Annotated in this window: 104 protein-coding genes, 5 tRNA genes and 1 riboswitch (2 of these 110 running past the window's edge); of the genes, 47 read left to right on the top strand and 62 right to left on the bottom strand. The window is 48.5% G+C overall.

Features of this window, described 5'->3' with window-relative positions; translation table 11 throughout:
* The 6 genes from carB to ACFQ1C_RS09030 form a co-directional block, all read right to left on the bottom strand.
* A protein-coding gene (gene carB / locus ACFQ1C_RS09005; RefSeq protein ID WP_379558271.1) for a carbamoyl-phosphate synthase large subunit crosses the window boundary here: on the bottom strand, positions 1-850 show its 5' end (the start). 2,378 nt of this gene lie to the left of the window's left edge; only the first 850 of its 3,228 coding nucleotides appear in the window; the start codon lies at positions 848-850; its stop codon lies off the left edge, out of view.
* A gap of 18 nt (positions 851-868) precedes the next feature.
* Entirely contained in the window at positions 869-2,005 is a 1,137-nt protein-coding gene (carA, locus tag ACFQ1C_RS09010; RefSeq protein ID WP_379558272.1) for a glutamine-hydrolyzing carbamoyl-phosphate synthase small subunit, read from the bottom strand.
* Between the two features lie 424 nt (positions 2,006-2,429).
* Positions 2,430-3,242 carry a 4-hydroxy-tetrahydrodipicolinate reductase gene (dapB, locus tag ACFQ1C_RS09015; RefSeq protein WP_379558273.1) on the bottom strand — a complete coding sequence of 271 codons (813 nt, stop codon included), beginning with the start codon at positions 3,240-3,242 and terminating at the stop codon, positions 2,430-2,432.
* A 255-nt stretch (positions 3,243-3,497) separates the two neighbouring features.
* Positions 3,498-4,109 carry an FKBP-type peptidyl-prolyl cis-trans isomerase gene (locus ACFQ1C_RS09020; protein ID WP_379558274.1) on the bottom strand — a complete coding sequence of 204 codons (612 nt, stop codon included), beginning with the start codon at positions 4,107-4,109 and terminating at the stop codon, positions 3,498-3,500.
* Positions 4,110-4,170: 61 nt separating this feature from the next.
* The gene (locus ACFQ1C_RS09025; RefSeq protein WP_379558275.1) at positions 4,171-5,091 is read right to left on the bottom strand and encodes an ROK family protein; all 921 of its coding nucleotides are present in this window, start codon (positions 5,089-5,091) and stop codon (positions 4,171-4,173) included.
* A gap of 60 nt (positions 5,092-5,151) precedes the next feature.
* Entirely contained in the window at positions 5,152-5,412 is a 261-nt protein-coding gene (locus tag ACFQ1C_RS09030; RefSeq protein ID WP_379558276.1) for a helix-turn-helix domain-containing protein, read from the bottom strand.
* Between the two features lie 410 nt (positions 5,413-5,822).
* Here ACFQ1C_RS09030 and ACFQ1C_RS09035 point away from each other — a divergent pair, with 410 nt between their 5' ends.
* From ACFQ1C_RS09035 to purU, 3 genes are all read left to right on the top strand, one after another.
* The gene (locus ACFQ1C_RS09035) at positions 5,823-6,773 is read left to right on the top strand and encodes an OmpA family protein (RefSeq protein ID WP_379558277.1); all 951 of its coding nucleotides are present in this window, start codon (positions 5,823-5,825) and stop codon (positions 6,771-6,773) included.
* Between the two features lie 120 nt (positions 6,774-6,893).
* Positions 6,894-7,370: a YchJ family protein gene (locus ACFQ1C_RS09040; protein ID WP_379558278.1), complete on the top strand. Its 477-nt coding sequence runs from the start codon at positions 6,894-6,896 to the stop codon at positions 7,368-7,370.
* 339 nt (positions 7,371-7,709) lie between these two features.
* A complete protein-coding gene (gene purU / locus ACFQ1C_RS09045) occupies positions 7,710-8,546 on the top strand; it encodes a formyltetrahydrofolate deformylase (protein ID WP_379558279.1) in 837 nt (278 codons plus the stop codon).
* Positions 8,547-8,758: 212 nt separating this feature from the next.
* On the opposite strand, the gene ACFQ1C_RS09050 is transcribed toward purU, so the two are convergent.
* Entirely contained in the window at positions 8,759-9,049 is a 291-nt protein-coding gene (locus ACFQ1C_RS09050; RefSeq protein WP_379558280.1) for a DUF1244 domain-containing protein, read from the bottom strand.
* A gap of 149 nt (positions 9,050-9,198) precedes the next feature.
* Here ACFQ1C_RS09050 and yfbR point away from each other — a divergent pair, with 149 nt between their 5' ends.
* Complete coding sequence (gene yfbR / locus ACFQ1C_RS09055) at positions 9,199-9,798, top strand: 5'-deoxynucleotidase (protein WP_379558281.1); 600 nt, start codon at positions 9,199-9,201, stop codon at positions 9,796-9,798.
* Between the two features lie 47 nt (positions 9,799-9,845).
* Here the strand turns inward: yfbR and ACFQ1C_RS09060 are convergent, their stop codons facing one another.
* The 13 genes from ACFQ1C_RS09060 to purE form a co-directional block, all read right to left on the bottom strand.
* The gene (locus tag ACFQ1C_RS09060) at positions 9,846-10,376 is read right to left on the bottom strand and encodes a DUF3833 domain-containing protein (protein WP_379558282.1); all 531 of its coding nucleotides are present in this window, start codon (positions 10,374-10,376) and stop codon (positions 9,846-9,848) included.
* A 1-nt stretch (position 10,377) separates the two neighbouring features.
* Positions 10,378-10,884: a chalcone isomerase family protein gene (locus tag ACFQ1C_RS09065; RefSeq protein WP_379558283.1), complete on the bottom strand. Its 507-nt coding sequence runs from the start codon at positions 10,882-10,884 to the stop codon at positions 10,378-10,380.
* Positions 10,877-11,368 carry a DUF2878 domain-containing protein gene (locus ACFQ1C_RS09070; protein ID WP_379558284.1) on the bottom strand — a complete coding sequence of 164 codons (492 nt, stop codon included), beginning with the start codon at positions 11,366-11,368 and terminating at the stop codon, positions 10,877-10,879. The genes ACFQ1C_RS09065 and ACFQ1C_RS09070 overlap by 8 nt, the downstream gene beginning before the upstream one ends.
* Positions 11,338-12,591 carry a class I SAM-dependent methyltransferase gene (locus ACFQ1C_RS09075; RefSeq protein WP_379558285.1) on the bottom strand — a complete coding sequence of 418 codons (1,254 nt, stop codon included), beginning with the start codon at positions 12,589-12,591 and terminating at the stop codon, positions 11,338-11,340. The genes ACFQ1C_RS09070 and ACFQ1C_RS09075 overlap by 31 nt, the downstream gene beginning before the upstream one ends.
* Before the next feature lie 11 nt (positions 12,592-12,602).
* Positions 12,603-13,337 (bottom strand): DUF1365 domain-containing protein, encoded by a 735-nt coding sequence (locus tag ACFQ1C_RS09080; RefSeq protein ID WP_379558286.1) that lies wholly within the window; start codon positions 13,335-13,337, stop codon positions 12,603-12,605.
* Complete coding sequence (locus ACFQ1C_RS09085; RefSeq protein WP_379558287.1) at positions 13,334-14,581, bottom strand: NAD(P)/FAD-dependent oxidoreductase; 1,248 nt, start codon at positions 14,579-14,581, stop codon at positions 13,334-13,336. Before ACFQ1C_RS09085 ends, ACFQ1C_RS09080 begins: the two co-directional genes overlap by 4 nt.
* On the bottom strand, positions 14,578-15,306 hold the full coding sequence (locus ACFQ1C_RS09090) for an SDR family NAD(P)-dependent oxidoreductase (protein ID WP_379558288.1): 729 nt from the start codon (positions 15,304-15,306) through the stop codon (positions 14,578-14,580). Before ACFQ1C_RS09090 ends, ACFQ1C_RS09085 begins: the two co-directional genes overlap by 4 nt.
* Positions 15,303-15,725 (bottom strand): nuclear transport factor 2 family protein, encoded by a 423-nt coding sequence (locus tag ACFQ1C_RS09095; RefSeq protein WP_379558289.1) that lies wholly within the window; start codon positions 15,723-15,725, stop codon positions 15,303-15,305. The genes ACFQ1C_RS09090 and ACFQ1C_RS09095 overlap by 4 nt, the downstream gene beginning before the upstream one ends.
* Positions 15,722-17,158, bottom strand: coding sequence for a deoxyribodipyrimidine photo-lyase (gene phrB, locus ACFQ1C_RS09100; RefSeq protein WP_379558407.1), 1,437 nt, complete (start codon positions 17,156-17,158; stop codon positions 15,722-15,724). The genes ACFQ1C_RS09095 and phrB overlap by 4 nt, the downstream gene beginning before the upstream one ends.
* Positions 17,136-17,975, bottom strand: coding sequence for a MerR family transcriptional regulator (locus tag ACFQ1C_RS09105; RefSeq protein ID WP_379558290.1), 840 nt, complete (start codon positions 17,973-17,975; stop codon positions 17,136-17,138). The genes phrB and ACFQ1C_RS09105 overlap by 23 nt, the downstream gene beginning before the upstream one ends.
* Entirely contained in the window at positions 17,965-18,918 is a 954-nt protein-coding gene (locus ACFQ1C_RS09110; RefSeq protein WP_379558291.1) for a YbgA family protein, read from the bottom strand. The genes ACFQ1C_RS09105 and ACFQ1C_RS09110 overlap by 11 nt, the downstream gene beginning before the upstream one ends.
* A gap of 185 nt (positions 18,919-19,103) precedes the next feature.
* Positions 19,104-20,171 carry a 5-(carboxyamino)imidazole ribonucleotide synthase gene (purK, locus tag ACFQ1C_RS09115; protein WP_379558292.1) on the bottom strand — a complete coding sequence of 356 codons (1,068 nt, stop codon included), beginning with the start codon at positions 20,169-20,171 and terminating at the stop codon, positions 19,104-19,106.
* Entirely contained in the window at positions 20,168-20,662 is a 495-nt protein-coding gene (gene purE / locus ACFQ1C_RS09120; RefSeq protein WP_379558293.1) for a 5-(carboxyamino)imidazole ribonucleotide mutase, read from the bottom strand. The genes purK and purE overlap by 4 nt, the downstream gene beginning before the upstream one ends.
* A gap of 496 nt (positions 20,663-21,158) precedes the next feature.
* Here purE and ACFQ1C_RS09125 point away from each other — a divergent pair, with 496 nt between their 5' ends.
* On the top strand, positions 21,159-22,859 hold the full coding sequence (locus ACFQ1C_RS09125; protein WP_379558294.1) for a sodium:solute symporter family protein: 1,701 nt from the start codon (positions 21,159-21,161) through the stop codon (positions 22,857-22,859).
* Positions 22,856-22,987 carry a putative transporter small subunit gene (locus tag ACFQ1C_RS09130; protein ID WP_379558295.1) on the top strand — a complete coding sequence of 44 codons (132 nt, stop codon included), beginning with the start codon at positions 22,856-22,858 and terminating at the stop codon, positions 22,985-22,987. Before ACFQ1C_RS09125 ends, ACFQ1C_RS09130 begins: the two co-directional genes overlap by 4 nt.
* An 83-nt stretch (positions 22,988-23,070) precedes the next feature.
* On the opposite strand, the gene ACFQ1C_RS09135 is transcribed toward ACFQ1C_RS09130, so the two are convergent.
* The 4 genes from ACFQ1C_RS09135 to ACFQ1C_RS09150 all read right to left on the bottom strand — a co-directional run bounded on the left by ACFQ1C_RS09135 (position 23,071) and on the right by ACFQ1C_RS09150 (position 26,340).
* The gene (locus ACFQ1C_RS09135; RefSeq protein ID WP_379558296.1) at positions 23,071-23,226 is read right to left on the bottom strand and encodes a hypothetical protein; all 156 of its coding nucleotides are present in this window, start codon (positions 23,224-23,226) and stop codon (positions 23,071-23,073) included.
* Entirely contained in the window at positions 23,210-24,028 is an 819-nt protein-coding gene (locus ACFQ1C_RS09140) for an NRDE family protein (RefSeq protein WP_379558297.1), read from the bottom strand. Before ACFQ1C_RS09140 ends, ACFQ1C_RS09135 begins: the two co-directional genes overlap by 17 nt.
* 67 nt (positions 24,029-24,095) lie before the next feature.
* Positions 24,096-24,944, bottom strand: a complete 849-nt coding sequence (locus ACFQ1C_RS09145) for a DNA ligase (RefSeq protein WP_379558298.1) — start codon at positions 24,942-24,944, stop codon at positions 24,096-24,098.
* 199 nt (positions 24,945-25,143) lie between these two features.
* A complete protein-coding gene (locus ACFQ1C_RS09150; RefSeq protein WP_379558299.1) occupies positions 25,144-26,340 on the bottom strand; it encodes a CynX/NimT family MFS transporter in 1,197 nt (398 codons plus the stop codon).
* Between the two features lie 239 nt (positions 26,341-26,579).
* Here ACFQ1C_RS09150 and mobA point away from each other — a divergent pair, with 239 nt between their 5' ends.
* Complete coding sequence (mobA, locus tag ACFQ1C_RS09155) at positions 26,580-27,221, top strand: molybdenum cofactor guanylyltransferase MobA (RefSeq protein ID WP_379558300.1); 642 nt, start codon at positions 26,580-26,582, stop codon at positions 27,219-27,221.
* Positions 27,222-27,497: 276 nt separating this feature from the next.
* Here mobA and fabB read toward each other — a convergent pair whose 3' ends face one another.
* Positions 27,498-28,712: a beta-ketoacyl-ACP synthase I gene (gene fabB / locus ACFQ1C_RS09160; protein ID WP_379558301.1), complete on the bottom strand. Its 1,215-nt coding sequence runs from the start codon at positions 28,710-28,712 to the stop codon at positions 27,498-27,500.
* A gap of 105 nt (positions 28,713-28,817) precedes the next feature.
* Here fabB and mnmC point away from each other — a divergent pair, with 105 nt between their 5' ends.
* Entirely contained in the window at positions 28,818-30,866 is a 2,049-nt protein-coding gene (gene mnmC, locus ACFQ1C_RS09165; RefSeq protein ID WP_379558302.1) for a bifunctional tRNA (5-methylaminomethyl-2-thiouridine)(34)-methyltransferase MnmD/FAD-dependent 5-carboxymethylaminomethyl-2-thiouridine(34) oxidoreductase MnmC, read from the top strand.
* Positions 30,867-30,966: 100 nt separating this feature from the next.
* Here mnmC and ACFQ1C_RS09170 read toward each other — a convergent pair whose 3' ends face one another.
* A complete protein-coding gene (locus ACFQ1C_RS09170; RefSeq protein ID WP_379558303.1) occupies positions 30,967-31,476 on the bottom strand; it encodes a DUF922 domain-containing protein in 510 nt (169 codons plus the stop codon).
* A 191-nt stretch (positions 31,477-31,667) separates the two neighbouring features.
* Here ACFQ1C_RS09170 and corA point away from each other — a divergent pair, with 191 nt between their 5' ends.
* From corA to ACFQ1C_RS09185, 3 genes are all read left to right on the top strand, one after another.
* Entirely contained in the window at positions 31,668-32,615 is a 948-nt protein-coding gene (gene corA / locus ACFQ1C_RS09175; RefSeq protein WP_379558304.1) for a magnesium/cobalt transporter CorA, read from the top strand.
* Between the two features lie 23 nt (positions 32,616-32,638).
* Positions 32,639-33,106 (top strand): CreA family protein, encoded by a 468-nt coding sequence (locus ACFQ1C_RS09180; RefSeq protein WP_379558305.1) that lies wholly within the window; start codon positions 32,639-32,641, stop codon positions 33,104-33,106.
* Between the two features lie 147 nt (positions 33,107-33,253).
* The gene (locus ACFQ1C_RS09185; RefSeq protein ID WP_379558306.1) at positions 33,254-33,853 is read left to right on the top strand and encodes a pentapeptide repeat-containing protein; all 600 of its coding nucleotides are present in this window, start codon (positions 33,254-33,256) and stop codon (positions 33,851-33,853) included.
* Between the two features lie 353 nt (positions 33,854-34,206).
* On the opposite strand, the gene uvrB is transcribed toward ACFQ1C_RS09185, so the two are convergent.
* Positions 34,207-36,207, bottom strand: coding sequence for an excinuclease ABC subunit UvrB (gene uvrB / locus ACFQ1C_RS09190; RefSeq protein WP_379558307.1), 2,001 nt, complete (start codon positions 36,205-36,207; stop codon positions 34,207-34,209).
* A gap of 155 nt (positions 36,208-36,362) precedes the next feature.
* Here uvrB and ACFQ1C_RS09195 point away from each other — a divergent pair.
* From ACFQ1C_RS09195 to ACFQ1C_RS09210, 4 genes are all read left to right on the top strand, one after another.
* Positions 36,363-36,438 (top strand) — tRNA-Asn (locus tag ACFQ1C_RS09195).
* A gap of 586 nt (positions 36,439-37,024) precedes the next feature.
* A complete protein-coding gene (gene nagB, locus ACFQ1C_RS09200; protein ID WP_379558308.1) occupies positions 37,025-37,816 on the top strand; it encodes a glucosamine-6-phosphate deaminase in 792 nt (263 codons plus the stop codon).
* Between the two features lie 17 nt (positions 37,817-37,833).
* Entirely contained in the window at positions 37,834-38,973 is a 1,140-nt protein-coding gene (gene nagA / locus ACFQ1C_RS09205; RefSeq protein WP_379558309.1) for an N-acetylglucosamine-6-phosphate deacetylase, read from the top strand.
* A 65-nt stretch (positions 38,974-39,038) separates the two neighbouring features.
* Positions 39,039-39,356, top strand: coding sequence for a translation initiation factor (locus tag ACFQ1C_RS09210; RefSeq protein WP_379558310.1), 318 nt, complete (start codon positions 39,039-39,041; stop codon positions 39,354-39,356).
* On the opposite strand, the gene ACFQ1C_RS09215 is transcribed toward ACFQ1C_RS09210, so the two are convergent.
* Positions 39,353-40,261, bottom strand: a complete 909-nt coding sequence (locus ACFQ1C_RS09215) for a LysR family transcriptional regulator (protein ID WP_379558311.1) — start codon at positions 40,259-40,261, stop codon at positions 39,353-39,355. The two genes, ACFQ1C_RS09210 and ACFQ1C_RS09215, sit on opposite strands and share 4 nt — an antisense overlap.
* 117 nt (positions 40,262-40,378) lie before the next feature.
* Here ACFQ1C_RS09215 and ACFQ1C_RS09220 point away from each other — a divergent pair, with 117 nt between their 5' ends.
* From ACFQ1C_RS09220 to ACFQ1C_RS09230, 3 genes are all read left to right on the top strand, one after another.
* Positions 40,379-41,617, top strand: a complete 1,239-nt coding sequence (locus ACFQ1C_RS09220; RefSeq protein ID WP_379558312.1) for a D-amino acid dehydrogenase — start codon at positions 40,379-40,381, stop codon at positions 41,615-41,617.
* 325 nt (positions 41,618-41,942) lie between these two features.
* A complete protein-coding gene (locus ACFQ1C_RS09225; protein WP_379558313.1) occupies positions 41,943-42,896 on the top strand; it encodes a TAXI family TRAP transporter solute-binding subunit in 954 nt (317 codons plus the stop codon).
* A 149-nt stretch (positions 42,897-43,045) separates the two neighbouring features.
* A complete protein-coding gene (locus ACFQ1C_RS09230) occupies positions 43,046-45,628 on the top strand; it encodes a TRAP transporter permease (protein WP_379558314.1) in 2,583 nt (860 codons plus the stop codon).
* Positions 45,629-46,262: 634 nt separating this feature from the next.
* Here ACFQ1C_RS09230 and nhaD read toward each other — a convergent pair.
* Entirely contained in the window at positions 46,263-47,708 is a 1,446-nt protein-coding gene (gene nhaD / locus ACFQ1C_RS09235; protein WP_379558315.1) for a sodium:proton antiporter NhaD, read from the bottom strand.
* Positions 47,709-48,010: 302 nt separating this feature from the next.
* Between nhaD and argA the strand changes: the two genes are divergently transcribed.
* A complete protein-coding gene (argA, locus tag ACFQ1C_RS09240; protein WP_379558316.1) occupies positions 48,011-49,339 on the top strand; it encodes an amino-acid N-acetyltransferase in 1,329 nt (442 codons plus the stop codon).
* Between the two features lie 126 nt (positions 49,340-49,465).
* Positions 49,466-50,803: a lysine-sensitive aspartokinase 3 gene (gene lysC, locus ACFQ1C_RS09245; protein ID WP_379558317.1), complete on the top strand. Its 1,338-nt coding sequence runs from the start codon at positions 49,466-49,468 to the stop codon at positions 50,801-50,803.
* A gap of 183 nt (positions 50,804-50,986) precedes the next feature.
* Here lysC and ACFQ1C_RS09250 read toward each other — a convergent pair whose 3' ends face one another.
* Together ACFQ1C_RS09250 and topA are read right to left on the bottom strand one after the other, a co-directional pair.
* Positions 50,987-51,160, bottom strand: coding sequence for a hypothetical protein (locus ACFQ1C_RS09250; RefSeq protein ID WP_379558318.1), 174 nt, complete (start codon positions 51,158-51,160; stop codon positions 50,987-50,989).
* Between the two features lie 121 nt (positions 51,161-51,281).
* Positions 51,282-53,912 (bottom strand): type I DNA topoisomerase, encoded by a 2,631-nt coding sequence (gene topA / locus ACFQ1C_RS09255; RefSeq protein ID WP_379558319.1) that lies wholly within the window; start codon positions 53,910-53,912, stop codon positions 51,282-51,284.
* A gap of 342 nt (positions 53,913-54,254) precedes the next feature.
* Between topA and astB the strand changes: the two genes are divergently transcribed.
* A complete protein-coding gene (gene astB, locus ACFQ1C_RS09260; RefSeq protein ID WP_379558320.1) occupies positions 54,255-55,607 on the top strand; it encodes an N-succinylarginine dihydrolase in 1,353 nt (450 codons plus the stop codon).
* 234 nt (positions 55,608-55,841) lie between these two features.
* On the opposite strand, the gene sohB is transcribed toward astB, so the two are convergent.
* A complete protein-coding gene (gene sohB / locus ACFQ1C_RS09265; RefSeq protein ID WP_379558408.1) occupies positions 55,842-56,861 on the bottom strand; it encodes a protease SohB in 1,020 nt (339 codons plus the stop codon).
* A 173-nt stretch (positions 56,862-57,034) separates the two neighbouring features.
* On the opposite strand from sohB, the gene ACFQ1C_RS09270 reads away from it, so the two are divergent.
* The 3 genes from ACFQ1C_RS09270 to ACFQ1C_RS09280 all read left to right on the top strand — a co-directional run bounded on the left by ACFQ1C_RS09270 (position 57,035) and on the right by ACFQ1C_RS09280 (position 59,973).
* Positions 57,035-57,796, top strand: coding sequence for a YciK family oxidoreductase (locus tag ACFQ1C_RS09270; protein WP_379558321.1), 762 nt, complete (start codon positions 57,035-57,037; stop codon positions 57,794-57,796).
* Between the two features lie 80 nt (positions 57,797-57,876).
* Entirely contained in the window at positions 57,877-58,776 is a 900-nt protein-coding gene (locus ACFQ1C_RS09275) for a LysR family transcriptional regulator (RefSeq protein WP_379558322.1), read from the top strand.
* A gap of 60 nt (positions 58,777-58,836) precedes the next feature.
* A complete protein-coding gene (locus ACFQ1C_RS09280; RefSeq protein ID WP_379558323.1) occupies positions 58,837-59,973 on the top strand; it encodes a MalY/PatB family protein in 1,137 nt (378 codons plus the stop codon).
* A gap of 794 nt (positions 59,974-60,767) precedes the next feature.
* On the opposite strand, the gene ACFQ1C_RS09285 is transcribed toward ACFQ1C_RS09280, so the two are convergent.
* Together ACFQ1C_RS09285 and ACFQ1C_RS09290 are read right to left on the bottom strand one after the other, a co-directional pair.
* Positions 60,768-60,858 (bottom strand) — tRNA-Ser (locus ACFQ1C_RS09285).
* 66 nt (positions 60,859-60,924) lie between these two features.
* On the bottom strand, positions 60,925-61,140 hold the full coding sequence (locus tag ACFQ1C_RS09290; RefSeq protein ID WP_379558324.1) for a hypothetical protein: 216 nt from the start codon (positions 61,138-61,140) through the stop codon (positions 60,925-60,927).
* A gap of 119 nt (positions 61,141-61,259) precedes the next feature.
* Between ACFQ1C_RS09290 and ACFQ1C_RS09295 the strand changes: the two genes are divergently transcribed.
* On the top strand, positions 61,260-61,808 hold the full coding sequence (locus ACFQ1C_RS09295) for an HPP family protein (protein WP_379558325.1): 549 nt from the start codon (positions 61,260-61,262) through the stop codon (positions 61,806-61,808).
* A 52-nt stretch (positions 61,809-61,860) separates the two neighbouring features.
* Here ACFQ1C_RS09295 and ACFQ1C_RS09300 read toward each other — a convergent pair whose 3' ends face one another.
* From ACFQ1C_RS09300 to seqA, 4 genes are all read right to left on the bottom strand, one after another.
* Positions 61,861-62,694 (bottom strand): outer membrane protein OmpK, encoded by an 834-nt coding sequence (locus ACFQ1C_RS09300; protein WP_379558326.1) that lies wholly within the window; start codon positions 62,692-62,694, stop codon positions 61,861-61,863.
* A 225-nt stretch (positions 62,695-62,919) separates the two neighbouring features.
* On the bottom strand, positions 62,920-63,990 hold the full coding sequence (gene astE / locus ACFQ1C_RS09305; protein WP_379558327.1) for a succinylglutamate desuccinylase: 1,071 nt from the start codon (positions 63,988-63,990) through the stop codon (positions 62,920-62,922).
* Between the two features lie 86 nt (positions 63,991-64,076).
* Positions 64,077-65,720 (bottom strand): phosphoglucomutase (alpha-D-glucose-1,6-bisphosphate-dependent), encoded by a 1,644-nt coding sequence (gene pgm, locus ACFQ1C_RS09310; RefSeq protein WP_379558328.1) that lies wholly within the window; start codon positions 65,718-65,720, stop codon positions 64,077-64,079.
* A gap of 30 nt (positions 65,721-65,750) precedes the next feature.
* Complete coding sequence (gene seqA / locus ACFQ1C_RS09315) at positions 65,751-66,272, bottom strand: replication initiation negative regulator SeqA (protein ID WP_379558409.1); 522 nt, start codon at positions 66,270-66,272, stop codon at positions 65,751-65,753.
* 133 nt (positions 66,273-66,405) lie between these two features.
* Between seqA and ACFQ1C_RS09320 the strand changes: the two genes are divergently transcribed.
* The 5 genes from ACFQ1C_RS09320 to ACFQ1C_RS09340 all read left to right on the top strand — a co-directional run bounded on the left by ACFQ1C_RS09320 (position 66,406) and on the right by ACFQ1C_RS09340 (position 69,352).
* The gene (locus ACFQ1C_RS09320) at positions 66,406-67,173 is read left to right on the top strand and encodes an alpha/beta fold hydrolase (protein ID WP_379558329.1); all 768 of its coding nucleotides are present in this window, start codon (positions 66,406-66,408) and stop codon (positions 67,171-67,173) included.
* A gap of 56 nt (positions 67,174-67,229) precedes the next feature.
* A complete protein-coding gene (locus ACFQ1C_RS09325; RefSeq protein WP_379558410.1) occupies positions 67,230-67,451 on the top strand; it encodes a DUF2788 domain-containing protein in 222 nt (73 codons plus the stop codon).
* 3 nt (positions 67,452-67,454) lie between these two features.
* Positions 67,455-67,739: a LexA regulated protein gene (ybfE, locus tag ACFQ1C_RS09330; RefSeq protein ID WP_379558330.1), complete on the top strand. Its 285-nt coding sequence runs from the start codon at positions 67,455-67,457 to the stop codon at positions 67,737-67,739.
* Positions 67,740-67,786: 47 nt separating this feature from the next.
* On the top strand, positions 67,787-68,314 hold the full coding sequence (gene fldA / locus ACFQ1C_RS09335; RefSeq protein ID WP_379558331.1) for a flavodoxin FldA: 528 nt from the start codon (positions 67,787-67,789) through the stop codon (positions 68,312-68,314).
* Between the two features lie 132 nt (positions 68,315-68,446).
* Entirely contained in the window at positions 68,447-69,352 is a 906-nt protein-coding gene (locus tag ACFQ1C_RS09340) for a L,D-transpeptidase family protein (protein WP_379558332.1), read from the top strand.
* A gap of 112 nt (positions 69,353-69,464) precedes the next feature.
* Here ACFQ1C_RS09340 and ACFQ1C_RS09345 read toward each other — a convergent pair whose 3' ends face one another.
* Together ACFQ1C_RS09345 and ACFQ1C_RS09350 are read right to left on the bottom strand one after the other, a co-directional pair.
* A complete protein-coding gene (locus ACFQ1C_RS09345) occupies positions 69,465-69,707 on the bottom strand; it encodes an LPP leucine zipper domain-containing protein (RefSeq protein ID WP_379558333.1) in 243 nt (80 codons plus the stop codon).
* 134 nt (positions 69,708-69,841) lie between these two features.
* Positions 69,842-70,306 carry a DUF4442 domain-containing protein gene (locus ACFQ1C_RS09350; protein ID WP_379558334.1) on the bottom strand — a complete coding sequence of 155 codons (465 nt, stop codon included), beginning with the start codon at positions 70,304-70,306 and terminating at the stop codon, positions 69,842-69,844.
* Between the two features lie 174 nt (positions 70,307-70,480).
* On the opposite strand from ACFQ1C_RS09350, the gene fur reads away from it, so the two are divergent.
* On the top strand, positions 70,481-70,918 hold the full coding sequence (fur, locus tag ACFQ1C_RS09355) for a ferric iron uptake transcriptional regulator (RefSeq protein WP_379558411.1): 438 nt from the start codon (positions 70,481-70,483) through the stop codon (positions 70,916-70,918).
* Between the two features lie 184 nt (positions 70,919-71,102).
* Here the strand turns inward: fur and glnS are convergent, their stop codons facing one another.
* From glnS to phbB, 5 genes are all read right to left on the bottom strand, one after another.
* Positions 71,103-72,767: a glutamine--tRNA ligase gene (glnS, locus tag ACFQ1C_RS09360; protein WP_379558335.1), complete on the bottom strand. Its 1,665-nt coding sequence runs from the start codon at positions 72,765-72,767 to the stop codon at positions 71,103-71,105.
* 216 nt (positions 72,768-72,983) lie between these two features.
* Positions 72,984-74,768 (bottom strand): class I poly(R)-hydroxyalkanoic acid synthase, encoded by a 1,785-nt coding sequence (gene phaC / locus ACFQ1C_RS09365; protein ID WP_379558336.1) that lies wholly within the window; start codon positions 74,766-74,768, stop codon positions 72,984-72,986.
* A 104-nt stretch (positions 74,769-74,872) separates the two neighbouring features.
* Positions 74,873-75,208 (bottom strand): phasin family protein, encoded by a 336-nt coding sequence (locus ACFQ1C_RS09370; protein WP_379558337.1) that lies wholly within the window; start codon positions 75,206-75,208, stop codon positions 74,873-74,875.
* A gap of 40 nt (positions 75,209-75,248) precedes the next feature.
* On the bottom strand, positions 75,249-76,457 hold the full coding sequence (locus tag ACFQ1C_RS09375; RefSeq protein ID WP_379558338.1) for an acetyl-CoA C-acetyltransferase: 1,209 nt from the start codon (positions 76,455-76,457) through the stop codon (positions 75,249-75,251).
* Between the two features lie 59 nt (positions 76,458-76,516).
* On the bottom strand, positions 76,517-77,269 hold the full coding sequence (gene phbB / locus ACFQ1C_RS09380; protein WP_379558339.1) for an acetoacetyl-CoA reductase: 753 nt from the start codon (positions 77,267-77,269) through the stop codon (positions 76,517-76,519).
* 1,082 nt (positions 77,270-78,351) lie between these two features.
* On the opposite strand from phbB, the gene ACFQ1C_RS09385 reads away from it, so the two are divergent.
* The 4 genes from ACFQ1C_RS09385 (at position 78,352) to ACFQ1C_RS09400 (ending at position 80,595) form a co-directional block, all read left to right on the top strand.
* A tRNA-Asn gene (locus tag ACFQ1C_RS09385) sits at positions 78,352-78,427 on the top strand.
* 21 nt (positions 78,428-78,448) lie between these two features.
* Positions 78,449-78,524: transfer RNA gene (locus ACFQ1C_RS09390), tRNA-Asn, on the top strand.
* 62 nt (positions 78,525-78,586) lie between these two features.
* Positions 78,587-78,662: transfer RNA gene (locus ACFQ1C_RS09395), tRNA-Asn, on the top strand.
* A 115-nt stretch (positions 78,663-78,777) separates the two neighbouring features.
* Positions 78,778-80,595, top strand: a complete 1,818-nt coding sequence (locus ACFQ1C_RS09400) for an EAL domain-containing protein (RefSeq protein ID WP_379558340.1) — start codon at positions 78,778-78,780, stop codon at positions 80,593-80,595.
* Here ACFQ1C_RS09400 and ACFQ1C_RS09405 read toward each other — a convergent pair.
* Positions 80,592-81,086: a hypothetical protein gene (locus tag ACFQ1C_RS09405; RefSeq protein ID WP_379558341.1), complete on the bottom strand. Its 495-nt coding sequence runs from the start codon at positions 81,084-81,086 to the stop codon at positions 80,592-80,594. The two genes, ACFQ1C_RS09400 and ACFQ1C_RS09405, sit on opposite strands and share 4 nt — an antisense overlap.
* Before the next feature lie 134 nt (positions 81,087-81,220).
* Here ACFQ1C_RS09405 and ACFQ1C_RS09410 point away from each other — a divergent pair, with 134 nt between their 5' ends.
* The gene (locus tag ACFQ1C_RS09410) at positions 81,221-81,613 is read left to right on the top strand and encodes a MerR family transcriptional regulator (RefSeq protein WP_379558342.1); all 393 of its coding nucleotides are present in this window, start codon (positions 81,221-81,223) and stop codon (positions 81,611-81,613) included.
* A gap of 121 nt (positions 81,614-81,734) precedes the next feature.
* Here the strand turns inward: ACFQ1C_RS09410 and aroA are convergent, their stop codons facing one another.
* From aroA to gyrA, 4 genes are all read right to left on the bottom strand, one after another.
* A complete protein-coding gene (gene aroA, locus ACFQ1C_RS09415) occupies positions 81,735-83,015 on the bottom strand; it encodes a 3-phosphoshikimate 1-carboxyvinyltransferase (protein ID WP_379558343.1) in 1,281 nt (426 codons plus the stop codon).
* 157 nt (positions 83,016-83,172) lie between these two features.
* Positions 83,173-84,273: a histidinol-phosphate transaminase gene (hisC, locus tag ACFQ1C_RS09420; RefSeq protein WP_379558344.1), complete on the bottom strand. Its 1,101-nt coding sequence runs from the start codon at positions 84,271-84,273 to the stop codon at positions 83,173-83,175.
* A 142-nt stretch (positions 84,274-84,415) separates the two neighbouring features.
* On the bottom strand, positions 84,416-85,516 hold the full coding sequence (gene serC, locus ACFQ1C_RS09425) for a 3-phosphoserine/phosphohydroxythreonine transaminase (protein ID WP_379558345.1): 1,101 nt from the start codon (positions 85,514-85,516) through the stop codon (positions 84,416-84,418).
* Between the two features lie 225 nt (positions 85,517-85,741).
* Complete coding sequence (gyrA, locus tag ACFQ1C_RS09430; RefSeq protein ID WP_379558346.1) at positions 85,742-88,552, bottom strand: DNA topoisomerase (ATP-hydrolyzing) subunit A; 2,811 nt, start codon at positions 88,550-88,552, stop codon at positions 85,742-85,744.
* A 435-nt stretch (positions 88,553-88,987) separates the two neighbouring features.
* Between gyrA and ubiG the strand changes: the two genes are divergently transcribed.
* From ubiG to yfaE, 5 genes are all read left to right on the top strand, one after another.
* On the top strand, positions 88,988-89,752 hold the full coding sequence (gene ubiG / locus ACFQ1C_RS09435; protein ID WP_379558347.1) for a bifunctional 2-polyprenyl-6-hydroxyphenol methylase/3-demethylubiquinol 3-O-methyltransferase UbiG: 765 nt from the start codon (positions 88,988-88,990) through the stop codon (positions 89,750-89,752).
* 3 nt (positions 89,753-89,755) lie between these two features.
* On the top strand, positions 89,756-90,433 hold the full coding sequence (locus ACFQ1C_RS09440) for an HAD family hydrolase (RefSeq protein WP_379558348.1): 678 nt from the start codon (positions 89,756-89,758) through the stop codon (positions 90,431-90,433).
* A gap of 333 nt (positions 90,434-90,766) precedes the next feature.
* On the top strand, positions 90,767-93,040 hold the full coding sequence (gene nrdA / locus ACFQ1C_RS09445) for a class 1a ribonucleoside-diphosphate reductase subunit alpha (protein WP_379558349.1): 2,274 nt from the start codon (positions 90,767-90,769) through the stop codon (positions 93,038-93,040).
* A 47-nt stretch (positions 93,041-93,087) separates the two neighbouring features.
* A complete protein-coding gene (gene nrdB / locus ACFQ1C_RS09450) occupies positions 93,088-94,221 on the top strand; it encodes a class Ia ribonucleoside-diphosphate reductase subunit beta (RefSeq protein ID WP_379558350.1) in 1,134 nt (377 codons plus the stop codon).
* The gene (gene yfaE, locus ACFQ1C_RS09455) at positions 94,218-94,490 is read left to right on the top strand and encodes a class I ribonucleotide reductase maintenance protein YfaE (RefSeq protein ID WP_379558351.1); all 273 of its coding nucleotides are present in this window, start codon (positions 94,218-94,220) and stop codon (positions 94,488-94,490) included. The genes nrdB and yfaE overlap by 4 nt, the downstream gene beginning before the upstream one ends.
* 220 nt (positions 94,491-94,710) lie before the next feature.
* On the opposite strand, the gene ACFQ1C_RS09460 is transcribed toward yfaE, so the two are convergent.
* From ACFQ1C_RS09460 to ACFQ1C_RS09470, 3 genes are all read right to left on the bottom strand, one after another.
* Positions 94,711-95,070: a DUF4112 domain-containing protein gene (locus ACFQ1C_RS09460; RefSeq protein ID WP_379558352.1), complete on the bottom strand. Its 360-nt coding sequence runs from the start codon at positions 95,068-95,070 to the stop codon at positions 94,711-94,713.
* A gap of 37 nt (positions 95,071-95,107) precedes the next feature.
* Entirely contained in the window at positions 95,108-95,266 is a 159-nt protein-coding gene (locus ACFQ1C_RS09465; RefSeq protein ID WP_379558353.1) for a YqaE/Pmp3 family membrane protein, read from the bottom strand.
* Between the two features lie 78 nt (positions 95,267-95,344).
* Entirely contained in the window at positions 95,345-95,614 is a 270-nt protein-coding gene (locus ACFQ1C_RS09470; protein WP_379558354.1) for a DUF1496 domain-containing protein, read from the bottom strand.
* Positions 95,615-95,684: 70 nt separating this feature from the next.
* Between ACFQ1C_RS09470 and ACFQ1C_RS09475 the strand changes: the two genes are divergently transcribed.
* Positions 95,685-98,066, top strand: coding sequence for a fatty acid cis/trans isomerase (locus tag ACFQ1C_RS09475; RefSeq protein ID WP_379558355.1), 2,382 nt, complete (start codon positions 95,685-95,687; stop codon positions 98,064-98,066).
* A 113-nt stretch (positions 98,067-98,179) separates the two neighbouring features.
* On the opposite strand, the gene ACFQ1C_RS09480 is transcribed toward ACFQ1C_RS09475, so the two are convergent.
* Entirely contained in the window at positions 98,180-98,632 is a 453-nt protein-coding gene (locus ACFQ1C_RS09480; RefSeq protein WP_379558356.1) for a DUF302 domain-containing protein, read from the bottom strand.
* A 300-nt stretch (positions 98,633-98,932) separates the two neighbouring features.
* Positions 98,933-100,192: a D-amino acid dehydrogenase gene (locus tag ACFQ1C_RS09485; protein ID WP_379558357.1), complete on the bottom strand. Its 1,260-nt coding sequence runs from the start codon at positions 100,190-100,192 to the stop codon at positions 98,933-98,935.
* Positions 100,193-100,375: 183 nt separating this feature from the next.
* Positions 100,376-100,485, bottom strand: a riboswitch (glycine riboswitch).
* A 367-nt stretch (positions 100,486-100,852) separates the two neighbouring features.
* Between ACFQ1C_RS09485 and ACFQ1C_RS09490 the strand changes: the two genes are divergently transcribed.
* Positions 100,853-101,407, top strand: a complete 555-nt coding sequence (locus tag ACFQ1C_RS09490) for a hypothetical protein (RefSeq protein ID WP_379558358.1) — start codon at positions 100,853-100,855, stop codon at positions 101,405-101,407.
* Here the strand turns inward: ACFQ1C_RS09490 and ACFQ1C_RS09495 are convergent.
* The 4 genes from ACFQ1C_RS09495 to ACFQ1C_RS09510 form a co-directional block, all read right to left on the bottom strand.
* Positions 101,404-103,203 carry a TRAP transporter permease gene (locus tag ACFQ1C_RS09495; RefSeq protein ID WP_379558359.1) on the bottom strand — a complete coding sequence of 600 codons (1,800 nt, stop codon included), beginning with the start codon at positions 103,201-103,203 and terminating at the stop codon, positions 101,404-101,406. The genes ACFQ1C_RS09490 and ACFQ1C_RS09495 overlap by 4 nt on opposite strands.
* A gap of 71 nt (positions 103,204-103,274) precedes the next feature.
* Positions 103,275-104,255, bottom strand: a complete 981-nt coding sequence (locus ACFQ1C_RS09500; RefSeq protein ID WP_379558360.1) for a TAXI family TRAP transporter solute-binding subunit — start codon at positions 104,253-104,255, stop codon at positions 103,275-103,277.
* A 739-nt stretch (positions 104,256-104,994) separates the two neighbouring features.
* Entirely contained in the window at positions 104,995-105,963 is a 969-nt protein-coding gene (locus tag ACFQ1C_RS09505; protein ID WP_379558361.1) for an agmatinase, read from the bottom strand.
* A 210-nt stretch (positions 105,964-106,173) separates the two neighbouring features.
* Positions 106,174-107,094 (bottom strand): LysR family transcriptional regulator, encoded by a 921-nt coding sequence (locus tag ACFQ1C_RS09510; protein WP_379558362.1) that lies wholly within the window; start codon positions 107,092-107,094, stop codon positions 106,174-106,176.
* A 173-nt stretch (positions 107,095-107,267) separates the two neighbouring features.
* On the opposite strand from ACFQ1C_RS09510, the gene ACFQ1C_RS09515 reads away from it, so the two are divergent.
* The 3 genes from ACFQ1C_RS09515 to ACFQ1C_RS09525 all read left to right on the top strand — a co-directional run bounded on the left by ACFQ1C_RS09515 (position 107,268) and on the right by ACFQ1C_RS09525 (position 110,306).
* Positions 107,268-108,290: a TRAP transporter substrate-binding protein gene (locus tag ACFQ1C_RS09515; RefSeq protein WP_379558363.1), complete on the top strand. Its 1,023-nt coding sequence runs from the start codon at positions 107,268-107,270 to the stop codon at positions 108,288-108,290.
* Positions 108,291-108,363: 73 nt separating this feature from the next.
* Positions 108,364-109,029: a TRAP transporter small permease gene (locus ACFQ1C_RS09520; RefSeq protein WP_379558364.1), complete on the top strand. Its 666-nt coding sequence runs from the start codon at positions 108,364-108,366 to the stop codon at positions 109,027-109,029.
* Entirely contained in the window at positions 109,026-110,306 is a 1,281-nt protein-coding gene (locus tag ACFQ1C_RS09525; protein WP_379558365.1) for a TRAP transporter large permease, read from the top strand. Before ACFQ1C_RS09520 ends, ACFQ1C_RS09525 begins: the two co-directional genes overlap by 4 nt.
* Positions 110,307-110,813: 507 nt before the next feature.
* On the opposite strand, the gene ACFQ1C_RS09530 is transcribed toward ACFQ1C_RS09525, so the two are convergent.
* The 3 genes from ACFQ1C_RS09530 to ACFQ1C_RS09540 form a co-directional block, all read right to left on the bottom strand.
* Positions 110,814-112,877 (bottom strand): EAL domain-containing protein, encoded by a 2,064-nt coding sequence (locus tag ACFQ1C_RS09530; protein ID WP_379558366.1) that lies wholly within the window; start codon positions 112,875-112,877, stop codon positions 110,814-110,816.
* Positions 112,878-113,348: 471 nt separating this feature from the next.
* Entirely contained in the window at positions 113,349-113,678 is a 330-nt protein-coding gene (locus ACFQ1C_RS09535; protein WP_379558367.1) for a hypothetical protein, read from the bottom strand.
* Positions 113,679-114,098: 420 nt separating this feature from the next.
* Entirely contained in the window at positions 114,099-114,731 is a 633-nt protein-coding gene (locus ACFQ1C_RS09540; RefSeq protein WP_379558368.1) for an IS1595 family transposase, read from the bottom strand.
* A 513-nt stretch (positions 114,732-115,244) separates the two neighbouring features.
* Here ACFQ1C_RS09540 and ACFQ1C_RS09545 point away from each other — a divergent pair.
* Positions 115,245-115,343: the 5' portion of a hypothetical protein gene (locus tag ACFQ1C_RS09545; RefSeq protein ID WP_379558369.1), read on the top strand. It continues 735 nt past the right edge of the window; the window shows 99 of its 834 coding nt (coding positions 1-99); it begins with the start codon at positions 115,245-115,247; the stop codon falls past the right edge of the window.

Here is a 115,343-nt window from a genome sequence, read left to right on the forward strand (position 1 = left end):
CGTTCGAGCCGCCGGTTTCTACGCCAATTTCACGCAAAATGGCCAAGGAGGCATTACGCATGATCTGGTATTCTTTATCGGTCAGTGTTTGCGCAGGCGCCACGGTAATAGAATCACCGGTGTGCACGCCCATGGCGTCGAAGTTTTCGATAGCGCAGACGATAATGCAGTTATCGTTAACATCGCGCACCACTTCCATTTCGTACTCTTTCCAGCCAATCAGTGACTCATCGATCAACAGCTCGTTAGTCGGTGATAAATCTAGGCCACGAGTACAAATTTCTTCAAACTCTTCGCGGTTATACGCAATACCGCCGCCAGTACCACCCATGGTAAACGAGGGGCGAATAATACAAGGAAAGCCCACTTCAGCTTGTACTGTATAAGCTTCTTCTAGTGTGCGGGCGATGCCGGCTCGGGGGCAGGCAAGACCAATACTTTTCATTGCTTTATCGAAACGACTGCGGTCTTCTGCTTTATCGATTGCATCGGCAGTGGCACCAATCATTTCTACGCCAAACTCGGCCAGCACGCCGTGCTTTTCTAAGTCTAGAGCGCAGTTAAGTGCAGTTTGACCGCCCATAGTTGGTAATACAGCATCGGGACGTTCTTTTTTGATGATCTCACGTACCACTTCCCAGTGAATCGGCTCGATATAGGTGGCATCGGCCATCTCCGGGTCGGTCATAATAGTGGCGGGGTTAGAGTTCACCAAAATAACGCGGTAGCCTTCTTCGCGCAGGGCTTTACAGGCCTGGGCACCGGAGTAGTCGAATTCACAGGCTTGACCAATCACGATAGGGCCTGCGCCCAAGATCAGAATACTCTGTATGTCTGTACGTTTTGCCATGACTCTACCTACTCCTTTTTACGCGCGGTATTGCTTAATCAAATCGATAAAATGGTCGAACAAACCTGCGGCCTCACCTGGGCCTGGGCTGGCTTCGGGATGCCCTTGAAAACTGAACGCCGGCTTGTCGGTTCGCCGAAAGCCCTGCACCGTGCCATCAAATAACGATCGGTGTGTCACTTGTACGTTGGCCGGCAAGCTTGACTCATCCACGGCAAAACCGTGGTTTTGACTGGTAATCATCACGGTATTTTTCTCGAGATCTTTAACCGGATGATTAGCACCATGATGACCAAACTTCATCTTGATTGTGCTGGCACCGCTAGCCAGACCTAATAATTGATGGCCTAAGCAGATACCAAACATCGGAATATCAGTGTCTAGCAGGCGCTTAATTGCCGTAATGGCATAGTCACAGGCTTGTGGGTCACCGGGGCCATTCGACAAGAAGACACCATCGGGTTTTAGGGCTAATACGTCATCTGCTGAGGTTTGTGCAGGCACGACCGTTACCCGACAACCGCGGTCAACGAGCATGCGCAAGATATTGCGCTTAACGCCATAATCATAAGCCACCACATGGTAAGGTAAGTCGGCATCGGCTGGTTCGCTATGCCCTTCGCCTAAGCTCCAGCTCCCTTGGTGCCAAGTGTAAGACTCGGCAACGGTCACTTCTTTCGCTAGATCCATGCCATTAAGACCAGGAAAGGCGTTCGCTTCGGCTAATGCTTTGGCTTCATCCAAGTTTGCACCAGCAACAATACATCCAGCCTGAGCTCCTTTTTCACGCAAAATTCGCGTGAGCTTGCGAGTATCGATATCGGCAATAGCCACTATATTATGGGCTTTGAGGTAGTCAGACAGAGAGTGTTGGCTGCGAAAATTTGAGGCTATTAGAGGGAGGTCACGAATAATCAAACCTTGAACATGAATATGGTCTGACTCTTTATCTTCTGAATTAGTACCGGTGTTGCCTATATGAGGGTAAGTAAGAGTAACCATTTGGCGGGAATAAGACGGGTCGGTGAGTATTTCTTGATACCCCGTCATCGAGGTATTGAATACCACTTCACCAACGGAACAACCGTCGGCACCAATGGCTGTACCATGAAAGACGGTTCCGTCTTCTAGTACCAGCAGCGCTGTGTGTGTCAAGACAACCTCCGAGTTAACTTTATAAAATCAACAATTTACCTGGTTGTCCCGAAGTGAGGTCTGAGTGAGCCATAACCACACTTCGGCTAATACTGGGCAAATTCTGCTCACTCTATATAAAAGCGATGCCTTCAACAAATCCTTTCATTAAAAAACGATTAACCATTATAAAAAATGCGAAAAGAACCACATAAATAATAAAAAAATAAGAAATATAAATAAAAATGCAATAAAGCGCTCACGCCATACCATTGTTCACATTAAAATAAACAATAAACCATCAATAAAAAAACAATAAGCTGTCAATAAAAAACAATAAGGGATGAGAATAAATTAAGGGCTAGGTAAATAAAAACGCCCCGCTCCAGCTTAAAGATTATGTACTCTCTTTAACCGGTGCGGGGCGTTAGCGCTGTGCTTTTATCTATTTTAAATCAAGCACATCCTGCATATCGTATAAGCCTGCATCTTGCTTTGCGATCCAGGCCGCGGCGCGCACTGCACCATTGGCAAACGTCAAACGATTAGACGCTTTATGGGTTATTTCTACGCGTTCACCAATATCAGCAAACATCACGGTATGCTCACCCACAATATCGCCCGCACGCACGGTAGCAAAACCAATGGTGTTAGGATCTCGCTCATCGGTTATACCTTCACGCCCGTACACGGCGCACGTTTTTAAGTCACGGCCGAGGGTATTGGCAATCACCTCTCCCATACTTAATGCCGTACCCGACGGAGCGTCCACTTTATGGCGGTGGTGGGCTTCAATAATTTCAATATCGGTATAGTCGCCCATTACCTTGGCGGCTTGCTCAAGTAACTTGAACACCAAGTTGACGCCGACACTGTAATTAGATGCGATAACCATCGCCGTATCGGCAATAGCTACTTGGATCTGTGCTTTTTGTGCATCATCAAAACCGGTGGTGCCAATAACCAACCGCTTGCCGTGCTGTTGTGCCAATGCAATGTTGGCCAATGTCGCGTCGGGGCGGGTAAAATCGATGATCACATCAACCTGATCGATAACGGCGGCCAGATCATCAGTAACGATAACACCTAAGCGCCCGACGTTTGCCAGTTCACCGGCATCGGCACCCAACACGCTGGAGCCAGAATGTTCAATCGCGGCCGTGAGGGTCACCCCAGGAGTGTGAGTCACTGACTCCACCAATACTTTTCCCATACGTCCATTACAACCAGCTACGGCAATGCGAACCGGATTTGTCATGCTGTTCTTCCTTTATTTATTAATGTAACCACCAAGATACGGTGATGAGCTATAAGCTAGAAGCTTTCCAAAAAAAAGCCCTCGTCTTTTTAGCTGACAGCTTATAGCTGACGGCTTATGGCTGACGGCTTATGGCTGTATTTAGGCTTAACGCAGTATTTCATAATTAGTAGCAGAAGTTTGCCAGATAAGCGCGGGCTTTTAAACGAAATTTGGTAGGCATAAAAAAACCGGCGGTTGCCGGTTTTTTATAAGTTACGCGATTTCTAGAAGTTCAACTTCGAACACCAGCGTGGCACACGGTGGTATAGCTCCGGCACCTTGTTCGCCGTAGGCCAAGTCGTGTGGCACGTACAGTTTCCACTTAGAGCCAACAGGCATCAGTTGCAGGGCTTCTACCCAGCCTTTGATTACGCCGTTAACTGGGAACTGAGCAGGCTCACCGCGCATGACTGAACTGTCAAATACAGAACCATCAATAAAGGTACCGTGGTAATGAACGCTTACAGTATCAGTTTCTGCAGGAACAGCGCCGTCACCTTTAACCAATACTTCGTATTGCAGGCCAGACTCGGTTTGTGCTATTTCAGCACGCGCACCGTTTGTGCTTAAAAACTCATCTTCTGCTTCTTTCGCTTTAGAAGACTGCGCTGCTTGCAGCTCTTGCATACGCTGAGTGATCACCTGAAACGCACTATTAATGTCTTCGCGAGACACGGCGAAATCTACACCGGCGATGGCATCTGCTAAGCCTTGCTGTACGGCTGATACTTCTAGGCCTTCAAAAGACTGCTGAGTCAATTGATCACCGATTTGACGACCAACACCGTAGCTGGCCTTTAGCTCTACTGTCTCATATGACGACATGACGTTCCCTTTGGTTGGGTAAAAGAAGCATGCTAACAAAATATCGCGGCTAGCTAAATGGTCAAGCCGCTCGCTTGGCCAATAATGCAGCACCTCGTACTCCTCCACTACCTCCAAAGACCGGAGGAATAAGAGGAGCAGGAGTCACATTGCGCATAAGGTATTCAGGGATCCGAGCATTCAGCTCTTCGTATAACCAGTCTTCATCACTTAAACCACCGCCCAGCACGACGAGATCGGGGTCAAGCTGGGTCATAAGGCCGCCTAGTCCCGAGGCCAGCACATCAAAATACAATGACATAACCCTGCAAGCACTCGCATCGCCATCTTGCCAAGCAGTTATAATTGCAGGACCAAGTAATGCATCGTTAGGAGTTGCTTGATTAAGATGTTGATAGAGCCGAGCCAATCCGGTGCCAGAAGCATAGGTTTCTAAGCACCCCAGCAAACCACAGCCGCACGTAAATAAAGGAAGTTGCGGGTAACGCGCTAACAACCCCGCATTCATTGCCCCGTGGCCAAATTCAGCACTGCCACCACGCCGACTATTTACCAGCTTTCCTTCATGTATTAGCGCACCACCGATACCGGTGCCAAGTGTGATCGCCAGTGCTAGCTTGGCCGATGCAGCCGCCCCATCATGATATTCAGATATTAAAAAACAGTTGGCATCGTTATCTGCATACACCGTTCTCGCCAAACGCTGCTGTAAGTCTTGTTGCAGATATTGCCCATGAATAACCGGCACATTAGGCGCCAGTAATCGGCCCTGAGCATCTTTTATGCCAGGAAAGCCAACACCGACGCGACCTTGGGTTTGCCAACGTTTATCGGCGCCTATTATCCATTCGCACACTAACTGAATAAGCGCAAAATAGGTCGTTTGTGGCGTGATATACACAGCACGCTCGCGCTCTTCGCCTTGTTCATCAAACACGGCAAGGGCTATTTTGCTGCCGCCGATATCAACACCGTAAAACATTCAACTATCCTAACTCTGACCACTCTTGATTAACCGTTGTGAAGCCCATCAAACAACGGGCTAATCACCTTGTTCGGGGGCTATTTGGCCAACACTGTCTATGGTTTTTCCGGTCAATAGCCATAAAGTGTACTTATGTAACTCGGAATGTTGGGCCAATGCCACTAAAAAGGCACCTCCCACTTCTCGATAGCCTAATTCATAATTTTTTAATGTGGTAGGTGGCACCTGAAGTAACTCCGCGAACTTGGGCCGACTAAGTCCCATCGTTTCACGAATTTGGCGGATTTTTTTACCGACTAAGCTGGTATCTGGATTCATGCTTTGCTACTCCTATCGAAGTTTCGATAACATAATGAACCATCCTTGGAAATCATAAGTTTAACACCACAAAATAGACTCGTTGTGCTCTTACGGTCTTTTTATCAAAAAAAACCTAAAAAAGACTCACCTAACGCTCTCCAAAGACCAATACGGCGCTGTTTATTGTAAAAGCTGCGACAATTTTAGCCTTTTAGGCTACTTAGCGTCTTGTGAGCGCCTCTAAAAAACGCTAGGCTGGATTCGTGTGGACAAGATGCAAAGAATGCAATGTTAATTTACAGTACATTCTGGATAAAAATAAAAAGGACTTCCCACACATATCACCCTAACGAAATATACTTTTGTTTCGACGAAAGGTGATACATTCATTTCGATTAAATCGAAAGCTCATAAATGAGGAAGACAACATGAAAAAGACAGTGGCTCCTTCTTTAATTGCGTTGGCAATTGCCGCCGCAGGTATTTCTACAAGCGTACAGGCTAACGACTGGTACTTAGGTGCTGGTGCAGGTTATGGCCAGTATGAAGATATCGACAGAACCAACACCACTTTAGACAAAGACGGTGAAGTGATCAGCCTGTTCACTGGTTATAACTTCAACGAATACTTTGGTGCCGAGTTGGGCTTTAACTACTTTGGTGCAGACGCTGATACCAAAGCTCTGAATTTGTCAGCTATTGGCCGCTTACCCCTAAGCGAGCGTGTTTCTTTGTTCGGTGAGCTTGGTGCGCTAGGCTGGGATACTGATGCCGGAGCAGGTGATGACGGTGTATCTCCCCTTGCAGGTGTAGGTTTAACCTACCGTGCTTCTGATTTAGTTGACGTACAAGCTCGTTATCGCCGTATTGAAGATATGGGTGATTTAGCTAATAATGGCTTTGAGACTGACGTGAATAACTTCATGTTAGAGTTGGTACTGCATCCGAATCGCGGTGAAAGCACACCACCTCCGGTAGCTCCAGTCGTTCAACAAGCACCTGAAACAACGTATGAAACCCGTACAGTAACAGCTGACGGCTCTATCTACTTTGGTTTCGATAAGTCTGACTTATCTGCTGACTCTCGTGCCACCTTGGACGAAGTTGCTCGTTTCTCTCAAGAGAACCCAAGCCATCAAGTTGAGCTGGCCGGTTATGCTGACCGTTTAGGTAGCGCCGAATATAACCGTAAGTTGTCTGAGCGTCGTGCTCTGGCTGCTAAAGGCTATTTGGTTGAGCGCGGTGTAGCGGCTCAAAACATCCAGACTGCTTGGTATGGTAGTGAGCTGGCTGAAGGCCAAACTGAAGCTGAACGTCAGCGCGACCGTCGCGTAGATGCTAAAGCACAAGCAACTATCGAAGTTGAAATCATCGAATAATATCGCTGATTAGCAATTGTGTTAATAAACGGCTCCTCGGAGCCGTTTTTTATTTTACCGTGCAGTGTCGCCGCCATGGCATACTGTGCCTCTTTGTATTGAGCTTAATCAGGACTGAACATGCTTTGCCATTGCCACAGCCAGCAGCTATTTGCTCACTGCTGCCAACCCTATCTTGATGGTACTCAAACGCCGAGCACCCCGCTGGCACTCATGCGCTCTCGCTACAGTGCCTTTGTATTAGGGTTAGGAGAATATCTGTTACACAGCTGGCACCCTGATACTAAAGGTGGTTTAACCGCTGACGAATTAACGACGCTGGGTCACAATACCGAGTGGCTTGGGCTAACTATTGTTTTTGCACGAGGCAAAGTCACAGACCACGTTGGTATGGTCGAGTTTAAGGCGCGCTATCGTGAAGATAACCGCGTGGTGACGTTACATGAGCGCTCTAATTTTGCACAGCTTGCGGGTCGCTGGCTATACCGCGATGGATTGATTAATCCGCCCAAAATTGGTGCCAATCAGCCTTGTCCCTGCGGAGCCACTAAAAACGGCACTGCCAAAAAATACAAACATTGCTGTGCCAAATGCTAGGCTCTTATACCTTTGCTAATCTGCTTTACTCACTTAGGGTCTGTTGACCTTTCGCGGTTAAGTTTTGTTCGAGTTAAACGCGTTTTTATCGCGGCGAGTGGGGTGTAGCCTAGTCATTCTAAGCAAACGCCACTCAACAAAGAGAAAAACGCGTTTAGCCGAACCCGAAGGGCAGCATTTGTGGAGCCTTTCTACGGCGTTATCGCTTATTGATGGAGAATGACTCCATGGCACAAGCGATGCCTTGTATAAAACCCCCACAAATTGCTGCAAAAATCATCGCGAAATGTCAACAGACCCTAATCTTTTATTCACTTAATTAGCCGATAGAACACTATAATGGAACGAAAAATACTGCTTACTCATTGCCCTGATGCCAAGGGACTGATCTCTAAAATCACCAATATCTGCTATAAACATCAACTCAATATCATGCGCAACGACGAATTCGTCGACTACGATAACGGTCACTTTTTTATGCGCACCGAACTTGAGGGACACTTCAACGATTACACCTTATTGGCTGACTTAGACGATGCCCTGCCCACAGGCAGTGAACGACGTTTAGTACCTGCCGGTAATAAACGGGTGGTGATCATGGTGACTAAAGAAGCCCATTGCTTGGGTGATATTCTAATCAAGCAGTTTTCTGGTGCTATGCAGCTCGATATTGCCGCCGTGGTGGGTAACTATGATGCTTTAGCGAGTTTAACTGAAAAATTTGATATTCCTTTCCATTGTGTCTCTCATGAAGGCCTCAATCGTATCGAGCATGAGCAAAAAATGGCCGACATAATCGATGAATATCAGCCCGATTATGTGATTTTGGCTAAATATATGCGTATTTTGAGCCCCGACTTTGTGGCGCGTTATGCACAGCGCTTGATAAACATTCATCACTCATTTCTGCCGGCCTTTATCGGCGCCAGCCCCTATCGTCAAGCCTACGAGCGCGGTGTAAAAATGATTGGTGCTACGGCACACTTTGTGACCAATGAATTAGATGAAGGCCCCATCATCGAGCAAGACGTGATCCACGTGAATCATGTGTTTAGTGCCGAAGATATGGCCAAAGCTGGCCGCGACGTAGAAAGGTCGGTATTGAGCCGAGCACTCAGTTTAGTGCTGGAAGAAAAAGTGTTTATGTACGGCAACAAGACGGTCGTGTTTAAATAGTACCCCTTCGGGGAGCGTTCAGCTGTAAGCCGTAAGCTGTCAGACAAAGTCACCACGGGATGGTCCTGTTTTAATCTTTGTCGCGTACCCGTATCTTCAGCGAAGATACGGGTAGGTTACAAAAGACTGCACGGTTTGCTGTTTAGGTTTTAACCCGTTGCGCCTACAAAATAGGGGGGGTCTTTAACGTATGGCGGTCAGCGTACAGCTAATCAGCCGTTGCTTTTAGCAAATGCCGCTAACTGCTCGGGCGTCGCTTCTTGCTGGTGCTTGGCTTTCCACTCTTCATACGGCATACCGTATACATGCTCTCGAGCTTCATCATAATTCATTGCAACGCCCTGCTCTTCGGCTGCGGCCAAGTACCACTTACTTAAGCAATTACGGCAAAAACCCGCAAGATTCATCAAATCGATATTTTGTGCATCTTTACGTTTATCTAAATGCGCTAATAATGTACGAAAGGCCGCTGCTTCCAGCTCAGTCTGAGTTTGCTTATTCATTTTATTTCTCCACTTATTCTATTCAATTAACGGTAATTAAGAGCGTTCGATGCCATTATAGCGATATCGCTGGCAACAATCGCCGCTAACTATCGCCGACAATACGCATCCCTTGTTATCCCTTTTTTATTACTCAAGGTGGTTTGAAGATGACACAGAAACGCAGCCATTTCTTTGCCCACATGGCACGTATGAAGTTAATCCAGCGCTGGCCTTTAATGCGCAGCATAGCGCGAGAAAACGTGGCCGAACACAGCTTGCAGGTGGCTATGGTGGCCCACGCCTTAGCGGTGATAAAAAACACCTTTTATGATGGTGATCTAGACCCCGCAAAAGCGGCCATGCAGGCGCTATTTCATGATGCTAGTGAAGTGTTAACTGGTGATTTACCGACTCCGGTTAAATACTTTAATGACGATATCGCCCGCGCTTATAAAGAAATAGAAAGTAATGCTGAACAGAGTCTGCTTAAAATGCTACCCACCGAGCTGCAAGCGACCTATGCGCCTTTATTGTGCGGTCACCTTCAAGATGACTACACCCACTTGGTTAAGTCTGCAGATATTCTTTGCGCTTATTTAAAATGTGCCGAAGAGCTAAGCGCCGGTAATAAAGAATTTGCCGCCGCGCAAAAGCGCCTAACCGCCATGCTAGATACGCGAATGAACGACGAAGTCCGTTATTTTCTTGACGTATTTGTGCCCAGCTTTTCATTATCTCTCGACGAAATATCCAGCGCCGAGTTTTAATGACAGCAGCGCCGAGCTAAGGATATTCCTTTTTTTTAAGCTTGGCGCTAGATATTACGCTCAATCCATAAGGTCACTTCGCCGACTTTGAAACCCCACTTGGTCATCTCGGCACGATTAATAACGCGTCTTTCATCTAACTGATACATCCAGTCATTAAAATTAATCTCCCACACTTTGCCATCAACCGGCACAGCTAAGGTATAGCGCCAGTTAAGGGCAAAACCTCGGGTCTGACCTTTGGCGGGCACTACCACATCATCTGCGGTGCCAATATAATGGCCCTCTGCAGTTTTCTCGATATGCCACACCCGGCGCTGCAACTCACCATCGTCATAAACAAAGTCTTCTTCTAGCGTGCCTTTATTGCCATCCCAGTGGCCGACCATCTCCACTGTAAAACGACGTAGCACCTTGCCAGATCTATCTTGTACCATACCGTGGGCGCTCAACTCTCCTTGAAAGTATTCCTCAAGTGCAAAGCGCGGTGTGCTGTCGGCATAGTCTTGAATGTCACTGCTGCACGACATTAGCAGCAGGCTCACCGTGACGGTGAATCCCAGTAATAAACAGCGCATCTCAGTCTCCTTTTAATTGACTTGTTAGCGTCGAGTTTTGGCTATTAGTTGACAGCCAAATAGCTAAAAAGGCCGGCCCAAATTTCGGTTCTGCAATATCCCCCAGAGGGGCTTGGTTTAAGTAAAATCGGCTTTCGCCCGTAGGCTCGACACGTATAGCCAGCTCATCGCCCTTTTTTACCGACGGCCACAGTCGGCTAAGTTGTTGCGGCCATGACGATGGATATTCAATGCCAAGGCGTTGCCATTCGCTGATCGTAGCCTTAATGAGCTCATCTTGACTGATATTTTTTTGATAACGCAAGGTTAACGCTTGGGGGTAACGATTGGCCTGGTAACGCCCGTCTTGACTATAAAAATGTGCCTGATAAAGATTAAAGAACATCCAGCTCATTTGCCCTTTACCCACTAACACTAAACCTGAATTAGCACTAGCCCACAGCGGTTGGACTATCATCAAACTTGATAATGTGAGTAACGTTAACGTCATGTTCAATAGTTTATGCATATCCGCTCCTACGTATTTTGCTTTCTAGCCATATCAGCGTTACCAGCAAACACGCCCACACCGGCGCCAATATGGCCACACTGGGCCATAGCCCCAATGGCAAATCTACCGCCGCCAAGCGCCAGCCCATAATGTAGGAACTAGGGCCAGCAACCGCGCCCAGTAACGACTGTAATGCAATAGGCAGGCGCTTTAGCCAGCGCAAACTGTGGCCGAGTGTGACCACAAACCCGCACCACAACAGCACTAGCCACCAAGGCCAATGATGAAAGGCGAAGACGCCACTTACAGTGAGCAAACCATCCACCGCCAGTCCCAATAGTGCCAAACTGAGTATTCGCATATCCATGGCGCGGCTCGGCGTCAGCATAAAATGGCCAAGTAATAATAACCCGAGCCCCCACAGCCAACTGTTTTGCCCAATCACCGCTAACAACCAAAAACCATAAAACCCTAGCAGTTGAAACCATTGCCATTTAGACATTGACGCGCTCCTGGCTTTGTCGCCGTAAAATGTGCCAACCCAATACTCCCCTCGCGAAAACCACCTTCGCAGTAGGCGAAGTAAAAGGCCCACAAGCGATGAAAATCGCGGCTATAGCCTAAGTCTTTGAGTGCCGGTTCTAATTGCTGAAAGCGCGCCGCCCAAATATTGAGGGTCTGAGCATAGTGCTGGCCGTAATCTTGTAAGTAAGTCAGCGTCATATCGGTTTGCTCTTTCAAGTGCCGACACATTTCACTCACCGAGGGCAAACAGCCACCGGGGAAGATATAGCGCTGAATAAAATCAACGCCACTGCGATAACTGTCATAACGCTGATCGGCAATAGTAATGGCCTGAATAAATAACTTACCTTGCGGCTTGAGCAAACGGTTTAAGGTTTTAAAATACACCGGCAAATATTCATGCCCTACCGCCTCTATCATTTCTACCGACACCACTTTGTCGTACTGGCCTCGAAGGTCCCGATAATCTTCTAGTAATAGGGTGACTTGTTCACTTAAACCGTTGGCTTCTACCCGTTCTTTGGCATGTTTTAATTGCTCAGCCGACAAGGTCGTGGTGGTGACGCGACAGCCATAATGTTCGGCAGCAAAACAGGCTAATCCACCCCAGCCGGTACCAATCTCCAGTAAATGCTCGCCGGGCTTTAGCTCCAACTGCTGACAAATTAAGTGCAACTTATGCTCTTGCGCGGCTTCTAGGGTGACGTTTTCGCTAGGAAATACCGCCGATGAATACTGCATCAGAGGGTCAAGAAATAAGCGATACATCTCATTACCTAAGTCGTAATGAGCTGCAATGTTGGCTCGACTGCCGCTTAACGAATTGCGATTAAGCCGATGTTTCAGTTTATGCCAAGGGGTAGTCAGCCACGCAAGCCGACGCTCAAATCGGTCTTGTACTGCCATATTACGGGCGAATAATTGCACCACTGCAGATAAATCGGGACTGTGCCAGTTTCCTTCAACCCAGGCTTCTGCGGCTCCGATACTGCCACCCAGTATCAATTGTCGATAAAAGCGGGGCTCATGCACCTGAATATGAGCCTGCAGACTGGCGGCGCTATCACCGAACTCAAAGATCTGCTGGCCTTCTTTGATGGTCAAACCTGCCTCTGTTAATCCAGAAAGCAAAGAAAAGGCCAAGCGGCGCGCCCAGCGATCCAAATGCCGTGGTTGCGAGCGTGTTAGCGTCGTTTCCATGGGAAGTTCCTTTAAGAATGTGGGTGGTAAGGAATACGTTTTAAAAGTAAGCGCAATGCCTGCCAGTAAATGCCGCGCACTATGGTCAGTGTCATCATCGGCCATTGCAGTAATGCCGCTTTAAGTGCGGTGCGCGCAAAATCATGGCGGCGCAAGCTCAAGGTGGCATCAAATAACAACGCTGGATTTCGGTTTTCAATGTGCACTAATACCCGCTTGTCTGGCGCCTCTATCTTGGGTGGAATAATGCGCCAATGATATTGCATGGCCATGCCCATAAACGGTGACACATGAAAGGCTTTATCGGCCGGGTCCATTTGCTCAAGGTCGACTAAGTAGCAATGACATTCATTCCATGGGGTGTTGTGCACCTCTAGCAAGGCATAACGCGCCTGTTCACCTTGATAGCAAAAAAACACATTAATTGGGCTAAAGTACAGGCCAAAGCAACGTACCTGACCCAACATCAGCACCCGATTTAATGTCTCGGCGTCACCACCTAAGCGCACTACTTCTTGCAATACTGCCTCTTTCAGGGGCTGCTTAGGATCTCCTAAGTAATCACAGCGGCGAAAGCTCAAGGGAGCAAACCGCTCACAGGAAAATAAGCGACTCAGTACGGATAAGGTATCCAGCTCATCCAAGTCCAGCGCCAACATATACAGCCCATAGCTAAAATGATGGGCCTGTGGAGAATAACGACGGTGGCGCACCTGACCGCGATAAATAGCGCTGAGGGTACTCATAGGCTGATGCCAAAGCGTGCGCAGACATCGAGGGCACTTTTAACTCCGTCTTCATGAAAGCCGTTGTACCAATAAGCGCCACAGAAATGGGTATGTTGCTGGCCACATATCTCACGTCGCCGCGCCTGCGACGCAATGGCGGCTTGGTTATATACTGGATGGGCATAGGTAAAGCGGCGTAATACTTTTTCAGGCGCGATAGCATCTCCTCGATTAAGGGTGACGCACAGCGTTTGCGTAGACTCGATGCCTTGCAAAATATTCATATTATAGGTAACGGCAGGCAACGCATTATCACGGCCATCCAGCCAATAATTCCAACTGGCCCAAGCACGCTGCTCAGTTGGTAATAAGCGCGTATCGGTGTGTAATACCACCTCGTTATCTCGATAAGCCAGACCTGCTAGCACGGCTTGTTCTGCATCCGTAGCATCGGTTAATAGCCGACGCGATTGATCTGAGTGACACGCTAGGATCACTTCATCAAAGGCTTCTTCACCGGCCGCCGTAGTCAGAATAACGCCTGTTGGATGGCGACGAATGCCCAGTATCGGTGTGCTCAACCGAATATCATTTACAGAAGCAATTAAAGCCGGAATGTAGCTGCGTGAGCCGCCTTGCACCACGTACCATTGCGGCCTATCAATGAGATTAAGCAGGCCGTGGTGGTTAAAGAAGCGTAAAAAAAAGGCCAGCGGAAAGTCACGGCTATCAGCTAAAGACGAGGACCAAATGGCGGCCACCATTGGCAAAATATAATGACTAATAAAAAAGTCAGAAAAGCCATACTGCTCCAGAAAGTCACCCAAGGTGTCGGTATTACTGAGCTCATCGGTTTTAAGTACTTTTTTACACAACAAGTTAAAGCGCACTATTTCAGCTAAAAAGCCATAAAACTTAAGGCTAAATAGATTCGTTCGCTGGGCAAACATAGAGCCTAATGTATGGCCGTTATATTCCAGTCCTGTTTGCGCTTGGTGCACACTAAAACTCATTTCAGTTGGCTGAGCGCCCACGCCAATGCGCGCTAATAAACGCTGAAATAGAGGATAAGTGCGGTCGTTAAATACGATAAACCCGGTGTCGACCGCCATCGTTTTTCCGCCAAGTTCGATATCGACGGTGGCCGTGTGTCCGCCCAAATAGTCATTGGCTTCAAATACGGTTACTTGATGCTGCTGGCTCAATAACCAAGCACAGGTTAAGCCGGAAATACCGCTGCCCACTATGGCTATTTTACTCATGAGTTATTCCTTATCATGCGCTGCGCAAGGCGACGCCATAATCCATGAGGTAACCAAGACAGTAGGCGTAGCACGGTGATTAGAGCAAAGGGAAAGCTGATTTCGGACTTGCCTTTGGCAAGGCCGCGGCGAATAGCAAGACTGGCCTGCTCTGGGCTAACTTGGCCGGGCATGGCAAAGTCATTTTTTTGCGTGAGCGGCGTGTCGACAAAACCTGGGCGAATTAAGCTCACGGCAATATCATGGGGCGCGAGATCGATGGCTAAGGTACGCACTAAATAGTCTAACCCCGCCTTGGAAGCCCCGTAGGCTTCGGCTCGAGTTAAGGGTAAAAAACTTACCGAAGAGCTGACCACGGCTAAGCGCCCACCTTTGTTAATACGTGACACTAACGCAGACACGCAATTGGCCGTACCCAGTAAGTTCACCTGCACCACCCGAGCAAACAGCGCCGCGTCAAACTGGCGCACGTCATCCATATACTCACAATTACCGGCATTGAGTAGCACCAAGTCAAAGGGTGCAAGCGGTGCGACCGCATCGTGTATTTCTGCAACCTGCTGCATATCAAAAATACAGGGCTCAAACTCTATACCCGCCAACGCGTGCAGCAGTTTGTCGCGATCGCGACCACAAGCCACCACTCGCCAGCCATCGGCGGCATAATCTTTGGCTAGTTGCAGCCCCATGCCTGAGCTGGCACCGGTAATTAGCACACGCTTCATTGACTTAGCCTCCGTTTTAAGGTTTTAACTAAAGCACCCAGCACCGGAATATGTTCATAGAGCATGGCGCCTAAATCGAAATAATCTTGGTGAGTATCTATTTGCTCACTAAAACGTAAATGGCTCACACCAGGTACACACACTTCATTGCCACCATTAAGTTTGGGGTGAGCAAAGCGCATCTGCCAGCGTATAAAGGCTTCACCGTCTTGCTCCATCACTTGCTCTATCTCAAACTGACAATGTTTGACTTGGCTAAATAATCCCTCAAAGTAACTCACTAAATCCTCTATGCCCTGCAACTGGTGACTGGGATCTTGAAACTGGATGTGCGGAGCATAAATATCGCGCAGTACTTGCAGGTTATCGCCTGATAAACGCTGATATTCGCGACAAAACACCGCTAATGCTGAGTTCATCTTGCCTCCTGATCTTTTAGGTCATCTGGCGGGTCTTTTAGAGCGGCAAACATAGCAATCGCATGTAAACGGGCGCGTTTATGCTCCACTATCGGCTTGGGATATAAGTACCCAAGTTGCTGAGTATCCAACCAATCATGAGGTTGATGCACTTTTTTAGCGGGTACTTCCGCAAGCTCTGGTAACCAGCGTCGAATAAAGTCGCCGTTGCCATCGAAGCGCTCCCCTTGGGTGGTCGGATTGAATACCCGAAAATAAGGAGCCGCATCGGCACCGGTACCTGCCGCCCATTGCCAGCCACCATTGTTAGCCGCCAGCTCGCCATCGATTAAACGTGACATAAAATAGGCTTCGCCTTGGCGCCAATCTATGTGTAAGTCTTTGGTTAAAAAACTGGCGACGATCATCCGCAATCGGTTGTGCATCCAACCGGTTTGATTTAAACAGCGCATAGCCGCATCAACAATGGGATAACCGGTATTGCCTGTACACCAAGCATCAAACGCCGCGGTATCGTGGCTCCACTGCAGCGCTTCGGTATCGGGTTTAAAGGCACGGTTCATGGATAAACGCGGAAAAGCCACCAATAAATGACGATAAAATTCGCGCCAAATTAGCTCGTTCAACCACACAAAGCCCGCTTCACCGCGGCTCATCGGCAGCTGCGTTAACTCTTGCTCTATGGCGGCTAAGCATTGGTTAGGGGAGATAACGCCTAAAGCCAAATAAGGCGATAAACTGCTGGTGCCCTCTATTGCCGGGTAGTCACGGTACTCACCATAATCACAGAGCGCTTGCCCACTGAATAACGCCAAGCGTTCGGCGCCCGCTCGTTCACCCGCAGGCCACGCGTGACTGCTGACGCGAGTACCTTCAAGCTCGACTTCTACAACACTAAGCGGCTGACCTTGAGCGTCTGGCACCGGCAGCAGCCGATAGCCCGTCGCCCTCAGTTGTGCTAACCAGGTTTTTGCAAACGGGGTAAACACTTTATACATGTCGCCACTTTGCGTGGTGAGGCTGCCATGATTAAACACGCAGTCGCCATTGAACACTCGAATATCAAGGGTATCGACCAATCGTTGCTGTACTGCTTTGTCGCGGCGACGCTCATCGATACCCACTTCTCGATTAGCATACAAGGCGCTGCAAGGGTGCTTTTCTAGCCACGCGGCCAATTGCTCTGGCACCTCGACAAAGGTGTCTGCACTTAGTACCGTGAGAGGAATACCGAGTGCCGCTAATTGCAGGGCTAAGGCCTGCAGGTTATGGCTTAAGAAATCTCTTTGTATAGGGGCCCTGCCGTGTTGCTGCCACTGGCCAACACAATCAATATAAATAGCCGTAACATCACAACCCGCAGCGGTGGCTTCATATAAAGCGGGGTTATCCGCTACTCTTAAATCAGCTCTAAACCAGACTAAATGACGCATCATGTTCTCTCTTGATATCACTGACGCTCGCAGAGTAAGATCGATTCAGCCAGCTTTGTTGCTGATAAATAGTGCCCAGCTCGCCGGTGTAAAAGCAGCGTTTGGGTAATACCGAGTCCATCTCGGTAAACCAGCTTTGGCTTAATCCCACCCCGAGTATGAGCACTAAAGCATCAAATTTGAGCCGGCCAACGGCAAGCGGTAAGGTGTGCGGATCCAACATGCCTAAATCTAGGCTGCGGCACTCTAGACCTTGCAGTTCAAATTGGGTTAATAAGGCATGATGCTCACGTACCTGCCCAACCCGCGCCACCGCAATCACGGGCCCGGTTTTAATGGTTAATAATTGATGCAGTAACCGCATCAGCAAGGCCCGTGAACTTTGCTCGATCAACTGGGCATCGGGTCGGTGCAGCTGAGCAAGTGCTAACAACCAAGGCTCTATCACTTTGCGTAGGATCAGCTCCGCCGGATACAAGCTGGCCAACTCCAGCAAGTCGGCTTCTAACCGACCTAGATTAAGCTGTAATGCTGAGTCCATTAGCTGTGACTGGGCTTGTTCCCAGTTGGAACCGCTAACCTGGGGTGACGCTGTATCGAGCAATCCTTTAACCTGACCAATACTCACCCCTTGCTCGAGCCAATGCAGAATATGACGAATGGTGCTGACGTCTTGTTCGCTGTACAGCCGATGGCCTTTCTCGGTGCGTGCAGGCTTCAGCAAACCATAACGGCGTTGCCATGCTCGCAAAGTGACCGGGTTGATGCCGGTCAAACGGGCGACGTCTCGAATTGGATATTTAGGGTCAGATACCATAACGTAGTCTTAACGCCTCCGGATGGGGGTTTAAATACACCTGCTGTTGCAGATACTCATTAGGAAACTCTTTCAGGTAATGACGCAGCAAGGTGATGGGCGCAAAGAGCGGTAGAATACCTTGGCGATATTGCGTTATGGTGTCAGAGAGCTCTTCACGTTGGCGAGCGTTAAGCATGCGCTTAAAATAACCCTGAAGATGTTGCAATACGTTGGTGTGGTTTTTTCGGGTCACAATGATACTTAGCGCCTGCATCAAGCCCTTGATGTAGGCATCTGCTTTAGCCGCCACGTCTACCGATAAGTCGGCCAACAACTTGCCTAATTGCAGGTAGCTTTCACGGTGATGGGCCATCAGTAGATATTTATAGCGACTGTGAAAGGTAATGAGGCCCGCAGCCGTAATGCCTTCATGACATAGGCATTGCCAGTCGTGCAGCGCAAAGACCCGAGTCACGAAGTTTTCCCGTAACAAAGCATCGTTCAAGCGACCGTCTTCCTCCAGCGGTAGCAACGGCTGCGCCTGCATCAGCTCTTGGGTGTAGATGCCTACGCCTTCTTTAGCATTGCCTTTGCCACTTTCGTGGTAAACCCGCACTCGTTCCATGCCACAGCTGGGTGACTTTGCACACAACACATAGCCACTGAGCCCCGAAAATTGAGTTGCCAAGTTACGGCCATAATCACGCAGCGCCGCCGTTACATCTACACCTTTGGCCGTTTGCGCGATAATGTCTTCACCTAGATTAACCAGACGAATACTGGGCCGCGGCGAGCCTAAGCCAATGGCCATCTCAGGGCACACTGGCACAAATTCAACAAACTCGGCCAGCTGTTCGCTACAAAAGTCCGATCGCTTATGGCCTCCATCGAAGCGTACTTTTTGGCCAACGAGACAGCCACTAATGCCGACACGGATAACCTTGGGATCAAACTTGTACATATCCAGCCCTCTTGTATAACTATATTAAGTAAGATAGCTGAGGTTGTACAAGAAGATCAAGGTTGTATAGGAAAATAATATAAGTCGTGCCGAAATAGTCTTAAACGATGTTAAAACGCAAAAGCCCCGACCAATGATACTGGTCGGGGCTTTTGGTCTCTTTTCTTTACCTAAACGCTGGAGGTTTAATCCAGCTGGCTGCGTAGCCAGTTTAGTACTTCAACATACGTATCGGGCAATAACGGCTGCAACGTATCGAGTGCCGCTTTCGTGTCGGTGTGTGAGTCGAGGCAAAAATTAATATGCCCCACTTTTCGACCGGGACGAACATCTTTGCCATACCAATACAGCTCGGCGCCTGGCACGGTTAGCCATTCGTCTTGGCGTTCGGTACCCACCAAGTTCACCATTACGCTGGTGTTTTTCACCGTGGGTTGCACTAATGGTAGCTTAGCCACGGCCCGTAGATGAGCTTCAAACTGGCTGATATTGGCGCCCGCTTGAGTCCAGTGGCCACTATTGTGCACGCGAGGTGCCAGCTCGTTAACCAATAAGTCGTCGCCCACCCGAAAGCATTCCATGGCCATCACGCCCACATAATCGAGGTGATGCATCAGTTTACCTAGCATCTGCTCGGCTTTTTCTTGTAAGTGAGCCAAGCGCGCTAACGGTGCCACCGAACCCAGCAAAATACCGTTAACATGCAAATTCAGCGTTAATGGGTAAAAAAAGCATTGACCATTAGCACCGCGCATTCCTACCACCGACATTTCTTCATCAAAGTCGATGGCTTGCTCGGCAATGGCTTCTTCATGCCAACCTTGCGGAATAGCATCCAAGCCGGGCTCTCGTAGCCAATGCTGACCGCGGCCGTCATAACCGCCGGTGCGACGCTTTAATAAAACTCGCTCGCCCAGCTTTTGATGTAAACCTTGTGCCTCGGTGTCATTACTCACTAGCTGCCAAGGTGCGGTGGCTAATGCCAGCTCATCAATCAACGATTTTTGCGTAAAGCGGTCGGCTAATAGAGGAAACGTTTGCAAGTTAACAAAAGCCGGATGGCTGGCCAGCTGCCGAGTTGCGGCCGTTTCAGGCCATTGCTCTCGTTCGGCTGTTACCTGCTCGTGATCCTGTAGAGGAAAGGTCTCTTCAGACTCAATATCCACCGGCTGTACGTCTAAATTCAGTGGCATACCGGCATGCTTTAGCATTTGCCCTAACTGACCTGCACCTAATACCCAAATGCGGCTCATACTTGCTCCCTCGGATCGGGGTTAGCTAGCACGGTGTCGGTTTGCTGCTGGCGAAACGCCTCTAGCCGTTCGGCCAATGCAGGATCGTTATTGGCTAGAATCTGGCAAGCCAGCAAGCCGGCGTTAAACGCACCCGCCTCACCAATAGCCAAGGTACCCACGGCTACACCTTTGGGCATTTGGGCAATAGAAAGCAAGCTATCCATGCCGTTTAAAGCGCGACTTTGCACTGGCACACCGAGTACGGGCAAGCGGGTTTTAGAGGCCACCATACCGGGCAAATGTGCCGCACCACCGGCACCGGCAATAATCACTTCAAAGCCGCGCGCTACCGCCTCACTACTAAATGACATTAGGCGGTCTGGCGTACGGTGCGCCGACACCACTTCTACTTCATAGGCGACTTGCAGCGTATCCATAATTTCTGCAGCACCCTGCATGGTGGGCCAATCACTTTTTGAGCCCATGATGACGGCAACTTTTGCTTGCATGACTACTCCTGTTCAACAAGATTAAGGCGATTTCACACTAGAGAAAACGCTCAGCATTTTGGTGGATCTGGGGGAGCGCGAATTATAGCGAAATGTGGGTTTGTCGGCTAGTCAAGTCCGCTACAAACTGGCTGTAGCTGGACATAGCCCTAAGGTCAGGTTAAGGTATTTGCTTGTTATTCGTTACCTGCAACATCAACACAGGAGGTGTTACACCCATGTTAGGTGTCATCGAAGCTTTACCTTAAGTCACGACCTTCTGTGTCGTCGACCATACATCACTCGGCTATCGCCAACGTCTCAAGCTACCGTTTTTATTCATCGCGCTTAATCGTCGCTTTTAACTAACCGTTTATTAACGCTATTTTTGCGTCCGTTGCCGCCAGCCTGGTCGTCTTATTTTACGTTTCTGCAGTTGCCTTAAGCGCCACTGTAGCTATGCGTTTTCCTGTAAATCTGCTTGGTGTTCTTATTCGAGCAAACAACGGAGACTTCCTTGGAACTCTATCAATTTTCTACCGCAACCGTACTGCTGTTACTGGCTGCCTTTTACGGCGGCACCTACTTTTTAACCACCTTTATTAGAAAAGACCAAGAAGATACCGATGCTTTTATGGTATCGAATCAACGCATTGGCTTTGGTATGGGTGCCGCCAGCATGACGGCAACTTGGATTTGGGCCGCTTCATTTTATGCCGCCGCCACCTCCGGTTATCAATATGGTGTTTCGGGACCCTTGCATTATGGCTTATGGGGGGCGCTGATGATTTTGTTCATTTATCCCTTTGGTCGCCGCTTTCGAGCATTAGCACCTAAAGCGCATACCTTGGGCGAGCTGATTCATGCGCGCCACGGTTCGTCCAGCCAGTTAATTTTAGCTTTCTCGAATTTGTTGGGCAGTATCATCAGTTTAATGGTGAACTTTACCGCCGCCGGTGCTTTGGTTGCCGTGCTGTCCCCGTTATCCTTTCAAACCGGTATTATGATTGCCGGTGTCGGTGTGCTCAGTTATACCCTGTGGTCTGGTTTTAGAGCCTCGGTGTTTACCGACTTCGCTCAACTGGTTGCACTGATGGGAATCGCGATTGTAATTATCCCCGCGGTGCTTTTTGCCATGGGCGGTCCCAGTGTCATGTTGGAAGGTTTCAATAACATGAGCTTGGAACAATCGAACTTGTTCTCGATGGAGGCTATCTTAAACCAAGGAGCCCCCTTCTTTATTGCCGTATTAGCCTACGCCATCGGTAATCAAACTATTGCGCAACGCTTGTTTGCAGTGAACGAAAACCACATTAAATCGACGTTTCTAACGGCCACTTTAGGCTACGGCGCCATCGTGATCGGCTTAGGCATGATTGGTTTAATGGCATTAACCTTAGGCATTGAGCCACTCAATGGTGAAGAAAATAACCTGATCCCACAAATGGTATCAACTTATCTTTCACCGGTATTTATCGGGTTATTTTTTATCTTGGTGATCGGTTCTTTATCTTCCACCGCCGACTCCGATTTATCGGCGCTGTCCGCTATTGTCATGGCGGACGTCTATGGTAAAAACTTAGCCCGCGGCAAAGTTGACCCCAAACGTATGCTGCTTATTGGTCGACTAACCATGGTCGCCGCCACCATGATTGGCATCATTTTGGCCAGTTATTCATTTGATATTTTGGTGATGCTGGTGTTTGTAGGCGCACTGTGGGGAGCCATCGTGTTTCCAGTGATCGCCAGCTGTTATTGGGATCGCATTACCAACGCAGCCTTTACCAGTGCCGTTCTCACCGGCTTAGCCCTGTTTTGTGTCGCACGTTTCGAGCTATTGCCTATGACCGGTCTCATGGGGTTGCTGTTTGAGCTAGTGGCCTTTATCGGCGCAGGCGTGGTGATCGGCTTAATGGCCTTTGGCTTTTTCGGTAAGTGGGTAGGCTTTGTCGCAGGCGCTATAGCCGCATTGGCGATGACCTATTTTGCCACCGGATTCTTACGTGAATACACCGTATTGCTATCGTCTCTGGTGGCATACGGTGCCAGTACTTTAGTGTGTGTCGCGGTTAGCCTGTTTAGCAATGAGCGCTTCGACTTTGACCTTATCGCCCAGCGTGTGGGTCATTATGATGATAGAGCTGAACTAACCGCGGCTATAAGTAATAAAGCGAGTACTAACTTAAACCCTGTCCGTCTGGCGAAGGAGTCTTCATGAGCGAATTAATATTAGGTGCATATGTTTTAATCTGGCCCGCGCTCACCTCGGTAATACTTTGGGTGATTTGCCGTGCGGTATGGAAAGACATTAAAACGGCAAAAAAAGAAAAGCGCGGGCTGGTTTAACGGCAAGCGAGTAATAAATAAAAAGGCGAGCATAATGCTCGCCTTTTTTGTTTGTCTGTTTAGTTTATTAGTTATGCAGGTTTTTACGACGTAATATCGGCAAACATCGGCAGTCCGGTGCAAAATTCCGCCAGCAACGGGAAATGCCAGGGCCGCTGGCTGGTATTCATGGCCAATATTGGCTCAGCCAGTGCAGCAGTGCGAGTTGAAAGGATGAAGACATCAGACTCGGTTCCCATGTCGACTCATAAGCTCGGGTTCGGGCTTGGGTTCGGCCAGCAGCCAGCTTGCCTGTCGTCGCTCCAACTCGGCACCTTGCGGCCCCCGCCCATGCTCTGTCACCACCACTCGGCCCTGCTCGACGCACAGCACCGTCTGGGCTCGGGTGCCGTAGTCCGGACTCTGAATGAAGATGGACGACAACAGGCTTTCCCATTCTGGGCCGACACCGGTGTTGGGCAGCTGATCGAGCGCGGCCCGAGTATCGTCGTCGAGCAGGCCGAAAGCCGTTTCGTCACGAACAGAACTGAGTTCGGCCAGCCCTTGCTTGAGACGTTCCACCTTGGGCCAAGGAGTATCGAGTATGGCGTTAGACAAGCCATAGAGCCCAGCCTCCAGCCGACGAGCATCCGCGTCGGAGCGGTTGTTGGCATACCACAACTCACCGCGGTTCATATCGCCCAACAATAGATTGAAGCCCGGGTATTCATCTCCACGGCTCAGCACCTGCTGTAAATAATCCTCACAGCCGGTCTGGGTACGCAAAAAGTCAGCCACCAGCTCCCCCCGGCTTCGCTTCTCTCTACTTTGTTCGCCTGAGAGGGCTGCGCTTTCCCGTACATTGGTCAGGGCGGCAAAACGCCCCTCTCGGGTCAGGCCCAGCCAAGTACCCTTGGCCTTCAGATCTCGACCGGCCCAAATATTGGCATCATCCGGCCACCAGTGGGCCGGCGCCGTGGGGCGAGCATAAAATTCGTCCCGGTTGGCAAGCAGATGCAAACGGCCGTGTTCCGGCTGCCAAGAAAAAGCAATAAGACACAAAAGTGAAGTTCCTCAATAGGATATCGATAAAGCCATACTTACTCCCAAGTACCGAGCCAATCCATTATCAGGGCTGTTCTGGTGCGTCATTTCTTATGCGCATAAAACTGGCGAAGCGTGGGAGCTGTTGGCTGGTTTCGCCCTGATAACGATAAGTCACGGTAGAACCTATTGGTGGTGGCTGCTCGCGCTGTTGATCACTAAAACCGGTGCCCAGTTTAAAACGTCGACCGTCTGGGGTTTCGACTAACAGTGCCCCTAACATTCCCTGATATTTCCCCAACCCTGGCAGATGGGCTACAACTTGTGCTTCAGCATCTTGAAACTGCTTTAATTTCAGTAAGTCTTGATGGCGACCCGCTTGGTAAAAGCTCTGTCGGTGACGTAGCATCAAGCCTTCGCCGCCATCGTTATCTACTTGTTTAAGCAACTCGGCCAGCTCAGCGTTATCATTCACTAACCGCTGCTCAACGAGCTGCAAATAGGTTGATTGTGCACTCGGTACCAACTGCTGTAATACTCGCAGTCGCGCTTCAAATGGCTGAGTACTCGCCGGTAAATCAAACACCATAAACCGAATATTGCGCCATTCACTATCAACAGCTTGATAACGACGCACGGCCGCCGATAATGCTTCAAATTTACCGCGTCCCAACCACAACTCACCGTCCAGAGGCAAGTCAGGGAAACCGGCCACAAACCAGTCGGGCGCAGAAAACCGATGACCGCGGCGTGACAGTAACTCGCGCCCGTTCCAATAAGCACGCACGCCATCCAGCTTTTCGCTGACTCTATATAAACTAGCGTCTTGTTGTTGATATTCCGCCGCTAACTGCAATGGCGGTTGGGCTATGCCCTCAGCGTATGCCGCGCTAGATATTAGTATCATCGGCACCCACAACGGCAATGTGTTCATAATATCCCCTCCTTGGCTGACAACAACGAGACTGTATGAAAAACAGCCGTCAATCATCAAGCATAGTCCTTGGGGCTACAGTAAGCCTTACGCTATACGCCGTAAGTAATAGGCCAACGCCGTTTTTCTTTAACTTACAGCGTACGGCTTACCGCGGCCCGAAGGAGCTCGCTTATGGCTGAGCGCGGTGTTTTCGGTCTTAGTCGGGCACTACGTTGAGCGGCCGTGCGGCAGACCACCCTGCTACTAATTGCCCTAACTGTAAGACCAACATTAATAGCAAAGCCCATTGCCAGTTACCGTTGAAGTCCCGCATCAACCCCAGTGAAACAGGCCCGAATGCAGCCAGCAAGTAGCCAATGCTTTGCGCCATGGCCGATAACGCGGTGGCTTGTGCTGTGTTGCTGGAACGCAACACAAAAAAGGATAAAGCTAGGCTCAACGCACTGCCGCAACCCACGCCAATAAAAGAGGCCCATAACAAAGGAGCTGCCGCTGGTTGCCACCAAAGACCGGCGATGCCTGCAAAAGAGACCACAAAAGTCCCCAATACTAATAGCCGCTGATTACGCATTTTGGCGGCGAATATTGGTACCAGCAGGTTAAAGGGAATGCTAACTAAATTGATAAGTGCGGTTGCCGTGCCCGCTTGCTGGGCATCTAAACCGCTTTCTAATAATATTTTAGGCAGCCAAGTAGCCATTGAATAAAAATAAAACGACTGCAGCCCCATATAAAAGGTAATGGACCAGGCAATTTTATCCCGCCATAGGCTGATCCGTATCGGGTTGGCTGGTCTGCCAACCCCTTTTACTCGGATCATCGGCAACCAAAACAGCACACTAAATAGCGGAAATATTGCCCACATAGCTACCGGCACACGCCAGTTATCAAACTGCTCCAGTAAAGGAATGGCCAGGTAGACGCCCATACCAGCTCCCGCACTTAAGGTCACCGAATATAGACCGGTCATTAGCCCTACTTTGTGTGGAAAAAAGGCTTTTACCAAGCCGGGGATCAACACATTTAACAGCGCAATGGCCGAGCCCAGTACCAAGGTCCCCAGAATGACCAAGGCGTAATTATCTACCAGCCTGAGCCCGACCCCAAGGCTTATCACCATGAGCCCAACAATCGATAGCCACTGGGGTGCCCACCTGCGCGTTAACCAAGGCACGCAAATAGACACAATGCCAAAGCAGAGTAGCGGCAGTGTGGTCAGCATGCTAAAGGCACTGGCACTAATGTTGAGGCTATCACGTATCTCCATGACTAAAGGGCCTACCACCACTAGCCCACCACGTAAGTTGGCGGCCGCTAGCATCAGCGCGACTATCGCCAGCAAGGCAATAACGGGGCGACCGACAAAAGGTCCGTTGGGCGAGCTTGTCGTCATTATTATTCCTTAAGGTGCGTAATTAAATGAATAGCCAAAGCCGGGAGCGATAAAGTGAACTGAGCTTAAACGGTCAAGATGCATCGTTTATTGCTTATTGGCAGCAAAATAAAAGCAGTCCATGTTAGGATCTGTCTGCACAGAGAGCAAATAGAAGTACTCATATATCTAGCCGCAGACCCCTTTCTTATATGGTATATGGCAGAATTCGGACTTAAGCGGTAACAATAGGAAATATGATGTTAGATCCAAAACAGGTCACGGCGGTTATTTTGGCCGGTGGTGAAGGTCGCCGTATGAAAAAGGCGGATAAAGGGCTGATTACCTTGTGGGGTAAGCCTTTGATAGCGCATTCATTAGCACGCCTTACCCCACAAGTGGCTAGTGTCATCATTAATGCCAATCGTAACCAAGCCCTCTATCAACAATATGCCCCCGTCATTACTGACAGCCTTACCGGTTTTGCTGGCCCGTTAGCCGGATTTGAAGCCGGCCTTCGCCATGCCCTTAGCGAGTGGGTGTTATTTGTACCCTGCGACAGCCCCTTGGTACCCGCCGATTTAGCCGAGCGACTGTGCGGTGCCGTTACTCATGCAGGTCAAATAGCCATCGTGGATGATGGTATCCACTTACATGCCGCTACCGCCCTACTACACCGGTCATTATTGCCATCGCTACAGAATTATTTAGCGGTCGGTGATCGTAAATTACAACTGTGGTTTGCTCAGCACGAATTATTAAAAGTAGACTTTAGTGACCAAGTTGCAGCTTTTACAAATCTCAATACCCCAGAGGCATTGGCGCAGTTAGAGCAAGAACAGCCGAAAGACCATTTCGCAACGGAATCCGCGAAACCCACGGAAAATAGTAATAAAGCCTAAAACAGAGACCTTATGGAGGGGAAAAGATAACGTCTAGCTCCGACGAAATGCAAGAATAAACATTCGCTTACAAAAGCTCGCTCTCTTTAAATTTAGGGGGAGGTATTTGAGTTAGCTCTTACCCCGTAAAATATTTTTCAGATTTGATCTTTATTTTTCCGTGTATTCCGTGGCAGAAAAGTTTTTCATTTTTAAAGTCACCCTGTTGCACAGGATCAAAAAAGGACGCCGAGGCGTCCTTTTTTAGTACTTGCTAATTACAACAGTAACAAGCGATTACGCTTTGTACTTGCTGAATACTAAGCTGGCGTTGGTGCCGCCGAAGCCAAAGCTATTAGACATAACGGTGTCTAACTCAACTTCTTTGTACTCGGTGACGATTGGCAAGTTTTTCGCCTTTTCGTCCAGCTCGGTAATGTTGATGCTCGGTGCAATAAAACCGTGCTCCATCATTAGCAAAGAGTATACCGCTTCGTGCACACCTGCCGCACCCAGTGCGTGGCCAGTCATGGCCTTGGTAGCAGAGATGAAAGGCGCATTATCACCAAATAAGCTATTAATGGCTTCCAGCTCTTTTACATCCCCTACCGGAGTAGAAGTGCCGTGAGTGTTGATGTATTGCACAGCAGCCGGGGCAGTGGCCATGGCTTGTTGCATGCAACGTACTGCGCCTTCGCCAGACGGAGCTACCATGTCGTAGCCGTCTGAAGTGGCACCGTAGCCGGTAACTTCGGCGTAAATTTTAGCGCCACGCTTTAACGCGTGTTCTAATTCTTCTACTACGACCATGCCGCCGCCGCCCGAGATAACAAAGCCATCACGGCCCGCATCATAGGTACGAGAAGCCAGCTCTGGCGTGTCGTTGTACTTGCTAGACAAGGCACCCATGGCATCAAACTGCAGCGCCAGCGTCCAGTCAACTTCTTCACCACCACCGGCGAATACGATGTCTTGCTTGCCAAGCTGAATTTGCTCTAATGCATGGCCAATACAGTGTGCAGAAGTGGCACAGGCCGAGCTAATGGTATAGTTGATACCCTTGATTTTAAACGGCGTCGCCAAACAAGCAGATACGGTTGAAGACATGGTACGTGGCACCATGTAAGGACCCACGCGACGAACGCCTTTGTTACGCAAAATATCGCACGCTTCAATTTGGTTCTTAGACGAAGCGCCACCTGAGCCTGCGACTAAACCAGTACGCTCATTGGACACCATAGATTCATCTAAGCCTGAATCGGCAATTGCCTGCTCCATGGAAAGATAGGCAAAAGCGGCTGCATCACCCATAAATCGCATCACTTTACGATCAATATGTTCAGACGGAACCATGTTTATATTTCCCCAAACATGGCTGCGCAAGTTATGATCAGCAAACTGCTGGGAGAAGCTAATACCGGAGCGGCCCGCCTTGAGTGAGGCCAAAACCTCTTCTTGATTGTTACCAATGCTGGACACTACACCGATACCGGTAATGACTGCTCTTCTCATCTATCCTTCCTACTGTATTGATTTAGCGCCAATTCTAACCATAAAAAATGGTCAAAGTGGTCTGCTTTCACATAAAATAGCCGCTTTTACGGCCCCGGAGGTTCAGTGTCACCCCACTTCATTACAACCGCGTGTCTGGACTGGAATGACCAGGGCACGCCGGTCGCCGCTGCGTTCGACGATGTTTACTACTCTAACAACGATGGTTTGGCGGAAACCCGTTATGTGTTTCTCAACCAAAGTGGCCTGCCTGACCGTTGGGCGCAACACGATCGCCCGCTGTTTGTAGTGGCCGAAACCGGCTTTGGCACCGGTTTGAATATGCTGGCCACTTGGCACGCCTTTATCAATTATCGTCGGCAACATCCGCAAGGTAACGCCCAGCGTTTACATCTGATCAGCGTAGAAAAGTTTCCACTCTCCCATTCCGATCTAGAGCAAGCTCTAGGCCAATGGCCAGAGCTTAGCACTTTAAGCGAACGTTTGTTAGCTGAATATCCTGTTGCTGTTAATGGCTGTCATCGGCTGTGGTTGGACGAAAATGTGAGCTTGGATTTATGGTTAGGCGACGTGGCCGAGGTGCTTCCACAAATGGAAGCGGGCCTGTCAGGTAAGGTAGATGCTTGGTATTTAGACGGCTTTGCGCCGAGCAAAAATCCCGACATGTGGACGCCCGAATTATTTCAGCAATTAGCACGCTTAGCGCGCAGCGGTGCCACGTTGGCCACTTTTACTGCCGCCAGTGTGGTGCGTCATGGACTGACTGCCGCAGGATTTTCCATGACACGCGTTAAAGGCTATGCCCATAAACGTAACATGCTTACAGGAGTGTGCTGCGCTAACCCTCGTCCGCCCTATCCTACGCCTTGGTTTTGGCGGCGACTCGGTCAAGTAAGGCATACCGTTATCGTTGGTGCAGGCATTGCCGGTGCTAGTCTGGCTTATGCGCTCACTCGTCGCGGCCAGCGAGTGACCTTACTTGAACAACATGGCGAGCCTGCCGCGGGCGCGTCGGGTAATCGACAAGCTGCGGTATATCCGCTGCTTAATGGCGAACATGACACCTTGAGTCAGATTTACTTACAGGCATTTTTATATGGCCGACGCCTACTGCCCGCTGTTATGGAGCCCAATCATGTGCCCCATGACTGGTGTAGCGTGGTACAACTGGCCTTTAATAACAAAAGTAGCGCTAAAATTAACAACCTCTTAGCGCAATTTAGCACCGACATCGTACGACCGTTAACGGCTGAACAAGTAAATACCCGCACCGGTATTAGCGCCAATCTTTCAGGGGCCGAATATCCATTAGCCGGCTGGGTCTGCCCCTTTGAACTCACCCGCGCTTTGTTAACCACCGCTGAGCAAACGGGCCTATTACGCTGCCACTATCACACCGCACTCAAAACACTCACCCAGCAAGACGACTCTCAGTGGCAACTTGAGATTGAAACCTCGGCGCCAGAGGCAAGTTCATCATTAGAAAATGCGCCGTTAGTCAGCGCTCTTCAAGCAGACAATGTGGTCATTGCTAATGGACATCAAGTAAGGGACTGGCCTCAAACTCGCCAGCTTACTATTTCGTCGGTGCGTGGGCAGGTCAATTATCAGCCCAGCACGCCCACATTAGCGGGGCTTAAAACCGTGGTGTGTTACGAGGGTTATTTAACACCAGCATGGCAAGGTCATCACTGTGTGGGAGCCAGCTATGCGCATGATCAAGAGACATTAGATTATCAGGCGCAAGATGAGCAAGACAACGTCGAAAAACTGACTCGCACCCTGCCCGCGCTTGATGATTTAACCCCTGTTGCCGGTGCTGGCCGGGTAAGCGTACGTGCCGTGTGTCGTGATCACCTGCCATTAGTGGGCGCAGCGCCTCATAAAGCACAGCAGTTACAGCAATATCAGCACATGCCACAGCGACATAAAGAAGCATTGCCGTTAGCCGCAGATTATGCCGGTTTATATATCTTTTCGGGGCTGGGTTCACGCGGGCTATGCACTGCACCTTTGCTAGCGGAAGTGTTGGCCGCACAATTATTAGACGAGCCTTATCCGTTAACCAGTACTCAATTAGCGGCGTTAAACCCTAATCGGCTGTGGCTGCGCAAACTACTAAAAGGAAAACCCGTTACAAACAGTGAGATGTGAGTCGTAAACACCGCTTTAAGCTTTACGCCATATGCAAAGAAAGAGGGGAGTATTTATCTTTAACTTACGGCGTACAGCGTCTAGCTGCTATTTATTGCGTTTATCGCTGCCCTTCAGCCGGGCGGATCAGACCTAAATGACGGCCGTAATCGTTTTGCTGTTGAAAATCACTTAATAAAGTACGGGCGATGGTTAGCTGATGATAACCAACATTGTCAGCCACTTTCTGTAGCTGCTGACAGTTTGTTTGCGGAGCAATATGAAATAACGACTCTTCTAACCACTGGGCAGAAAGCAATGCCCGCTCTCTTACTAAACGCTCGTAACCAGTTAGGGCTAATCGATAATTCTGCCACGCAGGGGTTTGTGGCCACTCGAGCGGCTCAGTGACGGTAGCGGTTAACGACACTAATACATGAGACGGCTGACAACCGGTGTCGGTTTGCTGACCCGACAATTGCCAAGACAACTGATAATCAACATCGGCTAAGTTGGGCTCTAGTGCACTAGAACCATAAATATCCACGGTTTGTCGCGCCTTAAGTATCATCTCATTGGCCGACACCGGCATTGCCAGCAATAGTACTAAGGCACAGCCTAGCTGTTTCATGATAGCTCTCCGACATTCATATTTGCTGCCAATATTTCATCATTATAGGCGTTAGAACAATCCAAGTCATTTGAGCCTAAAATTATCTGACCGAATCAAGCAGCAAAATATCCAGTAAACTTAATAGACAACCTGACATCTTACGCTAGCACCGATATAGTGCGCACATTGTTAATTGGTTGGAGTGCTGCATGATCACAGCATATACCTTAGACGGAACCTCTATCAACATTCAGCCACTCGATCTAAAGAGTGCTGTTCCGCACAATACCTTGTGGCTCGATATTTTTAAACCTGACGAACAAGAGCAGCTGTGGATGAAACAGCTGTTTGTTGAAGAGTTACCAGAGCTCGACGAGCTAGATGATATTGAAGCCTCAGCCCGTTTTTATCGCGATAAAGACGGTCTGCATATTCATTCGCTGTTTCCACAGCGTATGGGCAAAGAAATAGACGGCATTAACGTACTTTTCACCCTTCGTGACGACATCCTGATCACCTTTCGGGAAGATGATCTGGGGCTGATGCGCTTGTTGCGCCATTATATGCGCCAAGACAAGCTAGAAGCGGATAACCCTACCGACTTATTACTGGAAATATTTCAGCTTAAAGTCGAGTATATTTCTGACTTAATCGAAGACGGCTATAAAACCCTTGAAGGAACCGCCAAGCAGGTACTGCACGTGGGTGATTTGCACACCACTATGTCGGAGCTGATGCTACAAGAAGACGGTAATGGTCATATTCGGCTCGCATTGTACGATACACGCCGCGCCTTGCGCTTTATGAAGCGCTCAATGCGCCAAGTATCAGACGATGAGCAACGCCGCTGGATTGATGAAATGCTTTATGACATTGAGTCACTACTGCCGCACACTCAATTCCTATTCGATAAAATTAACTTCCAGCTTGATGCCGCCTTGGGCTTTACCAGCCTAGAACAAAGTAAGGTGATCAAGATTTTCTCGGTAGCGGCGGTGGTGTTCTTACCCCCAACCTTAATTGCCAGTATCTACGGCATGAACTTTGAAATTATGCCCGAGCTTGCCTTTGATTATGGCTATCCTATGTCGTTGGTGATGATGTTGATGTCGGCCTGTGGCACCTATTATTTCTTTAAACGCAAAGGCTGGTTATAACCCCAGCCGACGAGGAACTCTCTATGTGGAAAAAACTGATATTGGGCGGTGTAGCCGCCCTGATGCTGACCGGCTGTGATAACAATGAAGTAGGAGATGTCTCTCTTGGCTTGTTTACTACCAAAGATATTAAAATAGAGGTACTAGCCGACCCTCTCGTGCCCGGTGTGACCTGCCATATGTCGAACGTTGTGGCCAATTTAAACTTGGCTGATCCTTCAGATATGTCCATCAGTTGTCGGCAAACCGGCGAAATTACCGCCTCCATGATAGCGGCCATTGATAAATCAAAAAGCGGTGATGTGGTGTTTAAGAAATCGAAGAGTATCTTCTTAAAAAGCCTGAAAATACGTCGTATATATGATGATCAGAGCCAGTCATTACTCTATTTAGCGTACAGCACCAAAGAAACCAGTGGCAGCTATAAGCACGCTATGTCTACTGTGCCATTGTGGAGCACTGAAGCGTATCAACAGCCTGTTCAGCCCTAAGCTCCTGCGAGGAGCGGTCAGACAAAGACTTATCTGCCACGCTTCCGTGCTGCTAGTTGCAAAGAGGCGTGGCAAACATGGGGCTATATTTACACTTTCGCTGGCAGTTTACGACTACCCGCAAAGGATTCATATTTAGGAAGACCTGTGCAAAAAATTCAAGACGGTGAGTCGTATGTTGAACAAACCTTTAGCCGCTTATCGTTAGTCGACGGGCACTTTATGGGCATTGAGTTTGAAGATTGCACCTTTGAGCATTGTGATTTTTCGGGCGCACACTTCTCTCGCTGCAAGTTTATTGATTGTACCTTCAAGCACTGTAATTTAAGCCTGATGCAGGTGCCAAGCACTCGTTGGTTTGGCGTTAGTTTTACTGAGTGCAAATTAGTTGGCGTCGATTGGACTAAAGCCGACTGGCCGGTGTTTCACTTGGACTCAGAACTGAGCTTCAAGCAATGCATTCTTAATGACGCCTCATTTTTTGGCTTAACACTACAAGAGCTCACTCTGGATGAATGTAAGTGCCATGAGGTGGACTTTAGAGAGGGGGATTTTTCTAGCTCATCCATGACTCACTGCGACTTTACCAACAGTGTGTTTATGCGCACCAACCTACAACGAGTCGATTTTGCCGAGTCCGTTAACTTCAATATTGATGTATTAGAAAACAAGATAGACAGCGCCAAATTTTCCCGCTACGAGGCACTAAGCCTACTGTATAGCCTCAATATCGAGCTGGTGGATTGAAGTAACAGCTATACGCCTTGCGCTGTACGCGATCCGCTAAAAATAAACATAGCGCCAAGCTAAAAGAGAACACCGTCTTTTGTTGCCCCTTCACCGTCTGCTTAGCATTAAAACCAAAAGCGAGATCCTGACGTGCGTCAGGAAGACGGCATAGAGACAAGCACCGTCCTAGGCCGTCTTACTGGGCTTGACCCAGTATCTCGCACTTAGGCACTTAGACCTAAAAGCAGGTCCTGACCGACCTCATGAAGACAACATTAAATATCGTTGTACGTCTTACGCTGTACGCCGCAAGTAAACAGCGAACACCGCAACCCACTCTTCACTTACAGCGTATGACGTACGGCTGTGTTTTAGCTGCGGATCAGTTGATCGCGCAGGGCATGAATGCGGTCTCGAGTGGCGGCGGCCTGTTCAAACTCGAGGTTTTGCGCGTGCGTCACCATAACTTTTTCAAGCTCGGTGATCTGCTTATCCAGCTCTTTAGCGCTAGGAATATGCTCGGGGAACTCTGCTTTATCCTTGGCGCGCTTTGAACCAAACCGCTTAGTGCCGTCTAGGTCTAGCACATCGGTAACGGCTTTGTTTAGGCCTTTAGGTGTAATGCCATGCTCTTGGTTAAAGGCATGCTGCAACTCACGACGTCGTTCAGTTTCACCGATGGCCGCTGCCATAGAGCGGGTGATCTTGTCGCCGTACAAAATAGCCTTGCCGTTTAAGTTACGCGCGGCGCGACCAATGGTCTGAATAAGCGAGCGTTCCGAACGCAAAAAGCCTTCTTTGTCGGCATCTAAAATAGCCACTAATGATACCTCTGGCATATCCAGCCCTTCGCGCAGCAAGTTAATACCCACCAACACATCAAACACACCTAAACGTAAGTCACGAATAATTTCCATACGCTCAACGGTGTCGATATCTGAGTGTAAGTAGCGCACTTTTAAGCCGTGATCGGATAAATATTCCGATAGGTCTTCGGCCATGCGCTTGGTTAAGGTAGTCACCAATACTCGCTCGTTCACCGCAATGCGCAACCGTGCTTCCGATAACACATCGTCTACCTGAGTTGCCACTGGGCGCACTTCGATCACCGGATCAAGCAAGCCCGTGGGGCGCACTACCTGTTCGGCAACGTCGTCTCCGGATTTTTCCAGCTCATAAGCGCTGGGCGTGGCCGACACAAACACGGTTTGCGGCATCAACGCCTCAAATTCATCGAAGCGCATCGGCCGATTATCGAGTGCCGACGGCAAGCGAAAGCCGTACTCGACTAGCGTTTCTTTACGCGAGCGGTCACCTTTATACATGCCACCAATTTGTGGCACCGTCACGTGCGACTCATCGATGATCAGCAAACCATCACTGGGTAAATAGTCGAACAAGGTCGGCGGTGCTTCACCTTCACCGCGGCCAGATAAATAGCGCGAGTAGTTTTCAATACCCGAGCAATAGCCCAACTCTTGGATCATTTCGATATCAAACTGAGTACGCTGACTAATGCGCTGCTCTTCCAGCAATTTATTAGCTGATAGCAGCTGTGCCTTACGCTCTTGTAACTCAACCTTAATATGCTCTACGGCATCCAGCAGTTTTTCACGCGGAGTCACATAGTGCGTTTTTGGGTAAACAGTAAAGCGCGCCAGCGTTTGTGACACGCCACCGGTTAGGGGATCAAATAAACTTAAGCGCTCTATCTCGTCATCAAATAATTCGACTCTTACTGCTTGATTATCAGACTCAGCAGGAAAAATGTCGATTACCTCACCGCGCACCCGAAAAGTACCCCGCTGAAAGCCCGCGTCATTTCGTTTATATTGCAGTTCGGCCAAACGGCGCAGCATATCTCGCTGATTCAGCACATCGCCGATGCGCAAATGTAGCATCATGCTCAAATAAGACTGAGGATCGCCCAAACCGTAAATGGCCGAGACCGACGCCACAATAATCACATCGCGCCGCTCCATCAGTGCTTTGGTGGCCGACAAACGCATTTGCTCTATATGATCGTTAATGGAGGCATCTTTTTCGATAAAGGTATCTGTGGTCGGCACATAGGCTTCAGGCTGATAGTAGTCGTAGTAAGATACAAAGTACTCAACCGAGTTATGAGGAAAGTATTCCTTCATTTCACCATATAGCTGGGCGGCCAAGGTTTTATTAGGCGCCAAAATCATAGTCGGTCGATTTAGGGTTGTGATCACATTGGCCATGGTAAACGTCTTGCCCGAGCCGGTGACTCCCAGCAAGGTTTGATGCGCCAGGCCCGCATCTATTCCTTCTAACAGCTGGGCAATGGCTGTTGGCTGATCGCCCCCAGGCTGATAGTCGCTGACCAATTGGAAGTCTTTGCTCATTTTACAATCTCCTTTCGTCTTAGTGCCCAGTTTACCCCTTGTGAAGCAGTAAATTTAAGCAAAAACTACCCTTAGGGTAGTAAGTACTAATATTTAAACTTTATCCTTGACCGAGATACCTTAGCTGCGTATCATCTGCGTCCTCTTAACGAGATTCCCCCTTAGTTCAGTTGGTAGAACGCCGGACTGTTAATCCGTATGTCGCTGGTTCGAGTCCAGCAGGGGGAGCCAATTAAGCTGTACATCCTCAGAGTTATCCACTACGTACTTCCTGCTTTAACATAAAAACCCACATTTTGTATCTTTACTCTAATGTCGTTATTATCGGTCAGATAATGAACAATGCTTTCCTGCGTTTTTAATTAAACTATTGATTTTAAATCATTTGTTTTTTGGTCAAAAAATTACCGCTTTATCTAAGAAGCTTGCTACCACTGGCTTTACATGAGTTGTGGGTAGGTAATCCACAGCTTTATCCACAGAAACAGTGGATAACTAGCGCTAAGCCTGATGGCGGCTGGCCCCGCATCATTGTGCATAACCTTGTCGGGTTTCACTCCCTCAAAACGAACTTAAAAGTCAACTAAAAAACCAGCTTGTTTTCTATCTTTATTCACCCCTATTTACAGTTAACTTGCTTGTTACATCTATGTTCATCCGACTTAACTGTTGTTTTCACTGGGTTAGCGGCTTCTACTAGCTGAAGTAGTAAAAAAACAAAGATATTATTTTTTCTAACCCGTTTGCTCACGCAGCTTTATTATCAGGCTGGCAAAATATGATAGGCTTTCAATACTTTTATTATGAGAAGCCAGCCATGCGCTTAATTCCTCTTGTTAATGCCGATCAAGTTTGCCTCTGGGCCGCCCATTATATTGCTGATCGCATTAATGCATTTGCACCCACCGCCGATCGCCCTTTTGTGCTTGGCCTACCTACGGGCAGCACGCCGCTGGGAACTTATCGCGAACTCATCCGCTTGCACCAAGCTGGTGAACTAAGCTTTCGCCATGTCGTCACCTTCAATATGGATGAATACATAGGCCTACCTGCTACTCATCCTCATAGTTATCACTACTTTATGTATGAGCATTTCTTTCAGCACATTGATATCTTGCCAGGCAATATTCATATTCCCAATGGCAATGCCGATGACATGGTGGCTGAATGCCAGCAATATGAAGCGTCGATTCGTCGATTCGGTGGGGTTCATCTATTTATGGGTGGTGTAGGCAGCAATGGACACATTGCTTTTAACGAGCCGATGACACCCTTTGATTCTCGTACCCAAGTCACCACTCTTACCGATATTACGCGCCAAGACAACTCACGCTTTTTTGATAATAACTTGTCTTTGGTTCCTAGCCAGGCGGTCACCGTTGGGCTAGGTACCTTATTAGATGCAGAAGAAGTGATGTTATTGGTGACTGGCGAGCATAAAGCGCTGGCGTTGCAAGCAGCAGTAGAGGGTGAGATAGCCCCCCTGTGGCCGATCTCCTGCTTACGAATACATCAGCGTAGCATGATAGTGTGTGATAAAGCCGCCACTCATGCTCTGCATAATGCACCTGAAATTCAAGATATTGGCGTGACTGCAACGCCGCTATAAATAGAAGGAACAAGTCCGTGTTTGCGCTAACCGAATGCCGCATTTTTAATGGCGAACAATGGCTGGATGACCATGGCGTGATCATCGCGAATGGGCGCATTAGTGCCCTTGTTCCTCGTGCTGCTATAACGCCCGAGATCACATGCCATGATCTCGGCGGCGCTTTACTCAGCGCGGGTTTTATTGACCTCCAGCTGAATGGTTGCGGTGGCGTGATGTTTAACGGCGACATTAGTACTACGACCTTGGCTACCATGCACCGTACTAATTTAGCCTCGGGCACCACCAGTTTTTTGCCCACGCTCATTACCTCGCCCGACGCCGATATGCGCAAAGCCGTGGCGGCGATTCAGGATTATATGGCGACTCACTCGCATCAAGTATTAGGGCTGCACCTAGAAGGCCCCTATACCAACCTAAAGCGTAAAGGGATCCATCCGGCAAAGCTGATACGATCTCTGGACGACACCATGTTGGCGTTCTTGTGCCAACATGCTGACGTGATCACCAAAGTCACCTTAGCTCCCGAGTGCCATCACCCCAGTCATATTCAAACGCTAACCGCAGCTGGCATCATCGTCGCCATGGGGCACACCGCGGCCACTTATGATGAAGCCATGCAAGGGATTGCTGCTGGTGTGGGCTTTGCCACGCACCTTTATAATGCCATGACGCCAACTAGCAATGGTCGTGAGCCCGGAGTAGTGGGTGCGGTATTCGACAGCCCTAAGCTGTATGCCGGTATTATTGTTGACGGGGTTCATGTGCATGACGCTAACGTGCGATTAGCACATAAAATATTGGGCTCTCGACTTTGTTTGGTGACCGACGCCACTGCCGCCGCCGGAGCTCCCTCTGACTTTGATCAATTCGATTTTTGTGGCACCACTGTATGGGTGCGCGACGGCCTATGTGTGGATGAACACGGCACTTTAGGGGGCTCGTCACTTACTATGATAGCGGGGGTTCGCAACTTAGTCGCTCTGGGTATCGAGCTTAAAGAGGCGCTGCGTATGGCCAGCTTATATCCAGCACGGGCCATTGGCCAAGACCAAGACTTGGGCTCGATTGCCGTTGGCAAAGTCGCCAATTTGGTGGTGTTAAGCGAAGAGTTAACCGTTCAAGCCACCTTGGTAAATGGTCAATTTACTAACTAGCTCGGTGACAAGGTACGCTTACCTTCACCGTGTTTCAAATAATCAGTAATAAGTAAGGTTATGTGATGAATAAACTGGTTTATAGCACGGATCCCGACTGGCAAGATCCGGCAACGTCAGCCACTGCGCAAGACAGCCTGTTTCCAGATGATGGGGTGATCAGGTTACGCCGTGAAACCAAGGGCCGCAAAGGCGCTGGGGTTATTTGTATTTATGGCGTGCCCAGCAACGAGGTTGGCGCACTGGCCAAACAACTAAAAAAACAGTTGGGCACCGGTGGCGCCATCAAAAAAGGCGTGATAGAGATCCAAGGCGATCGTTTGGCACAAGTTCAAGCCCTACTCATTAAAGCCGGATTAAAAGTGAAACAAGTAGGCGGTTAAGGGCAGCTTTTCATTAGCAAACGCTCGGCGGTGTTTTGTATCTGCTCTAGCAAGTGTTGCTGTGCGGCGATGGGGGTTTCACCGGCTCGGCGCAGCACATACAGCGTCACCGCAAGCGTTGGATCCAACGGGCGGACTTGTATTTCGCCGACGGGCCCCATTAATGCCGTAAAGGGATCCACCAGCGCCAAGCCCTGCCCTGCGGCTACCATGTCTCGTGCAAGTTGATACGTTTGTACCCGCGTTAGCATGCTCACCGCAGGATCCAGTTCTTGTAAATGGCTGTGCAGCAAGGCGCCCAACCCATCTCGGCCGTCCAAGCCAATTAAACTGAGCCCAGCCAGGCTTTGCAGACGAAGCGGAGCATCACACTCCGCTTTAGGCCAGTAGCCGGCTGGAGCTATCGCCATCATGCGGCTATGCGCGAGTGCCTCAGTCTGCAAGCCGGGGTGCTCGACTCGTTGCAGCGTCAATCCCATATCTGCCTCTTGCAGTAATAACGCCTGCACCATTTCGCGGGTATGGTGAGTGGCCAGCTCACACTCAATATGCGAATAATGCTGGCGCCACTGCCCTAACGCCTGAGGCAGCAGACTTTGTGCCAGCGTTGGCGTGCACATCAAGCGTAACCGAGTTGCATGTGCACCACGCAAGCTGTTTGCTAGTCGTTTAAAGCGCTGTAAGTCAGCAGAGAGCAGCTCGGCTGGCGCTTGCAGCGTTAACGCCTCAGCGGTGGGCTGCAACTTCCCTCGCACACGATGAAACAAAGCAAACCCTAGCTGGCGCTCGGCATGCTGCAGGCTTTTACTCACCGCCGGTTGTGAAATATGTAATAGCTGCGCCGCAGCCGTGAGGCTACCGGTTTGTAAAATGGCTTGAAACAACTCTATATGACGTAACTGCATTAACCAACTCCATAAGCACAGGTATAACCCTAGGTTATACCTGTGCTTTATTTTTTCATTGTTTCTCTGTCACCACAATACCTATGCTGACGTTATTATATTTCGCAGGAGACTCGTATGCGCGTAACTATTGTTGGTGGTGGGGTCATCGGCCTAACGACAGCCTATGCTCTGATCAATAAAGGCCATGAGGTTGATTTATTCGAGCAGAATGATGATGTGGGCATGGCCACCAGTTTTGCCAATGGCGGCCAGCTTAGCTATCGCTATGTGTCTCCACTGGCCGATGCGGGCGTTCCTTGGCAAGCCGTAGGCTGGATGCTTAAACAAAATTCGCCTCTGCGTTTTCGCCCCCGCATTAGCCTCGAACAATGGCGCTGGTGTCTGCAGTTTCTACTTGCCTGCCGTAGCAGCGTCAATCAAGCAAATACCGCGCACCTATTGCGGTTGGCACTGCACAGCCAAGCGGTGCTTCATGACTGGCAAGCCCAGTTTGGGCTGAGTGATTTTGCGTGGCGCGCCAACGGTAAGATGGTCGTTTATCGTAATGGCAGCCATTTCAACCATGCCGCCAGTAAAATAGCCGCGTCTTCATCACAGCAAGTACTTACTCCTCAAGAGTGTGTTGCTGCTGAGCCTTCACTTGTCGATTTAGCACCGCAGTTACAAGGGGGGATTTTCTCTCCCGGAGATGAAGTAGGTGATTGTTATCTATTTTGTCAGCAGCTCTTGCAACAGCTAAACGCGCATCCAAGCTTTACATTACACACCGGTCAGATCGTTAAAGAGTTAGTGGTAGAACGCGGGAAAGTTCGTGGTTTGAAGCTCGCCAATAACGAGGTTGCAGTGGATCACTTGGTGATGGCAGCAGGCATGGGCAGCGTTGGCTTGCTAAACAAGGTCGGTGTAAAGGTGCCGCTGTATCCGCTAAAAGGGTACAGCCTAACGCTACCTGTGGCGGATCACGCGACGGTGCCGCACACCAATGTTACCGATTACGATCGTAAAATTGTGTATGCACGCCTTGATAATCAATTGCGCGTGGCAGCCATGGTCGATATTGGTAACGCCAGCACGGCAATAGATGCCAATAGAATTGCTTCGTTACGCCACCAAGCACAACTGAGCTTTCCTAAAGCGGGGGATTATCAGCAAGCTCAAGCATGGGCGGGGCTGCGGCCCGCAACGCCACAGGGTACTCCTTTGCTGGGTAACAGCGGCATTAACAATTTATGGCTTAATCTTGGTCATGGCAGCTTGGGCTTTACCCTCGCCTGTGCCAGTGCATCTTGCTTGACTCAATTAATTAATAATGAACCGCCCCCCATCGCATTAACGGGATTACAGTTAAACTAAACGGACGTGAAAGGTGAAGGGGAAAGAGTGAAGAGAACAAATATGGGAAAGACTCCCCATAATGCTGCACACCTACAGATTTCGTGTGTCAGCTTGTTCACTTAACAATCTATTACGTGGCATAAAAATCATCTCAAAATGTCCACAATCCCTAAGCATTGTTATGCGCGCCCTCTCGCTTAGCAACATTTTATTAGCAAAAAGTTAAGGATTACATTAACGTGTCCAACTTATACGGCAATACATCAAGTAATGTATTGATCGTAAATGTAATGCCGATGTTATTTGGAAAATAACCCAAAAAATGAGAATGGAGAATCACAACATGATTAAGCTCGTTACTGGCACTATGACCGCCCTCTTGCTTAGCACTCAAGTGAATGCTGAGCCCCGCTATGTAACCATTGGCACCGGTGGTCAAACTGGGGTGTATTACACCGCAGGACAATCGGTGTGCCGTTTTCTTAACCGTGGCGCAGATGAGCATGACATTAAATGTAATGCCCCCTCATCAGCGGGCAGCGTAAGCAATATTGTTGCCTTACAAAACAAAGACTATGACTTTGGTTTTATTCAGTCTGATCACCAGTACAAAGCCATTGAAGGACAAGCTCCTTTCGATAAGAAGCCGGTAGACAATCTACGTGCCGTGTTCTCACTGCAAAGTGAAATCTTAACTGTAGTAGTGCGTAAAGACAGTAACATCAATAACTTAAGCGATTTAGAAGGCAAGCGGGTTAACATTGGCGTGCCTGGCTCTGGTAGCCGTGACACCTTTGACGAGCTAATGCAGGCTAACGGTTGGGATAAAGAGACTTTCTCTCTTGCCGCCGAGCTAAAACCTGCCGAAATGGCTGCCGCATTAGGGGATAACAACCTAGATGCCATTACTTATGTTGTGGGTCACCCCAGTGGTGCCATTCAAGAAGCGCTGACCACTGCCGATGCTAAGCTTATTCCAGTGACCGGTGACGGCGTTGATAAGCTGCTAGAAAAAGCCAGCTACTTTACTCGTGCGGACATTCCTGCCGGTTTATACCCAGGTGTAGATGAGCCGATTTCTTCTATTGGTGGCAAAGCCGTATTAGCAACCACTGAAGAAGCCGATCCGGAAGTCGTTTATCAGTTAGTAAAATCGGTGTTTGATAACCTAGACCGCTTTAAGCGTTTACACCCCGCTTTTGCCGATTTAAAGGCAGAAGACATGATCAGTGCCGGCATTACCGCGCCACTGCATGAAGGTGCTAAGCGTTACTACAAAGAGAAAGGCTGGCTATAACAGTCTCTTACCTACAATAGAGACTATAAGATAATTGCTTTCAGGCTTTCTGCCTAACTGATGTATTCTTATCATAAACCAAACCTCTTCTGTTACGTCAGAAGAGGTTTGTTCCTCTCTATTGCAACATTTTGATAGGTATACTCCCTATGTCAGAAAAAAAACTCTCCGTAGAGGAGCTGATTGCCCAAGATGTCGGCGCCCGAACTCCCGGCGGCATTATGGCCAAAGTGAGCGCAGGCTTAGCTCTATCGTGGTCATTATTTCAGCTCTGGATTGCTTCACCGCTACCTTTTATGGTTGGCTTTGGCGTATTCAACAGCACAGAAACACGTGCCATTCATTTAGCTTTTGCGTTGCTATTGGCGTTTTTAGTTTTTCCTGCATTTAAATCATCACCACGTAACCGCGTGCCCATCATCGACATTGCCATTGGCCTGATTGCCGCTGCCAGTGCCGCCTATTTGTTTATTTTCTATCAAGATTTGTCACAACGCCCTGGTAGCTTAACCACCGCCGACCTCACTACAGCCTGTGTGGGTATTGTGTTGTTACTGGAAGCGACTCGTCGTGCCTTAGGTCCGCCGTTAGCAATTATTGCGTTGGTATTTTTAGCCTACAGCCTGGCCGGACCCTACATGCCGAGCCTGTTGGCACACCGCGGTGTTACCTTCCATGCATTGGCTAATCACCAATGGATTACCACCGAGGGGGTGTTTGGTATTGCCCTAGGGGTATCTACCAGCTTTGTATTTTTGTTTGTGCTGTTTGGTGCGCTATTAGAACGTGCAGGGGCCGGTCATTATTTTATTCAGCTGGCCTTTAGCATGCTAGGACACTTGCGAGGAGGACCGGCCAAGGCTGCAGTAGTCGCCTCTGGTCTTACCGGTATGATCTCTGGCTCATCCATCGCCAACGTGGTCACCACGGGGACTTTTACTATTCCGATGATGAAGCGGACCGGGTTTTCTGCCGAAAAAGCTGGCGCCATTGAAGTGGCCTCGTCGGTCAACGGTCAGATCATGCCACCGGTGATGGGTGCTGCCGCCTTTTTGATGGTTGAATACATTGGCATGCCCTATGTCGAAATCATCAAGCACGCCTTCTTGCCGGCCGCTATTTCTTATATCGCCCTGCTGTATATTGTGCATCTTGAGTCACTTAAATTGGGCTTACAGCCCATTGGCGGTTATCAGCCAAAACCTTGGCTGCGTCGTTTAACTGGCTTTGCCTTTGGTGCAGCTCTTGTTAGTGGTTTGTCATTGGCGGTGTACTACGGGCTGGGCTGGCTTAAACCGGTGCTGGGCGATTATGTGTTAGAAGGCGTTGGCGTACTGCTTGCCATTGCCTACTTAGGCTTGCTGAAAATTGCCGCCAGTGTGGCACCGCTGCCACCAGAAGACCCTAATGCGCCATTAGACTCTTTGCCACAAACCCGTGCCGTATTGCTGTCTGGCCTGCACTTTTTGCTACCGGTCGTGGTACTGGTCTGGTGCTTGATGGTGGAGCGTTTATCACCGGGGTTGTCTGCCTTTTGGGGCAGCATGATGCTGGTGTTTATTTTGCTGACTCAGCGCCCACTACTTAGCTGGATGCGCACCGACGGTCAGCACGACCACGGTAACTTTGTAGATGGCCTGATCGACTTGCGTGAAGGCTTGCTGGCCGGTGCCCGCAACATGATTGGTATTGGTATTGCTACCGCCGCCGCTGGCCTGATAGTGGGTGCGGTATCGCAAACCGGTGTCGGCTTAGTGTTGGCCGATTTAGTCGAACTGCTGTCGATGGGCAACTTGCTGCTGATGCTAATATTGATCGCGGTGTTCAGCTTAGTGCTGGGCATGGGCTTGCCCACTACGGCTAACTATATTGTGGTATCTAGTTTGCTAGCGCCAGTTGTGGTAACACTCGGCCAGCAAAATGGCCTGATCGTGCCGCTAATCGCCGTGCATCTGTTCGTGTTCTACTTTGGCATTATGGCGGATGTCACTCCGCCCGTGGGGCTGGCTTCATTTGCCGCCGCCGCCGTCTCTAAAGGTGACCCCATTAAAACCGGTATTACCGCGTTTTATTACAGTTTACGCACCGCCGCTCTGCCCTTTTTGTTCATCTTCAACACCGATTTATTGCTGATTGATGTGAGCTTTTGGCATGGAGTATTGATCTTTATTATCTCTACCGCTGCCATGCTGATTTTTGCCGCCGGCACCCAAGGGTTTTTCTTGGTACGTAGTCGCTGGTACGAAGGACTACTGTTGCTGTTAGTCGCCTTTACTTTGTTCCGTCCAGGATTCTGGATTGATATGCTTCACGACCCTTACCGTGATATTGCACCGGCACAGCTGGTGCAGGTGATGGGCGATGTGGATGCAGAGAGTCAGCTACGCCTGCGTGTTAAGGGCATAGATGCGATAGGTGAACCTCAGGAGTTCAGTATGTTACTGCCGGTGCCATCCGGTGATACCGGTGCCGAGCGTCTGCAAAAGCTAGGCTTAATGCTGTATGAAGAAGACGGTAAGGTATTGGTTGATAGCGTGGCGTTTAACAGCCCCGCCGCCGATCTCGGTTTTGATTTTGACCAAGAGATACTGCTAGTAAGAGCCCCTACCGAACGTTGGCTTAAAGAGCTGATGTGGATCCCCGGCTTCTTAATATTGGCACTAGTGGTGTGGCTACAACGTCGTCGTCGACCAGCCGAAGACAGTAAACCACCACTCACTGCAACCACTTGATGCAACGTTGCTAAATATCACCTGCTAATAAAAAGCCCCAGCCCACCCGCTGGGGCTTTTTTATTAACAAAGATAAGGAAGCCGTACGCTATACGATACACGCGGTAAACCAAGGGAGTATCGTTTGTTCGGCTTTAATACCAATCACATTAAGTGTTTGGTCAGGTGTTGGGTCGGAACGTCTGAGGTAACACAGCCGCCTCCCATGACACGCTACGAGTACCTCCATGTAAGCTCGGACATGCCATCCTTGGCATGTCACGGTCGTGGGAGGCCATCTCTGTTACCTCTTTTTAAGCACCGAGTTGTCTGCTAACCCCACCAGCAGGCGGCTCCGTGGCATAGGGGCGGATAAAGGGTTCTACTCCACCGACCATCACATAACAGGGATGTTATGTATTTGAGCGCCACAGGGAGGTGCTTGCAGCGTGTCGGTGGAGTAGAGCCTTTGTTCGACCTTTACATGAAATAAAATCAGACCATTTGTTTAGTGTGATTGGTATGATTCGACCAAGAGCTAAAAGCAAGATACCGGATCAGGCCTGGTATGAGCCGAGAGCGGCGCCGTTTTATAAACAAAAAGCCCCTAACGCTATGCGGCAGGGGCTTCACTCTTGGTGATCGAACTTAAGTGTTAACCAAATATCTTAAAGCTATCCGCGTTTAGCCACAGGTGCGCCAAAATACTGGCCGCGTAGCCTAGAAAGATGGCCGGCGCCCACTTCAAGTGACCAAAAAAAGTATACATACCACGAGCTTGCCCCATAAGTGCAACGCCTGCCGCTGACCCTACAGATAATAAGCTACCGCCCACACCCGCAGTTAAAGTCACTAATAACCAGTTACCGTGCGACATTTCCGGCGCCATGGTCAACACGGCAAACATCACCGGAATATTATCGATCACCGCCGATGCCATCCCTAGGGCAATGTTGGCATATATAGCATCCCAACCGCCGTAAAGCACATCAGACATCAACGCTAAATAGCCCATAAAGCCAAGGCCACCGACACACATCACCACCCCATAAAAGAACAACAAGGTGTCCCACTCGGCGCGCGCTACTCGACTAAAGACATCAAACGGCACCACACTGCCTAAGCGTTTAAGGGCCTCTTCATCGCCACGCTTAGTTGCCATGACTTTTTGACGGGCCACCGACTGGGGTAGTGTCTTGCGCAGATAGTAACCAAAAAATTGCAGATAACCTAAGCCGGTCATCATGCCTAGCACCGGCGGCAAGCCTAACAAACTGTGACAAGCGACTGCCGTGGCAACGGTCAATAAAAATAAAAACACGATGCGAAAAGCACCCCGCTTTAATACTGCCTTCTCGTATACAGCAACCGGACAACGATTCTCAATAACGAAGCTCATAATAACGGCCGGCACTATATAGTTGAGCACGGCGGGAATAAACAGAATAAAAAACTCATTAAACTGAATAATACCGGCTTGCCATACCATCAAGGTAGTGATGTCACCAAACGGGCTAAACACGCCGCCGGCGTTGGCCGCAATTACAATATTAATACAACACAGGTTGATAAATTTCTTGTCACCTTCAGCCACTTTTATTACTACGGCACACATTAACAGCGCCGTGGTTAAGTTGTCCGCCACAGGTGAAATAAAGAAAGCCAGAATACCCGTTAACCAGAACAGCGACTTATAGCTGAAACCACGCCGTATCATCCAACTACGCAGTGCATCAAATAACCCCCGGTCTTCCATGGCACTGATGTACGTCATGGCAACCAGCAAGAACAGCAGTAACTCGGCATACTCTAATAAATTATGGCGAAAGGCTTCTTTAGGCAGATCACCAAAACCATGATTCACATAAGTCCAGCCAATGGCGACCCAAATGATACCGGCGGCCACTAACACCGGCTTAGACTTACGCAGGCCTAAAGATTCTTCCCCCATCACCAGCAGATAAGCAATGATAAAAATAATAACGGCAAAAATGCCAACCCATGAACTGGTTAAATCTAGCGGAGCCTCAGCCGCAAGCACTGAGGAGCTAAACATGGCTATCCCCCCCCCCAGAGTGAATAAGCACAGTTTCCTTTGCATTGTATTTTCTCGCTTTTGTTATTTTGGCTATAGCTACGACCGGGGGTTATTCTATGGTTACCCCTCGTTTGCAGATTAACATAAAGGCCATAGCAAGTTAGGTCGCATTATTTGGGGCCGCTCGCATTTTTATAATCAAAACTCGATGCATAGACACTAAGAGAGGGCTTTACCTCGTCACTTGCCCTTAGCCATAGCGCAGCTATGTAAGTTAATCGTCTAAAAGTAAATATTTAGTCTTGTTTTTTGCATTAATTTTCACGACTATGCACCTTTGAATCAGCGATTATAAGGGATTTTCCGTGCGCGATACCGATGCAGCTTTAGTCAAAGCCTTTCGTCAGTCTAGTCCTTACGTCAACCTTCACCGGGGCTCAACATTTGTGGTGATGTTAGGCGGCGAAGCCATCGATCAAGAAAATTTTCCCAACATTATTAGTGATATCGCGCTGTTAACTAGCCTTGGGATCCGACTGGTCATTGTGTTTGGTGCTCGCCCACAAATTGATCGGGGCTTGGCAGAAGCCAACCTTGAAAATGTATTTCATAAGCACTCTCGTGTAACAGACGAACACAGCTTTCGCATTATCAAAGATGTGTGCGGTGGCTTGCAGATGGACATAATGGCCCGTTTATCGATGGGCCTGATTAATACCCCAATGCAAAATGCGCGTATTAATGTGGTAACCGGCAACTTTGTTACCGCACAGCCACTAGGAATAGACGATGGCGTGGACTACCAACACTCGGGCCGTGTACGCCGCATTCATACCGACACCATTAATCATCAGCTCGCCAATGGAGCCACCGTGTTAATCTCGCCGATTGGTTTTTCGGTCACCGGCGAAAGCTTTAACTTGTCTTCTGAAGAGTTAGCACGCCGGCTTGCCATTGAGCTTAAAGCCACCAAGTTGATCGGTTTTTGCTCTCAGCGCGGCGTACTTGACGAAGAAGGCATGGCAATTCCAGAACTCTTCCCCGAAGAGGCTGAAGCGCATTTACAGCGCTTGATAGCCGAAGGCGATACCTTATCCGGCACGGCGCGTTACTTGCGCGCCGCCATTGCCAGTTGTCGTGCCGGCGTGCCCCGTAGCCACTTGGTAAGCTATAAAGAAGATGGCACGCTGATTCAAGAGCTATTTACTCGAGATGGCTTGGGCACCCAACTGGTCAACCAAAGTGCCGAGCAAGCCCGCCAGGCTCGCATTGACGACATTGGCGGTATTTTGGATTTAATCCGCCCATTAGAAGAAGACGGTATACTGGTTCGTCGCTCTCGTGAGCAGCTAGAAATGGAAGTAGACCAGTTCACCATTATTGAAAAAGACGGTGCTATTATTGGTTGTGCCGCCTTATATCCGTTTCCTGATGAGTCGATGGCCGAAATGGCCTGTGTGGCGATTCATCCCGATTACCGCCATGGAAACCGGGGCGACATGCTGCTAAAGAAAGTAGAAGATCAGGCAAAGAAGCGCGGCATGAGTCGGCTGTTTATTTTAACGACTCGCTCTATTCACTGGTTTAGAGAACGCGGTTTTGAGCCGGTAGATGTCGCCGCACTGCCCATGGGTAAACAAGCGCTGTATAATTATCAGCGTAAATCTAAAATTATGATGAAAGACTTAGTTTAACCCCGTGAATATACAAAGCTTTACGCTGTAAGTCGTACGCTATACGTAAGGCATAAAGCCTGTTGTCCGCCTCATGGTTTATATTCGTTATTATTACCTATTATCGCGCCTATCAAGGAGCTGCACTTGAGCCAGTTAACCGTTGCTAAATTTGGTGGAACCAGTGTTGTAGATGCCTACGCTATGCATCGCTGTGCCACTATTCTCGAACAAAACCCCGACACCCGTTTAGCGGTGCTTAGCGCAAGCTCTGGCGTCACCAACATCTTAGTGGCGCTAGCCTCGGGCGAAAACCAGCCCAGCGCTCGTGCGACGCTGCTGCAACAGTTAACCGATATTCAGCAAGGTATTCTGAACAGCTTAGACAAGCCCGAGACGCTGACCCGACATATCGAAGATATTCTGATTCATATTAAAGAGCTGGCCGACAGCGCGGCCATCAGCCCCACTAAAGCTTTGCACGATGAAATTGTCGCGCAAGGCGAGCTAATGTCGACCCGCCTGTTTGTGGAGCTATTGCGCCACCGTGGTACTCCAGCGGTATGGTTTGATGTGCGTAAGGTAATGCGCACCGACGATCGTTTTAGTCGTGCAACGCCCGACATGGCGACCCTGCAAGCTGAAGTTGAAAAAGAACTAAAGCCGTTATTCGATAATCAATTAGTGGTCACTCAAGGCTTTATTGGTGCAGCCCAAGACGGCCGTACCACCACACTGGGCCGAGGTGGCAGTGATTTTTCTGCGGCCTTACTGGCCGAAGCGTTAGAGGCGACGGCAGTACAAATTTGGACCGATGTAGCCGGTATTTACACCACAGACCCGCGTTTAGTGAGCGGAGCCCGTCCTCTTAGCGAAATCAGTTTCAGCGAAGCCTCAGAGATGGCGACCTTTGGCGCCAAAGTATTACACCCAGCAACCTTACAACCAGCCGTGCGCAAGCAAATTCCGGTATTTGTTGGTTCAAGTAAAGAACCTCAGGCGGGAGGAACTTGGATCCGCAATAGCACCGAAAGCCAACCGTTGTTTCGCGCCTTGGCGTTGCGTCGTAACCAAGTGTTACTCACGCTGACTAACCAAAGTATGTTTCAGGTACACGGCTTTTTAGCTGAAGTGTTTGGTATTTTAGCCAAACATAAAATTTCGGTTGATTTGATTACCACCTCGGTGATCAGTGTGTCGTTAACGCTAGACTCAGGGGCGGAGTCACTGACCGATGAAGTACGCGCCGAGCTGGACAAGCACTGTCACCTTCAAGTTGAAGAAGGCTTGGCCTTGGTGGCATTAATCGGCAATCGCATGAATGAAGTCAACGGCATTGGTACTCAGGTATTTAAGGCATTAGCAGAGGTTAACGTGCGCATGATCTGTTACGGCGCCAGCTCTCATAACTTGTGTTTCTTAATACCCGAAGACAATGCAGAACAGGTGCTTAACGACCTGCATGCAGAGTTACTACCTGAGTAAACAGCGCCGTAAGCCGTAAGCCGTAAGCCGTAAGCCAAAAGACTACCTTTAACTTACGGCGTACGCAAAGGACCACTTCCCAGCCCCCCTGCGTACCGATACGCTTCATCACGCCTAGGTAAGCTTGGCTTAAGTTTTGCGTACGACGAACAAACAGCTCCCCGAAGGGGATGGGCTTACCGCCTACCCAGAGGGCGTGGGTTCGTCCATTAGCTCACTAACGTGCACCTGAAAAGGAATGGTTTCATCCTCTCGCTGTAACAGTATCAACTGGTTTTTTGTATCCACTTCTAACACATAACCAGAGCTATCTGAGGTATGACAAATCATGCCCGGCCTCACTTCATGAATATCCATATTCACTCCCGTATACAAGTAGGCCTGTGCTTAGTACATGCTGAGAATATTCTCCCTTACACTTTTTACTCTTCACGCTCTTAACAACAAAAAGGCCAGCGCATTGCGCTGGCCTTAACGATTATTTCTTGCCTTTTTGCCGTTGTTCCCACTTGCCGTCGACATAATGGGCCGTCCAGCCGGTGGCTTTTTTCTCTATTTCAGTCATCACATACTGCTCTTTGTTTTTACGACTGAAACGGACTACCGCCTTATTGCCATCGGGGTCTTTAACCGGTGCTTCGGTCAGATACAAAAACTTAGGCGATAAGCGGTCTTTAAACTGTACCAGTTCTTCGACCAAGGGCGCACGCGTTTCCCGTGATTTAGGGAAGTTACTGGCCGCCATAAAGATGCCTGCCGCCCCATCGCGCAACACAAAATACGCGTCGGACTGAGTACACGGCAATTCAGGTAAATGCACCGGATCTTCTTTAGGCGGAGCCACTTCACCACTCTTTAAGATCTTACGGGTGTTTTTACACTCCTCGTTGGTGCACGCCATATACTTACCGAAACGTCCGGTTTTCAGCTGCATTTGCGCTTCACAACGATCGCAATCAATAATCGGACCTTCATAGCCCTTTAGCTTAAACTGCCCTTCTTCTAGCTCGTAGCCTTCGCAGTCGGGATTTTGGCCACACACATGCAATTTACGCTTATCATCAATCAAATAAGCATCCATGGCGGTACCGCATTTATGACAGCGATGCTTAGCACGCAGGGCATCAGTTTCAGCTTCTTCGTCATTGGCCAGCACAAACTCATCACCAGGTATTAGGTTAATGGTTTGCTTGCACCGCTCTTTAGGCGGTAGTGCATAGCCAGAACAGCCTAAAAACACCCCGGTGCTGGCGGTACGAATGCCCATTTCTCGATGACAAGTTGGGCATTCAATATCGGTAAGCACCATTTCATTGGTGCGCATACCGCCCTCATCTGCCGGCTGCTCGGCCTTACCCAGCTCTTCGCTAAATTCGGCGTAAAACGCATCCAATACCTGAGTCCAGTTCAGCTCACCGTGAGCAATTTCATCCAGCTTACTCTCCATTTGCGCGGTAAAGTCGTAGTTCATCAGCTCGGCAAAGCTTTCTTGCAGCCGGTCAGCCACAATTTCACCCATTTTTTCGGCATAAAATCGACGGCTTTCTACCTTCACATAGCCCCGATCTTGAATGGTCGAGATAATCGACGCATACGTTGAAGGCCGGCCAATACCGCGTTTTTCTAGCTCTCGTACCAAGGCCGCTTCACTAAAGCGCGCAGGTGGCTTGGTAAAGTGCTGTTTAGGGTCAAGCTGCTCGAGATTAAGCACTTCGCCAGCTTGTACTGCCGGTAGCACTGTGTCTTCACCTTTGCGGCCGGTAGCGGCTTCTTGTACCTTGGTCCAACCGGCAAAGCGCAAGATACGTCCACGGGCTTTTAGCTCGTAATCATCTGCTTTTACCTTAATGGTGGTGCTGTCGTACAGGGCCGGCACCATTTGGCAGGCCACAAACTGACGCCAAATTAGGTCGTATAAACGCTTGGCATCAGCTTCCATGCCATCTAGTTGGCTGACACTGAGTGTGACGTCAGACGGACGAATGGCTTCGTGCGCTTCCTGCGCATTGGCCTTAGCACTGTACACATTCGGATCTTCTGGCAAATAGCTGGGGCCATATTGCTCTTGAATATAATCACGGGCGCTGGCCACGGCTTCTTGGCTTAAGTTAGTAGAGTCGGTTCGCATATAAGTAATGTAACCGGCTTCATACAAGCGCTGGGCCAGCATCATGGTGCGCTTTACACCAAAGCTGAGTCGAGTGCTGGCAGCCTGCTGTAGAGTAGAGGTAATAAACGGCGCCGGAGGCTTGCTTTGGGTAGGTTTATCATCTCGCGAGGCCACTTCAAAGCGACTGGCTTTAAGGGTGGCTACCGCTGCCATGGCGTCTTGCTCGTTATCAGGTCTAAATTCTTTGCCTTGATATTTAGCCACCGCCATCGACAGCGCCAGCTTTTTATCGTTGCTTAACTCGGCCTGTATATCCCAGTACTCTTCGGGTACGAACGCTTTTATTTCACGTTCTTTTTCTACTAACAAACGCACCGCAACCGACTGCACTCGTCCGGCAGACAAGCCACGGGCCACTTTTTTCCACAGCAGCGGCGATACCATATAGCCCACTACTCGGTCTAAAAAGCGACGTGCTTGCTGCGCGTTTACGCGATTTTGGTTTAGTTCCGACGGCTGACTAAATGCATCTTGAATGGCCGACTTAGTGATCTCGTTAAATACTACCCGCTTAAAGCGCGAATCGTCACCACCGATCAGCTCTTTTAGGTGCCAAGCAATGGCTTCCCCTTCGCGGTCCAAATCCGTTGCGAGATAAATGATGTCAGCTTTCTCGGCAAGTGCCTGCAGCTCGGTAACCACTTTCTCTTTACCGGGCAGCACCTGATAGTTGGCTTTCCAGCCATTATTAGGATCTATGCCCATGCGCGTAATCAGCGCTTTTTGTTCTTTTTGTTGCTTGAGTTTGGCTTTTGCTTCCGGACTCAGCGACTTAGTGTCTGTTTTTTTGGCCGGCGCTTTTTTAGCGACGGAAGAACCAGCAGTGGGGAGATCCCGCACATGACCGACACTGGATTTGACGATGAAGTCTTTACCCAGATATTTGTTGATGGTTTTTGCCTTAGCAGGCGATTCCACTATAACCAGCGATTTACTCATAAAGCGCGTTTAAATCCTTAAGGTCTGGCCCGCATTCGGGGTCCGGCGGCAAGGTAATGACGGCTGTATAAGTGAAAACGCCGTAAAATGCAAATTTGCCAAGCTAGTGCCGGAAAAAAATTAATTGAATTTATATGTACTTATTAACGCCTTGATACCCGCAAGAATCAACCGCTTTTTTGATAACCTTGCTTGTTAGACCGCTTTTTATGCATTGTTACCATAAACAGAGGGGCAGTTGTTAATGTTAGGTTACAACTAACAGATAAATCCACCTATACTGGCTCGCGGTTACATTTTTAAGCGCCGAGAGCATAAAGAACATCTATGGAGGACAGAGTAATGACACCGTGTATAAAGGTACAGGGCGAAGCAAACTTTGATGGTTTGGTGGGTCCCACTCACAATTACGCTGGTTTGTCTTACGGCAATGTCGCCTCACAGCATAATGCCCATGAGCATTCCAACCCAAAGCAAGCCGCTAAGCAAGGGCTGCAGAAAATGCAGTCATTGCGCGACCTCGGTTTGGTACAAGGCGTCTTAGCCCCCCAAGAGCGTCCAGACATGCTAACCCTGCGCCGACTGGGCTTTAGCGGCAATGACACCCAAGTGCTAGAGAAAGCCTATCGCGAAAGCCCTGCTCTACTGGCGGCTTGCTGTTCAGCCTCGAGCATGTGGACCGCGAATGCCGCCACCGTGTCCCCCAGTGCAGATACTCAAGATGGCCGCGTACATTTCACCCCAGCAAATCTCACTAATAAATTTCATCGCTCTATTGAGCATGAGGTAACAGGCCGTATCTTGAGTCGGGTATTTGCAGACGATCAGTATTTTTGTCACCACCCCGCACTGCCGGCCAACGATGCGTTTGGTGACGAGGGCGCGGCCAATCATACTCGTCTGTGTGCCGACTACGGCAAGCCAGGGCTGGAATTGTTCGTGTATGGACGTAGCGCCTTTGACTCCAGTCTGCCAGCACCCACACGCTATCCGGCTCGCCAAACATTAGAAGCATCTCGTGCCGTGGCTCGCCTACATGGCTTGGCTGATCACTCATCTATTTTTATTGCGCAAAATCCGACCGTTATCGACCAAGGAGTATTTCATAATGATGTGATTGCGGTGGGTAATCAAAATGTGCTGTTCTACCATCAAGCTGCCTTCTTGGACACGCAGACGACGTTACACAATATTCGGCAAAAAATGCCGAGCACAACGCTACATTTTATTGAGGTATCTGAGGCACAAGTACCGCTCGCTGATGCCATTAATAGCTATTTATTCAACACCCAAATTGTCACTCTCAAACCCGGTCATATGGCGCTTATTGCGCCCACGGAATGTGCTGAAAATGCCCGCGTAAAAGCGTACTTAGACACTCTGCCCGACTTAAATACGCCGATCAAAGAAGTACATTTTATTGATGTAAAACAAAGCATGCGCAACGGCGGAGGGCCTGCCTGCTTACGATTAAGAGTGGCATTAAATGAGGCTGAATTGGCAGCGACTAATCCGGCGTGCTTAATGAATGAGGCGCTGTTTACACGCCTTAATCGGTGGGTTGACCTGCATTATCGCGATCGTCTTAGTGTGAATGACTTACGAGATCCTACCCTATTGCACGAGTCGCGCACCGCATTGGATGAGCTCACGCAAATTCTACAGCTAGGTACCGTGTATCCGTTTCAGCGTTAACATGTGAAGAGTGAAGAGTGAAGGGTGATATGACTTTAACCTAAGAGCCAAAGCCTAAGAGCTACTTTTGCCACCGGATCCACGGAAAAACACGGACGTAAAAACAGCCAAAAGGTGAAAAAGGCCTTTTTATTTATAAAATATTAACATCTAGGAATTTTAGATCTTATCTCATCTTAATTTTTCCGTGGGTTCCGTGGATTCCGTGGCAAAGAAGTATTTAGTCTTTTTTAGTTAGCTAAACGGGCGTTGGCCGGCTTCCATTAGTTTTGCCATTGCACGACTCACGCCCATTTCAGCCGCCTTGCCCAGCTTGTGCTTTAAGCTTTGCTTAGGGGCAAAGTGCAGGCGGATAACTCGTTTATGCTCACTTTGCGCCAGCAAATACTCACTGCTAGTAGACAGCTCATCAACCAAACCAAGCTCTTTAGCATCGGTTGCCAGCCAATGCTCACCGGTAGCCACTTTGTCTAGCGCCAGTGCGGGGCGGTTTTGGGCAATAAAGTCTTTAAAGCGGTGATGGATTACCTCTAGCTCTTCGCGAAACTTAGCGCGCCCTTCATCGTCATTTTCACCAAATAAGGTCAGGGTGCGCTTATAGGCACCAGCCGTGTGTAACTCAACGTCGATGTCTTTGCTCTTCAGAAATTTATTGAAGTTAGGCATTTGTGCCACTACGCCAATGGAGCCCACAATAGCAAAAGGTGCCGCTATAATTCGCTCGGCGACACAAGCCATCATGTAACCGCCGCTGGCGGCCACTTTATCGACGGCCACCGTCAGGTGCAGACCCTTGGCTTTCAATCGCGCTAACTCAGCTGCACCTAACCCATAGCCATGTACGACACCGCCACCAGACTCAAGACGCAGCAAAACATCATCGCCCTCTTTTGCCAGTTGCAGCAATCCGGTAATTTCGCGACTTAAGCCACTCACCTCGTGGGCGTCCATGCTGCCTTTAAAATCCAGCACATAGAGCCGAGCAATAGACTCGGTTTGTTTCTTTTCAGCCTTAGCTGCTTGTTTAAATTGTTGTTTAAGAGCTTTGCGCTCGTTATCGTTGGCCGCCGTAGCCAACTGTAATTGCTGCTGCTGGCGGCGTAAATCGGCACTCAAATCTTCTATTTCTAGCTTATCGCCACTGCTTTTTTTCCGTGTAGCCGTGCCTGCAATTAACGCGACTATCACACCAATGGCGACAACCCAAGTGATTGCTTTGGCAGCAAACAGGCCATATTCATATAAAAATTCCAGCATGATGTTTCCTTCAGATAGCACTATTTAGCCAAGTTAATACTCCATTGTAAAAGTCTTGGCCGAGAACACCAATGGCCTTTTTACCTTGATTTTGGCTTTCAGCACTAGCATCCCTGCTCAGAGTCTGGTTTGATCGGAGTTACTAACGATTATCAAGAGACAAAGCCGATATGCATAACTATCAAGCAGCTGCTGATTTACTTAACGAAAAAGTGATTTTAATCACCGGCGCCGGCGACGGTATCGGCCGCCAAGCCGCCTTATATTATGGGGCCCATGGCGCCACCGTGGTGCTGTTAGGTAGAACCGTGAGCAAACTAGAAGCCGTGTACGACGAGCTGGTTGCCCAAGGTAGCCCGGAGCCTGCAATTATTCCGCTCGATCTAGAAGGCGCAACGAAAGATCATTACCAACAGATGGCCGAAACGTTGAAACAGCAGTTTGGTCGCCTAGATGGGGTGCTGTTTAACGCCGGTCATTTAAGCGTGCTCGGTCCATTTAATATGATTGGCGAAGATGAGTGGGACAAGGTGATGCAAATTAACCTCAAGTCGCAGTTTTTAATGACTCAAGCTCTGCTGCCATTGTTAAAAGCCACCGAGCAGGCTTCTATTATTTACACCAGCTCGGGTGTGGGTAAACAAGGTCGCGCCTACTGGGGCAGCTATGCCATTTCAAAGTTTGCCACCGAAGGCATGATGCAGGTGCTGGCCGATGAGCTCAGCAATACTCAGGTGCGAGTTAACTGTATTAACCCCGGAGCTACTCGCACCGATATGCGCTCGCGGGCATATCCTGGTGAAGATCCCGCCACCCTGCGTACACCTGAGCAAATTATGCCGCTTTATCTGTATTTAATGGGCTCGGATAGCCAAGAGATCAGTGGCCAATCCCTTGATGCTCAGCCAGATAAGTTGCGCCCTGCGTCTTGATAAACACCGGCCGGAAGTCGGCCTTTATTATGGGCTCAGATATGTGTTCTGAGCTTCTCGTCAAAAGGATATGACAAGCCATGTATCGTCCCAAAAGTACGGTAGAGCAATGGCGGATATTTCAGGCGGTGGTCGACCATGGCGGTTATGCACAAGCCGCAGAAGTACTGAATAAAAGCCAGTCTTCCTTAAACCATGCGGTAGCAAAATTGCAGCAAGGATTAGGGGTAGCACTATTGGAAGTAAAAGGCCGTAAGGCTTTTCTCACTCCAGAAGGCGAGGTGTTTTTACGCCGTTCACGCAAGCTCACCCAGGGTATAGAAGAACTGGAATTACTGGCGGATATATTAGCCAGCGGCTGGGAGCCTATTTTACGCTTAGTAATAGAAGCCTCTTTGCCACGACAGCCTTTGTATCAAGCATTAGCTGAATTTTCTGGGCGATCACGAGGGTGTCGAATTCATTTAATTGAAGCTCAACCCTCTGGATGTAAGGCGGTGGTTGACAAACGGGCCGCCGACTTGGTGTTTGCCAGTCGTGCTTTTAGCGGCGTGACCTGTCTGCCACTGACCACCACTGTGTATGTACCCGTTTGCTCACCAGAACACCGGTTGGCGGGGCTAAATGAGGTCAGCCCTCACGAGCTTGAACGAGAGCTAGAGCTAGTACTCGCAGAAAGCAACGAGACTGAAGAAGGCTGGGAGGGCACAGAGCAACCTTGGGTTATTAACCACCTGCACGATACGCTGTCTTTACTGCGCCGAGGTGTTGGTTTTGCTTGGTTGCCGCACGATGTGGTGGCTCCATTAGTTGAGAGCAATACACTCACCCGCCTCACCATGGCCAATCAAGTGCAACGTAAGCGTTTTACGCATTTAATATTGCCACGCTCAACGCCTCCAGGCCCGGCAGCTAGCCTGCTGCTAACGCTAATCCGCCATCATTATGGCCTACCCGATGACAACACCGCCAACGCTTGATCTTGCCAGCTGCCAAGCGCTTCCTTATGCTAAACCCCTTACTGTTGACAAGGACCCCCAATGTTTGATTTTGATCAGTGGATAGACCGTCGCCCTACCCGCGCACTTAAGTGGCTAAAATACGAAGGCACCGATATCTTGCCCATGTGGGTCGCGGATACCGAATTTAAAGCGCCCCCCGCAGTGATTAAGGCATTAGCTGAGCGCGTTGAGCACGGAATTTTTGGCTATAGTCGCCCCAGCTCCCAGTTAACTGAGCTGATCATCAAGCGCATGGCCGACCGCTATAACTGGCAAATAGAAGCCGACTGGCTGGTCTATATGCCCGGTGTGGTACCTGCACTCAACCTTGTCTGCGATACCTTTACTGAACCTACTAGTAATATTATTACTGCCAAGCCAATTTATTACCCGTTCTTGCAGGCACCCGGCTTTCATGGTCGCAAGGCCGCTTATGTAGATATGGTAGAAAAAGATGGCCGTTGGTTGCTAGATTTAGAGCAGCTAGAGCAGCAAGCCCAAAACAGTGATCTGTTTTTATTGTGTAACCCGCACAACCCGGGTGGCACTATTTATACTCAAGCAGAATTATTGGCGATTAACGAAATTGCCGAGCGCCATAATGTGATTGTCTGCTCAGACGAAATTCACTGTGATCTGCTGCTTGACGAAGGCAAACCACATATTCCCTATGCAGCTGTTAACGCCGATGCCGCTAGCCGCAGCGTGATTTTAATGGCGCCGAGCAAAACCTTTAACATTGCCGGCTTGTGCTGCTCGTTTGCCATTATCCCTAACCCTGAACTGCGCAACCGCTTTACCCGAGCCGCTCGCGGTATTATGGCCGATGTGAATCTACTGGGATTTGTGGCCGCAGAAGCCGCATATCAGGACGGTGACGAATGGCTAGCCGCACAGTTAGTATATCTGCGCCAAAACCGTGACTTGCTGGTAGAGCGCCTTAATCAAGTGCCTGGCGTTAAAGTGTTATCCCCTGAGGCAACGTATTTAGCCTGGATTGATATTAGTGCGCTTGAGTTGGACGATCCGGTGGGCTTTTTTGAACAAGCCGGCGTGGGTGTTTCATCCGGTGGCCAATTTGGTGGCAGCAACTTTATCCGCCTCAACTTCGGCTGCCCGCGCGCCATGCTAGAACAAGCACTGGATCGCATGATTACGGCAATAGCACAGCGCTAAGTCACACCGACACTTCTGCACGCTGTAAAAACGCCACTTAGCATTAAGCGGCGTTTTTTTGTGTCATCTGATAATAAATAAAAAAATATTCAAGACTAAAGACTTTCTCGCAACGGAATCCACAAAACCCACGGAAAAATGGCAATGGATTTTATTGGTAAGACCAACTCCTTCGGGAAGCGCTCGACTAATACCAATCCCACTAAATATTTGATCTATTTTAAAGCTTGGAGTGTTAGAGGCAACAGAGCCTCCTCCCACGACGCGCCATAAACCGCTCGGGAAATGCCGTCCTTGGCATTTCACGGTCGTGGGAGGCGATCTCCGTTACCTCTTTGCAAGCATCGAGTTGCCTGTAGACAACGTCATCAGTCACCTGAGGGATATAGGAGAGGATGAAGGGCACTGCTCCACCGACCATCACATGACAAGGATGTCATGTGTTTGAGCGCCACATGGATGTGCTTGCAGCGTGTCGGTGGAGTAGGCCGTTTATCCGACCTTTATAGGAAGTAAAAGCAGACTACTTATTTATTGGTATAATACTACCTTGTAGCCCTGCGCTACTGGCGCGATAGAGCTGGATGGTTAGTCATTAAATTTAACTTATGGTTTAAGCTTTACTTTAGGCCTTACTAATAAATAATTTCAGATTTGCTCTCTATTTTTCCGTGGATTCTGTGGGTTCCGTGGCAAAAATAGGTTTGGATTTGATTTTTAGGTTTAATTTCGTTTTCTTCACCTGAAACACAAAAAAGGCCTTGCTTTGCAGCAAGGCCTTTTTCGTTTTCTTATGGCGGAGGAGCAGGGATTTGAACCCTGGATGGGCTATAAACCCATGCCGGTTTTCAAGACCGGTGCATTCAACCACTCTGCCACCCCTCCGAACGAGACGAATAATACTGATAGTTATGGCGTCTGTAAACAGTTGAACGTCTGACTGCTGACTAATTAGTCATTATGGCTGTTTTTTGGCTTTTTTGATGTATGATTGGCCGAAGTGGGGGGTTGCCGATGCTGTCGCTCAACAAAATATTGCTGCAAAAAAGCTTCATCAAGCGGTGATAAATCGAAATGTCGACTGGCTTCACCAATCAAGTGCCCATCAATGGTCTGATGCTCTAACAACCAAGACAACGCCTTTCGCAGTGATTCATGCTCACTCATATCGCCTCCGATATTAAGTTATAACATTAGGGTTTTACGTCTGCCTTTTAATTTATATGTATTTTGAATACAATTTTAGCTCAACCGTGATCCACTTCACCATTTTGTACTGAGGTTATATGCACCTGAAACACCGACTGCGCGACGCCACCCTCGCAGGCTTAGCCGCCTTTACTGCCGTGATCATACTAAGTTATCTGAAAAGCTGGACTCATTTCATGGTATTGAGCGCGCCTTTGGGAGCGACGCTAGTGTTGTTATTATTACTGCCCTCGGCCCCTTTATCTCGGCCAAAGCACGTTATTTTAGGCCATTTGTTAACCACTATTTTATCGGTTCTTGGCTTACAGTTTATTCCTGATCCCATGATCGGCTTGGCAGTTTGCTTTGGATTAAGTTTTACCTTAATGGTATTAACCGACACCCTGCATCCCCCTGCTGGTGCCAACCCTATTCTCATTTACTTGGCTGATCCCGAGTTAGCGCCGATGGACTTTATCTTACCCACGCTGTTTGGCACCTTGTTTATGGTCGGATTTGCCAGTATCTATCATTATATTTTTACCCATCGCCGCTACCCTTTTGGTCCCAAGATAGCCAAGACTAACAAAACAGAAGAACATCTCCAGAATCACAGTGATATTACGAAAACAAAAAGAGCGCCCTAAGGCGCTCTTTTTTATTGCTAATGACTATGAGTTAGTCATGGCTGTGCTTAACTTAGAAATGCCATTCTAGGTTAACGGTAGCCGCATCAGTATCAAGTCCATCTACGCCTTGAATACCGAACTTGTTACGCCAGTATTCGTAACCTACACCTGCCCATACGGTGTTGCTCTTATTAAAGGCCAATTGACCCACATCAACCATTAAGGACGTACGCACTAACTGCTCGTCGGTGGTGCCTTTACCTTTGGCGGTATTATAGTTACCGAAGCCTTGGAACTTCATTGGTACTACGCCGACATTAAATGGCAGGCCCCAGCTCAGGTTATAGACTGTGTAATCATTAAAGGTGATGTCTTCTGGGTTATTGAAAGCGTTGTGATTACGCTCATGAGCGTACAATACGCTCAGGTCAAGGAAACCTTTTGGCACATCAAACTTTAGCGTGGGGCCTATTACCAGCATTTTTTTACGTGGAGCAACTCCAGTATTTTTAGTATTTAAATCTAGGCCAGCAGTTAAGGCAACTTCTTTTACTGGACCAAAGCTTAAATCGGCATCGAATACTTTACCCAAGTGCAGCTGATGGCGGTAAGTAACATAGGCTTCCAAGGCACCATCGTTTTTTGTGCCTGCGGCAGGATCGTTTTCATCAGACTGCAGCAAATCCAAGTTGAAGAAGTTCTGACCGTAATCATAACCACTGACATGAGTCAGGCTAAGAATGTGCTTAGTAATATCTTTATTGTTCTTAGGCTCGGTGAATTCAGTACCATAACGATAGCCAACAAAAGTATCAGACCAGTTAGCAGCACTAACTTGTGGTACTGCTGAGACAGCTATGGCCAGAGTAGAAACGGTTAAAATGCGCTTAGTAATTTTCTTCATTACGTGATTCCTTCACTTGTCTAAAGTATAACGCTCTGGTTTTTATAAATTAAATGGCGTCATTTGTATGTTGATTGCTTCATGTTGACAGGTAAATAAATTACACACTTTGACACCAAAAATCTACATTTTGTTCACAATATAAATTAAAAAATGATACTAAACGCCTACACAGTGATCTAACTCAACAGTTCTGTCCGTCGTCAACTTACTTTTCAGACTAGGTTAATACAGCATATTCTCTTTTAATTCAGTACGTTCCACCATTAGTGCTGCCCGTTGCTGTAGGGCAACGTTGGCATTGGGGAAAATTACCGCTTGCTCCTTGTTACCCACCGTCCACTGCTGCTTATTATCTTCGGCCAACAGTGTGCCCGGTGAAAAAGAACTAAAGTTAGCGACATCATCAGAGAAATGAAAACAAAACTGTTCACTTTGCTTGATGATTTCCTGGCACACGTTAAATACGCGAATGCGTGCAATATCAAATGGCATTGGCTGCCAATCAGGCGTTTGTAGTAGCTGGGTTAAATTATGCTCTAAGGCCGCTACTTGGCTAGCTTCGTTATCGCCAAAGGGGTGCACCTTGCCTAGCTCAACCGTAAAAGCATGGGCGCCAAACTGATGAGCACTAAAGTAGCTAAAGGTAGTAGTAGGCCCGTGAGCTAATAAAATAGTGTCGACCCCTGAATTACATAAAAATGCCAGTTGCCCTTTGTGGTAAGGCCGACCATGCGTGAAGGGGTAAATTGCAAACTGCTGATATTTAGAAGGGCGAATGGCGGTATGTAAGTCGTAATGGAGTCGCTCAACGTTATCTTGGGCTCGCGTTTGGTAAAACCGCGACACATAGTGCTCAAGCCAAGCCGCCCGCTCTCTCTCTAAATTTTGTGATCCGGCTTTATTCCCCTCTTTCGTTTTCTCCTCGCCATAAGTACCTAAACCATGAGCCCCTGAAAATAATCGGTTCAGATTTTCTTCGACCTCTCTTACTCCTAGGTTCATGGCCGTGGGGTTACCAAAAATCAGCAATAACCGCTGCTGGCAAGATAAGCGGCCACTGACAATCTCGCTGAGCAATCGAGCACATAGCTCTATGGGAGCGGTTTCATTGCCATGAATCCCACAGGACAACACTACGTCTTTATTTGCCGGCGTTGACGGCTCAATGCATATCACGCCGGTGTCCCACACATAGATGTGCCCGCCATCGGGTAAGGTTTCGCTAAAGGGGGCAAGATATTGCGGATTAGCTCGGCTGAGCGCTAAAAAGTCATTAAGCTGGCTTGCGTTCATGCACACTCACCTCACATATTAACGATAGTGAGGAGTAAGGGAGTAAGAAACTAAACACCTCACACCTTACTCCTCACGGCTATTAACTACACGCCAGCCTTGGCGAAGGTGGCGCTCACCAGCGCTTGTGCTTCTTTGATTAGGCGTTCGAGATGCTCGGCACCCCGAAAGCTTTCGGCATAAATTTTATAAACTTGCTCAGTGCCACTGGGTCTGGCGGCAAACCAGCCGTGATCGGTCACCACTTTTAGGCCACCAATATCAGCCCCATTGCCCGGCGCCTGAGTGAGCCGTGCAATAATCGGGTCACCCGCCAGCATGTCGGCATCAATGGCATCGGCTTCTAGCTTGGCCAATACTTGTTTTTGGGCGAAGGTCGCCGGCGCATCAACACGGCAATACACAGGGTTGCCTAGCTCCTCAACCAGCTGTGCGTAGTATTGATGAGGGGTGAGCCCGGTCACCGCCAAAATTTCTGCTGCTAACAAAGAAGGAATAAAACCGTCTTTGTCGGTGCTCCACACTTGGCCGTTCATACGTAAAAACGACGCTCCGGCACTTTCTTCGCCACCAAAGCCCAGTTGACCTTCAAGTAAGCCATTAACGTACCATTTAAAACCCACAGGCACTTCTATCAACCGTCGACCTAACTGCGCGGCCACGCGATCGATCATTGAAGAGGATACCAAGGTTTTACCTATTGCTAGCTCCTTTGACCAAGCGGGTCTGTGGGTAAACAAATAATGAATGCACACGGCCAAATAATGATTAGGATTCATTAACCCCCCATCATCGACAATACCGTGGCGGTCATAATCGGGATCATTACCGCAGGCAATATCAAAGTCGTCTTTCATTGCCAGTAAATTGGCCATGCAATCGGGACTGGAGCAGTCCATGCGAATTTTGCCGTCGTGATCCAAGGTCATAAAAGAAAACGTGGGATCTTGACTAGGGTTAACCACGGTAATATCTAACCCATAGCGTTCGGCAATGTGCGGCCAATACGCTAAGCCGGCACCGCCAAGCGGGTCGATACCTATGCGCAGGCCAGCGTCACGAATCGCGGCCATATCAACCACTTCACCCAACTCGCTTATATAATGCTCAATATAGTCAAACGGCACCGCTTGCGCCAGTGCTTGACTGAGGGGCTGTTTACAGATTCCCTCGCCGTCTTGGGCAATAAGGTTATTCGCTCGGTCTTGGATCCAACCGGTGGCCGCACTAGAGGCCGGGCCACCGTCGGCACCGTTATACTTAATGCCGCCATCTCGAGGGGGATTATGAGACGGCGTAATCACGATGCCATCGGCCAACGCTTCTGGGTGTGCGCGGTTATGATTAAGAATGGCATGCGACACCACCGGAGTGGGTGTATAACCTCTATCTGACTGTATCTTTACTGTAATGCCGTTAGCGGTTAATACCTCTAATGCCGAGCCCCACGCCGCTTCTGATAAGGCATGAGTATCCATGCCTAAATATAACGGCCCGGTCAGTTGTTGGGCATGTCGATATTCAGCAATGGCCTGGCAAATAGCATGGATATGGCGCTCATTAAAGCTGAAATCCAGGGCACATCCTCTATGACCCGAGGTACCAAACGCCACTTTTTGTTCCGCTTGGGAAACATCGGGTCGGCACTGGTAATATGCGGCCATTAATCGCGGAATATTAACTAATTCGGCGGCGTTAGCACGCATACCCGCTCTGGGATGTCTGCTCATAACCCTTCCTTATGCTGATTTAGATCTAAGTTAGATGCTGTGACACACTCGTTCAATCACACTGTGGGAATAGCCCATGGCAGCCATTAATTGCGCCACTATGTTGCGCTTGCGTCCAGTATTGGTGTTGGTTATCACCCAATAAGGACTGCCCGCAATGGCTTTGGGTTTAGTGGTGTTACCACTAGCAAGCAAAGCGGCTTCATCGTCAGCAAAATAAATACGTTTACGGCCTTTAATGTCGTTCGCTTGGGCAAACGCGCTCGGATTATCTTGATATAAAACCGATAATATATGCATAAAGCGATCGATAGCCGACTCTTGCTCAGCCAACACGTCGCTTTGCAACATCTGCTCTATGCGCTGCCCGATTTGCACCTCGGCTGGCGTTGTTGATGGCTCAGCTAAAGGCGCAGTTTGTGCCTCAACCTGAGCGACCATCTGCTCTAACTGCAGCAGGCGGCGTAATATATCTGAGGCACTTTCACCGATATGCCGCGTATTGCTGGCAATATAACGATAAAGATCTTCATCTACCTCTATGGTTTTCATCATATTTTTTGGCATGTCCACTCCCAATGACGGAGCATGATTATACATGGAGCGGGCGATGTGCCCAAGCAGGTTGCGCCTTATGTTCTCTCAGGCAACAATATCTCACTTGATTCCTCATCAGGAAGTACCCATGCAATTGAATTTTCGTCGCCAAGGCCAAGGCCAAACGGTGATTGTGATCCACGGTTTATTTGGCAGTTTGGATAATTTAAATGGCCTGAGTAAAGCGTTAGCCGAGCACTATGACGTGATTGCCATTGATCTACGTAATCATGGTCTGTCGCCGCACAGTGAACAGATGAACTATCAGAATATGGCCGAGGACATATTGGCACTTATCGCTCAGCTCGAGCTGGAGAATCCCATTCTGGTGGGCCACTCCATGGGCGGCAAGGTTGCCATGATGACCGCAGGCCTTGCGCCCCACCTTATTGGTGGGATCGTGGTCGCAGATATGGCTCCCGTGGCTTATACAAAAGCGCGCCATAACGAGGTGTTTGCTGGTTTAAAAGCGGTGGCAGAAGCCGGCTGTGATGACCGAAAAGCCGCCGATGCCGTGCTCAGCCAACATGTGCAAATAATGGGCGTGCGCCAATTTTTGCTCAAGTCGTTTGTGCCCAATAGTCCCACAACGTGGCGCTTTAACGTAACCGCATTGCTGGAGCACTACTCCGACATTATGAACTGGCCAGGGCTTAAGGAGCCATACATGGGCCCGGTATTATTTATTAAAGGGGCCGAGTCTGATTATCTTATCCCTGAGTATCAGGCCGAGGTAGTACGCCAGTTCCCCAATGCCAAAGCCAAAGTAATACCCGGCACCGGCCATTGGTTGCACGCAGAAAAACCACAGCTATTTAATCGTCTGGTGCTGGATTTCCTTGCCCAGCCCAGTTAACAGCCCTAAATCCTTTATGTTATAGTGGCGCCAATTCATAATGGTCGGACTACATGATGTCTTTAGAACAAATCGAGCTGCTAGAAACGTGGGGCCTTAAGTTCTTTTTCTTAGCCATATTCCTGTTGATTGGATTGGCTATTCAAGATGTGCTCAAGCGAGGCAATGTACCCAAGTTTGGCCGTTACATTGTGTGGTCCGTGTTGTTTTTAGGCTGTGCCGGTTTCGTCGCCAAAGGCATTATTGAAGCCGCTTGGGAAGGAGGCGGCATCGGTTAACCCATGGCTAAGCAAGATACTGATAGAACTACGCTGGATTTGTTTGCCGATGAACGCAGGCGGGGTAGGCCAAAAACTAACCCTCTGCCCCGTGAAGCACAACTTAAATTCAATAAGCGTAATCAACTGAAGCGAGATCGCGAACGCGGCCTAAGCCGCATAGAGTTAAAAGTCGACCAAAGCTTACTCAATAGACTAAATTTACTGGCCGCCGAGCAGCAGCTTAGCCGAGCCGATTTGATCCAAGCCTTGCTGTTACAACAGCTTGAGCTGCAGGACAGCCAATAGGCCAATGGGCCTGACCATCCACAATTTTCGACAGGTGCAACATTATTATGGCAAGTGTAGGTCTGTTTTTTGGAAGTGATACCGGCAATACCGAAGCCGTCGCCAAGATGATCCAGAAAGAACTAGGCAAAAATCTGATTGAAGTACGTGACATTGCAAAAAGTACTAAAGAAGATATTGCCGGTTTCGATCTGCTGCTACTGGGTATTCCTACCTGGTACTATGGCGAATCTCAGGCAGATTGGGATGATTTTTTTCCCGAGCTTGAAAACATCGATTTCAACGACAAATTAGTAGCCCTTTTTGGCTGCGGCGACCAAGAAGACTATGCCGAGTATTTTTTGGATGCCATGGGTACGCTACGTGAAATTATTGAACCAAAAGGCGCTATCATCATTGGTCATTGGCCAACCGAAAGCTACGAATTTGAAGCATCTCGTGCACTGGTAGACGACGCACACTTTATTGGTTTAGGGATTGATGAAGACCGCCAACCCGAACTGACTCAAAAACGAGTGAAAGACTGGTGTAAGCAAATATACGAAGAAATGTGTCTGCAAGAGCTGGAATCTTAATCCGCTCTTTCTGGTCTAATAAGGGGTGCAAAGATGCGTCCCTTTTTTGTATCTTCAACCTTGTAAATTCAATATAGTCACATCGATCCCATCGACCACATAACGACGATAACGTTTGCGAGAGTGTTACTAATGAAAAAATTGAGTGTTTTACTGTTCGCCCTGCTACTGCCGGCGACCTCGGCACTAGCTAACATCACCCCCCTGCCCTTGCCTGAAAATAAAGGCCAGCCGGTAGGCCAAATATTACTACATACAGCGCAAAAGGGTGACACCTTAGCCAGCCTTGCTCGTTATTATGGGGTAAGCCCTATCTTGTTGCTGGCTGCTAACCCAGAGCAAGACTTGCTCTTATTAAAACCAGGTCAAGAGTTAATCGTCCCAAATCAGTTACTCTTACCGCGAGCCGATACTAAAGGTATCGTGATTAACTTGGCCGAGTTACGCCTGTATTACTATCCAGAAGATGGCAGCGACGTGTATGTATTCCCTATCGGCATTGGCCGTGTAGGTCGGGCAACACCAGAAATGACCACCAGCATCAGCCAGATGCGTAAAAATCCCACTTGGACACCCACCACCACGACTCGCCGCGAGTACGAAAAAATGGGCAAGCCACTACCCGCAGTGGTACCTGCAGGGCCCGATAACCCACTGGGTCAGTACGCTATGCGCCTTGCTTATGGCAGTGGTGAATATCTTATTCATGGCACCAACGACCCATTAGATGTGGGCTTACGCGCGAGTGCTGGCTGTATTCGTATGTACCCTGAACATGTTGAGTGGCTGTTTGCCCAAGTAGACCGAGGCGTACAGGTACAAATTGTTAACCAGTCGCTTAAAGTGAGCACCGATGAGTATGGTCAGACATTTATTGAATCCCATGAGCCATTAACACCTGAGGGCTTAGCAGACGACCGTCCTTTGGATATGGCCGCCTTAATGCCTTTAATAGAGCAAGGTGTTAGTCGAGAGCTAATTGAGCAAATCATTAGTCACCGTCAAGGTATGCCCCAAGTGGTAGGCCAGTTACCTTAAATACGGTGAGGTGTAAAACGTAACCCCTTACGTTTTACACCTCGCGGCTCTTATTGAAATTTAGACAAAAAAAAGCCTGGCCGAAGCCAGGCTTTTTTCCGCGACACCAAAATTACTTGGTGTAACGACCCATCTGATCCAGACGAGAGTTAGCGCGATCTGCAGAAGCACGAGCTTCAGCAACATCAGCAGCCAAACGATCAATTTTAGCAGAGTTCATTTGCTGACCCTGTTGAACTGCTTGGATGTCCTGAGACAAGCCGTCCAATTTAGTTTCAACAGCAGTATTTGAACTACAACCGGCCAGCATCAAAGTACCAACGATACCAGCAGTTAACATAATTTTATTGCGCATTACATGCTCCTTGTTTCTATGATGATCAAAAAGACCACTTAGTCATGCTAAGTATGGACGAAGTTCCCTACTAACCGCAAATTATTTTACAAACCATGACGTAAGGAAAATTTGTTCTATCTTCTAGTACATCATTAACTTGCTCTTTTTTTACGCACGTAAAGGGTTCGTTCCACCTCTGCAATTAATGTCCCTTCCTCATCGATAATATTAATACGAAATTGAGGAAAGTGTTTATGACCATCTTGGGTCGCACTAAGTATCTCATCAAGCCGCTCTTGGCTCAAATGAATATCAGCATAAACCCGACTTAGTCCTGGCTTAAGAAAGGTAATGGAAGCTGCTCTATCCCAGATATAATAGTCCTCTCCTAGGCTCCCCATTAAAAGCATTGAGTAGACAGGATCTGTCATAGAGAACAAGCTACCACCATATTGAGTGCGATTAGCATTTCTATTCCACCATCTTAAACTTAACCTAACCCGACAATAACGATAGTCCGGGCTCAGTCGTTCAATACAGATGCCCGCTCCCCAAAAAGGGGGCCAACAGTTCATTAAGACTTTTAATAAGCGCGGGCGGGCAAATATCCGTTTCATTCGACTCATCTGACCAGTATGAAAGAATCCAATATTAACAAATAAAAGTAACACTAACAGGCTTATTGTTCCGGATCATGGCACAGGCCGACAAAACCAGATTGCGGTTGCCTTTAAAGCTAAGAACACGCACAATGAAAGCAATAACCACACGAAATGCGAAACTTTATTCTTATGGCTGACAACAACCAAGCGTTGAAAAAAGCAGGTCTCAAGGTGACGCTACCCCGCGTAAAAATCCTTGAACTCCTGCAGCATCCGGACACTGAGCATGTGAGTGCGGAAGATCTGTACAAAATGCTGATTGATCAGGGTGAAGAAATTGGTTTAGCTACCGTTTATCGCGTGCTAAACCAATTTGATGATGCCGGCATCGTTGCCCGCCATCACTTTGAAGGCGGCAAGTCGGTGTTCGAACTGGCAACTCAAGAGCATCATGACCATCTAGTATGCCTCGACTGCGGTAAAGTCATCGAGTTCCACGATGAAATTATTGAAGAGCGCCAACAGGTTATTTCTAATCAGTTTAATATTAAATTGACCAATCATAGCTTGTATCTCTACGGCCATTGCCATGACAATCCTTGCCGTCATAATGATGAAGAAAAATAAGCAATGACCTTCACAGTCACAAAAAAGCCGCAGAGTTCTGCGGCTTTTTTTATGGGTTTTATCAATGCGCTAAGGAATAGTCGTAATGCGCATCATCTCTCACTGCACCTGTAAAAGCCATACACCGCCAGTAAAGCAAGAGGGTGTATGGCTTTAACGTACGGCGTAAAGCGTACCGCTTCTCTTACGCGCTCTCTTCCTTGCCCCACACGTCACGCAGTGCCACCGTAAGATTAAACACCATGCCTTCGCTGTGGCTATCGCGACAGAAGTAGCCTTCCCGCTCAAACTGATACGCTTGTTCAGGTTTAGCCTCACACAGCGAGGGTTCAACGATAGCCCCTTGCAATACTTGCAAGGACCTTGGGTTTAATGTTGCCTCAAGAGACTCAACAGCACCAGGGTTAGGCACATTGAACAGTCGGTCGTACAAACGAACTTCGGCAGGCACGCCATGTCTTGCCGACACCCAGTGAATAACGCCTTTTACCTTACGGCCATCAGCTGGAGCCTCACCCAAGGTATCGGCGTCATAGCTGCAAAATATAGTAGTGATATTACCTGAATCGTCTTTTTCTACGCGCTCAGCTTTAATCACGTAGGCATTACGTAATCTCACCTCTTTACCCAACACCAAACGCTTATATTTTTTATTGGCTTCTTCACGAAAATCCGCAGCATCAATAAAAACTTCTCGAGAGAACGGTAGCGCACGCGTACCCATCTCTGGTTTGCTGGGATGCAAAGGTGCCTGCAATATTTCTTCATGATCTGCAGGTAGGTTTTCAATCACCAAACGCACCGGATTTAATACCGCCATAGCGCGGGGAGCATTCTCGTTGAGATCGTCACGGATACACGCTTCTAGCATGCCCATTTCAATGGTGTTGTCTTGCTTAGTGACACCAATACGTAAACAAAACTCACGAATTGCTGCAGGGGTATAACCTCGGCGACGCAGACCCGAAATAGTCGGCATCCGTGGATCATCCCAACCCTCAACATGGCCTTCGACTACCAGCTGATTGAGCTTGCGCTTAGACATCATCGTATATTCAAGATTCAGACGAGAAAACTCATACTGTCGTGGATGACAGTCGATGCTGATGTTATCTAGCACCCAATCATACAGACGGCGATTATCTTGAAACTCTAAGGTACATAACGAGTGGCTAATCCCTTCCAATGCATCAGAAATACAATGGGTAAAGTCGTACATCGGGTAGATGCACCACTTATCACCGGTTTGGTGATGATGGGCAAAGCGTACACGATACAATACTGGATCGCGCATCACCATAAAGGACGATGCCATGTCTATTTTCGCGCGTAGGCAAATAACACCTTCTTTAAACTCGCCGTTACGCATGCGAGTGAACAGATCTAAGCTTTCAGTAATAGGACGATCACGGTAAGGGCTGTTACGGCCAGGTGACTTGAGAGTCCCGCGGTGCTCACGGATCTCTTCCGGTGTTAGCTCATCCACATACGCCAGCCCTTTTTCAATCAGCTCAACGGCGTAGCCATATAACTGCTCAAAATAATCTGATGAATAGCGAATATCACCACTCCATTCGAAACCCAACCAGCGCACGTCCCGTTGAATAGATTCAACGTACTCAACACTTTCTTTTTCTGGGTTTGTATCATCAAAGCGCAAATTGCACTTCCCTTGGTAATGCTGGGCAATACCAAAGTTCAGACAGATGGATTTAGCGTGACCAATATGAAGATAACCGTTTGGCTCTGGCGGAAAACGGGTCTGTATTGACTGATGCTTGCCACTGGCCAAATCTTCATTAATGATTTGGCGAATAAAATTGCTAGGACTGGGGTCCACCTGACTCATTCATACACCTCGAACGTGGGAACGGCATTATCAAAGGGCTATGATCCACTATCTGTGCCCACGGCTCAAGAGCCCACAGGGAATAAACCTCTAAAACACAGCTTAAGCCACAGCGGTAAGCTTTCAGCCGTCAGATAAAACAAAAAAGCACCGAGCTTGAAGGCTCGGTGCTTTTTACTGACGGCTTACAGCGGACGGCTGAAAGCTGTTATTAAGTTACTCTTCTATAGGCAACGTTTGTTGAACATAACGCCCAGGTGCAGGCATCAGTGCTGGGCAGTCATCTGAACCTACCGCTCTGGCAGGCACCGACTTGTCACCCAAGAAAGGCGTTGCCCATTTCTGCCAATGCGTCCACCAAGAACCGGCTTCGCGTTTTGCCGTACCCAACCATTGTTCTGGTGTGTCAAAGTTCTCGTCACTTAACCAATAACCGTATTTCTCTTTGCTTGGCGGGTTAACTACGCCAGCAACGTGACCCGACTCACCTAATACCAAGGTTTTATTGCCCCCTAATAAGTGTGACCCGTTAAAGGTCGCATCCCACAGCGCAATATGATCTTCCTTAGTAGACAGGAAGTAACTTGGCGTTTTGACCTTGCTTAAGTCAATGCTGAAGTCGCCCACTTTAACGGCTCCTGGCTGACTCAAGCTATTATTCAGGTAGAGGTCACGCAGCAAGAAACTAGCACAGGTAGCACTCAGGTTGGTGCTGTCACTGTTCCAATACAGGATGTCAAAGTCTGACGGCTCCTGCCCTTTCAGGTAATTGTCGATGTAATAGTTCCAATACAGGCTATTTTCCCGCAACAAACTGAAAGTAACCGCCATTTGTCGGCCATCAAAATACCCTTGCGTCTCGTTAACCGTCTCTAGCGCTTTTACTACCGGCTCATTAATGAACACACCCACTTCACCCGGTTGAGTAAAGTCGAGTAACGTCGTTAAGTAAGTCGCACTTTTCACCCGAGATTTCATGCTTCGAGCTGCATACACCGCTTGCGTTGCCGCCAGCAAGGTACCGCCAATGCAATAACCAATGGCGTTTACTTCTTTTTCGGTAGTAATTTTTTCGATAACGCGAATGGCTTCCATCGTGCCTGATTCGATCAGGTCAGAAAAGCTGGTGCTGCCTTGAGCTTTACCCGGGTTACGCCACGACATAATAAACACACTGTGTCCTTGATCGCGCAGCCAAGCGACTAAGGAATTCTGCTCTTTAAGATCAAGAATATAAAATTTATTGATAAAGGGCGGAATGATCAGCAACGGCGTCTTATGGACGGTTTTGGTAGTAGCCGCATATTGAATCAATTCAAATATGTCGTTTCTAAACACTACATCACCGGGCGTTGTAGCCAGATCCGTACCAAGTTTAAACGCCGATTGACGCGTCATGCGAATTTTTAAGTTATCGGCACTGGCTGCCAAATCTTCTTGAAACAACGCCATCCCTTTTATCAGGTTAGCCCCTTTTTCTTCTAGGGTACGTTGCAATACTTCAGGGTTGCTCCAGAGAAAGTTACTGGGTGATAGTGCGTTGATAGTTTGACGAAAAGTGAACTTTAAGCGCTCTCGTACCGAGTCGGGTATGCCTTCTATTACTTCCAGCATATCGGTAAGTGATTTAGAAAAGTGCAGGTAAGACTGACGCATAAAATCGAAGTGCGGTTCGTCTTTCCAGCCTTTGTGCTTGAATCGACGATCACCAGGTGGATCTTGCACTAAGCTTTCGGTGCTTTTATCCATACTTTTAATCATACTATTTTGACCAATCGCCAACTGGCCTTGCCACCACTGCATTTGCATCTCGAGCAAGCGCATGGGATTGGTTGATAATGCCTGATAAAAAATCTGTAAGTCGTCGGAGTTAACTTGTGATAATGCTTGGCTTATTGGGTTATCACCCAGTTTTGCTTTTTGCATCTCGGTCCACATGGTTTCATTCCAATTAAAAAATTGACCTATGGGTTCATTGCCGTTAAATGTATTCTGCTGCATTGCTTTTCCTTGATAGAAAGTTGCGCTGACCCAACAACAACAATGGGAAGGAGCCGTCAAGCTCCTTCCCTGCCATATAAATTAACTAAAGACTGTCACGCAGCTTATTTTTTCTGTTCGTCGGCAACCAGTTGCTCTAAACCGGTTTTAAACTCTTGCGCCAAATCGGCTAGCTTTTTTGAATCAGCCATCATTTTCTGGCTAACAAGCGTCATGGTTTCTAATTGCTTAGCACCATAATTCATCAACGCTTGCGCATCATTAATCTGGCCGCCAGCTTGCAACTGACTCAAACCGATATCGGCATATTGACGTGCCGCATCCAGCTGTAAGTTAGTAAGAGCCGTAAAGTTACTAGCAACTAGCTGATTATATTTCAGCAAGGGGCCAAAAGCTTTTTCGCTGTGCTCGTTAAAGTTCTGAAAAATATTCGTGTACATAACAGATTCCTTTAATCAGAGAAGAATTTAACAAGCTGCGTTAAACTCGTTTCAATACCACGGCAGTACCCATTCCACCACCGACACACAATGATGCCAGACCCAACTCGCTATTGCTGCGCTGCAACTCATGCACCAAGGTCACCAAAATACGGTTACCCGAAGCACCCAGTGGATGACCTAGCGCAATAGCACCACCGTTAACGTTGGTTTTTTCTAACAAGGCTTGTTCGGCAACATCGTGCTTCTTAGACAACTGTTTAACCACACCCAGCGCTTGTCCTGCAAAGGCTTCATTTAGCTCTAAACGATCCATTTGTGCCAATGTCAGATTGGCGCGGCTTAATGCCTGCGCAATAGCAGGAACCGGACCCAAACCCATAATGGCGGGGTCGATACCGCCTTGGCCATAACCCACTACTTCTGCAAGCGGCGTTAAACCATATTTTTCTACTGCCGACTTGCTTGCCACAATAATAGCACTGCCGCCGTCGTTAATACCGGAGGCATTACCCGCCGTTACAGAGCCGTCGGCTTTAAATGCAGGGCGCAACTTGCCCAGCTTCTCAATACTGCTGTCTGCTTTAGGGTATTCGTCTGTATCAACAATAACGGTTTCTCTGCGGCTTTTTACTTCTACTGGCACTATTTCGCCTTTAAAGTGCCCTGCCTCAATGGCAGCAACAGCCTTGTTTTGGCTCGCAACAGCCAGAGCATCTTGCTCTTCACGAGTAATATTTTCTTGCGCCACCACGTTTTCGGCAGTCACACCCATGTGATACTTGTTGAACACATCAGTTAAGCCGTCATTAATAAGCAAGTCGCTTAGCGCCATATCACCCATTTTATGGCCATTACGCAAATCACCTTTGGCGATAAACGGAATCTGTGACATGTTTTCACAACCAGCGGCTACAACAATGTCAGCATCGCCGGCTTTAATGTGAGCACAAGCATCCATCAGCGTCTTCATGCCGCTGCCGCACACCATATTCAAGCTATATGCAGGTATTCCTACCGGAATACCACCAGCGATTGCGGCCTGACGACCAATGCCCATGCCTTGACCGGCACTGATCACGTTACCCACAATAACTTCGTTAACGAGCTCTGCAGCTAAACCGGCTTGTTCTAATGCTCCTTTAATGGCAATACCGGCAAGCTCGGCGGCAGGAACTGTTCTCAGTGATCCACAAAAACTACCAATAGGCGTGCGCTTTGCCGCCACTATATATACAGGTTCAGACATAAATATATTTCACTCCGTTGATAAAAACAGTCAGATAATTAGTAGTCAGACATTGACGTTTACTGCATGTACAAGCCGCCATTTACCGACAAGGTTTCGCCAGTAACATAGCCGCCATGCTCGCCTGCTAGGTATAAAACGGCACCGGCTACTTCTTCTGTAGTTGCCAAGCGCTTCAACGGAATGGTTGCTTTAATAGAGTCCAGTACATCTTCACGGATAGCCGTAACCATAGGTGTTGCGGTATAACCCGGAGCCACTGCGTTTACACAGACACCAAAGCGAGCACCTTCAGCCGCTAGCGCCTTAGTAAAACCAATCATGCCGGCTTTTGCCGCTGAATAGTTTACCTGCCCGTATTGACCTTTTAGGCCATTTACAGAAGATATGTTAATAATACGACCGCTGCCCTGCTCACACATCTGGTTAAATACAGGCTGAGTCACGCTAAATAGGCTGCTAAGGTTAGTTTCCATCACCTGCTGCCATTGGTCCCAAGACATCTTTTTAAAGGTAGAGTCGCGCGTAATGCCCGCGTTGTTCACCAATACATCAATACGACCCAAATCGCGCAGCGCTTCGGCTAATACTTCGCTAACGGCTTGATGATCACTCACGTCCAGTGCTAGTAATTGAATATCTTTTCCATCCAGCTTTTCTTCTTGTAGCCATTTATTAGCTTGTTCTGCTTTTTCTTTACCTGGACGATGTGTCGCAACCACTTTATATCCACTATTTAAAAACATACGACACACTTCTGTACCAATCCCGCCAGCGGCGCCAGTAACCAGTACAATCTTCTTATCTGTCATCAAATCACTCCTTTGTTTAACTACATCGTCTGATCAGCTTCATGCTGAACATTAGAATAAAAAACAATGCTATGCCTAGATAAATACCTGCCCTTAAGGTCAACTATTTATCTTTATCCTATTCATATACTATAGGCCTAATTTATGAAAAATGAAATTAATTAGCAGATCTATCTAAAAAATTTAAAAAACCATTAAAACCAATAACAAACCAGCTCACCATATAAAATATAAGTGACAGATGACAATATCGTGACAAGAAAGCTGCCGATTGCACCCACTGTGAGTCTAGACATTCTTTCAGCGCTTCAAAGTCAGTAACAATTTGTAAACAAATATCTGTGTTACCTTTCACGTTAAACAGTCACAAAATAAAATAATCTCACACCCTCAACCGTGCTAGCAAGCGTATTTCACCTACGTCGCCCCACAGTAAATAGAGCTATTGCTCACATTACAAAATAAGTACCGAGCAAAAAACTATTATACGGCGCCCTCTCAACCTTACTGTTTAATTACAGTATTTACTCTATCGCTGTTAGTTTATTGATTAGATCCGTTATTCACTTTTTATTATAGCCCTAAATTAAAATAATAATGTAATTTGCTATTTTTTACTGTTCGTTAGATGCGCTTCTTTCAGCTCAGCTGCAAAGTAACGCTCATTAAAGCGCATAAGCAATACCTCATCACTGAAGTGGGCTCAGTGCCTTTATCGTTACCCTCGCGTAGGCGGAGACGAGAATCCAGTCTATTTGTTGTAGGCGACCCGCAAACTGACAGTTCTTCGCCAAAAACCCTGGATTCCCCGCCTTCGGGAATGTCAATCAGGGCCGAGAATGACAAGTGAAAGGCGGAAGTGATAGCAGAACCACTGTTATTATGTTGCATTGCTTAACCAGCTAACTAAAGTAAGCACCCGTGGCTGTCTTTTCTCTAAACCTGTAGGTCGTGCTGAAAATTACGCCGACTATTGCACACTCTTGCAGCAAACAAGCTGATTTAGCTGGCAAAATGCTTTTGTGTGTTGACAGCTTACAGAGCAACATTTAACATGCGCTTCGCATTCAAGCAATGCCTGTTCCCCTTTAGTTCAGTTGGTAGAACGCCGGACTGTTAATCCGTATGTCGCTGGTTCAAGTCCAGCAAGGGGAGCCATTTTAAAGTAGTAAGTTTTGTTCCCCTTTAGTTCAGTTGGTAGAACGCCGGACTGTTAATCCGTATGTCGCTGGTTCAAGTCCAGCAAGGGGAGCCACATTAGACCCAACATTTCATCTTAGCTTCTTGCTGTGAAATGGGTTGCCGTTTTAAAATTGTTCCCCTTTAGTTCAGTTGGTAGAACGCCGGACTGTTAATCCGTATGTCGCTGGTTCAAGTCCAGCAAGGGGAGCCAATTTTCTTGCCTTATTAAGCATCCTAGCTCAAAATCCACCCTGTCGCGTGATTCAACTGAAACTCTTCAGTTACACCCCCTATTTTAAATTCCTCGTTTAACAAGGATTGTGGCTATGCGGGAAAAACGTCCCTTTGGTCAGGCTCTGCTTTGGTCCGGTTTTATTATGTTACTACTCAGCATTTTACTGCCTTGGTGGAACAGCTATAGCTCTCTGGAGCGGCAGGTAGATAAGGTTAACAACAATCTTAGCACGCTGGTTGCTACTCAAAAAAACACCCTCTCACTATTTGGCATTGATGAACTGTCTGTTGAACAGCCACTGGCCAGCCCAAGTGGCAGCTGGTGGTTTGGCCAGCCTGCAGCCAATCATCAGTACGCCCTTGCACAAACGCCGGTTTTTTATCGTCTCAACACTCAAGCTGCCACTCGCCAATGGGCGCTTATCTCCTTGCCATTAGTGCTGTTCACCTTAGTGGTGTTTACTGTCTTATATCTACGTTGGCGCCAATGTGAACGCGCTAAGCATCGCTATTTTCAGACCTTACTTCTCTCTCCTGAACAGGCTAAGGCAGAACACAAACACCCGCTTGAGCAAGGCATTGTTACCCTGCACCACAGCTATAAGAGTAAATTAGAGGAGCTACAGCAGCAGCTTGAACTTGCGCAAAAACAAAGCTATCAAGACAGTCTCACCGGCTTGGGCAATCGCTTTGCATTTCGTCGAGATCTTAACCTTATTCTGGATAATGAAAACCAGCTAGCAACCGCCACATTAATGATGGTTAGGGTCAGCGCCTTACAAGAAATTAACACCGAACACGGTTTTCAAGCTGGCGACCAGTATCTGCAAGATATCGTTAAGCTGGTACGTAAAACAATTCAATCTGAGCTAGGCGCGACAGCTTATCGCGTTAGTGGTGCTGATATTGCAGTTCTGACCAAAGGCCCATGCCAGCCGCTCGCCAAACAGCTAGGCACCTTATTAAATCAAGAACTACATAACTATCAGCATGTGCATGACCTTAGTTGTGCCGCATACATTGGGTTTACCCAGTTGTTACCGGGCCAGCCCGCAGAGCAAGTGCTTATTCGAGCCGATTTAGCATTGGCTCAAGCACAGGGCGGGGAACCCAACAGCTGGAGTATGGTACTAAAGCAAAATGACGGTGAAAGCATGGGCGAAAGCCAGTGGCGTCAGCGTCTGCAAAGCATGCTCACTGACAATCAAATTTTGCTGCAGGTACAGCCGGTTAAAGTGTATAAACAAGAGATGCTAGGTTATAACGAAATTTATACCCGATTCCCAAATCCAGATGGTGGTACTTACCAAGCAGGCACCGTGTTTGCCATATTGCAACGCTTAGATATGTCGATGCTGTTTGAGAAAAAAATCATCTCAATGATTTTGCAAAAAATACAAAACAAGCCATTATCTGGACAACGTTGGGCTATCAACTTAACACCGGCTAGTTTGCAACAAAGCTCCTTCTTGATTTGGCTAGAGCGCATATTAATGCGCGACCGTGATATCACCTCAAAACTCATCTTTGAGTTAGATGAGCAGGTATTGCAACACCAATTGGTAGCCGGTAAGCGTCTACTCGATATGATCCGCCGCTCAGGTGCTCGCTTTGCCATCAGTCGGTTTGGCCATGGCTACGGATCATTTCGCTTACTGAAAGAGATAAAGCCTGACTATGTTAAATTAGACGGTTTATTAGTGAGACAGACCCAAGAAGACAGTACTACACAACAGTTTATGCGCATGATTGTTGATTTGGCACAGCGTTTGGGCTGCTTTGTGATTGCCGAAGGCGTTGAAACAATACGGCAGAAAGAGCTACTCGAATCGATGCATATCGATGGGGTACAAGGCTATCTCATTGCTAAGCCTTGCGACATTGACAGTTTTAAGGGGCTAGTACTTTAAGAGCTTGGCGCTTTAAGGCGGATCAGCTGATTAATGAGTTCGCCAAGGTGTCGATAACGTTTTAGCTCATCTGGGCTATAGCGTGTCGACATCATGGCTGAACTTTGTCGATGCTTGAGATAGCGCATAATTTGTAAACGGTTAAAGCCACCGACTTGATAAACTAAGTTCAGCAGTTGTTGCACTTGTTCAGAATCTAGCCCACAAAGCTCCCCGTAACCAGAGTCTAGCGGGCTATAAATTTTCAGTTCAACATCAGCAATGCTGCCCGCTTCTTGCAAGTATTCCAGCCATTGCTCCACATACATGGGCTTGGTGCCGGCTAATAATTCAAAAAATCCCTGGCCAGAACGACACTCTGACAGTAACAGCACCGCAAGCTTATCGTTATTACAGGTAAAGGTTGTTACGCCCTGCTCACTCCAGTCAAGTGCTTGCAAGCGAATTTCGGCTTGGCCGCCTTCAGCCCCCCGCACTTTGAAAATAAACACAACACACTCCTCTGTTAATCGATGCTCATCTTGGCGTAATCTCCACTGCGAGTCAAAACCACGCTTCACAGCTTTCACTTATCGGTGTAAAGTTGAGTCCTTTATTTATTGCTAGAGAGCTAGGAGTCATCGTCATGCCCAATAAGGAAGTGACCTACAGTATTTCTGAGTTGGCCCATGAATTTGAAATCACTCCCCGCACATTGCGCCACTATGAAGAGTTAGGTTTACTCACCCCAAAGCGTAAAGGTAATACTCGTATTTACAGCCATAAAGATAAATTTAGGCTCGCGCTCACCATAAGGGGTAAGCGACTGGGCTTTAGCTTGGCAGAAATGCGCGAACTATTCGAACTCTACGATGCCGAACACCGTTCTCGCCCACAGTTACACTCTATGGTAGCCATGATTGCAGAAAAGCGCGCCAGCCTGCGCCAGCAGCAAGAAGATATAGAAAAAGTACTCGCCGAGCTGGATGCCGCCGACATTAAAGCTCGAGAAACGCTAGATAAAATAAAACAACACTAAATATAGCTGAAAGCCTTAAGCTGTAAGCGATCAGCTACAGACAAACACTTGTGAAGGTGAAGAGGGACGCTAGCCCCAGGCACTTCCCCTTCACTGTTTACGCTTAACGTTTATCCTGTTGTTAGCAGCTGATGCTAGCTAGCTTGTCGAAGTAGTCTGGGAAGGTCTTAGAGGTACACTTAGGATCTAAGATAATCACGGCGGTGTCGCTTAATGCTACTAGCGAAAAACACATGGCAATGCGGTGATCATTATAGGTAGCAATTTCAGCCTCTTGCAGCTGTATTGCTGGCGTCACTACCAAGTAGTCTTCGCCCTCTTCTACTTCTACCCCTAACTTTCTCAGCTCGGTCGCCATGGCATATAGGCGATCAGTTTCTTTTACTCGCCAGTTATAAATATTACGCAGGCGCGTGGTACCGTTAGCAAATAATGCGGTGGTGGCAATGGTCATCGCCGCATCGGGGATATGGTTCATGTCCATGTCTACGGCTTGCAGCGGGCCCACATGCTCCGCCTCAATAAAGTCATTACCCCACGTAATTTTAGCACCCATGGCTTCTAACACATCGGCAAAGAGAATATCGCCTTGAACGCTGTCGCGGCCAATACCAGTGACTCTTACCTTACCTTTAATGGCGCCCGCGGCTAAAAAATAAGACGCCGACGATGCATCCCCTTCTACTAAAAATTCCCCTGGCGATACATAGGTTTGATTACCCTTAATATAAAAGGTCTGGTAGTTGTCGTGCTCAAGCTCTACCCCAAACTGACTCATGGTATGCAAGGTAATGTCGATGTAGGGCTTAGACACCAACTCACCTTTAATGTGCACTCGGGTATCGCCAGACGACATAGGCGCCGCCATTAGTAGTGCCGTTAAAAACTGGCTAGAAACAGAGCCGTCAATATGAACATCACCGCCCCATAACCCTTTACCGTTAATAAATATCGGCGGATAACCATCGTTTTTCAGGTAGCTAATATCGGCACCCGCTTCACGCAAGGCCTCAACCAAATGGCCTATGGGTCGCTCCCACATGCGCGGCTCACCGGTAAGGGTAAATTCACCAGTGCCTAGCGCAAGGGCCGCACACAATGGTCGCATGGCCGTGCCCGCATTACCCAAAAACAACGACACCGGCTCAGCTGCACTAAAGGCCCGGCCTAAGCCATGAATGACACACTCGGTTTTATCAGCCGACAACTCGTATTGCACGCCCAGCGTTTTTAGCGCATCAAGCATATAACGAATATCGTCACTATCAAGCAAGTTGGTCAGGCGAGTAATACCCTGAGCTTGAGCGGCCAGCAACAGCGCTCGGTTAGAGAGCGATTTGGAGCCAGGCAGATTTACGGTGCCCTCCACCCGGGCGATAGGAGACAGTTTAAGGCTTTCCATAACATTCCTAGAGGTAAGGATAAATAAAACAAGGCAGCTTAGGGCCTGTTGCTCTTTCGTAGTGAAATTTTTCAAGAGTCATGAAAAAGAGTAACAGACCCTAGACGTTAACAGGGCCGAGGCGCTTGGGCAAGCTCGTAACCGGACGCTCGCTGTTTTATGCGAGTACCTTGGTCAGCGCTTCCAGACAGCGCTGGTTTTCATGCTCGAGCCCAATACTAATGCGCAGACAATTAGGCAAGCCATAGCCGGCAATGGGCCGCACAATTACCCCCTCACGCAACAACGCATCATACACAGGCATTGCATTGCGCTGCAGGTCTAGGGTAATAAAATTGCCCCGCGACTTAATATAACGCAAGCCTTGGCTGTCAAAGAAAGCTTCGTAACGCGCCATTTCATGCCGATTAAGCGTAACCGCTTCAGACAAATACGCTTCATCGTCTAAAGCCGCTTCAGCCGCAGCCAAGGCTAGGCTGTTACAGTTAAACGGCTCCCGCACCCGGTTAAGCACGCTAATAAGTTCAGGGTGCGCCACCATATAACCCACGCGTAACCCCGCCAAACCATAGGCCTTAGAGAAGGTGCGCGACACGATTAGGTTCGGATATTGCGCCAGCCACTCAATAGACGGATGTCGCTCGTCTTCAGCCACATACTCGGTGTAAGCTTCGTCCAAAATAATCAATACATCCTTTGGCACCTTAGCCAAAAACGTCGCTAGTTCAGTCTTAGTTAAAAAAGTACCAGTCGGGTTATTCGGGTTAGTAATGCACACCAGCTTGGTTTGGTCGGTAATAGCTGCAGCCATGGCGTCTAAGTCGTGTCCCAAGTCTTTAGCGGGCACTACGACCGCGTTGGCACCGTGCGCTTGCGTGGCCATGCCATACACAATAAAGGTGTACTGGGAAAACACCACCTGCTGACCGGCACCCACAAACGTGTGAAACACCAAATCAATCAACTCATTCGAGCCATTACCCAGCACTAGCTGGTCGATATTAACGCCAAACTTACTGGCCAATGCCGACTTTAAGCCAAAGCCATTGGCATCGGGGTAACGCGCCAGTTCCGGCAACGCCCGCTCAATGGCCGCTTTCGCTTTAGGGCTTAAGCCTAACGGATTTTCATTAGACGCCAGCTTCACGCTGTTACTAATACCCAGTTCACGTTCCAACTCTTCCACCGGCTTACCCGGCTGATAAGGATGCAACATCTCTACCCCAGCATTAGCCAGGGCTAAATAATTAATGCTCACAATGGCTCCCTATAATAACGAATAGCGGTAAGCCGTCAGCGTTAAGCTATCAGCCAAAGAAAAACACCTTGGTAACCTAGTGTTTTATCGTTCGCCTTAACTGACAGCTGACAGCTTACGGCTTAAAGCTTACAGCTGTGTCTTAAGCGTGCTGTTTGGCAAACTTATCCATGAAATCTACCAGCGCCTGTACGCCTTCAATCGGCATGGCGTTATATACACTGGCGCGCATGCCGCCAACTAGACGGTGGCCCTTCAGTGCGACTAATCCGGCCGCCTTCGCTTGTGCCAAGAAGGCGTCGTTTAAGCTCTCGTCTTGCAGCTGAAACGGAATATTCATCCAAGAGCGGGCCTCGGTGTGCACATTATTGCGGTAGAAATTACTGGCATCTACATAGTTGTACAACAAGTCAGCTTTGGCTTTATTACGCTCACCCATGACGGTTAAGCCACCTTGGCGCTTCAACCATTTAAATACCAAACCGGCTAAGTACCAAGCATAGGTTGGTGGCGTATTCAGCATCGAATCCGCTTTAGCTAAGGCTGCATAATCCATAATAATGGGTGTTTGTGGACAGGCTTGGTCTAGCAAGTCTTCGCGCACAATCACCACGGCCAAACCAGATGGACCGATGTTTTTTTGCGCGCCTGCATAAATAAGGCCAAACTGCGTCACATCAATCGGGCGCGATAAAATGGTCGAAGACATGTCAGCGATCAGTGGTACATCACCCGTCTTTGGCACAAAGGGATACTCCACACCGTCTACGGTTTCATTAATGCAGTAATGCACAAACGCCGCCGTTGGGTCTAAGTCCCATTCTTTAGCCAATGGGCGGGGGCCTTGCTCTTCACCGGTAAGTTCGGCTTCGCCAAATCCGTCCAGCACTCGTACCGTGCCTACTTTTTCTGCTTCGGCAATCGCAGACTTAGACCATTGGCCGGTCACAATATAATCGGCCTTAGCATTTTTACCCATCAGGTTAAACGCCAACGCCGCAAACTGGCCTCGGCCGCCACCTTGCAAAAATAACACTTTATAATTGTCGGGGATCTGCATTAGATCACGCAAGTCTTGCTCGGCCTGTGTCGCGACCGCAATAAAGTCGCTGCTTCGGTGACTCAGCTCCATCACCGACACACCCAAGCCATTAAAATTACGAAACTCAGCCTGCGCCTGCTGCATGACTTCAACCGGCAGCATAGCCGGACCCGCACTGAAGTTATAAACCATGTTATCCATTTCCCTGCGTTACCCTATCTGCTAAATAATCGATAATACGTCGCTGAGCACAGATGATATTCACCTGCCTCTTTGGTATATAGAGCCTTGATGATCATGATGGCAAAACGCCATCTTGATATGATCGTTTTACACCGCCCAGCGGCTAAATTAAAGGAGTTTGTCTGTTGGCGCTTTAGATAAACAAAAGGGGCCACCGGGGCCCCTTATTATTATTGTTCGTTATTATTCCTGACTAGGCTCTTCTGCGGCATCACTTTCACCATCATCGCCTTGCTCTTCGCCGTGAGTGTCAGACTGATCTGTAGCCTCTATATCTGCTACATCACCTTCTGAATCTTCACCGTCAAATTGCTCGACTTCTTCTGGCTCTTCAATGCGCTGCAAACCTACCACCAGCTCATCTTCTCCGGTACGGATCAAACGAACACCAGCCGTATTACGGCCAATAAGGCTGACTTCTAATACGCGAGTACGTACTAAGATGCCGCCGTTGGTGATCAGCATAATCTCGTGAGTATCATCGACCTGAATCGCGCCCACTACCGCACCATTACGCTCGCCCACTTTAATAGACAATACGCCCATGGTGCCACGACTGCGTGTGGGGTATTCAACCAACGCCGTACGCTTACCATAACCGTTCTCGGTGACGGTCAAGATCGGACCTTCGCCACGCGGTACAATCAAAGACACCACTTTATCGTTGGCGCCTAAACGAATACCACGCACACCGGCCGCAGTACGACCCATAGGTCGCACGCCTTTAAACGGCTTGCTTTCACCGGCTTCTGCTGCGTCCGAATCTTCAGCTTCTGCACCGTCGATAACGTCAGCTGCATCGATCACTTCAACGGCTTCGCCTTCAATTGCGTCAGCGTCATTTACTTGCGCATTATCATGGCCACTGCCTTCGGCAAAGCGCACCACTTTACCCGCATCCGAGAACAACATAATCTCGTTGCTGCCATCGGTAATATCCACCCCAATCAACTCATCGCCTTCGCGTAAGTTAATGGCACGAATACCCGACGCTAATGGGCGACGGAAGGCAGATAAGCTGGTCTTCTTCACAGTGCCATCGGCAGTGGCAAAGAACACATACTTATCTTCGCAGTACTCCTGCACCGGCAAGATGGCAGTAATACGCTCATTCTCATCGAGTGGCAGCAAGTTAACGATAGGTCGACCGCGCGCGGCTCGGCTGGCTTCTGGTAACTGATACACCTTGAGCCAGTAAACCTTACCTGCGGTAGAGAAGCACAAGATGGTGTCGTGGGTATTCGCTACCAGCAAGCGCTCTACAAAGTCTTCTTCTTTCATCTTAGTGGCTGATTTACCGCGGCCACCACGACGCTGGGCTTCATAGTCGGTCAAAGGCTGATACTTCACATACCCTTGGTGCGACAAGGTCACCACGACATCTTCTCGGGTGATCAAATCTTCGATATTGATCTCAGAGCTAGAGTTGGTGATCTCGGTACGACGAGCATCACCATACTGAGCTTTAATCAGTTCGAGCTCTTCGGTAATCACTTCCATCAAGCGCTCTGGCGTGTTCAGAATATAAAGCAGCTCAGCAATTAGCGTGAGTAGGTTTTGATATTCGTCCAGAATTTTTCCGTGCTCAAGACCGGTTAAGCGATGCAGGCGCAAGTCTAGAATCGCCTGAGCCTGTTGTTCGGTTAAGTGATATAAACCATCACGAATACCAAACTCTGGCTCTAGCCATTCTGGGCGTGCGGCATCGTCACCCGCTTTCTCTAGCATGCTGGCAACGTTACCCAGCTCCCAGCCCTGACTAATCAGGCCCGCTTTTGCTTCGGCAGCGGTAGGTGAGCGGCGGATCAGCTCTATGATCGGGTCGATATTAGCCAACGCGATGGCTAAGCCTTCCAAGATATGAGCACGATCACGGGCTTTGCGCAGCTCGAATATAGTACGACGCGTCACCACTTCACGGCGATGCTGAATAAAGCACTTCAGCATATCTTTTAAGTTAAAGATGCGCGGCTGGTTGTTGTCCAGCGCCACCATGTTAATGCCGAACACATTTTGCATCTGAGTTTGTGAATAAAGGTTATTCAAAATAACCTCACCCACTTCACCACGGCGCACTTCAATCACAATACGCATGCCGTCTTTATCAGACTCATCACGCAGTGCGGTAATGCCTTCGATGCGTTTTTCTTTTACCAGCTCGGCGATTTTTTCAATTAAGCGCGCCTTGTTCACCTGATAAGGCAACTCGGAGACGATAATGGTTTCGCGACCGGTCTTCTCATCGGTTTGCACTTCTGCCACGGCACGTACATAAATTTTGCCACGGCCGGTGCGATAGGCATCAACAATGCCTGACTTACCGTTGATAATGCCGCCGGTAGGAAAATCGGGGCCCGGGATCAGTTCAATTAACTGATCGATGGTGATGTCTTCGTCTTCAATAAGCGCCAAACAACCATCAACGACTTCGTTGAGGTTATGAGGCGGAATATTGGTGGCCATGCCCACGGCAATACCCGACGAGCCGTTAACCAGCAAGTTAGGTACTTTAGTGGGCATCACCGCCGGTATCATCTCGGTGCCATCGTAGTTAGGCACCCAGTCGACAGTATCTTTATCTAGATCGGCCAGCAGTTCGTGGGATATTTTATCCATACGTATTTCGGTATAACGCATGGCAGCGGCGGAGTCGCCATCTACCGAACCGAAGTTACCTTGGCCATCGACCAAGGTGTAACGCATAGAAAATTCCTGTGCCATGCGCACAATGGTGTCATAAACGGCACTATCACCGTGCGGGTGATATTTACCTATTACGTCACCCACTACACGGGCCGATTTCTTATAGGCTTTGTTCCAGTCGTTGCCAAGTTCGTTCATGGCAAACAGCACGCGGCGGTGCACTGGCTTCAAACCATCTCGTACATCGGGTAGCGCACGCCCTACAATTACGCTCATCGCGTAATCTAGGTAGGAGCGTTTCAGCTCATCCTCAATGTTTATCGGCATGATTTCTCGGGCCAGATCGGTCATAGCTAGTCTTGTCCCCAGTTTATTGTTGATATCGCAATAAAAAACGCTTCATTCTACCATACAAATACGTTCAAAGAGCACTGAAGCTGGTAGTGAAAAAACACGAGGGTCTGTTGACCTTTCGCGGTTAAATTTTGTTCGAGTTAAACGCGTTTTTATCGCGACGAGCGGGTTGTAGCCTAGTCATTCTAAGCAAAGCCCGCTCAACGAAGAGAAAAGCGCGTTTAGCCGAATCCGAAGAGCTGCGCTTGTGGCGTCTCTCTACTGCGTTATCGCTCGTATTTATGGAAAGAGTGGAGAATAACTACATGCCATAAGCGCGGCCTTGTATAAAGACGCCACAAACTGCTGCAAAGATCATCTCGAAAGGTCAACAGACCCTAGGCTATAATGGCCGCTGTCATTTTTATTAAACTTGCAATTAAGGCGCCGCCCGTGAATGTAGACCAACAAGAAATTGAGAAATTTGACGCTATGGCTTCCCGCTGGTGGGACTTAGACGGAGACTTTAAACCACTGCATCGACTAAACCCATTACGCTTAGGCTGGATTAGCGATAAAGCCGGCGGTTTGTTTGGCAAACACATCATCGACATTGGCTGTGGCGGTGGCATTTTAAGTGAAAGCATGGCCCGCGATGGCGCCGAGGTTACCGGCGTTGATATGGGTAAAGAGCCGCTAGCTGTGGCGCGCTTGCATGCACTAGAAACCGGCATCAGCGTTAATTATCGCCAAGGCACCGCCGAGCAAGTGGCAGAAGAGCAGCCACAGCAGTATGACGTGGTCACCTGCATGGAAATGCTCGAGCATGTTCCTAGCCCCGCCTCTGTGGTGCAAGCCTGTGCCGAGTTAGCCAAGCCAGGTGCCACTTTGGTATTTTCCACCATTAACCGTAACCCTAAAGCGTGGCTGATGATGATCGCCGCTGCCGAACACATTTTTAAAATGGTACCTAAAGGCACCCACGATCATAAAAAATTTATCACCCCAGCTGAGCTGTGCCGTTATATCGAAGCCGCCGGTTTAGTGGTTAAAGACATTAGTGGTGTGGTGTATCAGCCACTAAGCGGTGACTTTAAACTCAGCACAGACGCAGACGTCAATTACATGGTGCATGCCATTAAGCCAGACTCTCAAGCTAGCTCTAAACTGACGTCTGGCCAAAAGACATCATCCAAAAGTAGCCCCGTCACGGAGTAAGTCATGACCTTTAAAGCAGTGTTGTTTGATTTGGATGGCACCTTACTCGATACCGCTGGCGACATGGGGGCGGCAGCAAACCATGTGATTGCCAGTTTAGGTTTGCCGGTGTTGTCTGATGCAATACTGCAATGCACCACTTCAGACGGCTCTTATGCCCTGCTTAAGGCCGGCATTCATGCGGAGCTAATTGAACAGCACGGCTTAGAGCAGTTACGTAGTCAGATGCTGGCCTTTTATGGTGCCAACCTGTGCCACCATACTCGGCCCTACGACGGCGTGCCCGCACTGCTCAATTGGCTCAACCTCAATCACATTCCTTGGGGCATCGTCACCAATAAGCCCTCGGCGCTCACCTTACCCTTGCTGGCCCAGCTGCCGCTATTTTCCCGCTGCGGTGTGACCGTCAGTTCCGATACCCTCGCGTATAAAAAGCCACACCCAGCACCGTTACTGTTTGCCGCCGAACAGCTATTAGTAGCACCGCAACATTGCGTGTATATCGGCGACCATAAACGCGATATAGCAGCCGGGCTTGCCGCGGGCATGACCACGGTGGCCGCCACATGGGGTTATATTTCCGCAGGAGAAGATCCGAATAACTGGCAAGCCGCCTATCAAATTGGCACGGTTTTCGCGTTAGCCGATTGGCTAAAAGATGCATTTATAACCCAATGCTGAAAGATTACACAAGATCGCTAATCCCTCGCTTTTGCAAGCCAAATATTTTTTAAAAGTTTATCGGTGAACAGAAAAACAGCAAGCCATTAGCTAACGCCAGACTCCCTAAGGGGTAGGCGTTAGCGAGTACAAACCAATTGCAGACTAATCACTGTTCTGGCCAATTTCATCCACTTGAGTAAATCCCCGCAAGGCTCTATATTGTGCTCGCACAATCCATTAAAAAACTACATGTAGTGTCAAACTTGTTAAATTAACACACCATATAGTGTCTTAATTTAACAATCATGCCTAAATAGAGGCAAAGATATTTACGAAAAAAAGGGCCGTTTCATGAATAAAAATCTGCTGGTTACCAAACGTTCTGGCGTCAAGGAGCATCTTGATCTGGATAAAATCCACCGCGTACTCGATTGGGCAGCAGAAGGACTGGATAACGTATCGGTGTCTCAGGTTGAACTGCGTTCACACATCCAGTTTTATGAAGGTATTCGCACCGAAGATATTCATGAAACCATTATCAAGGCCGCTGCCGACTTGATTTCGGAAGAGACCCCAGACTATCAATATTTGTCTGCCCGTCTAGCCGTGTTCCATTTGCGTAAAAAAGCCTATGGCCGTTTTACGCCACCGCACCTGTATGATCATGTAACACGCCTTACCGAGCTGGGTAAATACGACCAGCACATTCTGGCCGACTACAGCCGCGATGAGTTTAATAGCTTAAATGACTATATCGTTCATGACCGTGACCTTACCTTCTCTTATGCGGCGGTTAAGCAGCTAGAAGGCAAATATCTGGTACAAAACCGCATTAACGGCGATATTTACGAAAGTCCGCAGTTTCTGTACATGCTGGTAGCAGCCTGCTTATTCTCTAAATACCCAAAAGAGACACGCATTAGCTACATCACGCGTTTTTATGATGCTATCTCTCAGTTTAAGGTGTCGTTACCCACGCCCATTATGGCCGGCGTGCGCACCCCTACGCGTCAGTTTAGCTCTTGCGTACTCATTGAATGCGGCGATAGCTTAGATTCCATCAACGCGACGTCTAGTGCCATCGTGCGTTATGTGTCACAACGTGCCGGCATTGGTATTAACGCTGGTCGTATTCGTGCGCTAGGTAGCCCCATTCGCGACGGTGAAGCTTTTCATACCGGCTGTATTCCGTTTTATAAGCACTTTCAAACCGCCGTTAAATGCTGCTCTCAGGGCGGCGTACGTGGTGGTGCCGCCACCTTGTTCTACCCAATGTGGCACTTAGAAGTAGAGTCATTGTTGGTATTAAAGAACAACCGTGGCGTTGAAGAAAACCGTGTACGACACATGGACTATGGCGTGCAAATTAACCGCCTGATGTATCACCGTCTGATTAAAGGTGGCAACATTACCTTGTTCTCGCCCTCAGACGTGCCTGGCCTTTACGATGCCTTCTTTGAAGATCAAGCCACATTTGAAGAGCTGTACCTGAAATACGAACAAGACCCGAACATTCGCAAGCGCTCCGTAAAAGCCGTCGATCTGTTCTCACTGATGATGCAAGAACGTGCCGGCACCGGCCGTATCTACATTCAACACGTAGATCACTGTAATACTCATAGCCCGTTCGACCCTAGTGTGGCCCCGATACGCCAAAGCAACTTGTGCTTAGAGATCGCGCTGCCCACCAAGCCATTGACCGACGTTAACGACGCCGAAGGTGAAATTGCACTTTGTACTCTTTCGGCCTTTAACTTAGGTGCGATTAAAGATCTAAGCGAGCTGGAAGAACTGGCAGACTTGGCCGTGCGTGCACTCGACGCCCTGCTTGATTATCAAGACTATCCGCTGCTTGCCGCGCAAAATGGCTCCATGAACCGCCGTACGCTAGGTATAGGCGTTATTAACTATGCTTATTACTTGGCGAAAAACGGCGTTAAGTATTCCGATGGCAGCGCGCTGAACTTGACCCACAAGACCTTTGAAGCCATTCAGTATTACTTGCTAAAAGCCTCGGTAAAACTGGCAGAAGAGTTTGGCCCTTGCCCCTCTTTTGGCGAGACCACGTATGCCCAAGGCATATTGCCGATAGACACCTATAAAAAAGACTTGGATGCACTGTGCCAAGAGCCGCTGCACCTAGATTGGGAAAGCCTGCGTGAGCAAATTAAAACCGTGGGCTTGCGTAACAGCACCCTAACGGCATTAATGCCATCAGAAACCTCTAGCCAAATATCGAATGCGACCAACGGCATTGAGCCACCCCGTGGCTTGGTATCGGTGAAAGCCTCTAAAGATGGCATTTTAAAGCAGGTCGTTCCTGAATATGCCGAGCTAAAGAACCAATACGAATTGTTATGGCAAATGCCGTCCAACGATGGCTACTTGCACTTAGTAGGCGTAATGCAGAAGTTTGTCGATCAGGCCATTTCTGCTAATACCAGCTACGATCCATCACGCTTTGAAGGCGGCCGCGTGCCCATGAAGCAGTTGTTAAAAGATCTGCTAACGGCCTATAAATTCGGCCTTAAAACGTTGTATTACCACAATACGCGTGACGGGGCAGCCGATGCTCAAAATGATATGCAAGAAGATGATTGTGCCGGCGGCGCCTGCAAAATATAAATTTTTATGGCGAGGGACTCCCTCGCCATTCTAGATGAGATGGCAATATGTCTTATACTACGTTTAGTCAAATTCAAAACGATCATATGTTAGAGCCGATGTTTCTCGGTAATCACGTTAACGTGGCTCGTTATGATCAACAAAAATACGATATTTTTGAAAAGCTGATTGAAAAACAGCTGTCGTTTTTCTGGCGCCCAGAAGAAGTGGACGTGTCGCAAGACCGCATCGACTATCAGGCTCTGCCTGATCATGAAAAACACATTTTCATCAGTAATCTGAAATATCAAACCTTGCTCGACTCCATTCAGGGGCGTAGCCCTAACGTGGCATTTTTACCCTTGGTGTCGATCCCTGAGTTAGAAACTTGGATTGAAACTTGGTCATTTTCTGAGACCATTCATTCACGCTCTTACACTCATATTATTCGTAATATTGTGAGCGATCCTGGCGTGGTGTTTGACGACATTGTGGCCAATGAAGAGATTTTAAAGCGCGCTGGTGATATTGCCGGTTATTATGATGAGCTGATCCGCTACACCAGCCTCTACCATTTACATGGCGAAGGTAAGCTGGAATATAAAGGCCAATCACTAGATATCAGCCGCTATGAGTTAAAGAAAAAGCTCTATCTCTGCATCATGAGCGTGAACGTATTAGAAGCCATTCGCTTCTATGTGAGCTTTGCCTGCTCCTTTGCCTTTGCCGAGCGCGAGCTAATGGAAGGCAACGCCAAAATCATTAAGCTGATTGCCCGTGACGAAGCCCTGCACCTGACAAGTACTCAGCACATGATCAATATCTTGCGTGCCGGTGACGACGACCCAGAAATGGCGCAAATCGCCAAAGAGTGTGAACAGCAATGCTTTGAGCTGTTCCGCGATGCGGCTATTCAAGAAAAAGAATGGGCAGAATATCTGTTTAAAGACGGCTCAATGATCGGTTTAAACAAAGATATTTTGTGTCAGTACGTAGAATACATCACTAACTTGCGCATGCAGGCCGTGGGTCTGACACCTGCCTTTGAAAAAGCGAAGCAAAACCCCATTCCATGGATTAACGCCTGGTTATCATCGGACAATGTGCAAGTAGCACCGCAAGAAGTTGAAATTAGCTCATACCTGATCGGTCAAATTGATTCACAAATGAATCACGACGACTTAGGCGACTTCGAGCTGTGAGCCGAGTTTGCACCCAAGCATTAAGCTTTGAACTTCGGGCAGGGGAAACCCTGCTCGAAGGGCTAGAGCGTACCGGCCACCATGTTGAATATCAGTGTCGCAGTGGATACTGCGGCACGTGCCGCACCACGCTGCTATCTGGGAATGTGAACTACCAAAGCACCCCTCTCGCCTTTGTAGCCGCCGGCGAAATTCTCCCCTGCTGCGCTCGCCCCAACGGCGAAGTGGTGTTAGATATCGATGCCGAAGCAATCAAAAAACAAGCGTAATTAACTCTCGATTTAAAGACTAAAAATTCCTTCGCAACGGAATCCACTGAACCCGCAGAAGAATAGAGATCAAATCTGAAAAGAACTATTTTTATTAAGATCTTACAAAAATATTCGATAGTCACTTTTCGCCCTTATCTCATCTTAATTTTTCCGTGTATTCCGTGGATTCCGTTGCAAAATCGGTTTTAGGTTTAGTTTATCTCGCTTTCTTTACCCTTCACGCGTTCTTGTTTAAATACTCATTCAGTATCCGCATGTTGCGCAGGTTGGCTTTAAAGGCAAAGTCGAATATATCCCCGAATATCGGCACTATGCCGACCACCAGTTCAATCAATACGTTCAAGCCCATGCGCGCCAGCACCCGAAACGGCGCCTTAAGCCTTGCCGCTTCCACAACGATGTAAGACGACATCGCCGCTCCAACCAAGTCACCAATGCCGGGCACCAGCCCAATAATTCCGTCCAGCCCAACTCTAAAGCCGCCAGGTAATCTAATCGCACTGTCGAGTAGCCATGCCAAACGATTCAGACGCTTGCTGGCCGAAGCATGGCTATGACTGCCTGTTTGGGCGTTCACTATGTTCTGCTCACGCTTGGTGCACACACATAAGGGCTCATTTTTTGGCTATTACCCATATCGCATGCACAATACCGGGAATATAACCCAGCAAGGTCAGCAGAATATTGATCCAAAAATGCTTACCCAGCCCCACCTGTAAAAAAACGCCTAACGGTGGCAGCAGAATCGCGATAATAATACGAATGATGTCCATTACGAGCTCCTTTTAATACTAATCTAGATAAATCTAGCAGATAATCGAGCCATTGCTCGTACATCGAGCTGGGGTGCGTCAAGACTTATCCGATGGCGTCAAAGGAAACCGCTGCCAGCTCACGCGACCATTCTGCTCAAACGATTTTTCTCGCTCACACACGAACAGTTGCTTGCCCATTTCAATCACCGAACCTTTCGAATAGCGCTGATCGGCATAAAAACATACCGGATCTAACTCCGAGTGAACATTCAACTCTAACGCCGGCTGCGTGCTAATGGTGTTGGCTGCCACCGAGGCCGAAACTAATGTCGAGAAAAGCAGCAGAAATCCAATTAAGACCCTCATCGTGATACCCTTCCTTTTCGCCAAAGATAAACACATCGTAACACCCTAGAATATAGAATAAGGCTTAACAATGACAAAACGATATTGGCTACTGCTAGTACTCGCGCTTACCACTCGAATTTTCACCAGCTCGACCCACGCGGCAGACGGCTCAGCCCACATAGCGGATGGCTCAGCCTCTTATGAAAACAGTCAGTCAATAGACTATCAAAATGATATCAAGCCTATTTTTGAGCAAAAATGCATCGCTTGTCATGCTTGTTACGACGCGCCTTGCCAACTGAAGCTTTCCAGTAACGAAGGCGTATTGCGTGGTGCCAGCAAAGATCCGGTTTATAATGGTGCTCGTACCAAAGACGCCCCACCCACCCGTTTATATGTAGATGCTCAAGGCGAAGCAGCGTGGCGCGAACGTAACTTTTTTAGCGTACTCGACAATAAAGATGATCACGGTGTATTAATGCTGCGTAGCCTAGCGTTGGGCAAGCAGTCGAACTGGGGCGATAACCAACGCCTGCCTGATGATTTAGATACCTCGATTAACCGCCCCAACCAGTGTAGCCAACCGAGCGAGTTCGATACCTTTGCTCGCAAACATCCACAAGCGGGCATGCCGTTTGCTGTGACTGGATTAACCGATCAAGAATATCTAACCGTGAGTCGTTGGATGGCACAAGGCGCTAATGTGCCGGAGCAAATCGTCACCTTGTCGCTAGCACAAACCGCCATGGTTAATCAGTGGGAAGACTGGCTGAACCGCAGAAGTAATCGTTATCAACTAGTAGCGCGCTATTTATACGAACACTGGTTTTTAGCTCAGCTTTACTTTAGCGATCAAGATGACAGCGAGCAGGATATATTCTTTGAGCTGGTGCGATCTCGCACCCCGTCGGGGCAGCCAATTGACGTGATTGCCACCACCCGCCCTACCGACGATCCTAATGGTCCCGCTTATTATCGACTCCGACCACAATTAGAAAGCCGCATTCACAAGACCCACATTACGTATCCGTTAAGTAAGAAGAAAATGCAGCACCTAGAAACGCTGTTTTTTACCGGTGACTGGCGCATCAAAAAAATGCCCAGTTACAACCATGATTATGCCTCCAATCCTTTTTTTACTTATAATGCGATACCTGTTCGCGCCCGCTATCAGTTCTTGCTTGATAATGCAGAATACTTCGTACGCTCATTTATTCGCGGCCCAGTGTGCCGAGGCCAAATAGCTACCGATGTTATTCGTGATCAGTTTTGGGTGGCTTTTCAGGCCCCCGAGCACGACCTGTTTGTAACAGATGCTAGCCATCAAACCCAAGTGAGGCCTTGGCTCGGCCTGCCTGGCCTCAATTCCGACCTGCTTAGTTTAGGGGCTGACTGGTCTTCTTATAGGGCTGATAGAAACAACTATTTAGACCATCGCAAACTGGCTTATGCCAAGCAGTACCCACAGGGACCCGACCTTACTCATTTATGGAGTGGCGACGGTGATAATGACCAAGCACTGCTCACGGTATTTCGTCATCACGATAGCGCAAGTGTCATTAAAGGCTGGCAAGGCGACACCCCCAGCACCATGTGGGTGATGGATTACCCGTTATTAGAGCGTACTTATTATTCGTTAGTCGCCAATTTTAACGTTTATGGCAGTGTCTCACATCAGGCCCAAACTCGACTCTACTTCGACCTTATTCGTAACGGAGCAGAGGCTAATTTATTACGATTTTTACCCGCAGGGCAACGTAACACGCTATTGCATCGCTGGTACGATAACAGCGGAGTCATCAAGCTCTTTACCAGCTACTCAGATGTAGATGAAACTACCCCTAGTCGTATCCAAACCGACGCCAAGCGACCATTAGCTGACTTTAGCCAGCAGGTACTGAGTGAGCTGGCCTTGGTTGCGGGACCAAAAGACCTCCTAAATCGCTGTCAGCAGATCGACTGTAACCCCCAACTAGACGGGCAGCTGCAGGAAAGTCCACAAGCGCGTATTAATGACCAACTTCGGCGACTAACCGGCTTTCGAGCACGCTTATTGCCGGTCATTAAATGGCTACCCGAGGTCACCTTATTGCGCATCGAGGGCGAGCAGAAAAATGATCGCCAAGTATTTAGCCTGATCCATAATCGCGATCACAGTAACGTCGCCTTTATGCTGGGTGAAGACTTACGCCTGCGTCCCCAAAATGACACCTTAACCGTGTTACCCGGTGTGATTGGCAGCTACCCTAACTTTATCTTTAATGTTAAGCAGGAACGGTTGGCTGACTTCATTACGGCCCTTACCACCTTGCAAAACGCCGATGGCATTCATGCCATCGCGGATCAATACGGTATTCGTCGCACGCACCCCGACTTTTGGTTTTACTTCCATGATATGCACGCTTATATGCAAGAAACCCAACCCATAGAGGCTGGGCTACTCGATATGAACCGTTACGAGAATTTGTAATTTTAAATAAGCGCTCTGCGCCCAGCACCAGACAAAAAATATCGAAGGAACAGTACTAAACGCCAGCTTCATTAGTTCAATTGGGCACCATTAGGTGCCCTTTTTTTATGGGGTTACTTTGTTGCCACCGACTTACTAATACCAGCTAGCGCCTTTGCTACGGTCGCTATCTCTTGCTCACACCCTTTGATGTCGTGCCTTTGTACCAAGTAACTAGGGTCGTTATACGATAGCCACACTTTGCTATCTTCCGCTTGCCACACCAGCATTTTTTGTGGCAGATCAATGGCTACACTTTGCTGGCATAGCATTAACGGGCTACCCACTTTAGGGTTACCAAATATAATGAGCTCCGTGCCTCTTAGCTTGATATTAACTTTCTCAGCCCCCTGCGCATGATTAATGCGGTTAAACACCGTCATGCCTTTCTCTTTCAGGGTCGACTCTAGCCGGTCTGCCGTTTCTTTGACGCTAAAGGCACTTTCGGTGTTGATCATGCCCTCGCCTGCCTGCGACGAAGTCGCCACCAACAACGTCAAAAAGGCAGTAAGAATAGTCGTTTTCATCGCTATCTCCTTAATTGGAATAAAAGCACAGTAAGGGTAACAATGCTGTGTTGAGTCTAGATGGTCAAGGTATTAAGCAGGAAATAATGGCCTACTCCATTGTAGTGGCAGAGCTTACTGGAGGTACTCGTAGCATGTCATGGGAGGCGGCTGTGTTACCTCTGACGTTTCGACCCAACACCTGACCAAATACTTAATGTGAGTGGTATTAATCCCATATTTTTTGCAGACCTAAAAAATGCCAGTCAGTTAAACTGACTGGCATTATCTTTTAAGCGCTCTTTTTAAGGGTTGACAACCTTAACTCGTCACCACTGTTGAGTAGCTGCTGTTTGTGCTTTGATCTCGCACGCCAGCCATCACACCCGCCACCATTTCAGCGGTGGCTGCACTTAATGTCCATCCCAAGTGGCCGTGACCGGTGTTGTAAAATACCTGCGGATGACGGCCTCGCCCTACTTTAGGCATCATGTTTGGCATCATCGGCCGTAAGCCAGCCCAGGCCACCGCACTTTCGGTAGATACATCGGGGAAGTGTCGATTGCACCACTTCACCAGTGGTTCAATGCGATCATGGCGAATGTCGCGATTGTTACCGTTAAACTCGGCGGTGCCAGCAATACGGAAACGATCTACTCCCAAACGACTGGTCACGATTTTGGTCTCATCATCCAACAAAGAAATAAGCGGGGCACTGTCTTGACTCAGCTGGTCACGCAAATTAACCGTAATGGAATAGCCTTTCACCGGATAAATATTGACTCGGTCGCCTAATTTTTTCGCCAATGCACGACTGCCTACACCCGCACACACCACCACCGCATCAAAGTGGTTTGAATTACCTTTATCGTCAGTAACCCGTACACCCTTGCCTTCGATACTCACATCTGTAAGCTCGGTTTCCATGCAAAATGTAACGCCCGCTTTACGAATAGCTTCGGCCAGACCAAAGGTAAAGTTATGGATATCGCCGGTGCTATCACTCGGTGTCCAAAAGCCACCCACAAAGTCACCTTTTAGCCGTGGCTCTTTCAGTTTAATATCGCCAGCGGTAAGTGCTTGGCGCTCTAATCCGCCTTGCTTCAACAGTTTGGTAACTTCACAAGCGTGTTTAAAATCTTTTTGATTACTATAAAAATGCATGATGCCGCAATCAGAATGATCAAACCCAACGCCCCATTTTTGCCCCAGCGCCGTTAGGTGCTGACGCGCTTCAATGGCAAGACGTGTGGTTTCAATGGTATTACGCTGGTAATCGGGGATATGGCGCATAAATTCGAGCATCCAGCTCAGTTTATGCCAGCTCGGCTTTGGATTCACCAGTAACGGCGCATCCGCTTGCAGCATCCATTTAACGCCTTTTAATACCGTGGCCCAGGTATTCCAAACCTCAGCATTAGAAGCTGAAAGCTGACCACCATTGGCGAAACTGGTTTCCATGGCAGCATAACGCTGCCTGTCGAACACAGTGACTTCAAAACCCTGCTCAATTAACTTAGCGGCGGTGGTAATACCGGTAATACCGGCACCTAATACAGCTACCTTTTTCATCTCTGACATGAAAGTGCACTCTTATTGTGCAGGCGTTGCGCATCGTGTTATTAACGAGAAATAGCTACGCAATTTATTTGCCTGACTTCCCCATCCGTCATGGAGCCTGAGAGATTCACCAGCTCTATCCCTGATAGATTGGCTTGCTCCTTCGGCGGGTCTAACAGTGCCAAGACCGCTCTTCGGATATGTCTACAGCCACCGGTCCTTTTGCCTGAGAGTTTACGGGGTCGTTGCTCCTTCGGCGGCACAGAGTGAGTGTCTTGCGGCATTCTCTTAATGCTCTCTCCCGGCTGGCTTGATCACCCACATCATAATTACAAAAAGTTAACACTTCAACTCCCAATCATTCAATGCCAAGCAACAAAATATCACCTTGTGATATTAGTCTCCTTTTCACGGAATTTTCAGACAGAAAATCTGCTCAACGATGAGATACAGCCATTTATCGGCTTCACATAACAACGTTTTCGTTAGCAATCGACTGACGCTGAACGCCTAACAAGAGCAAAGTGAAATTCGACGAACAAATGAAGCACGATTAGGGTCTGTTGACCTTTCGCTGTATCTGCGACAGGTTAGTCATGGGGATCAGATCCGGTGGCGGGAAGTCTCTTTGGTTTTTTCCCATTAATTGTTTAAGACAACTGTTAATTGATAAGGAGCACCATGCGAATTGCAACGTTAGGGCCTAGTGGCAGCAACCACGAAATGATTGCCAAACGCTATCTTAAAGTGCGCCGTTTAAACGAGGGCAGCGTGGCACTATTCACACAGTTCGAAGATGCGTTTCAAGCACTGGTGACGGGACAAGTGAGTCACGTATTGCAGTGCACCGCCCATGCAACCCATAGCGATTGCGTAGGCCGTTATATGCATCGAGCTTACCCCGTGGATACCTTTATTGCAGGCAGTAAGCCACTTGCTCTGATTGCACAACGCGCTATTACTCATCCTACGCAAGTGGCACTACAACCAGCGACTCGCTACTACACCGACTTAACGAAATATCAGATCATTGATGTTTCTACCATAGTGGCAGTAGCAGAGGGCTTGCTTACGAGGCGTTTTGAGGCCGGCATTTGCGCCGAAGAGGTGATAGCGCAGGCTCCCGAGCAGCTGCGTTTAATACAGTCACTGGGGCCTGCGCTGGATACGTGGGTGATGTTTGCTCGCCAGCCGCTGCCGAGATCGTCACCACTACTATTAAATGCCGAATATTAAAGCACGAAGATCAGGATGCCCCCTGTCACGATTAGCGCTCCTCGTTGCCACAGCGCTTTACGTGCAATAACACCATAAGAGATAGCAGCTAACCCCATCGCCACTTTCAGCCCATTAAACACAGCGCCAGAAGGGTTAACGGCCAGCTGGATTAACTCTGGGTTAGCGACCATCGCCAAGGGAATAATATATAGCCCTATGCCTAATGCCATGGCCTTAAACGCGACTTTTAGCCAATTCTCCCCCACCATTCCCGCAGCGATAAATACCCCACCACACACCGGCGGTGTAATGGTAGAGAGTAGCGCATACCAGAAGACGAAGAGGTGTGCCAAAAGCGGCTCCAAGCCCAACGAGATCAACGCCGGCCCTGCAACAGACACGCAGATAACATAGGCGGCGGTCGTCGGCACCTCCATACCTAAAATCAAGCAAGCTAATGCCGTTAATAGCAACGCAGGCCATAGCATGTCGTTAGCGAGCGAAAGAATACCCGAGGTAACCTTGACGCCTAATCCAGTCAACGACAACACACCGACAACCAGCGAGGCACACAGAATGATGGCACCAATCACGGCTATTTGACGCCCAGCGGTTACCGCAGCGTTTGATAAACGCTTAACAAAACCGGGCAGCGAAAAACGCAGCGTAACATCAAAGAACAGCAGCACCATACCGGCAAAGATCGCAATGCTCGCGGCGTACTGCGGCGTATAACCGCCATTAAAAATACGCTCTAACAGCAGCACAAATGGAACGGCAAAAAACAACGACGTTATCAATACTTCTTTCGCGCTAGGGCGTTCGCTTTCGGCCATGGGCTTGAGATCATGGCGAGTCGCATAAGCATTAATGCCCACCCAAACAGTCAAAAAGTAGAGCACTGCAGGCAACATGGCCGCCGCCATAATTTGCGTATAAGGTGTACCCGTTAGCTCCACCATAACGAAGGCACCCGCGCCCATTAGTGGCGGCATGATTTGCCCACCGGAGGAGGCAACGGCTTCCACCGCACCGGCCAGCGAACGTGGGTAGCGCAGGCGCACCATTGAGGGAATAGTGATTGCCCCTGTGGATGCCACATTAGCCGATGCCGAGCCTGATATAGACCCCATTAGCGCAGAGGAAATCACCGCCACCTTGGCCGCCCCTCCCGTGAGCCGGCCCGCTACCGCGCTAGCTAAATTCATAAAACCCTGGCCCGCTTCACCGGCATTCAGTACGGCACCAAAAATCACAAAAATGGCAACCACGCTAACACTCACTCCCGTTAGCGAGCCCCATAACCCGCCTTCGGCAATCGTCAAGGTGCCGACCATGCTTGGTAGCGGTAGCCCAGGATGGCCGAAAGACCCCGGAATATATTGGCCCAAAGCGCCGTACATCAAGGACAGCAGCGCCACCAGCGGTAAGGGCCAGCCAATGGCTCGGCGTGCCGCCTCAAGCGCTAATGCGATTAAAAATAAGCCGATGGCCATTTGCAGGTAGTTATCAATAAAACCGTACTGATCCGCTAACACAGACTCATTAACGGCAATATAGCCACACGCGGCAATGCCTAATATCGTCAGCAACCAACCACTGATCCGTTGCGCTGGGGTGTTAGCCATATAAATTAATACCCACGGCAACAACAGCGCCATGTGTAGCGGTCGACTGACGAGCGCAGGCGTTAAACCATAAAAAATTAATCCAAGATGAAATACGACACTAACCGCGCCTAACGCCATCCAACCAGACGCTATTGAGTCATCATCCGCAGGGGTCGCTGTTTGCGACGAAGTAAAAACACGCATGCCTGTTTACCTATCAATACAACACGGCCACGAGGCTTGTGCCGTGGCCGTGAACAACGAAACGAAAAGGATTAACGCAAGGTATCTGGCACCACAACTCCAATCTCATCGTAATAACGCAGCGCACCAGAGTGAAGCTTGCCGGCCATATTCTCTAGCATGTCTGGAGTAATACTTCCCCACCACGCGGCTTCTTCAGCCATGACATCGCGTCGCTCCCAAAAGGTTTTGGTCAAGGTATAAGCGGTGTCGCTATCCATCGCCGTCGTCGTGTAAGCAATAACCGGTAGCGACGTGGTCTCTACGTTTTGATCAACGCCGGGATAGGTGCCAGCAGGAATGGTTTGCCGTGGGGCTCCGGTCTGTGTGATTTGTTCATCAGTCAGGCTGATCAAGGTCACTGGCATGCTGGCGGCCGTTTCAATCACGTTGGGCGAGGGAAAAGAGCTGGCGGTCGCAAAGCCATCAACCTGGCCGTTTTTGAGCGCATCGGGCCCACTGCCAATAGCGGCATCGGCAATTTTTACACTGTCTTCCAAACCAAACAGTTCCAGGTAGCGAGCGGCTTCGCGAGCACCAAAAGAGCCTCGACCAATCAATAGGTGCTTACCTTTCAGTGCACTAATATCGGTCACGCCCTCGTCACCCGCTAATACAAAGTGCATGGTAATAGAGGGAATAGGGAACAAACCTCGGATCTCTTGAAAGCGAGGATTCTGGCGCTTGGCAAAAACGCCCTCTCCGGCCATAGCTTGGCCAACTAATGCGGGTGGCGTGGTAAACACATAGTTACCTTGGCGGGCCATCACTTCCATCACATTTTGTACCGAGCCCTGACTCTCTTCCAGGGTCAGAATAATGGCGTCGTCCGTGCCCTGACGTATTGCCTCAGAAAGCTCTACGCCCATCTGATAATAAGCAGTACCAGCGGAGGCCGATTTATAGGTCACGCGGGTTTCAGCATGAGCAGAGCAAGCCGCAGTTACCAGTGCTAGCGTGGCCGCCGATACACTCAGTGTGCGACGAAATGAACGAAAGGGATTGCGCATCATTATTTTCCTTAATGTATTCAGCGACCGTTTTCCAACAGGCCTCGTTTAATCTTGTCAAACCATGAATATGGCGGGACTCAACATAGCACGACTGCGCCTAAGCGGGCAAAGCTTAGCACCACCTAATGCCTCATAACGCTCAGCCATGTTTCAGTAAATTTAACTGGGGTTAATTCAACTAAGTAATGCCGCTTAACAGGTGTGGTTCTGCCGTCATTCCCGCGAAGGCGGGAATCCAGGACCTGTGGCGCAGAACTATCAACCAGCGGACCGCCTGCAAAGAGACTGGCCCCCCGCCTTCGCGAGGGTGACGATAAAGAGAAGCTAGCCCCTGAATCCACATAAGTGATGCCGGACTGCTTAAGTAATGTCGCATCACCGGCGTGGTTCTGTCGTCATTCCCGTCCCCGCCGACGCGAGGATGACGCTCCTTCGGGAAGGACAAGAAAGGGCCTGCGGGAATGTCGACAAGCCGCACATGTTATGCGGTATTACTTATGAGTTGGGTCCCCTGTCTACCCGACTGACTGTTTGGTTGCGAACAAAAAAAGCCCCTATCAGGCAAAGCTGATAGGGGCTTTCTTGTGGCTAATTTTACCAGCTGCTTTGAGGCGGTTCAGTCCGACTCTCAAGCTGATAAAGAGCAGCACAGACAATGACGGTTACTTGATGCTCAGTGAGCCACTGGCCAATAACCATATGCCGGTGATAACACCGGCACATGGTTTCTTTATCATCTTTATGCGTTTTGTTTACGCAACTCGCGGCCGTGGAAGACATAGCCGATCAGGTTCATCAATACCTGTGCCGCCAACACACTGGTGGTGCCGGTATGATCATAGTCGGGGGCGACTTCGCACAAATCGATACCCACGACCTCACCACTGATAGCCACTTCCTGCAGAATTTCCATCACTTCATAGTAAGTGAAGCCACCGTGGCTCGGGGTTCCGGTACCGGGGGCAATCGAGGGGTCAAAACCGTCGATATCGATGGTGATGTAATAATTGACTCCTTTAGGGATCAGCGCCAGCACCCCTTCCACACCAAGCCGACGTACATCGCGCACAGACAGTATGGTAGAACCCGCATCCTCTGCCGCCTTGTGATCCGCACGGTTGGACGAGGAAACATTACGGATGCCAAGCTGCGTCATGCCGGTGACGAATTCCTGCTCGGAGGCGCGACGCAGCGGGTTGCCGTGACCGTAGCGAACACCATGGCGCTCATCGACGAAGTCGAGATGGGCATCAATCTGGATAATATGAATGGGGCCACGGCCCTCGAAGGCGCGAATACAAGGGGCATTGACCGAATGGTCACCACCGACGATCACCGGCAAAGCGCCAGATTCCAGTATCTTGCGCACGCCGTATTCAATATTGGCATGGGACTGTTCGGTGTTGGTATGTATCATGTCCGCATCGCCGATATCGACGATATCGACGCCATCCAGATACATCAGATCCTCTTCATAAGAATAAGCACCACCGTGGCCGAAGGAAAACAGTGTGGATGCTTCACGGACCGATCTAGGCCCCATTCGAGCTCCAGATCGCCACTGAGTACCGCAGTCGAAGGGCGCGCCCATAAAGGCAACGTCCGCCTTGATGTTATCCCAGTCTTCGCAGATCCGCTTCTTTCCGAATGTGCAAAAACCAACAAACGGCAGGTTCAAGCGACCTTTTTCGTAAGAATTTTCACTCATGGTTTATCTACCCCTGTTTGACCAACGGCCTGACCGACCGATGCTGTGTCTGATAAAACGCCCGGATGCCGATAAAGGCCTGAACGTCTAATAATGGACTCAGTATTGCAGGAGCTAATGAATCTAAAAATATAAAACTTATGATATTCACATTACATTTTATAATGTAACTTGTGAACGGAGTGTTTCTTTTATGATCTAGCGCCAGCCTTAGATCGATGCCTTTGGCTTTCTGATGGTGGCAGCCTTGACAGTGGCCTCTATGTCTTCGGCAAAAATTCTCACGATATCCTGCGGATCGGGAGAGGCCCGCATCGCCATGCTGAACTCCGATTGCCAGGACAGGCCAAGATGATCGAAAGCACGCATCTCTCCACGCTCAACCCATTGCCTTGCGTAATGCGTCGGCAGAAAGCCGAGGAAGCTGCCGCTGGTGATCAGAATCGCCTGGGCTTCCATATTGGAGACCATGGCGACATCCCGGGCTTTCATCAGTCCCTGCAGCTCGGCATGTTGCAAATAGGTGCGAGAAGACACCGGATATTGTCTGAGAGTATCGAGAGTTACCTCGGCATCCGCCAGCCCAAACAGCGGATGACGGCGCCCACAGTAAAAACCGTGTGCCTCCATGCACAGGTGCTGGTAACTCAAACCCTTGTGCCGGTTATGAAACAAACCCAAGGCAATATGCAGGTTGCCATTCAACAGCTCTCGCTCCAGCTCTTCGGGAGGCAGTACCACCAACTTGAGTGAGACGTCGTTCTTGCGCGCGTAGAAGCGATGGATCGCATCGGAGATCGGGAAGTCGTGATTGGTAATGGTGCTGTCAATCAATCCCAGCCGCAGCGTTCCGGTCAGTTTATCGCGCAGTTCGCCAAGATCGGCTTCAAAGTCCGAAATGTTGTTCAGCATCTCGCGACACTTGCGATAAACAGCCTGCCCCTTCTCGGTCAGGCTGAATCCGCTCCGCCCGCGATGGCACAACTGAAATCCGAGCCGGATCTCAAAATCTCGAATATGCGTGCTGATCGCCGGTTGGCTCATCCCCAGAACCGACTCGGCACCGACAAAGCCGCCATATTCCGCCACGGTGCAAAAAGTAAGCATATGTTTCATCGAGTAACGCGACATTAGTCCTCCGGATTTTACTGTCTGCACCCAAATTACATCACTTTTTGTAATGTATATATATCAAAATTTATATTCTTGAATGAATCTGGGTTTGCAATACTGCGGTCTCGTGAATTAATTTAACATGTTGTTTACAAAAAAGTAGAACTTGGCAATCAATGGAGATGATGAACATGACTACATTTAAAAAACAATTCAAAGCGCTGGTGCTTTCAACCTCCGTCGCCCTGACTCCCGCCCTCGCCATGGCCGAAGAATGGAAGTTCGCCATCGAGGAAATTCCCGGCTCGATCATGGATGCTTACGCCCAGGAGTTCAAAAAGCGCATCGAAGACAAGACCAAGGGTGATGTCACCATCAAAGTCTATCCCCTCGGCACTTTGGGCACTCCTACCGAGTTGGTCGAACTGGTCGCCGATGGTGTAGTACAGTTTGCCAACGTCTCGGTAGGCAACCTGGGCACCATAGTGCCCGAGTCACAAATATTTCTGCTGACCTATACACTGCCCTCGGACTCGGCCGTCATCTCTGACTTACTGACCTCTAGCCAGATGATTTACGGTGAACTCGGCAAAGACTTTGAAGCCAAGGGCCTGAAACTGCATACCATGTACTCGGAAGGTCCGCAGGTTTGGACCACCAACCGCGAAATTCGTACTCCCAACGACTTCGATAACTTTAAGATGCGCGTCATGGTTTCTCCCATCTTGCTCAAGGCTTACGAGGATCTGGGTGCCAGCCCAACTCCCCTGCCTTTCGGCGAAGTCTATGGCGCCCTGCAGCTCAAGCAGGTAGACGGCCAGATCAACCCAGTGCCGGCCATCGAAGAAATGAAGTTTTACGAAGTAACCGACTATATGATTTGGGCCGGCGAACAGGAGCTGGTGACCTCAGTCATGTCGGGTACCGACTGGTATGACAGCCTGCCGGCCGAACGCCAGCAACTGATCGGCGAAACCACTGCCGAGATGCAGAACTTTGTACAAGGCGTGGTCACAGAATTCAACGAAGACAAGCTGGCCAAGATAAAGGCGGCCAAACCCGACATCAAGATGATTGAGCTGACCGAGGAGGAACGCTCAGCTTTCCGTGAACGCAGCAAAGCAAGCCACTCGGCCTATATCGACATCACCGGCAAACGGGGACAAGTACTGCTTGATGCGCTGCTGGCCGAGGTTGAAGCTGTAAAGCACTAACCTGCTGTCGCCTGCCCCATGCCTAGCAAGGGGCAGGCCGTTCACCCCACTTACCCAAACCGAGGTCAAGCCGATGCCCTTATATCTCGCCCTAACCAGGATGTTGACCCTCACCGACAAGCTCATCGGCAAAGCCGAGATATACGTGCTTGGCTGGGGCATCATCATCATGGCCGTTAATACCATTGCCAATGTATTTGGCCGTTACCTGTTTTCGCAAAGTATCTATTTCACCGAGGAACTCAACGAGTTTCTGATCGTCATCATCACCTTTATGGGCTTGGGTTATGTCACCCGCAAGGGCCGTCATATCCGAATGTCCGCCCTCTATGACCTACTATCGACACGCTACAAGAAACTGCTAATGATCATCATCGCCTCCCTGACCGCAGTAGCAATGTTCACTCTGGCCTGGTATGCCTTCGAGTACGTCGCCAAGCTCGCCAGCCGAGGACGGGTAACTCCTGCGCTGCAGTTTCCCCTTTACCTGACCTATATCTGGGTGGTGCTCGGTTTTGCCGTGACCGGCATCCAGTATGTGTTAACGGCATTCAGAAATCTGAACTTGTCCGAGGAAGATGTTTATATCTCCTTCAGTACCGTAGATGAATATCTGGACCCCGAAATTGCCGAAGTACTGCACCTCTACCAACAGGACCATGATATTGACAGCACAGAGCAAGAGCAGTCAGCAAAAACAACGAGCACACAGTCCGTCTACAAGGAGAATAAATCATGACGATGATGATGTTCGCAGTAATGATCCTGCTGCTGCTGTCCGGTTTTCCGATGATGATGCCACTGCTGGCGGCTGCCATGCTGGCCTTTATTGTCTACATGCCAGATCTGAGCCTGCAGGTAATAGTGCAACAAATGATTGGCGGAGTTAAACCGGCCGCCCTGATTGCCGTCCCCATGTTTATTCTTGCCGCCGATATTATCACCCGAGGTCATTCGGCCGATCGGCTGGTAGATGTGGTGATGCGCTTTATGGGTCACATACGCGGAGGACTGGCTGTCTCGGTTACCGCCGCCTGTGCCCTGTTCGGTGCCGTGTGCGGCTCAACCCAGGCGACTGTGGTGGCCGTTGGCGGCGCCATGCGTCCACGGATGCTAAAAGCAGGCTATAACGACTCCTTTTCTATCGGCCTGATCATCAATGCCGCCGATCTGGCTTACCTGATCCCCCCCTCCATCGGTATGATTATCTATGGCGTCATTTCTGGCACTTCGATCTCCGAATTGTTCATCGCCGGTCTGGGACCCGGGCTGCTGATCATTGTGCTGTTTTCACTCTATTGCATCTGGTATGCAAAACGGCACAACATCCCCGTGGAACCCAAGGCCAGTTGGGCAGAACGTCTGACCTCCATCCGTCGCGCGGTCTGGCCGCTGGGGTTTCCGGCGATCGTCGTCGGTGGCATCTACGGCGGCGTTTTCAGCCCGACCGAAGCGGCGGCCGTATGTGTACTCTATGCCTTGATTCTAGAACTCGTCATCTTCCGCTCGATAAAGACCCGCGATGTGTTTGATATCGCACTGTCGACCGGCGCCGTAACCTCTGTGGTTTTCATCCTGATCGCCGCCGGTGCCGCTTTCTCTTGGGTATTGTCTTACGCACAGATCCCTCAGCAGCTCATCGCCGCGATAGGACTGGATGAAGCTGGCCCCATCATGACGATGGTGGCCATCAACATCGCCTTTTTCGTCGGCTGCATGTTCGTCGATTCGGTGGTGGTGATCCTGATATTGGTCCCCATCTTTGCGCCCTTGGTCAATGCGGCTGGGCTCGACCCGGTATTGGTGGGTGTTGTGATCACCCTGCAGGTAGCAATCGGCGCAGCCACTCCCCCCTTCGGCTGCAACATCTTCACCGCAGTCGCCGTGTTCCGGCGCCCGTTTGTTGATGTCATCCGAGGCGTGCCACCCTTCTTGCTAATACTGTTAGTGGTCGCGGTCTTGCTGGTCGCCTTCCCCCCGATTGCCTTGTTTCTAAGGGACCTTGCTTTCCGGTAAAGGCGTGAAGCGTGTAAACCCAGCTTCAGCAGGAAGCAGGGGTTGGATTCACACTCTGTTAACCAATAAAAAGCCCCGCTTCGGCGGGGCTTTTAGGTTCAGTCGAGCTAGCTGCTGCACTGCCAGTCCAGTACCTAAGAACTAGCTTGTATAAAAGCCGAACAAAGAGTCAACTCCACCGACTCGCTTATCGGGAAGGCTTACTGCTGCTTCTTAAAAGCCTTACACCAATAATTTTTTGCAACGGAACCCACGGAAGAACACGGAAAAATTAAGCTGAGATAAGAACGAAAAAATCCAAAAAATCTTATTGGTAAGAGCAAAGTCTAGCAGACAGAGTAGCTTGGCACTGCTTTGATTAAGATTTTACAAATCAATTTTTTCCGATCTTATCTTTATTTTTCCGTGGGTTCCGTGCTTCTCGTAGCAAAGAGTCGTTGCGAAAGGTCTTTAGCTTTAAAGTAAGCCGAAGCTACCTACAGAATCCACCACATAAGTTATGCAACATTACTTATCGGTAATTTTTGAGATCTGGAAGTCAATCATTTTTCTAGCAGGTATTGGTTTACTAAAATAATAACCTTGCGCTATATCACACCCCAACTCATCCAATAAACTCAGTTGTTCGACTGTTTCAACGCCTTCAGCAACAACCAGCAAATTCAAACTATGGGCCATTGCTATCGTTGCTTTTACCAAGTCACGATCTTCCTTATTTAAGGTTATACCATTAACAAAACTACGATCGATCTTCAGAAGGTCAAATTCATACTTCCGCAAATAACTTAATGATGAATAGCCGGTTCCAAAATCATCCATTGACAACTTGACCCCAAGCTTATAGAGCTCAGCTAATGCATTATCGACATACGCTTTACCGACCATTAATACGCCTTCGGTAATCTCAAACTCTAAACGCTCGGCACTAACATTAGCATCATTAAGTGCTTTTTTAACAAAACTGATTAAACCGCCATCTCTGAATTGACAAGGAGACAAATTGACCGCCATTGTATAGTCTCGTCGATGGTCATTTTCCCACAGAGCCAAAAATTGGAGGGATTGCTCTATAACATACTTTCCAATAGGAATAATTAAACCTGTACTCTCTGCAATTGGAATAAATTCATCTGGACCTACACTACCTAACATTGGGTCCAGCCAGCGTAATAGAGCCTCCGCACCAACAATACAGCCACCTCTGACGTTAACCTTAGGCTGATAATAAACTTCAAATTCATTACGCTCTAGCGCGCCATGTAGCCGACCTTCTATCTCCAAACGTCGCAAAATCATGTCGTTCATTTCTTTTGTAAAAAAAGAATAGGTATTTCGCCCTAACGATTTTGCTTGATACATTGCAGTATCTGCATTCCGTAACAAATCAGTCGCGTTATCACTATTTTCGGGATAAATAGCAACACCGATACTCGCTGTAAGAGTCAGCTCTCTGCCATCTATTTTAAAAGGCTCTTGGAAAACTCTAAGTAGCTTTTCTAAAAAATCAACTGTGGTATAACTGTCGGTTAATGAGCGCAACAAAATAATAAACTCATCCCCACCCAAGCGCCCTACCGTATCTATCTCTCGTACCGATAAAGTTAACCTTTTGGCAGCTTCAACAAGCAGCTTACCCCCTACTTCATGTCCTAAAGAGTCGTTAACCTTTTTAAAATCATCTATATCTAAAAACACTACCGCTGCTTTCTCATCGCACCGTTTCATGTCTTTAATCATTTGTGATAAACGATCAAGGGATAAAAATCGGTTAGGTAACAAGGTTAAAGTATCATAATAAGCCTGTTTTCGTATCAATTCAGCGGCTTTATATTGCTCAGTTATATCTCGAATAATAAGCACAACTTGCTTGTGCTCTGGCAAGTGACTAACTCTTGCTTCAAAGTAACTCGCACCAGTCGGCATAGCTAACTCATATTCGAAACTTACTATACCTCCTAGTTTTATTGCTTGAGCAATGTAAGCCAGGAACCTCGCAACAACTTTATCAGGTAAAAAATCTGCTATATTACTTCCAATAATTCCCGTTGGTGTAACATAGAGAGTTTTACTATCACCAGCATGATAGTTAATAAAAACCCCATCTTCCGTCATCAAAAAAAACAAGTCAGGGTTCGTTTCAAATACAGCCTTAAGCAAATCATCCTTCATAACCGCCTGAGCTTGTGCTTTTTTAACATCACTCAGATCGACATCAATACAATACATTTCGCATTCATTGGCTTCATTATAAAACATTACATGGCTTGAAAAAACATTGACATCCTGACTATTTTTATTGCGTAAAATAATCTCTGATGCTGGTATTTCAACACCTTGTTCTACCCACTCTCGATGCGCAGAGATAAGCTTATCTCGCATGCTCTCAGGAATTATTAGCTCTTCTAACTTTCTGCCTAATGCTTCTTCTTTAGTATATCCATAAAGTATTTCACTACCTACATTCCAATAAATAACTCTACGTTCTTCGTCGTATCCTTGAACAGAGATAGCGTCGATGCCATCAAACAGTTTATGAACAGAATCTCTTGTAGCTGTTTGATGTTTTAACATAGCTAATCTGGCTGCCTCATGGTTAGACGAAGTAACAAAGAAAAATGCTCAATACACTACAGAATACAAGTGATTGGCTTAGGCGATTTATAGCAAAGGATAGCAGATGGCTCTGACCTTGGGTATCTACGATTTGGTACAGCTTGTAAACCGCCACCACATGGATCTAAGCTCCCAATGGAGCCTTTAATGGCCGTATACATTCTTTTTTTGATATCACACTTAGTATTTAAACTCGAATATATGGTATCAGGCAGCATAAGTCCCCCCCCTTTTTTATTAATTACTTTTGCCAATCGTAAAATTAAAAAACTAACGAGACACCCATCTAAAAAGCTTAGCCAACAAGCGTTCCGTATAACCAACAATCCGAGTTGATGCGCATCATCAGCCAGATGAATAACCAGGAATAACTAAACAACTGAGGGATTGATACTGATGTTGAAGCAACACCCGAGAAATGAGCCTCATTCAGGCAGCATGCGCAATACGCTTCTTACCTAAATGCGCACAATATCGGGTTACGTCTTCGAGTGTGCCTACTGGGCCTGTAAAAAGGGTCTTAAACTCATGGATGACTTTAAGCCAGCTGATATCCATCAACCGACGGCGATACTCGGCAATGGTGTCGTTAAGGCTATCGAGCTTATAGCCTGCAACAGGTTCACCTTTAGCAAACTTTTGGGTCAACAAGGTGCCTTTAAACAACCGATGCCATTGATGAACCACCTCAAACACCTGAGTTAGCAGCAATAATCGCTGCTCTACCCAGCCTCGGCGATGCTCAAAGGATTGACCCATATTGATGAGGAGAAAGTAGTGACCAACACCTTACCAATCCCCTCATATGAGCCGCGTCACACCTGAGTTTGATAGTAACAACAGCAAGAAATGACGAAACTCTCGGTGGTACTGCGTAACTTAGAAAATGGCCTATCCCTAGGCACAATGTGCTCTCAGCTGATTTCGGGGGTTAGTACATATTTAGGTTATGCGGCTAACATGACGCGATCTGCTATTAAAATGAGGGGATTACTAAGGACCAACACCACACAAAACGCCCTTCTCACTGTGCGACTAACGCAATGATAAAAGGGCGTATCTTCCAAGCTCACTTGTGCAGAACGTGGTCTAGGCATCAGAGCCTCCCAACACTACAAAAACACACCTTTTAAGTGTAGAGGCTGAGTCAAAAACTAACCAATCAACATGGGTGTCTTGTTAATTGGTGCTTGCTTTTTCACTTTCAAGACGGTTATCAAATACATGATTCTCTCTGTCTCTGGCTATCAATACCGGTACCCAGTCACCTTTCTTGCGGCCTCTTCCTGCCTTGTCTCTGCCTCGCTTGTGCGCCGGACGAGAAAGCCCTCGGCTTCCCTTCTCTGAGTAACGGAAAAGGGTTTCGTCCATTTCGACAATGCCAGCCAAACGGGTCTCTTTTTGTACGGTTAAGCGACGTAAGAAGCGGTGACGCCACTGGAAAGCCGTGTTTTTATTGATCTTGCATTGGGCTGCACTCGCGCGGACAGTCAGACTATCCAGTAGGCATTTCAAATAGGGCACGCATTGCTCAATTTTTCGCAATCGATACAGAGGGGTATTCACTGTACTCATGAAGGTACGCTGGCAAACGTTGCAACGGAATCGCTGTCTCGAGGCAATGACACCGTATTTCTTTACCTTGTTGGCATGACAATGCGGGCACTGCCGATGGGTGTTTTGCCTATCATTCAGAAGGCTAATACACCCTTCTCTATTGAGTTGATGCGTGATTAACGTGAGTAATTCCTGCTTTTGAACAGCAGGCAGCTCTGTGACCTGTAGCTCTAGCTCCTTATAAGACCATTCCATAATCTGGCCCACCCTGTTTCTGTATATAAACACAGTATAGACACAGTTAACTCATACATAGCCGATGCCATTGATGAACAACCTCAATACTGATCAACGCCTGTGCGGTATCGGCATCAATTCTCAACACTACATGCAAGTGATTAGACAGAATAGCGGTCAACCCCGCACAAAAAAGCCCTTATCACCGCGCGGCTGACGCCGTGATAAAAGGGCGTATCTTCCAGGCTAACTTGGGTGGAGCGTGGCTTAGGCATCCTAGCCTCCTTAAAAGTCCAAAACCGAACCTTTAAAAGGTAGATGGCAGGTTGAAAACTAACCAATTTATATCGGTGGCTTGTTAGTGCTTCTAACTTACCTCTTCAAGCTTATGGCAGCCGAAGGCTAATATGTTATGAGATGAGTAATGATTACTTATCATCATACATACCACAGTTCAGTAACTATAAGTTAGTCAGGTAGTTGTTTTCTATGTACTATGTGGACAGTATTGTTATAACTTTTAGGATAAAAATGAGCATCAACTTTGATGTTGTTATGGAGAGTGATGATTACTCTGTTGATATGAATTCAGGACTTGAGACATTACGCGGAGCTTCCGAGGCTTCTCGA

This window comes from Oceanisphaera ostreae (assembly GCF_042676125.1).
Lineage (GTDB): Bacteria > Pseudomonadota > Gammaproteobacteria > Enterobacterales > Aeromonadaceae > Oceanimonas > Oceanimonas ostreae.

Bases quoted from the DNA above. Each gene is read 5' to 3' on its own strand.
- dapB (WP_379558273.1), bottom strand. From the start codon at position 3,242: ATGACAAATCCGGTTCGCATTGCCGTAGCTGGTTGTAATGGACGTATG.
- ACFQ1C_RS09020 (WP_379558274.1), bottom strand. From the start codon at position 4,109: ATGTCGTCATATGAGACAGTAGAGCTAAAGGCCAGCTACGGTGTTGGT.
- ACFQ1C_RS09025 (WP_379558275.1), bottom strand. From the start codon at position 5,091: ATGTTTTACGGTGTTGATATCGGCGGCAGCAAAATAGCCCTTGCCGTG.
- ACFQ1C_RS09030 (WP_379558276.1), bottom strand. From the start codon at position 5,412: ATGAATCCAGATACCAGCTTAGTCGGTAAAAAAATCCGCCAAATTCGT.
- ACFQ1C_RS09035 (WP_379558277.1), top strand. From the start codon at position 5,823: ATGAAAAAGACAGTGGCTCCTTCTTTAATTGCGTTGGCAATTGCCGCC.
- ACFQ1C_RS09040 (WP_379558278.1), top strand. From the start codon at position 6,894: ATGCTTTGCCATTGCCACAGCCAGCAGCTATTTGCTCACTGCTGCCAA.
- purU (WP_379558279.1), top strand. From the start codon at position 7,710: ATGGAACGAAAAATACTGCTTACTCATTGCCCTGATGCCAAGGGACTG.
- ACFQ1C_RS09050 (WP_379558280.1), bottom strand. From the start codon at position 9,049: ATGAATAAGCAAACTCAGACTGAGCTGGAAGCAGCGGCCTTTCGTACA.
- yfbR (WP_379558281.1), top strand. From the start codon at position 9,199: ATGACACAGAAACGCAGCCATTTCTTTGCCCACATGGCACGTATGAAG.
- ACFQ1C_RS09060 (WP_379558282.1), bottom strand. From the start codon at position 10,376: ATGCGCTGTTTATTACTGGGATTCACCGTCACGGTGAGCCTGCTGCTA.
- ACFQ1C_RS09065 (WP_379558283.1), bottom strand. From the start codon at position 10,884: ATGCATAAACTATTGAACATGACGTTAACGTTACTCACATTATCAAGT.
- ACFQ1C_RS09070 (WP_379558284.1), bottom strand. From the start codon at position 11,368: ATGTCTAAATGGCAATGGTTTCAACTGCTAGGGTTTTATGGTTTTTGG.
- ACFQ1C_RS09075 (WP_379558285.1), bottom strand. From the start codon at position 12,591: ATGGAAACGACGCTAACACGCTCGCAACCACGGCATTTGGATCGCTGG.
- ACFQ1C_RS09080 (WP_379558286.1), bottom strand. From the start codon at position 13,337: ATGAGTACCCTCAGCGCTATTTATCGCGGTCAGGTGCGCCACCGTCGT.
- ACFQ1C_RS09085 (WP_379558287.1), bottom strand. From the start codon at position 14,581: ATGAGTAAAATAGCCATAGTGGGCAGCGGTATTTCCGGCTTAACCTGT.
- ACFQ1C_RS09090 (WP_379558288.1), bottom strand. From the start codon at position 15,306: ATGAAGCGTGTGCTAATTACCGGTGCCAGCTCAGGCATGGGGCTGCAA.
- ACFQ1C_RS09095 (WP_379558289.1), bottom strand. From the start codon at position 15,725: ATGAACTCAGCATTAGCGGTGTTTTGTCGCGAATATCAGCGTTTATCA.
- phrB (WP_379558407.1), bottom strand. From the start codon at position 17,158: ATGCGTCATTTAGTCTGGTTTAGAGCTGATTTAAGAGTAGCGGATAAC.
- ACFQ1C_RS09105 (WP_379558290.1), bottom strand. From the start codon at position 17,975: ATGGTATCTGACCCTAAATATCCAATTCGAGACGTCGCCCGTTTGACC.
- ACFQ1C_RS09110 (WP_379558291.1), bottom strand. From the start codon at position 18,918: ATGTACAAGTTTGATCCCAAGGTTATCCGTGTCGGCATTAGTGGCTGT.
- purK (WP_379558292.1), bottom strand. From the start codon at position 20,171: ATGAGCCGCATTTGGGTATTAGGTGCAGGTCAGTTAGGGCAAATGCTA.
- purE (WP_379558293.1), bottom strand. From the start codon at position 20,662: ATGCAAGCAAAAGTTGCCGTCATCATGGGCTCAAAAAGTGATTGGCCC.
- ACFQ1C_RS09130 (WP_379558295.1), top strand. From the start codon at position 22,856: ATGAGCGAATTAATATTAGGTGCATATGTTTTAATCTGGCCCGCGCTC.
- ACFQ1C_RS09135 (WP_379558296.1), bottom strand. From the start codon at position 23,226: ATGGGAACCGAGTCTGATGTCTTCATCCTTTCAACTCGCACTGCTGCA.
- ACFQ1C_RS09145 (WP_379558298.1), bottom strand. From the start codon at position 24,944: ATGAACACATTGCCGTTGTGGGTGCCGATGATACTAATATCTAGCGCG.
- ACFQ1C_RS09150 (WP_379558299.1), bottom strand. From the start codon at position 26,340: ATGACGACAAGCTCGCCCAACGGACCTTTTGTCGGTCGCCCCGTTATT.
- mobA (WP_379558300.1), top strand. From the start codon at position 26,580: ATGTTAGATCCAAAACAGGTCACGGCGGTTATTTTGGCCGGTGGTGAA.
- fabB (WP_379558301.1), bottom strand. From the start codon at position 28,712: ATGAGAAGAGCAGTCATTACCGGTATCGGTGTAGTGTCCAGCATTGGT.
- ACFQ1C_RS09170 (WP_379558303.1), bottom strand. From the start codon at position 31,476: ATGAAACAGCTAGGCTGTGCCTTAGTACTATTGCTGGCAATGCCGGTG.
- corA (WP_379558304.1), top strand. From the start codon at position 31,668: ATGATCACAGCATATACCTTAGACGGAACCTCTATCAACATTCAGCCA.
- ACFQ1C_RS09180 (WP_379558305.1), top strand. From the start codon at position 32,639: ATGTGGAAAAAACTGATATTGGGCGGTGTAGCCGCCCTGATGCTGACC.
- uvrB (WP_379558307.1), bottom strand. From the start codon at position 36,207: ATGAGCAAAGACTTCCAATTGGTCAGCGACTATCAGCCTGGGGGCGAT.
- nagB (WP_379558308.1), top strand. From the start codon at position 37,025: ATGCGCTTAATTCCTCTTGTTAATGCCGATCAAGTTTGCCTCTGGGCC.
- ACFQ1C_RS09210 (WP_379558310.1), top strand. From the start codon at position 39,039: ATGAATAAACTGGTTTATAGCACGGATCCCGACTGGCAAGATCCGGCA.
- ACFQ1C_RS09215 (WP_379558311.1), bottom strand. From the start codon at position 40,261: ATGCAGTTACGTCATATAGAGTTGTTTCAAGCCATTTTACAAACCGGT.
- ACFQ1C_RS09220 (WP_379558312.1), top strand. From the start codon at position 40,379: ATGCGCGTAACTATTGTTGGTGGTGGGGTCATCGGCCTAACGACAGCC.
- ACFQ1C_RS09225 (WP_379558313.1), top strand. From the start codon at position 41,943: ATGATTAAGCTCGTTACTGGCACTATGACCGCCCTCTTGCTTAGCACT.
- ACFQ1C_RS09230 (WP_379558314.1), top strand. From the start codon at position 43,046: ATGTCAGAAAAAAAACTCTCCGTAGAGGAGCTGATTGCCCAAGATGTC.
- nhaD (WP_379558315.1), bottom strand. From the start codon at position 47,708: ATGCAAAGGAAACTGTGCTTATTCACTCTGGGGGGGGGGATAGCCATG.
- ACFQ1C_RS09250 (WP_379558318.1), bottom strand. From the start codon at position 51,160: ATGGATATTCATGAAGTGAGGCCGGGCATGATTTGTCATACCTCAGAT.
- topA (WP_379558319.1), bottom strand. From the start codon at position 53,912: ATGAGTAAATCGCTGGTTATAGTGGAATCGCCTGCTAAGGCAAAAACC.
- astB (WP_379558320.1), top strand. From the start codon at position 54,255: ATGACACCGTGTATAAAGGTACAGGGCGAAGCAAACTTTGATGGTTTG.
- ACFQ1C_RS09270 (WP_379558321.1), top strand. From the start codon at position 57,035: ATGCATAACTATCAAGCAGCTGCTGATTTACTTAACGAAAAAGTGATT.
- ACFQ1C_RS09275 (WP_379558322.1), top strand. From the start codon at position 57,877: ATGTATCGTCCCAAAAGTACGGTAGAGCAATGGCGGATATTTCAGGCG.
- ACFQ1C_RS09280 (WP_379558323.1), top strand. From the start codon at position 58,837: ATGTTTGATTTTGATCAGTGGATAGACCGTCGCCCTACCCGCGCACTT.
- ACFQ1C_RS09290 (WP_379558324.1), bottom strand. From the start codon at position 61,140: ATGAGTGAGCATGAATCACTGCGAAAGGCGTTGTCTTGGTTGTTAGAG.
- ACFQ1C_RS09295 (WP_379558325.1), top strand. From the start codon at position 61,260: ATGCACCTGAAACACCGACTGCGCGACGCCACCCTCGCAGGCTTAGCC.
- ACFQ1C_RS09300 (WP_379558326.1), bottom strand. From the start codon at position 62,694: ATGAAGAAAATTACTAAGCGCATTTTAACCGTTTCTACTCTGGCCATA.
- astE (WP_379558327.1), bottom strand. From the start codon at position 63,990: ATGAACGCAAGCCAGCTTAATGACTTTTTAGCGCTCAGCCGAGCTAAT.
- pgm (WP_379558328.1), bottom strand. From the start codon at position 65,720: ATGAGCAGACATCCCAGAGCGGGTATGCGTGCTAACGCCGCCGAATTA.
- seqA (WP_379558409.1), bottom strand. From the start codon at position 66,272: ATGAAAACCATAGAGGTAGATGAAGATCTTTATCGTTATATTGCCAGC.
- ACFQ1C_RS09320 (WP_379558329.1), top strand. From the start codon at position 66,406: ATGCAATTGAATTTTCGTCGCCAAGGCCAAGGCCAAACGGTGATTGTG.
- ACFQ1C_RS09325 (WP_379558410.1), top strand. From the start codon at position 67,230: ATGTCTTTAGAACAAATCGAGCTGCTAGAAACGTGGGGCCTTAAGTTC.
- ybfE (WP_379558330.1), top strand. From the start codon at position 67,455: ATGGCTAAGCAAGATACTGATAGAACTACGCTGGATTTGTTTGCCGAT.
- fldA (WP_379558331.1), top strand. From the start codon at position 67,787: ATGGCAAGTGTAGGTCTGTTTTTTGGAAGTGATACCGGCAATACCGAA.
- ACFQ1C_RS09340 (WP_379558332.1), top strand. From the start codon at position 68,447: ATGAAAAAATTGAGTGTTTTACTGTTCGCCCTGCTACTGCCGGCGACC.
- ACFQ1C_RS09345 (WP_379558333.1), bottom strand. From the start codon at position 69,707: ATGCGCAATAAAATTATGTTAACTGCTGGTATCGTTGGTACTTTGATG.
- ACFQ1C_RS09350 (WP_379558334.1), bottom strand. From the start codon at position 70,306: ATGAAACGGATATTTGCCCGCCCGCGCTTATTAAAAGTCTTAATGAAC.
- fur (WP_379558411.1), top strand. From the start codon at position 70,481: ATGGCTGACAACAACCAAGCGTTGAAAAAAGCAGGTCTCAAGGTGACG.
- glnS (WP_379558335.1), bottom strand. From the start codon at position 72,767: ATGAGTCAGGTGGACCCCAGTCCTAGCAATTTTATTCGCCAAATCATT.
- phaC (WP_379558336.1), bottom strand. From the start codon at position 74,768: ATGCAGCAGAATACATTTAACGGCAATGAACCCATAGGTCAATTTTTT.
- ACFQ1C_RS09370 (WP_379558337.1), bottom strand. From the start codon at position 75,208: ATGTACACGAATATTTTTCAGAACTTTAACGAGCACAGCGAAAAAGCT.
- ACFQ1C_RS09375 (WP_379558338.1), bottom strand. From the start codon at position 76,457: ATGTCTGAACCTGTATATATAGTGGCGGCAAAGCGCACGCCTATTGGT.
- phbB (WP_379558339.1), bottom strand. From the start codon at position 77,269: ATGACAGATAAGAAGATTGTACTGGTTACTGGCGCCGCTGGCGGGATT.
- ACFQ1C_RS09400 (WP_379558340.1), top strand. From the start codon at position 78,778: ATGCGGGAAAAACGTCCCTTTGGTCAGGCTCTGCTTTGGTCCGGTTTT.
- ACFQ1C_RS09410 (WP_379558342.1), top strand. From the start codon at position 81,221: ATGCCCAATAAGGAAGTGACCTACAGTATTTCTGAGTTGGCCCATGAA.
- aroA (WP_379558343.1), bottom strand. From the start codon at position 83,015: ATGGAAAGCCTTAAACTGTCTCCTATCGCCCGGGTGGAGGGCACCGTA.
- serC (WP_379558345.1), bottom strand. From the start codon at position 85,516: ATGGATAACATGGTTTATAACTTCAGTGCGGGTCCGGCTATGCTGCCG.
- gyrA (WP_379558346.1), bottom strand. From the start codon at position 88,552: ATGACCGATCTGGCCCGAGAAATCATGCCGATAAACATTGAGGATGAG.
- ACFQ1C_RS09440 (WP_379558348.1), top strand. From the start codon at position 89,756: ATGACCTTTAAAGCAGTGTTGTTTGATTTGGATGGCACCTTACTCGAT.
- nrdA (WP_379558349.1), top strand. From the start codon at position 90,767: ATGAATAAAAATCTGCTGGTTACCAAACGTTCTGGCGTCAAGGAGCAT.
- nrdB (WP_379558350.1), top strand. From the start codon at position 93,088: ATGTCTTATACTACGTTTAGTCAAATTCAAAACGATCATATGTTAGAG.
- ACFQ1C_RS09465 (WP_379558353.1), bottom strand. From the start codon at position 95,266: ATGGACATCATTCGTATTATTATCGCGATTCTGCTGCCACCGTTAGGC.
- ACFQ1C_RS09470 (WP_379558354.1), bottom strand. From the start codon at position 95,614: ATGAGGGTCTTAATTGGATTTCTGCTGCTTTTCTCGACATTAGTTTCG.
- ACFQ1C_RS09475 (WP_379558355.1), top strand. From the start codon at position 95,685: ATGACAAAACGATATTGGCTACTGCTAGTACTCGCGCTTACCACTCGA.
- ACFQ1C_RS09480 (WP_379558356.1), bottom strand. From the start codon at position 98,632: ATGAAAACGACTATTCTTACTGCCTTTTTGACGTTGTTGGTGGCGACT.
- ACFQ1C_RS09485 (WP_379558357.1), bottom strand. From the start codon at position 100,192: ATGTCAGAGATGAAAAAGGTAGCTGTATTAGGTGCCGGTATTACCGGT.
- ACFQ1C_RS09490 (WP_379558358.1), top strand. From the start codon at position 100,853: ATGCGAATTGCAACGTTAGGGCCTAGTGGCAGCAACCACGAAATGATT.
- ACFQ1C_RS09495 (WP_379558359.1), bottom strand. From the start codon at position 103,203: ATGCGTGTTTTTACTTCGTCGCAAACAGCGACCCCTGCGGATGATGAC.
- ACFQ1C_RS09500 (WP_379558360.1), bottom strand. From the start codon at position 104,255: ATGATGCGCAATCCCTTTCGTTCATTTCGTCGCACACTGAGTGTATCG.
- ACFQ1C_RS09505 (WP_379558361.1), bottom strand. From the start codon at position 105,963: ATGAGTGAAAATTCTTACGAAAAAGGTCGCTTGAACCTGCCGTTTGTT.
- ACFQ1C_RS09510 (WP_379558362.1), bottom strand. From the start codon at position 107,094: ATGTCGCGTTACTCGATGAAACATATGCTTACTTTTTGCACCGTGGCG.
- ACFQ1C_RS09515 (WP_379558363.1), top strand. From the start codon at position 107,268: ATGACTACATTTAAAAAACAATTCAAAGCGCTGGTGCTTTCAACCTCC.
- ACFQ1C_RS09520 (WP_379558364.1), top strand. From the start codon at position 108,364: ATGCCCTTATATCTCGCCCTAACCAGGATGTTGACCCTCACCGACAAG.
- ACFQ1C_RS09525 (WP_379558365.1), top strand. From the start codon at position 109,026: ATGACGATGATGATGTTCGCAGTAATGATCCTGCTGCTGCTGTCCGGT.
- ACFQ1C_RS09530 (WP_379558366.1), bottom strand. From the start codon at position 112,877: ATGTTAAAACATCAAACAGCTACAAGAGATTCTGTTCATAAACTGTTT.
- ACFQ1C_RS09535 (WP_379558367.1), bottom strand. From the start codon at position 113,678: ATGGGTCAATCCTTTGAGCATCGCCGAGGCTGGGTAGAGCAGCGATTA.
- ACFQ1C_RS09540 (WP_379558368.1), bottom strand. From the start codon at position 114,731: ATGGAATGGTCTTATAAGGAGCTAGAGCTACAGGTCACAGAGCTGCCT.